Below are 115,343 nucleotides of genomic sequence, written 5' to 3' on the forward strand. Positions count from 1 at the left end.
TCCCTTTCACTTTCTGCGTGATGTTTTCTGAGGGCTGATCGACCCTCGCTCAACTTTCCTCGCCTATCGTAGCAGAACCACTTGAGCGGGTTCGACTCAACCTTTCACCCTCTACAACGCACCACCCTCAAAGTTGTTCCCACCCGGCTCAACTTTGCCCCTCACCTGGCGTTTTTGAGACACTGCGCTGTCTCAAGGGCGCGTTTTCGGCGGAGTCGTGCCACTATGTCCCCTATGACATATGACGCTTCGTCAACCACTTCGCATGGCCCGGGCCGCGATGTTGCCGACCAGCTCTCCGAAGCTGTCGAAGGCCAGCGCAGCCCCGACGCGGCCCCGGACTTCCCGCGCCGCGTCGCCCCGCCGTCCGTCGACGAGAAGTACGACCGCTCTGCCATCATCGGCCATGACGGCCGCGTGGCCGCCGGGTGGGCGCTGCGCTTCATCATCGTCGTCGTCGCCCTGTACCTTGCCGGTAAGGTGGCGGGCTACATTTGGGTCATCCTCCTGCCGATCATCATGGCGCTCATCGTCTCGACCGTGATGTGGCCCACCGCCCGCTTCCTCCGATCGATCAAGTTCCCCGGCGCCGCCGCCGCGGCCGTCGCCATCCTGGGGTTCCTCGCCATCATCGGCGGTGTCTTCGCCGCCATGGCGCCGGTCATCCGTAACCAGGGCGGGCAGATCATCGACCAGGCCTCCGCCGGCATTGACCAGATCACCGCCTGGCTGAAGACCAATCCCTTCGGCCTCAACACCGACGAGTTCAACCTCGACCAACTCGTCCAGGACGCCATCAACTTCCTGCGCGACCAGTCCCAGAACATCGTCATGGGCGTGTCTGCCGGCGTCAACGCCGCCACGAGCTTCGCGGTCGGCCTCTTCCTGACCCTGTTGATCTCCTTCTTCATGCTCAAGGACGGCCCCGGCTTCCTGCCCATGATCCGCCGCTACACGGGCACCTCCACCGGCTGGCACCTGTCCGAGGCGCTCACCCGCTCCTGGAACACGCTCTCCGGCTACATCCGCACCCAGGCGCTCGTGTCGTTCATCGACGCGGTCCTCATCGGTCTGGGCCTGTGGTTCCTGGGCATTCCGCTCGCGTTCGTCCTCGCGGTCATCACCTTCTTCGCCGGCTTCATCCCCATCGTCGGCGCCCTGTCCGCCGGTGTGCTGTCCGTCGTCATCGCGCTGGTCATCAATGGCCCCGTCAACGCGCTGCTCGTTCTGGTCCTCATCGTCGCGGTCCAGCAGATCGAGGGCAACGTCCTGCAGCCGATCCTGCAATCCAAGGCCATGAACCTGCACGCCGCCGTCGTGCTGCTCTCCGTCACTCTCGGCTCGACGCTCTTCGGTATCGTCGGCGCCTTCCTCGCCGTGCCCGTCGCCGCCGTGCTCGGCGTGTGGATCCGCTACCACTCGGAAATGGTCGCGCTGCGCGCCGGCGAAATCACCATCGAAGACGTGGAGATCGCCACCGCCCAAGGCAAGAGCCCCAGCTCTCGCGAGGCGTTCCACGCCGTCCGTGAGCACCTCAAGGGCATCGCCACCCGCAAGGCGACGTCGAAGGGCAGCGTCGCCGCGTCCAAGGCCTACGACGACGCCATCGCCGAACCCGCCCTCGACAGCAACAGCCCCGCCGAGCCGAAGCACCACGCGGACTAACCGCTGAACCGTGCTAGGTCCCGCGGGGTGCGGGGCCTACGCCCAGCCGAGCCGACGCAGCTCCCGGGCCAGCTCCCGAGCACCCGCGTCGACGGCCTCCGCCCACGTGGTCTTCGCCTCTGCGTCCGCCCGGTCGGACACCTGCTTAATGAGGGTCACTGGAATCCCGAACGCCGCCCCCATTCGGGCGACGATATACCCTTCCATATCGACGAGCTCCGCCCGCCGCGCCAACTCGACGCGCCGAGCGTCATCGCTCACGAAGGAATCCCCCGTCGCCAGCACCGCCGACGGCAAGTCCGTCGCCGGCTCCAGAACCCGCGCGTTAGGGAACGGCCGGCCGGTCATCTCCTCGATGACTTCCTGCGAGAAATCGTGCTGAAACACCTCGATGATCTCAAACACCCCGCCGAGCCCATCCCGCAGCGCGCCGGCAGTACCAAAGTTCACGATGCGATCCGGCAACGGGTTGTCCGGATTAGCCAGATACGTGGCCAACTCCACCCCGCAGCTCGCGGTCCCGATGCCCGTCACCAGGACTCGCGTCCCCTCGGGCAGGTGTGCCGCCTCAGCGGCTGTCGCCGAAACTAGCAGTACGTTTTCCATGCGTTAACTATAGCCACGCCGGCACTTCATCCCGCGACGCCATCGCTCGACGTCCCCGACCCCGCAGTGTTACTAAGGGGTGCCACACGCCGACGCCCAGCAGGGTCCCCGACGTTTCCGGCACCCCAACGGTGCACCGCGCCGACGGTGCACACCCTCGATTGAAGTGCCCAACGACGCACCGTCCCCAACCCCGCAGTGTTACTAAGGGGTGCCACACGCCGACGCCCAGCAGGGTCCCCGGCGTTTCCGGCACCCCAACCGTGCACCGCGCCGACGGTGCTTCCCCTCGCCGCCGGCCCCTCCCCGTCGCCATGTCCCCAACCCCGTCGCTAAGGGGTGCCATACGCCGACGCCCAGCAGGGTCCCCGACGTTTCCGGCACCCCAACCGTGCACCGCGCTGGCGATAGTCGCCCTCGATTGAAGTGCCCAACGACGCACCGTCCCCAACCCAGCCCCGTCGCTAAGAGGTGCCACACGCCGACGCCCGGCAGGATCCCCGATGCTTCCGGCACCCCAACCGTGCACCACGCTGGCGATAGTCGCCCTCGATTGAAGTGCCCAACGACGCACCGTCCCCAACCCAGCCCCGTCGCTAAGAGGTGCCGCACGCCGACGCCCCAGCAGGGTCCCCGGCGTTTCCGGCACCCCAACCGTGCACCGCGCCGACGGTGCACACCCTCGACGTCGGCCCCTCGCCGTCGCCATGTCCCCGGCCCCGCAGTGTTACTAAGGGGTGCCGCACGCCGACGCCCCAGCAGGGTCCCCGGCGTTTCCGGCACCCCAACCGTGCACCGTGCCGACGGTGCTCGCCCTCGGCGCCGGCCCCTCCCCGTCGTCATGTCCCCAACCCAGCCCCGTCGCTAAGAGGTGCCACACGCCGACGCTCGGCAGGGTCCCCGATGCTTCCGGCACCCCAACCGTGCACCACGCTGGCGATAGTCGCCCTCGATTGAAGTGCCCAACGACGCACCGTCCCCAACCCAGCCCCGTCGCTAAGAGGTGCCGCACGCCGACGCCCCAGCAGGGTCCCCGGCGTTTCCGGCACCCCAACCGTGCACCGCGCCGACGGTGCACACCCTCGACGTCGGCCCCTCGCCGTCGCCATGTCCCCGGCCCCGCAGTGTTACTAAGGGGTGCCGCACGCCGACGCCCCAGCAGGGTCCCCGGCGTTTCCGGCACCCCAACCGTGCACCGTGCCGACGGTGCTCGCCCTCGGCGCCGGCCCCTCCCCGTCGTCATGTCCCCAACCCAACCCCGTCGCTAAGGGGTGCCACACGCCGACGCTCGGCAGGGTCCCCGATGCTTCCGGCACCCCAACCGTGCACCGCGCTAGCGGTGCTCACCCTCGGCGCCGGCCCCTCGCCGTCGTCACAGCTCGACGTGCCCACCGTCGCAACGTCCCCAACCCCGCAATGTCGCTAAGGGGTGCCACACGCCGACGCTCGGCAGGGTCCCCGACGTTTCCGGTACCCCAACCGTGCACCGCGCCGACGGTGCTCACCCTCGGCGCCGGCGCCCGGCCCCTCCCCATCGCCACAGGCCGACGCCATCGCAACAGCGTCCCCAACCCCGTCGCTAAGGGGTGCCACACGCCGACGGCCGGCAGGATCCCCGACGTTTCCGGCACCCCAACCGTGCACCGCGCCGACGGTGCTCACCGCCGGCGCCCGGCCCCTCCCCGTCGCCACAGCTCCGCACCGCCACAGCTCGACGTGCCCACCGCCACACCGTCCCCAACCCAACTCCGTCACTAAGGGGTGCCACACGCCGACGCTCGGCAGGGTCCCCGACGTTTCCGACACCCCAACGGAACGCTCAGCGCCCAAACACCCAAGGCCACTCGCGCAACACCCAAGCCGGAGACAGCAACGGCTAGCGCCCACCGCGCCTTCGATTTGCCCGTGCAAGACAAAAACCACCGCCTCCTTTTCGTGCAACAGACGAAAAGGAGGCGGTGGCGGGTGACATCTTGGCTGCCGAGGCGAGGGCCCCGGCTACCTGTCAGTCTTTAGCGCTCCGGCAGCGGCTTGCGCGGAACGTGGGTGTCGGAGGTCGGACGGGAGAAGTCCGGGGTCTCGAAGGAGCCCAGCTCCCAGTCGCGAACCTCGGGCAGGTCCTCGAGGTGCTCGACGATGTACGCCTCGTGGCGGGCGAGCTGGCGCTCGGCCCAGTGGTACAGCTTGATGCCGTTCTCGGGAACGAAGGAGGCGTTGTTGAGGATGTCCATGACCAGGTGGTAGCGGGAAACCTCGTTGCGCACGACCATGTCGAACGGGGTGGTCGTGGTGCCTTCCTCCTTGAAGCCGCGGGCGCGGAAGCGGTCGGCGTCCGGGCGGCCGTGGACGAGCTGGTGGATGGTGCCGGCGTAGCCGTGGAAGGCGAAGAGGACGTCGACGTCGTCGGTGAACAGCTCGGTGAAGTCCGACTCGCTCATGCCGCGCGGGTGGTCCTTCGGGCGGTAGAGGGTGAGCAGGTCAACGACGTTGACGAAGCGGATCTTCAGCTCCGGCAGGACGGTCTTGACGATCTCGACGGCGGCAACGGCCTCCATGGTGACGACGTCACCGGCGGTGGCGACGACGATGTGCGGCTTGTCTTCGCCAAGGTTCTCGGAGCCGGCCCACTCCCAGATGCCGTAGCCGCGGCCGACGTGCTCCTTGGCCTCGTCCATGGACAGGTACTGCATCTGCGGCTGCTTGTCCTGGATGACCAGGTTGACCTTGTTGCGGTCGGAGAAGATCTTCTCGGCGGTGACGGCGAGGGTGTTGGCGTCGACCGGGAGGTAGATGCGGGCCACGTCGCGGTTGGTGTTGAGCACCACGTTGAGCAGCTCCGGGGCCTGGTGGGAGAAACCGTTGTGGTCGTTACGCCAGCAGGTGGAGGACAGCAGGATGTTCAGCGACGGGGTCTTGGCGCGCCAATCGAGGTGGTTGGCTTCCTGGAACCACTTGCCGGCCTGCATCGTCATGGACGCGGAGACCATGCCGAAGGCCTCGTAGGAGGCGAAGAGGCCGTGGCGGCCGGTGAGGTTGTAGCCGTCGAGCCAGCCGTGGGAGTTGTGCTCGGAGAGCACCTCCATGACGCGGCCGGAGTTGGAGAGCTTCTCGTCGATGAGGTCGGTGCGCTCCATGAAGGCGCGGTCGGAGACCTCGAGGACGGCGCCGATGCGGTTCGAGTTGGTCTCGTCCGGGCAGAAGAGGCGGAAGTTGGTCGGGTTGTCCTCGTAGATGTCGCGCATGATGGCGCCGAGGGTACGGGTGGACTCGACGCGCTTGGTGGCGCGGGTTTCCGGGGTGACCTCGACGGCGTAGTTGTCGAGGTCGCGCAGGACGAGGTCCTTGGTGAGCAGGCCGCCGTTAGCGTGCGGGTTGCCGGAGATGCGCTTCTCGCCGGAGGGGTTGTTCGCGGCGACGATGTCGGTGATGGTGCCGTCGGCGTTGAACAGTTCCTCGGGGCGGTAGGAGCGCATCCAGTTTTCGAGCAGGCGCAGCTGCTTCTCGTCGGTCTTCATGCCGGACAGCGGAACCTGGTGGGCGCGCCAGGTGCCCTCGTAGACCTTGCCGTTGACGAGGTGCGGGCCGGTCCAACCCTTGGGGGTGCGCAGGACGATCATCGGCCACACGGGGCGGGTGCCGTCCCAGTCACCGTTGCGGGCGGCGTCCTGGATCTCGCGGATGCGGGTGTAGGCGTCGGCGAGGGCGTCGGAGAAGCGCTCGTGCATCCAGGGCAGCTCGTTGCCCTCGACGAAGATGGGCTCGTAGCCGTGGCCACGGAAGTAGGCCTCGACCTCGTGCTGCGGCTTGCGGGAGAGGACGGTCGGGGAAGCGATCTTGCCGCCGTTGAGGTGCAGGATCGGCAGGACGGCACCGTCGTGCTCCGGGTTGAGGAAGGAGATGGACTTCCAGGAGCCCTCAAGCGGGCCGGTCTCGGCCTCGCCGTCGCCGACGACGGAGACAGCGATGAGGTCCGGGTTGTCGAAGACCGCGCCGAAGGCATGGGACAGCGCGTAGCCGAGCTCGCCACCTTCGTGGATGGAGCCGGGGGTGGTGACCGACGCGTGGGAGGGGATGCCGCCCGGCGCGGAGAACTGACGGAACAGCTTGGTCAGACCAGCGGTGTCCTTGGTGACCTTGGGGAAGCACTCGGTGTAGGTGCCCTCAAGGTAAGAAGCAGACACGAGGGCCGGGCCGCCGTGGCCCGGGCCGGTGATGTAGATGATGTCCTGGTCGGTGTGCTTGACCAGGCGGTTGAGGTGGGCGTAGATGAACGCCAAACCCGGGGAGGTGCCCCAGTGGCCGAGCAGTCGCGGCTTGATGTCGTCGAACTCCAGGGGGCGCTCAAGCAGCGGGTTGCTCTTGAGGTAAATCTGTCCGACGGTGAGGTAGTTGTTGGCGCGCCACCAGGCGTCAACTTGGTTTAGCTCTTCAAGGGTTAGCTGAGGAACGATGCTCATGCCCACCACCCTAATTGATCACACCAATAACGGCAACGCTCTTAGGTAATCTTTATTCGACTTGTGTCCTAGCACACAGTGCCGGCACAGGGTCCGGGTCGACGGTCGTGATGCGCCGTCGCCGCGCTCCCCCAGACCGCCACAGCCCAGAACGCCACAGCCCAGAACGCCACAGTCCAGACCGGCGCAACCCCGCCGCCGTCGCCGCGCAGCCGATCGCCACAGCCGCCACCCGCACGGCCCACAGCCACCCCGGCCCCACGCCCGCCGCCGCCAAGGCCACCGGCGCGTTGAGGACCACCAGCGCCGTACCCACCACGGCGCCTAGGGCGATGGGGTTGAATCGCGACACCAACCAGGCAGCCAGCGGCGCCGCGATCACCCCGCCGGCCAGCAGCGCGGCCACCGCCGCCAGGTGCGACGCCAGCTGCTGCCACAGCCCGATGACGAATCCCATGGTGGCGCCGGCCGCCACGAGGAACTCCGCGGTGTTGACCGTGCCGATGATCCGGCGAGGGGTCGTGCGCCCGGAGGCGAGCAGCGTCGACGTCGTTACTGGCCCCCACCCGCCGCCACCGGTGGCGTCGATGAGCCCGCCGAAGAAGCCCAACCCGCCGAGAAACCACGGCGAGTGGGGCTTGGCCGCCAGCGTGCGTTGCCGTTCGCCGCGGGAGTAACGCCACACCAATCGCACGCCGATGCCCGCGATGATGAGCGCCATGACCGGCCGCGCCGCCTCGGCGGGCAGGTGCGAGAGCGCAGTCGCCCCCACTCCCGCACCGATCGCACCGGGCAGCCCGATGCGCAGCGCGAGTCGCCAGTCGACGTTGCCGAAGCGCCAGTGGCTCGCCCCGGACGCGAGGCTGGTGCCGAGTTCGGCGGTGTGCACCACCGCCGACGCCGTCGCGGGAGACAGCGCCACGAGGCCGACGAGCATCGTCGTCGACGTCGCGCCGAAGCCCACGCCGAGGGCGCCGTCGACGAGCTGCGCGACGACGCCAGCCAGCGCGATGAGCAGAAGCTGGTGCACGGGAACCTCCTTATAGCGGGTCGCAGGCCCGGTAGCGGGCCGCGACGACGCCGGCCAACGCCTCCCCTAGCGGAGCCGACGCCGTCGAGCCGGCGGGCAGCCGGGCCAGGGCCTGGTCGAGCAGCAGCCCTTCGGCGACGAACAGCGGCAGTAGGTGGATGCGACCGTGTTCGGCGACGACGTCGTCGAGGCTGCGAGCCATGTTTGTTGCGCTGAGGAAGTCCACGTCCCGGCCGGCGGCCCGTCCGACAGCGTCGGCGAGCGCGACCATGGCCGCCTGCGAACTGGCAATAGAGGACCCCACCGAGAAGAGCACGCCTACCGAGTCCTCGGCGGCGTCGGCACGCAAGCGCCGGGAAAGAACCGCCGCCACGTCCGGCCCGGCACCCAGGCTCGGCGCGAGGGTGAGCCTTACCCCGCCTGACTCTGCCTGCCGGATTTGGTTGGGCACGTCGAAGCGGGTGTGAAAGCCCCCGGCGAAGAGCAGCGGGACGACGACGGCGTCGCCGCTTCGCTGGGCCACGGCGCTGAGCGTGCGCTCGGGGTCGAAGTCGAGGTGGGCGACGTGGACGCCGCAGGGTACTAGCCGCGCGGTAGCATCCGCGAGCCGTTGGACCGTGGCGTGGGCCCGGGGGTGCCGGGAGCCGTGGGAGAGGATGATGAGGTCGGTCATGGCAGGGTCTCGTTAGCGCAGGCGGTGCCCCACGAAGCCGGCGGCGAGGGTCTGGCCGGAGGCCTTGTCGACGAGCAGGAAGTTGCCGACGGCGCCGCGGGCGGCGTAGTCCTCCACCGGCAGCTCGCTGGCCACCTCGACGGTGACGTGGGCGATGTCGTTGAGCCCCACGGCGTCGGGGTCGAGGACGTCTCCGTCGACGCCGTCGAGGTCCACAATCCGCATCACGACGGACAGGCGCCCGCGCACGAGCGACGCACCGTAGCGCACCTTGACCTGCTGGCCGGGCCGAAGGTCCTTGTCGGTCAGGCCGACGACGGTGGCGTCGAAACTGCGCACCGCCTCGGGCCGAGGGCCGGCGGCAATGAGGTCGCCGCGGACGAGGTCGATGTCGTCAGCCAGGCGGAGGGTGACCGAGTCCCCGGCGTGGGCCTCGGTGGCGGCGTCGAGGCCGTCGGCGGTATCGATGTGGGTGACCGTGGTGGTGCCCGTCGGCACGGTGACCGTGTCGCCGACGCGCACGCTGCCGGCTTCGACGCGCCCGGCGTAGCCGCGGTAATCGGTGGCGTGCTCGCGGATGACGTACTGGATCGGGAAACGCAGGTCCAGGTCCAGCGCCCGGCCGGTGCCCACTGAGACGGTTTCGAGGACGGTGAGCACCGTCGGGCCGTCGTACCAGCTCATGCGCGACGACGCCTCGACGACGTTGTCTCCCTTTAGCGCAGAGATCGGGATGACGTGGCGGTCATCAACCCCGAGGGCCTGCGCTCGGGTAGTGAATTCCTCCTCGATGCGGCGGAAGACGTCCTCGGAGTAGTCCACCAGGTCAATCTTGTTCACCGCCAGGATCACCGTGCGTACCCCCAGCAGGGAGGCGATGGTGAGGTGCCGGATGGTCTGCTCGACGACGCCGTGGCGGGCGTCGACCAGCAGCACCACCACCTGGGAGGTGGACATGCCAGTCACCGTGTTGCGGGTGTACTGCACGTGGCCGGGGGTATCGGCGAGGATGAAGGCGCGGACGTCGGTGGCGAAGTAGCGGTAGGCGACGTCGATGGTGATGCCTTGCTCGCGTTCGGCGCGCAGGCCGTCGACCAGCAGGGACAGGTCGACGCCGTCGAAGCCGCGGTCGGCGGAGGTGCGTTCGACGCTCGCCAGCTGGTCGGCGAGCACGCTTTTCGTGTCGTGCAGCAGGCGGCCGACGAAAGTGGACTTGCCGTCGTCGACGCTGCCGGCGGTGCACAGGCGCAGGGTTTCGCGGTGTTCGAGCATCAGAAGTAGCCCTCCTTCTTGCGGTCTTCCATGGCGGATTCACTGAGGCGATCGTCAGCGCGGGTGGCGCCGCGTTCGGTCAGCGTGGACGTGGCAATCTCAGCGATGACCTCGTCGATGGTGGTGGCGTCGGACTCGACCGCGCCGGTGCATGACATGTCCCCGACGGTGCGGTAGCGCACTCGCCGCGTCTGGAGGGCTTCGTCCTTCTTCGGCCCACCCCACTGCCCGGCCGTGAGCCACATGCCGTCGCGGTGGAACACCTCGCGGTCATGGGCGAAGTAGATCGACGGCAGCTCGATGCCGCGGGCGCCGATGTACTCCCACACGTCGGCCTCCGTCCAATTGGAGATGGGGAACACGCGGATGTTCTCGCCGGGCAGCTTCTCGCCGTTGTACAGGCTCCACAGCTCCGGGCGCTGCCGGCGCGGGTCCCAGCCGCCGAAGGAATCCCGCACGGAAAAGACCCGTTCCTTGGCCCGGGCGCGTTCCTCGTCGCGGCGAGCCCCGCCGAGGACAGCGTCGTACCCACGATCCGCGATGGTCTCCACCAGCGGCACCGTTTGCAGCGGGTTGCGGGTGCCGTCGGGGCGTTCGGTGAGCTCGCCGCGGTCGATCCAATCCTGAACGAGCGCGACGTGCAGCCGGGCGCCCGTGCGCTGTACGAGGCGATCCCTAAACTCAATAACCTCCGGGAAATTGTGGCCCGTGTCGACGTGGAGCAGCTCGAAGGGCACCGCGCTCGGGGCGAAGGCGCGCCGCGCCAATTCGAACACAACGCAGGAGTCCTTACCCCCGGAAAACAGCAGGCCCACCTTGTCGAATTGGCCGGCTACTTCCCGCAGGATGTGGATGGATTCGTTTTCTAGGTCGCGCAGGTGCGGCGACAGCGGGCGCTCACGCCCCGCCTGGGAATCGTGTAAATCGGTAGTCATTTCTCTAATTCTTCGGGTGCTTCGACTGATCTGGACAATGTGATCTACGAGACTATCGGCCGGCGCTTAGACGTGCAGACCGCACTCGGTCTTGCCGGAGCCGGACCACCGCCCGGCGCGCGGATCCTGCCCCTTGGCAACGGGCAGCGTGCACGTGGCGCAGCCGATGGACGGGTACCCCTGACGGGTGAGCGGGTGAACGATGAGATCCCGCTCGGCGATGAAGGCCTCCGTGTCCGCCAGCGTCCACGTGATGATCGGCGAGATCTTCAACCGGCCGGTCTTGTTCAGCGACAACGCCGGCGCCTGGGCGCGGGTGGGACCGTCGACGCGACGCAGCCCGTCCACCACCGCCGCATAGGGGCTGAGATGACGCTGCAACGGCTCCACCTTGCGCATCCGGCAGCAGGCGTTGGGGTCGCGGGTGTAGAGCATCGGCCCGTAGGTGGCGTCCTGCTCGGCTCGGCTGAGGATCGCCTTGGTGCGCACCAGCCGGTTGGGATACCGGCGTTCGACGGCGTCCGCCACCGACAGCGTCTCCGGGAAGTGGTACTCCGTGTCCAGGAAAAGAAAGTCCGCGTCCGGCAGATGATCCTGCGCCAGCTCCGCCAGGACGGTGTTCTCCATGCTCAGGGTAATCACCGCCGCGCCGGGGGTGTGCTCGCGGGCAAAGTCGAGGATGTCCTCGGCGGGCGCGTCGTACAGCTTGGCCGCCCACCGCTCGACGAGCTCCGCGTTGCGGGTGACAACGTCGTCCGGCAGCGGCTCCGCAGCGCGGGGGCCCTGCGGGCTGATTCCCGGATCACGGAAGTCGCCGGTGCCGCCCGCCGAAAGCAGATTAATAGTCGAGCTCATGCGTTCTCATACTCCTTCTGGCCGTCGTGAGTTAGGTGTTCCAGTCTGACTGACATCGACCGATCCCGCACGAAGGGCCAGGCGAGCCAAGGACGCGCGCAGGGCTTGCTGCGTCGACGGCGCCGGCTCCGGCACCCGCTCGGCGGCGTCGTCCTGGCCGTGAAACTGCACGGAGAAGACCCGCAGGCACTCCTGGCAGCTCCAGGCGAAGTCATCCTGCTCATCGGGAAAGAGGCTCTCCCCTGCGCAATAAGGGCAAAACAGCGGGTGGTTACGGTTCGGGTTCGGGGGTCGACGAAAGGCCATCAGCGCACGTCCGCCTCGTCGGCGCGCAGCACCCAGTGGCGAAACAGCTCGCCGTCGTCGCGCTTGGCCAGGTAATTTCCGACGACGCGCACCACGTAGTCCGTCAGCTCCGCCGACGTCACCTTGTGCCCCCGGAGCTTCCGGCCGAAGTTCGCGCCCTCGCCGATGGTGCCGCCCAGGTGCACCTGGAAGCCCTCGACGCGGTTGCCGTCGGCGTCCGTCACCGTCTGCCCCTTGAGGCCGATGTCAGACACCTGCGTCCGAGCACAAGAATTCGGGCAGCCGTTGAGCGCGATGGTGATGGGCGAATCCAGGGTGCCGAAGCGTTCTTCCAGCTCATCGGCCAGCTCGATGGCGCGCGACTTGGTGGTCACGTGCGCCAGCTTGCAAAACTCCAGCCCGGTGCATGACAACAGCCCGCGTCGAAACTCGGACGGGTTCGCAAACAACCCCACCTCGGCCAGCTCGGCGGCGAGCTCGTCCGCCTCGCCGCGGGACAGATCCAGAAACAACAGCTCCTTGAACGGGGTGTGCCGGATCCGGGTGACGCCGTGGCGCTCGGCGGCGTCGGCGGCCGCGATGAGCTGCTCGCCCGTCAGGTGCCCCAACGTCGGCTTCACGCCCAGATAGAAACGGCCGTCCTTTTGCTCGTGGATTCCCACATGATCCCGATCGATGAGATTCGGCACCGGATCCGGGCCGTCGGGCAACGCGTAACCGAGGTACTCCTGCTCCAGCACCTCCCGGAACTTCGCCGGCCCCCACTGCGCCACCAGGAACTTCAGCCGCGCCCGGTTGCGCAGCCGGCGATAGCCGTAGTCCCGGAAGATCCGCACCACATTCGCCCACACCTCCGGCACCTGCTCCAGGGTGACGAAGACCCCCAGGGACCGGGCCAGCATCGGGTTCGTCGACAGCCCGCCGCCGACGAACACCTGAAACCCCGGCCCCAGCTCCGGGTGTCGCACCCCCTGAAACGCCAGGTCCTGAATCTCATGGGTGACGTCCTGACGGGCGTTACCGGAGACCGCAGACTTAAACTTCCGCGGCAGGTTCTGAAACTCCTCTTGCGGCAGAAGCACCCGGTGGATGTAGTCAATCGCCGGCTGCGCGTCGACGATCTCATCCGCCGCCACCCCCGCCACCGGCGACCCGAGAATGACGCGCGGCACATCACCGCAGGCGTCGAAGGTATCCAGGCCGACGCTCGCCAGCTTCTCCCAGATGACCGGCACGTCCTCGACGCGCACCCAATGCAGCTGGATATTCTGCCGGTCTGTGAGGTCCACGGTGGAGCGGGCATAGTCGCGGCTGATCTCGCCGACCACCCGCGCTCGCTGCGGCGACGACTGCCCACCGTCGAAGCGGATCCGCATCATGAAGAACTTATCGTGCAGCTCCGAGTTGTCCTTGCCCGTATGCTCCCCGCCCAGATTCTGCTTGCGCTGGGTATACAGCCCGACGACCTTCATCCTCGGATACAGGTCCTCCGTGGCGATCGAATCGAAACCCTGACGCGAATAGGTCTCGATGATGCGCCGCTTGACGTCGAGCGCCGGCGACTGCTGCTTCAGCTCCTCATCGTGATTGAGCGGCGCAGTTCCGTCAATCTTCCACTGCCCCTCCGGCTTGGGCCTGCGCTTCGGTCTGGGTTCATGCTCCCGCGGGCGTGTCGTTGGCTTTTCCACGCCTTGCGGCGGGTTTTGCCGGGTCCGACGTGTCCCCTTCCGCGGCAACTGTTTCCGGGAATCTGTGGTGGTGGTCATTATGCGCTCCTCAATATCGTCTTGCAGCGACACACTAATGCACCGATCTGTCTAGTCAAGCGACGGGAATTAGATTCACCGCCATCGCCTGACGTCGCTTCCCTATTGAACACCTGCTACCAGTCGGTTTAATACTTTTCACCCAGCCGTGCTGGACCTGCACACCTATTTATGGAGATGAATATAAGGCCGCACCCTTCCATGACACGTACCAATTGGTCTACATTGGTAGACACATCAGTTCACCAAGAGGCCAGAAAGAAAGGTCACCCCATGGCACCCGCACCGCGCATCGCCATCGTCGGCGCTACACCCGCCGGCATCGCCGCCGCTGAACAGGCGGTCCGCGCGGGCATGTGCGTGGACCTTTTCGACGCCCGCCCCGTCGCCCATGGGCTCATCAGCAGCCAACGCCTCATCGACGGCGCCGTCGAAACCATCCCCGACGAATACCTCACCCCGCACCTGCGGTTCTTCGGCAATGTCCGCATCGGCCACGACATCAGCTGGGCAGAGTTCAACGCGATCTACGCTGCTCACCAGGACATTGATCCAATCCTCACCGCTCACTCACTGCCGGTCACGCGCTGGCACGGCTGGTTCCACCTCGACGACCACCTCCACCGCAACGCCTCAGACTGGACCCAACTCGCCGAACGAGCGCGAGGCGTTCCAGTGTGCTTCTAGGCCGACGCCCGGCATAGCCGCCGGAGATCCCCCGGCCTCGCCGATCGACGCCAGATTTCCAAGCCTCGCCGCCCGCGTCGCTAAGGGGTGCCACACACCGACGCCACACCCCGCCACCCACACAACCGGCACCCCAACGACGCAGAAGCCCGGCACACCACGCCCAGCCCCAAAACCGCCCGCCCACACAAGCCGGGCCCCGCACCTCGCGAACGCGCCGCAGCAGAAAACGATGCCCCACGTCGACCCGTCGCCCTCCACGGGCACCACAAGCGTGAAGAATCTCAGCGATCCGTGGGCACGCTCGTGCCGGCCCCAACGAGCGTCGCCGAAATCACAGCGCACAAAAGCCTCGATGGCGGCCCCACCCCGAAACCGCCCCGAAACCACCCCGCGCTAGCCGAGTTCCTCGTCGAAGTAGTCGTCGTCGATCTCGTAGAGGGCGAATTCGCGGAACTTGTTGACGGCAACGCCGTAGTTGAGCATGAGCCTCGTGAGCCGGATGCCGTCGATGAGCACGATCTTGCCGTGCCGGTAGCTCCGCGCGGAGGTCTCGGCGCGAGGCAGGAATGCGGACGTGGTGATGAACACGCCGAGGGTCGCTCCGCGGGCGTCGAGGGAGCCCATGAAGTTGCGGATCTCGCGGTCGCCGACCTTGTTGTTATCGGCGTACTTCTTAGCTTGGATGTAGATGTTCGAGAGCCCGAGCGCGTCCTGGCTGATGATTCCGTCGATGCCGCCGTCGCCGGAGCGGCCGACGTGTTGCTTTTCTCCGTGGGCACCGCCGTACCCCATTGCCCAGAGCAGGTCGAGGACCGCTTTTTCGAAGAATTCCGGCGATGCGGCTTGCAGGCGCGTGCGCAGTTCGGTTTCGGTGCGGGCGTTGTAGGCCTGCTGTCCGGCGATGAGGGCTTCGACGGGATCGGTGTCTTCGTCGTGGGAGGTGTCAGCGCCGGCCGGGCTATCCGACGTGCGGTTGCGGAGTTCCTGCTTGTAGGAGGACCACGGCTGCCATTCGAGGAGGTCTTTTTCGGAGTAGGCGCGGAGGTTGCGGGCGGCGACGACTAGCCCGTCGTCGGTGATGCGGTAGTGGGCTCGCTGGGGGCGTCGTACGAGGCCGGCGTGGACGAGGCTGGAGCAGGCCCAGTACAGGCGGTTGATGTAGCGGAGTTGGCCGGAGGAGAGTTTCTCGGCTTTGGCTTCTTCGGTGAGGCCAAGGTGGGCGGCGGCTAGCTCGGCGAGTTCCCGGAATCCGCGGACGGTGCCGTCGGCCAGCACGGCGAGCACCGCGGGGCGGAATTGGTCAATCGGCGGGGTGGCGAACTCGGTCATAGGTGCTCCTTGGGCGGTGGTTTGGTACTGGCGTCTAGCCTATGGCCCGGGTGTGACAGCAGCGACGCGCTCTCGACGCTGCGTTCGTCCCGGCACCCCGAGAAAGCCAAAGAAGCCCGAGAAGCCCTGTGACGTCTGCGGGCCGGTGGCGTTGGTGTAGGTTGCCTTGTGGCTTCGCCGCTCATTTCCCCCTGTGTAAGGAGAACCCTTTGACTGTTGTTACGTTCGTTTGTCGCACGAATTCTGGAAAGTCCCAGATGGCTGCCGCTGTCCTGCGGGGACTCGCGGTCGACGGCGTGCGCGTCCATTCCGCCGGCACCGAGCCGGGCGATGCGCTCAATGGCTTGGCCGTCGACGCGCTTGCGGAGCGCGGCTACTCCGTCGAGGGTGAGTCGCCCAAGCCGCTGACGCCGGAGCTGATTGACGCTTCGGACATCGTGGTGTTCCTCGGTAGCGAGGCGGAGGCCGACCTTCCCGAGGACGTGGCCAGCGAGCGGTGGGTGATCGTCGAGCCGTCGAGTGTGGGCGTCGACGGCGCGAAGCGGATGGCCCTGGTCCTGGACCATATTGAGGCCCGGGTTCGACGCCTGTCCGCATCGCTTTCTGCCTAGGCTGATAGTGGCGGGCTGGCCTCGCGCCTAGGGGGGTACGCTGACGGTTGAATCAGCAGAGCTCAACCCCCTTGGAGGGATCCCCGCGTGGCGCTCCTACGGCTTCTTTCCCGCTTCGGACGGCCCTTCAGCGCGGCCATTGTGGCCGTCATTGTGTTAAACCTGGTGAGCACGCTGGCTATTTTGTATCTGCCGTCGCTCAATGCCCGGATTATTGACGAGGGCGTGGTCACCGGCGATATCGGCCTCATTTGGCGCCTGGGCGGGGTCATGGTTGCGGTGGCCTTCGTGCAGGTGTTCGCCGCGGCGGTGGCGATCTGGTTGGCGGCGCGCGTCGCGATGGGCACGGGTCGGGCTATTCGTTCGGCGGTGTTTCGCCGGGTCATTTCCCTGCCGGTGGAGGACGTATCCGCCTTTGGTACGCCGACGCTCATTACCCGCGGCACGAACGACGTGCAGCAGGTTCAGATGGTGTTTCTCGTCTTGCTCAGCTTCATGGTCGCGGCACCGATCACCATGATCGGCGGCGTAACTATGGCGTTTCGGGAGGACCCGGGGCTGTCGCCGCTGATCGTGGTGAGTGTTGTCGTGCTGACGTTGACGGTGGGTTTGCTGTGCGCACCGCTGGTGAACATGTTTGCCCGCTTTCAGACGCAGGTCGACGCCCTCAATGGGGTACTACGTGAGCAGATCGCAGGCATCCGGGTGGTGCGGGCCTTCGCCCGGGAGGATCACGAGGCGGCCCGTTTCGACGTGGCTAATCGGGACATTACGACGCTCAGTCTCAACATCGGCAAGCTTTTCGTGCTGTTGTTCCCGGCGTTGATGTTCATCCTCAACGCGGCGACGGCTGCGGTGGTGTGGTTCGGCGGTCTCCGCGTCGGCGCCGGCGAGGTGGAGGTCGGCGCGTTGACGGCCTTTCTTCAGTATCTATTGCAGATCCTGTCGGCGGTGATGACAGCGGCGTTTGTGGTGGTGATGCTGCCGCGGGCGTTGGTGTGCGCGAGACGCATCGCCGAGTTGCTCGACGCCTCCCCCTCCCGGATAGACGCGCCTGTGGACACCGCACCCGGGTCCGCGCCCGATAACTCCGCGGCTCTCGAATTGGAGGGGGTGTCCTTTGCGTATCCCGGTGCGCAGGAACCGGTTGTCGCGGAGGTGAGCATTAGCGCGCGCCCTGGTGAGGTGATAGCCGTCATCGGCGCGACCGGGTCGGGCAAGTCCACCCTGTTGTCGCTCATCCCGCGGCTCCTCGCGCCGACGGAGGGTCGGGTGCTGCTCGGCGGCGTCGACGCCGCCACCCTGAGCCGTGCTGAGCTGTCCAAGCGGGTGCGGATGGTGCCGCAGAAGGCGTTTTTGTTCTCGGGGACGGTGGCGTCGAACCTACGCCTAGCGGACCCTGAGGCCACGGACGAGCAGCTGTGGGAGGCGCTGCGCGTGGCGCAGGCCGCGGACTTCGTGGCTGCCCACGAGCTGGGGTTGGCGATGCCCATTTCTCAGGGCGGAACGAACGTGTCCGGCGGGCAGCGGCAGCGCTTGTGCATAGCGCGAGCGCTCGTCGGCCGGGCGAGCGTGTACCTTTTCGACGATTCGTTTTCGGCGCTGGACATGGCCACGGATGCCCGGCTACGGAAGGCGCTGCGGCCGCGGCTAGCGGCGGCGACGACGGTGATGGTCGCTCAGCGGGTGTCGACGATCGCCCACGCGGATCGGATTTACGTCATCGACGCGGGGCGGATCGTGGCGCACGGCAGCCACGCCGAGCTCATGGCGTCGAGCCGCACCTACCAGGACATTGTGAACTCCCAGATCACCGATGGAGGTCAAGAATGACCCGCGATAACGCCCAGGACATGACCGAGGAGGAGCTGCTGGCGCTGGAGAGCACGCTGAGCGGCGACGAATGGTCAGGCTCAGCGCCGCGTTCCGCGAAGAACTTCTGGCCGTCGTTGCTGCGGCTAGTGGGCCTGCTCGCGCCGCACAAACTCCGTCTCGGGCTTGTGATTGTGATGTTGCTGGCCTACGTGGGGTGCTACGCGGTGGCACCACTGGTGCTGGGCCGGGCGATGGATGTGATCTTTGCCGGGGCGGTCAGTTCCCGGCTGCCGGCGGGCGCCACCGCGGAGGACATCGTCGCGCAGGCGCAGGCGCAGGGCCGGGACACCCTGGCGGACATGTTGGGGTCGATGCAGCTAACCCCCGGCGTGGGCATTGACGTTTCCGCCCTGGCGTGGCTGGTGGTGGTGATGGTAGCGATCTACGCGGCGGCGTCGTTGCTGAGTTGGGGGCAGGGATTCGTCCTCAACGCCATGGTGATGGACGTCGTCTACGCGCTTCGCGTGGATGTGGAAGCGAAGCTCAACGCGCTGCCGCTGAGCTATGTGGACGGCCAGCAGCGCGGAGATGTTCTGTCAAGGACCACGAACGATGTCGACAACGTCCAGCAGACGTTGCAGCAGGCACTGTCCCAGGCGTTGCAGTCGATACTGCTGATTATCGCGTTCATCGTCATGATGGTGACGGTGAGTTGGCAGTTGGCGGCGGTGACGATGCTGTCGATTCCGCTGACGGCGGCCGTCGTGGCGATTATCGGCTCTCGGTCGCAGCGGGAGTTTAAGACGCAGTGGCGCGCCACCGGGCAGCTGGGCGGGCACATCGAGGAAAGCTTCACCGGGCATGAGGTCATCACCCTGTTCGGCCGCGGCGACGCCGCCGTGGAGCTCTTCGACGAGCGTAATGACGAGCTCTTCCGGGCGTCGGCGCGCGCCCAGTTCCTGTCTGGGCTCATCATGCCGGTGATGCAGTTCGTTTCGTACCTGTCCTATGTGGCTATCGCAGTGCTTGGCGGGCTCAAGGTCGCGCACGGTTCGATCAGCCTCGGCGCGGCGACGGCGTTCATCCAGTATTCCCGGCAGTTCAACCAGCCCCTCGGGGAGCTGGGCGCGATGGCGCAGATGGTGCAGTCCGGGGTGGCGTCGGCGGAACGGGTCTTTGAGCTACTCGACGCCCCGGAGGAGGCTGACGACGACGCCTCGTCGTCCCTGCCTTTGCCGGCGCGCGGCCTGGTCGAGTTCCACGACGTGGACTTCTCCTACTCCCCCGACACCAAGCTCATTCAAGGGCTGTCGCTGCGGGTTGAGCCCGGCCAGACGGTGGCCATCGTGGGCCCCACGGGTGCCGGGAAGACGACGCTGGTCAACCTCATCATGCGTTTCTATGAGCTCGACGCCGGGCGGATCACCATCGACGGGGTGGACATCCGTACGCTGTCTCGCCAGCAGCTGCGCTCCCAGGTGGGCATGGTGTTGCAGGATGCCGTGCTTTTTGACGGCACCATCCGGGACAACATCCGCTACGGGCGGCTCGACGCCAGCGACGACGACGTGCTCGCCGCGGCGAAGGCCAGCTACGTGGATCGCTTCGTGCACGCGTTGCCGGACGGGTATGACACGCGCATCGACGCAGATTCCGGTGCGCTCTCGGTCGGTGAACGCCAGCTCATCACCATCGCACGGGCGTTCGTGGCTCGCCCCGCGCTGCTCATCCTTGACGAGGCGACAAGCTCCGTCGACACCCGCACGGAGGTGTTGGTGCAGGAGGCGATGGCGGCGTTACGGGCCGACCGGACCTCCTTCGTCATCGCCCACCGCTTGTCCACGATCCGCACTGCGGACCACATCGTGGTCATGGAGAACGGGCAGATCGTGGAGCAGGGCAGGCATGAGGAGCTGTTGGCGGCCAAAGGGGCGTATTTCCGGCTGTATCAGGCACAGTTCGACGCCGAGTAGCGCGGTTTCCCCGCGCCGGCCAGGGTTTATAGGCGGTTCCGACCAATCGATTCCCCACTACCCCCCATTTGGGTATCAATGCCGGCCGTGGCGTTGCACGGTCGGCAAAAGCTACCTATGGTCGAAGGCAAGAGTGCGGCACCGGCCGCGCTAGCGATCACTATCGAAAGGACTGTCATCCATGGCTATCTTGACCGTTGGCGAGAAGTTCCCCGAGTTCGAACTGCTGGCCCTCAAGGGCGGCGACCTGCACGAGGCTAACGCCCAGTCCCCGGAGGACTACTTCGAGACCGTCTCCCTCGACAAGTACGAGGGCAAGTGGAAGGTCGTCTTCTTCTACCCGAAGGACTTCACCTTCGTCTGCCCGACCGAGATCGCCGCCTTCGGCGAGCTCGACGAGGAGTTCCAGGACCGCGACACCCAGATCCTCGGCGGGTCCACCGATAACGAGTTCGCTCACTTCAACTGGCGCGCCACCCACCCGGAGCTCAAGGGCGTTCCCTTCCCGATGTTCTCCGACATCAAGCACGAGCTCATCCGCGCCCTCGGCGTGGAGAACGCCAACGGCGTTGCCGACCGTGCCACCTTCATTATCGACCCGGATGGCATCATCCAGTTCGTCTCCGTCACCCCGGATGCCGTCGGCCGCAACGTCGACGAGGTCCTGCGCGTGCTCGACGCCCTGCAGTCCGAAGAGGTGTGCGCCTGCAACTGGCAGGCCAACGACCCGACCAAGAACATCAACAAGATGGACGTTGTCCAGGAGTCGCTCAAGTAATGTCGATCGATAATCTCAAGGCGTCACTGCCGGACTACGCCAAGGACCAGAAGCTCAACATCGGCTCCCTCATCCGCAACTCTGCGCTCTCCGAGCAGCAGCTGTGGGGCACCCTTGTCGCGGCCGCCGCGGCCGCTCGCAACGAGCGCGTGTTCAAGGAGATCGCCGAAGATGCAAAAGAGCACCTTAGCGACGAGGCGTTCAACGCGGCCCTCGCCGCCGCGTCCGTCATGGCGATGAACAACGTTGCCTACCGTGCGAAGGGCTGGCTAGGCGATGATTACGCACAGGTGAAGTTCGGCCTGCGCATGAACATCATCTCTAAGCCGGGTGTAGACAAGGCCGACTTCGAGCTGTGGAACACCGCCGTTTCCACCATCAACGGTTGCGAGCATTGTACCCTTGCCCACGAGAAGACTCTCCGCGAGGAAACCCTCACGAAGGAGCAGATCTGGGAGTCCATCAAACTGGCCTCCGTCGTCAATGCTCTAGCTCTCACTCTTGAGGTGGAGTCCTTCCGCTAGAGGCCTTCCTTAGCTGGCTAAGCAGGCAGGCTCATCTCACCGATAGTGCCCGTCGCCGAGGCGACGGGCGCTCGTCACGGGGCGCAACCGGTTCGAACGGTCCCAAGGATAGGTTTCGAGAGTCCTACCTCCTCGGCGTTCCAAATAGATCAGAAGCTGCCCTTTTGATACATTTCCGAGTAGAGCGTGCAGCTACCAAGAAGCTCTTCATGCCTCCCCGCACCAACAACCCTTCCCGATTTATCCAAGACAATTATCTTATCTGCGGCTAGAATTGTTTTCAAGCGGTGCGCAACAATCACTATGGTTGCTCGCCCTTGTAACTGACCAAGAGCCTTAGTTATTTCTTCCTCGGTGATAGTGTCCAGACTCGACGTCGCTTCATCCATAAGGAGAATACGCGGCCTAGAGACGATAGACCGAGCTATCGCAATCCTCTGCTTCTGACCCTCCGACAGACGGTTGCCGCGCTCGCCGATGTGGAAATCCAACCCGCCCGGCAAGTTCTCCACCACAGTCATAGCGCCCGCAACAGAAAGAGCACGCTGACAGTCCCCGTAAGTTGCTGTCACGTTCCTTCCGTACCTCAGGTTATCTTCCAAACTTCCAGAAAACAGCGAATAGTCCTGTAAGACACATGATACCGATTGACGGAGCGATACCCGGGAGATCTGGCGAAGATCCTTACCGTCAATCAAAATCTGACCGGCGTAGTTATCATAAAACTTCATAATCAAGCTCAAGATAGTCGACTTACCAGACCCGCTCGGCCCGACAATGGCCGTCAAGGACCCACCCGCAATAGTTAGGCAGATATCGTTCAGAACTTCATCATCCGAATAGCTAAAGGAAACATGGTTCAAGGTAATTTCACCTTGATGAATGCTAAATTCATCGGCACCCATGTCTTCCATTTCCTTATCTAAAACCTCCTTAACCCTTCGCAATGTCCCCTTAAATTCAAATAACTCACCCACTCCTTCCAACAGTTTTGAAACCGGTCCGACAATCTGAATAACGCAAAGGACGAAGGTTATCATATCCCCAAACTGGAGCTCACCTCTTTTTACCAACAACCCAGAGTACAGCAGACAGCCCAAGGCTAAGAGAACTAGCGTCATAGAGGTAAGCGAACTGAGTATAGCGGAAATTCCAACCATCCTAACGAAATTTTCATACTTGCGGTTGAATAGCTCTAGCAAACCCTTAGAGTCTTGAGGAATCCCCAGAAACCCTTTGACCACCCGGGCGTTTCCAACCCTCTGACTAAAAAAGCTACTAACCCTGCCGATAAGTTCTTGGTGTAGCAAGAATAGCGATTCTAACTTTTTATTGAACGGGAAGAAAATCGCTGAAGTGAGAAAAACGGCAAACCAGCAAACAACTGTGAGCTTCCAGTTAATAACCAAAAGAACAACGCCAATCGCGCAAGTCATGACAAGACTGATAGCAAGTTCAGGAATAGTAGTAGTGACTATTTTCGCTGCTTTATTAACATCATTGGTCAGGCGGCTAACTAAGTCTGCCTCATCAAACCGCTCAAGGCAAGGGATTGGCAACGACAACGTATGCCGGGACAATCCCACCTCGAGGGATCGAATAAAGCCTGCGCCAACCAGTCCTAGCATGTACGTAGAAGCTCCCTGGATTGCATAGATGGTTAATATCGCCACCAGCCCTATACAAAGCAGTAGCCTATTCTCCAGTACAAGGGTCATCCGACCTTCGTCAACCAAGTCACCGATAACAATCGGCAGGCTCAAGGAAGCCAGTGCTCCAACGGCGCTGACCGCTACTGAAGCAGTGAAGAAGACTCTATTATCTAGGTATCGGAAAATAAAGGAAAAGTCCGATTTAGCCGCATTTAAACTTCTGAACATCTAGAGCCAGCAGCCTATCAATACTGGACTCGATCGAATCGTTGCTTCGCCAAGAAGTAAATTAGAAGGTAGGAAACAACGAATACCAGGGTCATCAGTAGAAGCGCGGTAGTAAAACCAATCTTTTCGTAAACTCTGGCATAGCCGATTGGAAACACCCAACTCAACCAATCTAAGTAGGGTGCAATAAAGGAGAACATTGCGTAAACAAGACCGCACAGCATAGAAACCCCGTTATTAGACCGCAATGATATTGCGGCGACGACTATTAGACAGATTATAAAGGTTCCAACTGTGCCCAGCAAGCTGATGAGGTCATGTTCGAAAAATTCCTGACCATCAGGAATAAATTTACCCGAGGCATAGGATTCTTTCACCACCACGATATAGTAGGTTATTGTTGCGGTTAACATGGTTAGAGCCACGTACAGGATTTGTATCAAAAAGATTGCAGATAGTTTGCCTCGCAGTATCGTCCCTCGATTCAAATCCTTGTAGAGGTACATCTGTCCGGACCGTATTTCATCGCCAAATATCGTACATACAGCGTAGAAGAACACAATCAGCGGCAGAGTCATCTGGTATTGAGTGAACAAAACTGCATTGATGAATTCGAAGCAGCTCAATGAATTATCTGGTGCGCTCAACTGCATGAAGTTTGAGCCAAAAAGTCCGCCAAAAAGAAGAACCAGCGGATATAAACTGAAGGATAGACCTATAACAACCTCCTTCTTTTTAAGCAGAACCTTCACAAACGGAAGCGTCAAATAGTTCACTTATCTTCTCCTTTGAATAGGTTTTCAAGACTGTCTTTCCTGGAGTCCACGCTTTTGATAAGATTTCGACTTCCCAATTCCATATACAGCCGGTTCATGAGCGCATTGTCTAGCGTGGATGGAATAGCAATGCGATGACCTTCAAAGGCGACGTTGCTTTCCAGAAGTATCTTACTGAGTGTTTCATCGATATTACCCTCAGCTTCCGCATTCAGTGTCACCGTAGTTTTAATCAGATTATCGTTAACATTGTCGGTAAGATTGCCAGACTCGATGAAAAGATATCGATTACAAAGCTCACGAAGTTCATTCAGCTGGTGACTCGAAATGATCATTGACGTACCGTTTTCAGATGACCATTTCTTCAGAATATCCAGTAGGCTTTGCACCCCAACTGGATCGAGCCCTACGAAGGGTTCGTCTAGAAATACTATACTCGGCTTAGAAACTAACGCGATTGCCAGAGCTGTCCTTTGCTTCATACCGAAGGAGAAAGTCCTAGGCTTCCTCTTCCGTGCTTCCCAGAGTCCAACAAGTTCAAGCGTTGGAGCGATCTTCGGACGATCGTGATTTTTCTTTTGTATCTTCAAAAAGAACTCAAGGTTTTCCTCTACACTTATTTGCGGAAAGAAGGCAGGCTCGATCATGAATCCAAAGTCATCCAAAATATTCGGCGCTGAAAAAATATCTTTACCATTATAATGGATCGTCCCCTCAGTCGGCCGCTGTGCTTTGGAAAGCATTTTGAGAAGCGTCGATTTTCCGGAACCATTTCTTCCTACCAAACCGATGATGTCGCCTTCGTTTAGGTCGAATGTTGCATCGCGCAGCGAGTAGAAATCGTTACCCGGAAATTTTTTACCGAGTCCGCGAACCTCGATCACAGCTGACATTCTATTTACTCCTTCTGACGATCAGAATGGACACGTATTGAATTATGAAGTATAACAGAGCAACAAACAGAATTTGCGAAAACGACAACAGGTTTTCATTCACCGTAATTGTCATGCCTGCGTCGCTAACGGTATTCCTGTTAACGAAGCCTGCCCAGCCCTCGTCCCCCTGCAGCGTCAAAGACAAGATGATATAATTAATAAACGATATTGCAGGAAGCAGGAGGTACGATACTTTTACCGGCTTCTTTGTCCATGCTGCAATAAATGTAAGAACAGCGTTGGTCAATACTGGCAACAGATAGATCAAACCCAGGAAAGCGAGAATATCTATCTGGTCTATCCAATAAATCCCCGTAAAGTAGATAAAGGAATGAACTATGACCGCAACAACCAAGGATATAATCATGTTTCCTCACGATAAGAATTCGCCAACTAGTAGATTATGCAGACAGTGGAAAGCTATCGATGCTTGGATACCGAACTTCTCATTCAGGTAGTACAACACCAGCCCGGCCGGCACTTTTGCGATATTTGCTATAGGGTCACCATTCAGATGTAGCAGAAACGCGAATAAAAGCGTACCTAATATGATTGCTCGATTCTTCGAAAATTTGCTTATCAGTACCGATAAAATTATCCATCTGAATAGTAGCTCCTCGCATGTAGCTATGGCAAGGTTATGGACGATTTCTTGTTCACAATCCAGTGTCCATGATAGTAGACCCAAAAGAAGTGCAAGCGCGCCAGCCGACTTGTAGCCGAAATTTAACGCCATCATCTTGAAACCTAGTGCTCGTGAAATCAACAGCGGAACCGCCACGAAGGCTAGTGGCGCATATATTAGGAGACATAGGTCCATGTGTAACCGATTTTTGAAACCAGCTAGTACGATAGTAGCGTTACCAATGTTGACTAGCATGCCAGCAATGACGACAAGCGCGATGGCCACAAGGAGACATTCGAATTTAGATTTTTCGTTTTTCATGATCTTTAGGAAGAACGTAGCGGGAAGCAAGTATCGCGATTCCTCGGGTCTCGCTACGCGCCCGGATGAGATGGTGGTCCGGTCTTACCAGCGCCACCGCTTACCGGTATATCCAATCTTAACGATGCCGATGTTCACCTCATTACGAGTGAACAGCTTCTTCAGGAACTCCATTGCGCACCTCCCTGCAACTCTTGCTGTTTCGTTCTGACGCCTTTAGTTCTAGTCCCGTGGAAGCCTATTGGCAATGGTTAATTTTCCTGAGGCTACGATGAGAAGATTCTTAGACCGGCGAGCAGGCGATTTGTTACGTGATTAACCTGAAAGTGAGGGGCGCGTAACCCAGCGTTAAATTTGGGCACCCCTATTTGGGGTTGGGGACCTCGCCTCTCTTCTCAAACCCTCAGTTTCAGACCATCTGGGTGGTCGTCGAAGGTTCGTACCGATGGCAAGCTACCGTCTTTGCGCGGCTACTCCAAATCCTCAAACGGATCGCCCCACCTACCAGGTAGTCTGACTTCTTCCTACGCCGAGCGCGCAAGCCTGGATTCACTCCAATCCAAGAGACATCGAAAAACCAGGTAGGAGCCGTTTCCGCGCCGACCAAAACACCAGATGGATCATCCACCCGGACGACACTGGCTTCGCCGGCACTCCAACCTGGAGCCTCCGTGCAACCGGCCACCGTCCTATCTCCGACCCAGCGACAGCGCTGGCATCTCTGACGCGGGCTGCTAAGATCTGCACGCTCGCACTCGCGCTCTGTTGGTTAGGGTTCGAGTGCGTCACGCTTTATGACGTTTACCCAGAAAGTTGCAGGGCTACACGTGCTTAGTATCTTCGCAGACAACATATTCTTGACCATGTTCCTGGTGATCGCCCTCGGCGCCGGGCTTGGCGCGGTGCCCATCGGCGGCATCCGCTTCGGCGCCGCTGGAACGCTTTTCGTCGGCCTACTCGTCGGCGCTCTTATTCCCGAACCCTCCGCTGACCTGGCCATGCTCCAGAGCTTGGGCCTCGGCCTGTTCGTCTACCTCGTGGGCCTGGAGGCCGGTGAGAGCTTCTTCAAGCAGCTCAAATCTCAGCTGGGCTTGATCCTTTCCGCGGTTGCGGCGATCGCCGTCGGTGCGGCTGTCGCCGTCGTCGGCGGGTTGCTGCTAGGTGTGTCCCGAGAGATCACGGTCGGTATCTTCTCCGGTGCGCTGACGAACACCCCGTCGCTGTCCCTGGCCCAGACGCAGACCAACTCTGACCTGCCGGCCGTGGGGTACTCCCTGGCCTACCCGACGGGCGTGGTCGTGGCTATTCTCATCGTGTCCGTCTTCGTCAACCAGAAGTGGAAGGCCGCGAAGGACACCAACAACCCGGACGATACGGTCTTTGAGAAGGCTCGCGTCATCTTGAACAAGGACCTCGCAGTCGAGGAACTCTTCGAGCTCGGCGAAGGCCGCGTGCGCATTGCCAGCGTTCGCCGCGGCGGGGTTACTCGTGTCGTCAACAAGGACCTCGCGCTGCTCAGCGGCGACGAGGTCACTCTCTTTGCCGCCAAGTCCGTCCTCAAGGACCTCATTAAGGCGGTCGGCACGAAGGCGCCGCGTCGTTGGGCCCGGGAGCGCAATGTCGCCATGGATGAACTGACCGTTTCTAACCCGTCGTTGCCCGGCCAGCGCATCGGTGATCTTCCGCTGTATTCCCAGTTGGGCGCGGTTATCACCCGCATTCGCCGCGTCGACGAGGAGATCCTCGCCTCCCCGGACACCTACCTTGAAGCCGGCGACATCGTGGAGGTCATCCACCCCGTCGGCAAGGAAGGCGACCTGGAGACCTTCTTTGGTGACTCCAAGCGCAGCGTTTCTGAAGTGGACCTTGTGACCTTCGCTGGCGGTTTGGGCCTCGGCTTCGCCGCCGCGCTCATTGTTATCCCGCTGCCCGCCGGCGCCGCCTTTGCTCTCGGGTCGGCGGCCGGCCCGCTCATCGCTGGCCTCATTCTCGGCGCGATGCGCAATACTCCGATGGGGTCGACGTGGAAGCTGCCGCGCAGCGCCAACTTCACCCTGCGTCAGTTCGGTCTCATGCTCTTCCTTGCTGCCGTCGGCATCGCTTCCGGCCCGGCTTTTGCTGCTACCGCCATCAGCATGACCGGCTTGATTTCGGTGATCCTCGGCGGCCTCGTCGCCGCGGCCACGCTCGTTGTCTTCTACCTTCTTATGCGCGTCCAGGGCATGTCCGCCGCCCGCGCTAGCGGCGGCGCGTCGGGCATCATGAGCCAGCCCGCCGTCCTGGAGTTCGCTTCCAGCAAGGCGAAGGACCCGCGCGTCATGATTGGTTACAGCACCGTGGTGACCGTGGCCGTGATCGTGAAGATCATCATGGTGCCGCTCATGCTGCTCGTCATCTAGGCGCCCGGGCCGGTGAATCGCCCCGTGTCACCCGCGACTCTTAAGATGAGCGGTATGTCTGACCTGGCGAGCTCACCGGCCTCAATCACCCTCGGCGTGATCGGGGTACTGCTATTCATCCCGGCGCTGCTCCTCTTTATCCGCGGCGCGTGGCGCGTGTTCCGCCTGGTAGCCGCCGGTCAGCCGGTGGAGCGCGGAACCCGCATAGACCGCCCCGGCCGCCGTCTGGCTACGACCCTGATCGAAGTCTTCGGGCATACCCGGATGTTTAAACGACCCATCTTCGCTGTGCTGCATTGGCTGGTGATGGTGGGATTCCTCCTCGGAATCATCGTATATTTCGAGGCTTTTATTCAAGTGTTTTTCCCGGCCGGCGGGTGGCCGTGGCTCTCCTCGCTTGCCCTGTACCACGTAATCGAAGAAGTCCTCGGCATCGGCACCGTCGTGGGTATCGGTGGGTTTATCTGCTACCGCCTGCGTGCCGGCGCAGACAGCCGCCTTAGTCGGTTCTACAACTCCAACATGACCTCGGCGCGCGTCATTGAGGCCATTGTTTTGTTGGAAGGCCTGGGCATGCTCTTGGTCAAGGCGAGCAAGATCGCCGCCTTTGGCACCGATCACATCTGGCCCAATTTCCTCTCCTACTGGATCGCCCAGCTCCTGCCCGCCGAGCCACTGCTGGTCAGCGTGTTCGCCTTCATCAAGCTGGTGTCCGGCCTGGGGTTCTTCGTCCTCGTCGGTCTGAACCTCTCCTGGGGCGTGGCGTGGCACCGCTTCACCGCCTTCTTTACTATCTTTTTGCAGCGTAACGCCGACGGCTCCGGCGCCCTAGGCCGGCTCAAGCCGATGGTGTCCGATGGGCGCGCCGTCACCGTTGACAATGTCACCGACGATGACCGCCTCGGCGTCGGCACCCTCGCGGACGCGTCGTGGAAGCTGTTGCTCGACGCCACTGCGTGTACAGAGTGCGGCCGCTGCCAGGACCTGTGCCCCGCGTGGAATACAGGCAAGCCTTTGAGCCCGAAGAAACTCATGATGGATCTGCGCGCCGCAGCCGTTTCCGGCGCAGGGCTGCCCACCGACCCCACCGTCGCCGAGGCACCTACCGATCACACTGGAGTAGACGTTCTCGCCCTGGCCGGCGCCGGTGGCGTTATCGACGACGACGTACTGTGGTCCTGCACCAACTGTGGTGCCTGTGTCGATCAGTGCCCGGTAGATATCGAGCACATCGACCACGTGGCCGACCTGCGGCGATTCCAGGTGCTCGCCGCCTCTGACTTCCCCAGCGAACTCGCGGGAATGTTCACCAACATTGATATGAAGGGAAATCCTTGGGGCCGGAGCAACGCAGAACGCGCATCCTGGGTCGCAGAGGCCCGGCGCGACGGCATCGACGTCCCCGTCATCGGCGAGGCTGGTGTCACCTTCGACGACACCGAGTACCTGTTCTGGGTGGGTTGTGCCGGCGCCTATGACGACCAGGGGCGAAAGACCACCCGCGCCGTCGTCGAGCTGCTCCACACCGCCGGGGTGAAATTCGCGGTGCTCGCCACGGGCGAATCCTGTACCGGCGATCCCGCCCGTCGAGCGGGCAATGAGTTCCTTTTCCAAATGCAGGCCGCACGCAACATCGATACTCTCGACGCCGCCTTCGAGGGCGTCGAACCGGGCAAGCGGAAGATCATCACAACGTGCCCGCACTGTTTTAATACCATTCGTAACGAATACCCGGACTTCGACGGTCATTATGACGTCTTCCACCACACTCAGCTGCTCAATCGGTTGGTGCGCGACAAGCGCCTGACCCCGATTCCTCGTACCCCGGACAAGCGACGCCCCGTGACGTACCACGATCCGTGCTTCCTCGGCCGGCAAAACCAGGTCTACGACCCGCCGCGTGAGCTGGTACAAGCCACCGGTATGCAGCTCAACGAAATGACTCGTAACCGCGGCGAGGCCTTCTGCTGTGGTGCTGGCGGCGCCCGGATGTTCATGGAGGAGAATATCGGCACCCGCATTAGCGAATTCCGGGCCCAGCAGGCCTTGGAGACCGGCGCCGAGGAGATCGCGGTGGGCTGTCCCTTCTGTAATTCCATGTTTACCGGCGCCATGAAGTCACTGAAACAGGACTCCGGCCCGACGCCAGCGACCGTCAACGACGTCGCGGTCATGCTGCGCGATTCCATTCTCGTCGACGGCACTCTGCCGACGCCGGCACCGAAGTCCGCCGTTGTCCATCCGACGCGCGTAGACCTAGGGCTCGTTGCTCCCCGCACCCGCACCACGGAGAAGAACGAGCCGACCGCTACGACAACAGTCTCGACCGACGGTGCCCAGACGCCGCCGGCGGCTCCCCCAGCGCCTGCTGCCTCCGCGCCTCCCGCGGCTCCGTTGGTTCCTGCTGCTCCCGCGGTTCCGACGCCGCCAGAAGCGCCGACGCCTCCCCCTGCTCCGGCAGCTCCCGCGCCCTTGGCGGTTCCTGTAGTGGCTCCACCGGCGCCCATCCCCGCAGTCCCGTCTGTGCCGGCAGCTCCACCCACCCCGCCAGCGCCTCCGCGGGCAACACCGCATGCGCCTGCTGCCCCCGCTGCCCCCGCGGCTCCACAGGTTCCTGCTGCTCCCACGGTTCCGACGCCGCCAGAAGCGCCGACGCCTCCCCCTGCTCCGGCAGCTCCCGCGCCCTTGGCGGTTCCTGTAGTGGCTCCACCGGCGCCCATCCCCGCAGTCCCGTCTGTGCCGGCAGCTCCACCCACCCCGCCAGCGCCTCCGCGGGCAACACCGCATGCGCCTGCTGCCCCCGCTGCCCCCGCGGCTCCCGCGGCTCCACAGGTTCCTGCTGCTCCCACGGTTCCGACGCCGCCAGTAGCGCCAACGCCGCCGACGCCTCCCCCTGCTTCGGCAGCGCCGACCCCGACGGCAGCTCCCGGGGCTCCCACGATTCCCACTCCTGCGGCTCCTACGCCTTCGACACCGCCTGTCCCCGCGCCTCCGGCGGCACCGCCCGCGCCGCCGGCACCGCCCGCGCCGCCGGCACCGCCCGCGCCGCCGTCCCCCAGCTAGACCAGCTAGGCCAGCGCGGAAGGCTCTTGCACCCCAAGCTAACGCAGTTTTAGGATTGGCTTACCTATAGTGATTGGAGTTCCCGTGCGCGTCTCACCTTCCCCTGGCCCCTCAATGACGACCCCGTCTCCTTCGGTCGCCCTGGCTGGCGCGGCTAGTTGCCCGGAAACGGGCAGGCCGCACGCGACGGGCCTATCCGCCTACGAGCATCGTCTCGCGTCCCGGTTGCTGGCAGGGGAAGGGTCGTTGACGATGGTGGCGCACCGTCGCACGACGCCGTCGTCGCGTGTTATGCCGTCATCACACGCGACTGTCCTGCTACATCACCTGCTTCCGGACGGCCGGCTCAGCGTCACCTGCCTGGAGTCCGATGTCGCTCACCTGACGAACGGCACCGTCGCCGTGAGCATTCACCGAGGTGCGCTCGACGATGACCTTCACGTTCACTTCGCCAGTGTGGCCGTCGTCGGCGAGCTTGCCTGGGAGCCGGGTACCGGTGGTGGGACCCGGACTGGCAGCATCACCCCTTCCACGGTGGATCTCACCTGGCCGGGCGGCAGCGTCAGCATTGATCCGTCGGAGATCGACACTACGGTTCGGGCGTGCGGGGCGCGGGAGGCGTCGCAGCTAGTGCGGGACCTGGGTCAGGAGTGGGTGGAGTCCTTGGCAACGTCGGTGCGCGTCGGGCTGGCACCGGGAACGGTGGTGTCCGAGTTGCAACTGCCGCCAGCCGCGGGAATGCAGCATCGCACGTGGGTGGCGGACGTCGACGTCGAGGGGGTGGTGGTGATGTGTTGTTCGGACACTCGCCTGGCGACGGTGCTGGTGGAGTTACCCACCCCGGCGTGCCACGCGTGGCTCAATCGGCGTTAGGAATGTTCATGGGCGGGCCGCCGCGCTTAAGATGAGTGCCATGAGCAGTCCTTATTCAGCACACGCCCGCCTCAGCGACGCCGAACGAGCTGGCTACATGACCGCTTTGGGGGAGGCCTTTTCCGAGGGCCGTATCACGGTGGACGAGTACGACGAGCGCTGCCGGGTGGTGAGCGCCGCCCGATTCCCGTGCGACGTTGAGTCAGCGTTCGCCGATCTTCCCTTCCCCTCCGCCGGCGCCGGGCACAACTTCGCCGTCGCAGTGCCGGAGCCGGTTTTCACCGCGTCGGAGATCGACCGGCTGCACCGGGCGTCGCAGCGCAATCGAGCTGGCGTGGTAGCGCTCACGACGATCGGCACCATCGCCGCCGGTACGCTGTTCGCCGAGACCACCGCTGGGCTGTCGCTGCTCTTGATGCTCGCGGTGCCGATAGTGGTGGTGCTGCTCTATGTCATGAAGGTGGGCCCGTCGAGCTGGTACCAGCCGTCGGTGCGGCAGCTGCGGCGCGCCCGGATGCGCGAGATCGAGCAGCGCCATGCCCTGGAGACGGCGGAGAAGCGGGCGCGGGATCGCATTGAGGCCGCCGAGCTCCGCGCTCGTCGCCACAAGCTTTCGGGGGAGATCTCCACGGAGATCCTGGAGGTAGCGCGCCGGGGTTTGGGCAAGATGAAGCACTAGCGGCGCGGTTCGCTCATCGGATGCACGCTAGCTATGGCACGATAGTTTTCCATGAGCAAAGACAGCACCCCCGAGACCCCCGTCGAGCGGCCTCGGCACCGTCAGTCCACGACCTTCGACCAGTCGTCGAAGCTCAAGAACGTCTTTTATGACCTCCGCGGCCCGCTTGCAGTGGAGGCGGAGCGGATGGAGGCCGACGGCCACAGCATCCTCAAGCTCAACACGGGCAACCCGGCCATCTTCGGCTTCAACGCCCCAGACGTCATCATGCGCGACATGATCGCCGCGCTGCCCATTTCTCAGGGCTATTCCACGTCTAAGGGCATCCTCCCGGCGCGCCGGGCGGTGGTGACGCGTTATGAGATGATCGACGCTTTCCCGCACTTCGACGTCGAGGACGTCTACCTCGGCAACGGCGTCTCCGAGTTGATTTCCATGACCACGCAGGCGCTGCTCGACGACGGCGACGAGGTCCTCATCCCTATGCCGGACTACCCGCTGTGGACGGCGTCGACGACGCTGGCCGGCGGCAAGGCCGTGCACTACGCGTGCGACGAGAACGATGCCTGGAACCCGGACATCGAGGACATCCGCTCGAAGATCACCGAGCGCACCAAGGCCATTGTCGTCATCAACCCGAACAACCCGACCGGCGCGGTGTACGCCCGAGAGACGTTGGAGCAGCTCGCCGCCGTCGCCCGGGAGAACAATCTCATGATCCTCGCGGACGAGATCTATGATCGTATCCTCTACGACGGCGCGGAGCACATCTCCATGGCAGAGGTCGCGCCCGACGTCGTGACCTTGACGTTCAACGGTCTGTCCAAGGCCTACCGGGTGGCGGGCTACCGCGCCGGCTGGCTCATCATCACCGGCCCGAAGCACCGCGCGGAGGGCTTCATCGAGGGCCTGGATCTGCTCGCCGGCACGCGCCTGTGCGCCAACGTCCCCGGCCAGCACGCCATCCAGGTGGCCTTGGGTGGCCGGCAGTCCATTTACGGTTTGACGGGCGAGGGCGGCCGCCTGTTCAAACAGCGCAACATCGCCTATGAGAAGCTCAACGAGATTCCCGGCGTGAGCTGTGTCAAACCGATGGGCGCGCTCTACGCCTTCCCGCGCCTGGACCCCAATGTGTACGAGATCCACGATGACACCAAGCTCATGCTGGATCTGCTCCGGGCGGAGAAGATTCTCATGGTGCAGGGCACCGGCTTTAACATGCCGGACACCCAGCACTTCCGGGTGGTGACGCTACCGTGGGCGTCCCAGCTGGAGAACGCCATTGAGCGGCTCGGAAACTTCCTCGTCTCCTACAAGCAGTAGCGGGTCGGCGCCCGCTTCGATGGCGTCGACGGCGGCGAGGACCTCTGCCCGGGCCGCCGCCGCGCGTCGGGCGCGCGCCGCCATGATGACGACGGTGACGCCGCCGACAATGAGCAGCCACGCGAGCATCCCGGCGACGCCGATAGCGTAACCACCGCCCAAGGTTCCTTGAGAGGCGGCGACGAACCCCTCGCGCTGGTAGCTCATCCAGTGCAGCGGGCGCAGCAGCCGGAAGGCGGCCGGGGTGGTGTATTCCGGCCAGATGCCGCCGAAGCTGAACAGGCCGAGGAAGAACGCGGCCAGGCTGGCAATTCCGGCTAGGACGCGGTCGAGGATCGTCGAGAAGAACACGAGCACCGCCGCGTTAGTGGCCACCACGAGGCCGAGGGCGACGGCCATCGCGACCGGGTTCGCGGGAGACCACCCGAGGGTGCCGGCCAGCCCGGCGAGCACCGCCGTGATGGCCCCGCCGACGCCGACATGCACCGCCCAGGAGCGCAGCGCGGCCGCGATGGTGGCTCGGTGACGCAGGCCGGGCAGCAGCAGCGACGCGAGGAAAGTGAGCAGGAAACCGAACACCAGCAGGATAAGCAGCGACGCACCGGAGTCGGCCACGCGGACGGTGGGGTCGGCCGGGTCGACGATGCTCTTCGCCGGGTTGAGGTTGGTGTGCTCGAAGGTGATCGGGGCGCCGATCTGTTCCGCGGAGGCGCTGAGGTTGACGACGTGGGGCGCGCGGTCCGCGCCGTCGCGCAGGCCGGTGGCCAGGCGGGCGGTGCCCTCGCCGAGTTCGCCGACGCCGTCGTCGAGCCGCGTCGCGCCGTCGTGGAGGCGCACCGCCCCGTCGTCGAGAGCGCTCAGGCCGGCGTTGAGGCTGCGCTGGCCCTCGGCCACCCGGGCGGTGCCCTGCTCTAGTGAGTCCATGCCGTCGACGAGCTGATTGAGCCCGCCGCGGTACGCGGATTGCGGGTCGGAGAGGTTGGTGTGGACGAGGTGGGCGCCGTCTTCCAGCCGGCGCAAGGAGGTGGCGAGGTTGTCGGGGTTGGCGGGGTCGAACTTGGCGGCGATGTCGCGCATCCGCTGGGCGTCGTCGGCCCGACCGACGCCGTCGAGCACCGGCGCGAGCGCGCCAAGGAACGGAGAGAGGCCCTGGGCGGAGTCCACCAACGGCAAAAGGTGGGTGTTGAGTTCGGAGATGCCGCCGGAGATCTGGCTCATGCCGTCGGCCATCTGATCGGTGCCGTCGATGAGGCGGTGCCCGCCCTCGGCGAGACGCTGGCTGCCTTGTTCCACCAGGGCAGTGCCGTCGACGAGCTTGGCGGACCCCTCGGTGAGCCGCGTCGTGGCCTCGGTGAGGCGGCCCGTGCCGTCGGCGAGCGTCGCGGAACCGTCGGCGAGGCGGGTGACGCCGTCGTTGACGCGTTCGGCGCCGTCGGCCCCGGCGGCGATGCCCTCGCCGAGCTGGTTGAGTCCGCCCAGAACGCGTTCGGCGTAGGTGGTGGACACCGCGGTGTTGATCTTGGCTTCTACCTCGGGAAGCAGCCCGGACGTGAGGAAGGCGCCGGCGGTGCCGTTGAAGTCGTTTTCGGTGATCTCGATGGTGGGATGCCGCGGATTCTCCGAGATGACGGACTGGGTCGCGGCGGAGAAGTCTTTCGGGATGCGCACGGTGAACAGGTAGTCGGTGTGTTTGAGCCCGGCGTCGGCCTCGGCGGCGGAGACTTCCTCGAAGTGGAGGTAGTCGGTGGCGAGCAAGCCTTCGACGACGGTGCGGCCGTGGTTGTCGCCACCGGGCAGGCCGGCGTCTTCGTTAACGACGGCGAGTGGCACCGTGCGCAGGTACGGGGTGGGATCCCACATCGCCCACATGTACACCATGGCGACGGTGATGGGCAGGACGAGCAATCCCACGATGAGTGGTGGGCGCAGCCGGGCGCCGCGGCGCGCGTGCTGGGAACGAGACATGAAAGGGCCTTTCGGTAACCTGGTCCGCTAGCGTCCCGCCTCGGTTCGGCGCGGACAACGACAGTTCGTTTGCTTAGCGATACAAACACTACAGAGGGTTGGTTTCGCCCTCAAACTCACCGAAGGATCCCGATGTCACTTGCAGCCACCCTTAGATCCCTCGACGGCGCCGGCTACGGCGCCTACAAGAAGCTGCGCGGGCGCCACCGCGTCGGCGAGCTAACTGTGTACATCGACCGCGTCCAATCGGACCCCTTCGCCCCGCCGTCACAACTGCGCATCCACACGCAGTTTCCGCAGCTCAGCGCAGCCCAACGCTGCCCTACTGCCGCCGCGGACCTCCTCGCCCGGCGCCTCCACGCCGCCCTGCCGCGCGGCGACAAGCGCACCGGTCAGCTTCACATCGACGCCCCCGGCCAGCAGGTCCTCGACGCCACCGCTGTCCGCCTGCTCGACACGGGCCTAGAGATCCGCATCGAAGCAACACTGCCCGCCAACGGCCGCCGCATCCGCGGCCACGCCGCCGCCGAGTTGCTCACCCGTACCCTTCCCGCGGCCCTGGACGACGCCCTCGCCGTCGACGCCGCCGAGCTCGACGCCGCCTGCGAGCTCTTCCTCGACCAGGAGGCACTCCGCCAGGAACTCTCGTCTCGCGGCCTCGTCGCCTTCGTCGCCGATGGCTCGATCCTCCCGCGCCGCTCCGGCGACAGCGATCTCCCCCTCGCCGGCGCCGTCGCCTTCCGCGCGCCTTCGTCCCTGCGCGTCGCCATCGAGCTGCCCTCCGGCGCCACCGTCACCGGCCTAGGCATCCCGGAGGGCATCACCGTGATCGCCGGCGGCGGCTTTCACGGCAAATCGACGCTGCTGCGCGCGCTCCAGCTCGGCGTCTACAACCACCGCCGCGGCGACGGCCGAGAGTTCGCCATCACCCGCGCCGACGCCGTAAGCCTGCGCGCCGAAGACGGCCGCGCCGTCACCTGCGTGGACATCTCCCCTTTCATCACCAACCTTCCCACCCACGCCGACACCACCTCCTTTTCCACCACCAACGCCTCCGGCTCCACCTCCCAGGCGGCCTGGCTCATGGAAGCGTTGGAGGCCCGCGCGTCGTGCTTGCTCATCGACGAGGACACCTCTGCCACAAACTTCATGATCCGCGACGAGCGGATGCGCGCCCTCGTCCCCGACTCCCGCGAACCCATCACCCCGCTGCTGCACCGCATCCGCAGCCTGCGCGACGACCTGGGAGTCTCGACGGTCCTCATCACCGGAGGCACCTCCGCCTTCCTCGACGTCGCCGACACCGTCATCGTCATGGACGCCTACCAGCCGCTCGACGCCACCGACACCGCCCACGGCCTCGCTTCCCCGCTCAGCGCCGTCTCCAGTGCCATCTCCGCCCCGCGCCCGCGCACCGGCGCCCAGCTTCACCCGCGCCTCGACGGGCGCAAACCCCCGCAGGCCAAGTCCCTGCACACCATCCGCGTCGGACGTGGGGAGCTGGACTTGAGCGCCTGTGGCCAGCTCGTTCACCCCTCCCAAACCCGGGCCATCGCCGCCGCGTTGCCCGGCCTCGTCGAACTGCTCGACGACGGCGCCACCGTCCTCCAAGCCTGCGAGGAGATGGCCGCGACTTTCCCCGGGCAGGCGCGCTCCGGCCGGTTGGCCCGGGTTCGCCCGTTCGAGTTGCTGTTTGCCGTGAGCCACTTACGCTAAAGCGCATGAAGTCCCTCCCTCACGCCTTTGACCTGCAAGCCCACCGCTTTGGCCGCGGCCAGTGGACGGAAGAATCCGCCGCTGGCATCGCCGGCTCCCTCGCCTTAAACGTCACCACGCTGGAACTCGACATCGTCCTCGCCGCCGACGGCACCCCCGTCGTCTGGCACGACCCCACCGTCCAGGCCGACAAGTGCGTCGACACGGCGCCTGCCACCGACGGCGACCCCGCCTTCCCCTACGTCGGCAAGTACCTGCACGAACTCAGCTTCGATCAGCTGCGCACCCTCAATTGCAATGTCGCGCTCGACGCCTTCCCCGACGCCGACCATGCCGAGGTCAACCGCATGCTTCAGCTCTCCGACGTCTTCGAACTGACGAAGGACCACCCGGACGTCTTCTTCAACATTGAGACCAAGCGGGAGTTCGACAACCCGGAACACACCGCCAGCCCGCAGGAATTCGTCGACGCGATCCTCGACGTCGTCCGCCGCTACGACAAAGCCGACCGGGTCATGATCCAGTCCTTCGACTACTCAACCTTCCCCCTCGTCGCCGCAGCCGCCCCGGAGATCCCGCTGCTCATGCTTACGTGGGGCGAATTCGACCCCGACGCGGCCTACCTCGGCAACCTGAAGGCGACGAGCTTCTTCGACGCCGCCGACCAGCTCGGCGTATCCATCATCTCTCCGAATTACCTGGACATCGCTGACCCAGCCAGCTACATCGCCCGCACCCACGTGCAGGGCCTGCGCGTCACCCCCTACACCATCAACGACGAGGCCGACATGGCAGCGTGGGTCGACGCCGGCGTCGACGGCATCATCACCGACTACCCGGCACGCCTGGCCGCGCTGCTCGACGCCCGCGGCATCGCCTACTAGCGCTACTCGAGCACCACTCCGCCGGGCAGCAGCACCCGGCCCGACGCCGCCCGGTACAGCCCCAGGCCGAGGGCCTCGGCCAGCTCTGCGGCCCGCGCGTCGGCGGCCTCGGCGACGCCGTCCGCAAATCGGGCGTACACGCAGGTAGAGCCGATGATGTAGCGAGTCGTTCCCGTCGCGCCTTCGACCACCGGCGGGAAGCGGGTACTCATCCGCTCCAGCCACGTCACCAACGGCTCACTGGTGCCCTCGGTGGAGCCATAATCCCGATCCTCCGCCCACTCGGTGGTGAGGTCGTGCCAGTGCAAAAACTCCGCGATCGAGCCCGTGGGCACCGCCGCGGGGTCAATGACGGTCAGGACGCTCACAGCGACCTACCCAGCGCGGTCACCGACCACCCCGCGCGCTGCCAGGCGTCGGCGTCGAGGACATTGCGGGCGTCGATCATGCGGCACTGCGCCACCACTTCACCCACGACCACCGGATCCAGGTTCCTGAACTCCTGCCACTCCGTGGCCAAGATGACCAGCTCAGCGCCGGCCAGCGCCTCCTCAACGTCGCCGACGTAGTTGAGCGTGGGGAACACCTTCCTGGCGTTATCCATAGCCTTCGGATCGCACACCGTCACCGCCGCACCGGCCAGGGACAGCTGCCCCGCGACGTTGAGTGCCGGCGAATCCCGGACGTCGTCCGAGTTCGGCTTGAACGCCGCGCCCAACACCGTGATCCGGGTTCCGAGCAGGCTGCCGCCGAATTCCCGCTTCGCCAAGTGCACCACGCGATCCCGCTGACGCATATTGATCCGATCCACCTCGCGCAGGAAGCTCAGCGCCTGATCGGCACCCAACTCACCCGCCCGAGCCATGAAGGCACGGATGTCCTTCGGCAGGCACCCACCGCCGAAACCCAACCCGGCGCCGAGGAACTTCCGGCCAATGCGATCGTCGTAGCCGATGGCCTCAGCCAACGCCACCACGTCGGCACCGCTGACCTCGCACAACTCCGCCACGGCGTTGATGAAGCTGATCTTGGTAGCCAGGAAGGAATTAGCCGCCACCTTCACCAGCTCCGCGGTCTCCCGATTGGTGACCAGGAAGGGGATGCCCTCCTTAAGCTGAGTGGCGTAGACCTCGCGGACAATCTCTTCGGCCTGGGAGCCGTCGCGCACACCGAGGACAATGCGATCCGGGTGGATGGTGTCCTCCACGCCGTGGGATTCGCGCAGGAACTCCGGGTTCCACGCAATCTCGACGGTTGCGTCCTCGTTCGCGAGAGAGTCGGCAAGCTGCTGCAGCTCAGCGGCCGTGCCCACCGGCACCGTCGACTTACCCAGGATGAGATGCTCGCCATGCAGCAACGGGACCAGACGGCTGATCGCGCCCCGAACGTACGTCAGATCCGCCGCGTAGGCGCCACGCTGCTGTGGGGTACCCACCCCGAGGAAGTGGACGTGGGCCTGCGCCGCGTCCGCATAATCAGTGGAAAACCGCAGCCGGCCGGCATCGATGGTACGAGAGAGGATCTCCTGCAGACCGGGTTCGAAGAAGGGCACCTCCCCCGCGGACAGCTGGGCGATCTTGTTCTCATCGACGTCGACGCCGATAACCTCATGCCCCAACTCCGCCATGCACGCGGCGTGAGTTGCTCCGAGATAACCGGTACCGATTACTGACATACGCATAGCAGTACAGAATAGCCCCGCAACGTGAACACAGCGCGGCCCTCTGGTAAAAACTGCGCGCCTTGTTGGATGGCGGCGGGCTATCTGGCGTCCGCTATCTGGCGTCCGCGGTGAAGTTGAGGTAGTACTTCGACGGCGTCGGCCCCCGTTGGCCCTGGTACTTCGACCCCAGCGACCCCGTGCCGTATGGCGTCTGCGCCGGCGAGGACATCGCAAACAGCGCCAACTGCCCCACCTTCATTCCCGGGTAGAGCACGATCGGCAGGTTCGCCACGTTGGACAGCTCCAAGGTGATGTAGCCGGAGAAGCCCGGGTCGATGAACCCGGCAGTGGAGTGAGTGAGCAGACCCAACCTGCCCAGCGACGACTTGCCTTCCAGGCGGCCCGCCAACGTAGCCGGCAGGGTGAACTTCTCCAACGTTGAAGCCAGCACAAACTCCCCCGGATGCAGCACGAAGGACTCCTCGGCGCCCACCTCGACGAGGGAAGTCAGCTCACTCATCTCCTGTTTAGGGTCGATGTGTGTGTACTTGGAGTTATTGAAGACCCGAAAGAAGCGGTCCAGGCGAACGTCGACGCTCGACGGCTGAACCAACTGCGCATCATAAGGTTCGATGCCCAGGTCCCCGGAGTCGATGGCGGCACGGATGTCCCGATCTGAAAGAAGCACGTAGCCCAGCCTACGCGTCGATGTCTGCGCGGACGGCTCACCCCGGGTTTTCACACCCCGGGTTTTCACCGGCGACGACGGGGGTGCTAGGATGCCTACCTAGCAGCTTCGAGTCGGGTGCACGGCGCCGTCGGAGTGTGACTGCCGGCGTAGTTTAGTGGTAGAACATCAGCTTCCCAAGCTGAGAGTGCGGGTTCGATTCCCGTCGCCGGCTCATTGTGATCAGTCGGGACATAGTTGACACTATCCGTCGCGACATGGTTGACAGTTCACCCCGTCTGGTTGGAACGTTGTTCTGGGCAGGCGGGGTGTTCGGTTATGCGCGGCGGGTGTTCTTGAGTGCGTTGGGTTGGTAGCGTCGGCCGGTGTCGATGTGGTGTTCAGCGATGACCTCTCCGGTTTCGGCGTTGGATGTGATGGCGTGGGTTCCGGTTATCAGGCTCTTCGCATTTGAGTGTGGGTGAGTGCCTCATCCCGGGGTGGGTGTCGTGCACGCAATAAGGGCCGAGGCCCTAGCAGGCCATCAACCTCGACCCCGCCGGTTACTCTAAGCGACGCGACGACCTCGTCGGGCTAGACGCAATGCACGTCCTTAGCGAGCCATGATCTTCCTCCTGTGTTACATCATGCCCTCTCACCAACCAAACCGCTTCAGCTGTTCGGCTCCACGGCGCAGGCCGCGGCGCGGGAACGCGGCCTCTGGCCTTCCATGCCCTTGCGGGCCCAGGCGGGGCCTAGGCCGCGGTCGGGGCCTTACGAGCCAGCAACGACTCCAACGACACCGGCGCACCACGCCGACAACTCACAAAATGCGACCCCCTCGCCCGAAAATGCAACCGCGAAGGGTCCTTATCATCAATCGTGATCCGCATCTGCCCATTCGTGACCAACGTATGACACGCCGAACACAACACCACCAAATTCCACATATCCGTCGGCCCACCCTGAGCCCAATCCACAATATGATGCATCTCCAACCACCGACTATGACCACACCCCGGAGTAGCACACACCCCCGACCACTGCGCCACCAACGCTTTGACCTGCCGATTAGTCGCCAACCGCGTCGACGAACTCAACGACACCGCATTCCCCACACCATCCACCAACAAAGTACGCATCCGGGCATTAAACAACTTATCCGCCCGACCCGTAGCCACCGCCGACGGATCACTAACAACCCGCGGCACCCCACCATCATCTTCCCTCACCACGTAGATCACCTCCGCGCCCGGGGCACGCACCCTCGACACCGGCTGGGAACGCACAATATGCACCACCGCCTTAAACGCCCCCATCAACCGCACCCTGGCAGGAGCACCAAACCGACTCACACCCACCACCCCCGCACCGTGCGTGCCGTGCGGATCCAACCCAGCGATCTGATCGGCTACATCCCCAGGTTGATCGTCCGAATCTTCCACCTTGGTGGTGGTATCGCCGTAGTTGCTTAACTCCGCGGTTTTCAACGCCGCCGCAAACTCCGCAGCCGTATCCGGGTTCAACGTGATACTGACTGTCGTCCACCCATCATCCTGGGTGCGTATACGGATCTTCTCCACCTTGTCTTCCCGCGGTGTCCTCAGCGGCGCAAGTGCTGCGCGTAGCTCAGTGATCGTTAGTCCTTCCGCCGCGGCAACAATGGCGTCTTCTTCATCCTCGGTGGTGGACTCATCGACAACCGCCATGAGCAACCGCACCGCGCAATAGGACAATCGGCCGAGGTAGAACGCGTCAGCAACCCTAGGGTGCTGGGTGATGAACACCGCGACACGGACTAACTCCCGGGCGGTGGACGAGGCGAGTTGGAAGTGGCGGATAAGCCACGTCGCAGTCGACGGGGCGCCGAAGTGTTCGGCCAGCCCACGGGCGTGGAACTGTGCGATCGCGGCGATCAGTGCGGCTTTCGAGCGGGTGATGGTGCGATGGGCGTGGGTGAGCATGCTGGTGATGTCGTCGTCGCGGGCGTCGGTGAGGTCGATCAGTGATGTGGTGGGCATGAGCTACGTGTCCCCCGTGTGTGGTTTCCCCGTGGTGTGATGATGGTTCCTATCATAGCCGGGTAGAACGTGTTTGCTATCGTACAGGGGTGCGATTTTGGTCACAGTTTCATGGTTGATGCAGCTGGGTGGGCTAGTCCTTACTGCCGGGTGGGAACGTTTGGTTCGAACGTGGTGGTTGTGGCGGGTGATGCACGTGCATCGTTTCGGCCGTTTACGACAGCCGTGCGCGTGCCCCCGGGTTGGCCGCCGGAAGCCCTCAATCGAGTGATGCACGTGCATCGTTTCGGCGCTCATCGTGGGCCGGAGCCTGCCCTCCCTCTGCTGCCGGCCCGGGCGTCGTGCCTCTCAAGTGATGCACGTGCATCGCTTCAGGCCGCTCCCGGCGGCCAGGGTTCCAGCCTGACGCGGCCGCAGCTGACGCCTCCTACGCAATCCACCCTCCCGCCCGATACAGACCTTCGGCAAATCGCCTCCCGGGTGATGCACGTGCATCGCTTCGGCGCCCATCATGGGCTAGAGGCCGCTCACTTTTTGCTGCCGGCCGGGTTCGCCTGAGCGTCGCCGCCGCCTCTCGAGCGATGCACGTGCATCGTTTTGGTGTTCATCGTGGGCCGGAGCCTGCCCTCCCTCTGCTGCCGGCCCGGGCGCCGATGCCTCTCAAGTGATGCACGTGCATCGCTCCGGGCCGCTCCTAGCGCCCAGGATTCCTGCCTGACTCGGCCGCAGCTGACGCCTCCTACGCAATCCACTCTCCCGCCCGATACAGACCTCCGGCAAATCGCGTCCCCTGTGATGCACGTGCATCGTTTCGGGCTTCATCCACCAGCCGTAAACCAATTCCTCGGCGTCGATTCGCTCTGGCAGCATCACCGTCGAAGCCTTCACCCGAGGTGATGCACGTGCATCCCTTCCGCCCGCTCCGGCGGCTAGGATTCCAGCTCGACGCGCCCACATCCTCGGACTGCTCCCTAGCTTGCCTCCCAGGACCAACCTCCGGCAGATCCCGTCCCCAGTGATGCGCGTGCATCGTCTGGAACCTCTCGTAGCGCCCAAATCTCCAGCCCGAGATAGTCAAGGACGAGCCCGGTTACAAGCTGAAGACCAGCCTCGTTAACTCCGACAACTGCTGCGCCACTGCGAGGAGGTCAGGAGTTGCCTGGCCAGACAACACTAACGTCACTGTGGCCACTGGCAGACGTTCCCCAGCAGCCCACTCTCAGCCCCGATGGCGTGTCCCGCCCACCTCCGCGGTTGAAACATCTGCAGACCCTCAACGTTTCCTCGAGACGGGTCGACGCCATTGACAAATTGTCACCGCCTCTATGAGATGACACAGCAACACTCCGCCGCCGCCCCCGCAAACACCAGCGTCACCCGGCCAGGACGTGCTCCAGCGCGCCGATGAGTGTTCGCGGCTGTTCCAATGATTGCTCGTTGAGGTAGTCCTGCCAGCCGCCGTCGGGGTCGAGTTCGTGGGCCAGCAGCGCCAGCTGCGCGCCGGTTTCGTAGGGTAACCGGTCTCGGAGGAAGCCCTCGCCGAGTTTGCCAGCTCGGTACATCGGCAGGACGTCGGCAAAGGGGACGTCCTTGGTGTTGTCGAAGTACATGACGCCGTAGTCGTAGCCCACGGAGTCGGCGGCCGCCATTCCCATATACTCAGCCGTTCCCTCGATGGTCTCCATTCCTTGTTCGGCGCTCACGTAGGCGGGGTTCGCGGCCAGGCGTTGCTCTTCCAGCGCCACCAGCTGCGTCGCCAGCTCGCGGAGCCGGTCCTCGTCGGGAGATTCGGCGTCGGTGACTGCGCGGACCTCGTCCAACAGGGCTAGTTTGTCGCTCATGAGGCGGTAGTCGTCGTCCCGCAGTTCTTCTAGGAAACGCGACGACGCCGGCCAGTGATTCTGCCCGTAGTAGTGGAAGGACTCGTGGGCGAGAAACGCGATGAAGTGCTCGGAAGAGTAGTCGGCGTTGAGGTTGGAGTCGTCGAAACGCAGGTAGTAGACGTCATTTCCTAACACCGTGGTGGTTTCGCCGATGGTGTTGAAACTCCCGCCCAAGGCCTTGATACCCCACAGCCGCGGATACAGCCGGGAGAGCCGGTGCACGTCCAGCCCGCCGGGATTGTCCCGCATCGTGATATTCGTGGCGAACAAGGACCTTACGGGAGTTTCCGGATTGACCAGGTATGAGTATCCGGATTCCTTGCTCATCACCAGGATGGGATGGTCAGTGACGCTAATGCCCTTCCAGGCCTGGTCGCCGTCGTTTTCCGCGGCGGTATAGATGCTGAGCTCGTGCAGTGCCCTCCGGTCGCTGTCCGGCAGCGCCTCCTCGGTAGAGCTGCCCAGCTTGTTGATGAGCGCGTCGCCAGCCACGATGAGGCAGAAGGCGGCGACGATCAACCCCAGAATCCACAGCATTCGGTGCTTTTTCGAGGAATCTTGTTTCGCGTGTGTCACCTGGGGACAACCACCTATCCGCGTCGTTCGTGCGTTCTTTTGTTATTTTGATGATCGTCCACCAACGTACCCGCGGCGCAGTCCACGAGGCCGGGGCTACTCTGTCCCTATGCACATCACCCCCGCTACGCTGAGCGATCTCCCGCGGATGCTCGACATCTATGCCACCGCCCGAGACTTCATGGCCCGCGCCGGCAACCCCACCCAGTGGGCTGGAGGCTACCCGAGCGAGCAGCTATTGCGCCAGGACATCGCCGCTGGTGACAGTTTCTTGGTGCGCGACGACGACGGCGTGGTCCGCGCAACCTTCATGTTCCACGTGGGAGAGGACCCCACCTACACACGCATCGACGGTGCGTGGCCTAACGACGCCCCGTATGGCACCATCCACCGGGTGGCGTCGGACGGCAGCGTGCGCGGGGTGGTGGCGACCATCGTCGAGCACTGTGCGCGCCAGATACCGAATCTGCGGGCGGATACTCACCGGGATAATGCGCCGATGCAGCGCGCCTTGGCGGCGACGGGTTTCGAGTTGTGCGGAATTATCACACTCCCCGATGGCTCGGAGAGGCTGGCGTACCAGCGGTCGTTCTGATTTGCTCGAGGTGATTGAGTAAAAAATCCCGCTCCCAAATGGCCTACCCGTCCGAGATGCCAAAATGAAAACCAGAGAGAGGAGGATAATCACCCACGCAAAACGAGTGAGTGCGGCGAAGCACCCTAGCGCATAGTTACTCCTGGAGAAGGCCACCGTGAGACCATACGCCGGCAGAATCATCAGGGAAGCGAACCACACTACGGCCAGCTCCCTGGGTATCTCAGAATTAACCGGCGTCGTACAGAGCCACAGGCCGAGCAAAAGTCCCCATGCAATCCAGACGTGGCTTCTCGGCAGCTTCCGCTTCTTAGCAACCATGGATCCGGGGAACGCTCCTCATTGACGCCCACATGTAGGAATTTTCTGCCGGAAATAAGCAAAACCAGTGGTAAATTTCACAAACCACACCATGAACCCCAGGTAGAGCGAACACGCTCGAACTCTCAGCGCACCCCCGGGACCGGCACCGCGTGTCGAGGCCCAGGAGCCGCGAACCGGCCGGAGTCCCCAGTATCCCCCGCCCGTCATATGGCACTGCGAAACCGGTTGAAATACGCCCGCGCCCCGACAACACTGTACTTATGGCTAACAACACCCTTACCCAACCGGTTCCCGAGGGCCTCGCCGAGCGCGCCGCTCTGCTGGGCTCCGCCACCGAGACCCTCACTGAGGACCAGGCACGGTCCTTCATCGCCGAGCAGCTCGCGGGCTATGACTTCGACGACAAGAACGTCTGTGTGGTCATCCCGGACGGTACTCGTTCCGGCCCGCACGGCCTCATGATCCAAGCGGCGTATGACGCGATTGCCGACCGTGCCTCGAAGATCACCATCCTCATCGCCTTGGGCACCCACGCGGACATGAGCGTCGAGGCCATCGAGAAGCTGGTCGAGGCGCCGCTCGACCGCTTCCCCAAAGCCGAGTTCGTCAACCACGACTGGCACAACCCGGACGCCATCGCCACCCTGGGCACGGTCCCGGCGGAGGAGATCGAGCGCCTAACCAAGGGCCTGCTCACCGACCGCCCCATGGACGTGCAGATCAACAAGCTGTGCGCGGAGGCCGACGTCAACCTCGTCATCGGCCCGGTGTTCCCGCATGAGGTTGTGGGCTTCTCTGGTGGCAATAAGTATTTCTTCCCCGGCTGTTCGGTGCACGATGTCATCGACATTTCCCACTGGGTCGGCGCGCTCATCACGGCCAGCGACATCATCGGCACTCTGGGCATCACGCCGGTCCGTCAGCTCATCGACACTGCCTCGGACATGATCCCGGCGGAGAAGATGGCTATCACCTACGTGGCCACCACCGGCGACGATCACTCCACGAACCTGCACACCGTGGCCTTCGGCGACACGAAGAGCGCCTGGGCTGCCAACGCGAAGGTCGCCGCCCAGACTCACATTAAGTACGTCGACGCCCCCTACCCGCGCATCGTGTCCAAGGTTCCGGAGATGTACGAGGACCTGTGGACCGGTGCCAAGGGTGTGTACAAGATGGAGCCGGTGTGCGCCGACGGCGGCGAGATCATCGTCTACGCTCCGCACATCACCGAGATCTCCGAGATGCACCCGGGCATCGGCACCATCGGCTACCACTGCATCGAGTACTTCACGAAGCAGTGGGACAAGTTCAAGGACCACCCGTGGGGCGAGATCGCGCACTCCACCCACGTCCGCGGCCTGGGCAGCTACGACCCGGAGACCGGAGTGGAAACCCTGCGCTGCCGGATCACCCTGGCATCCCAGGTGCCGCCGGAAGTGTGCGAGCACTACAACCTGGGCTACGCCAACCCGGATGAGCTCCCGTGGGAGGAGTTCGCGGCGGACCCGGAGACCCTCATCGTCGAGCATGCCGGGGAGATCCTCCACCGGCTCGCCTCCGACCGCCCGGAGTAAGACGCGTGTGGCGGCGTCGAACTTCGCGCGCCGCCCACACCACGCCAGCCGCGCCGGCTAGAACCAGCACGGCACCGGTGGTGATGTCCGAGTAACGGTCCGGCCACGGCAGCCTCTCCCACGGGGTAAACAGGCTGGTCACAAGCGGTTCCGCGAGGGCGCCTACTGGGACGGTGAACAGCAGCACGTCGCCTATCAGCCCCGGGCGCTGAGAGCCGAATCCCATCAGCCCGAGCAGCGGGCACAACACGAGCGCCAGGAAAAACCACTGGGCGTTATACACCCAGTCCATGGGCGTGAACATGCCGAAGATAGTGCCCAGTCCGTAGTGCACCACCAGGGATGCCATCGCGGCGGCACATCCGGCGACGGCGCCCACCCACCAGCGCCGCGACCAGGCGCCGGCGACGAAGGGCACCGCCGCCCACAGCGTGCCGGAGTTGACGAGCTTCGACGCCACACCGCGAACGTAGTCCACCCGGGGCGCGCGGCCCTCCAGCTCTGCCACGGACATGATGTTGCTGAGCACGGATACCACAGCTACCAGCACGATGATGAGCGTGAGCAAACCGATGTGACGACGTCTCATACCTCGCATTCAAACACGCGGCCCGCTCTCGCGCTGGGGATGTGAGGTTGCCCCCGGCGTGCCCCCGGTTGCCAAAGGTTGTTTTCTAGCAATCCGTCGAAAGGCGGATTGGTGTTATCCATAACGGGTAGCATGGGGTGGAGAAATCCCCACCGCAGACTGAAGGAGTGTTCTTGTGGTTGATCTCAAAGCCACCCCGTACAACCTCGACGATGAAGGCGTGAAGTGGGTCGAGGAGACCCTCGCCTCCATGACCGACGAAGAGAAGATCGGTCAGCTCTTCATCAACATGGGCTCCTCCCGTGACCCCGAATACCTCAAGGGCGTCCTGGACAACTACCACATCGCCGGCGTCCGCTACCAGAAGGCTAACGCCGAGGACATCTGGGAGCAGAACCGTTGCCTGCAGGACAACGCGAAGATTCCGCTGCTCATCGCTGCCAACACCGAGGCCGGCGGCAATGGCGCGGTCAACGACGGCACCTATGTTGGCCATGAGGTGAAGATCGCCGCCACCGGCGACGAGAAGTACGCCTACGAGCTGGGCCGCATCTCCGGCGTCGAGGCCGCGGCCGTCGGCTGCAACTGGTCCTTCGCCCCGATCGTGGACCTCAACAACAACTGGCGCAACCCGATCATCTCGGTACGCACCTGGGCCCAGGACCCGGATTACACCCTCAAGCTCTCCCTTGCCTACATGAAGGGCATCATGGAGTCCAACATCATGCCGGCCGCCAAGCACTGGCCGGGCGACGGCATCGATGAGCGCGACCAGCACCTTTCCTCCGCCCCGAACTGGCTCTCCGTTGAGGAGTGGGACGCTACCTTCGGCAAGGTATACAAGGGCCTTATCGACGCCGGCCTGCCGTCCATCATGGCTGGCCACATCGCCATGCCGGCGTACCAGAAGCTGTACAACCCGGACATGAAGCCGGAAGACATCATGCCGGCCACGCTGTCGCACGACCTGACCACGAAGCTGCTGCGCGACAAGCTCGGCTTCCAGGGCGTTGTCGTTACCGACGCCTCCCACATGGTCGCCATGACCGGCGCTATGCCGCGGCGCGAGGTGCTGCCGACCGCCATCATGGCCGGCTGCGATCTCTTCCTCTTCTTCAACGACCCGGACGAGGACTTCGGCTGGATGATGGACGCCCTCAAGGACGGCCGCCTCACCCGCGAGCGCCTCGACGAGGCCGTCACCCGCACCCTGGGTCTTAAGGCGAAGATCGGCCTGCACACCACCGCCCGCGAGGATCTCTTCCCCGCCAAGGAAGAAGCCCTGAAGCTCATCGGCACCGACGAGGCGAAGGCCGTCGCCGTGGAGGTCGCCGACAAGGCCATCACCCTGGTCAAGGACGCCGACAAGCGCTTCAAGCCGCTGCCGATCTCCCCGGAGACCCACAAGCGTGTGCTCATTGTCCCCATCGAGGGCGCCCCGAACCCGATGGCGGCCCTCGGCGGCGGCGACGGCAACCCGGCCGAGCGCCTGGCCGCCCAGATGCGCGAGCGCGGCTACGAAGTGGAAGTCTTCGAGACCCTGCTGCAGAAGGCCAAGGGCAAGGGCGAGGAAGAGCTCGCCAAGCTGGTCATGAGCGCCTACGAAGGCAAGGCGCCGGTGTCCAACATCACCGACAACTATGACCTCATCATCTCCGCTGCGAAGGTCAACGGCCTCATGCAGCCCATCGAGCGCGTGTACTGGCCGTCCACCAAGGGCACCATGGACATCCCGTGGTACGTCCACGAGGTGCCGACGGTGTTCATCTCCTTCGCCTGCCCCAACCACCTGCCGGACGTTCCGCAGGTCAAGACCTACATCAACGCCTACGACGACAAGGACTACACGCTCACCGCGGTCCTGGACAAGCTCGAAGGCAAGTCCGAGTTCACCGGCGTGTCCCCCATCGACGCCTTCGGCGGCCTGCCGGATTCCCACATCTAAGAAGGAGAAACCCACACCATGACCGACAAGATGCCGGAGCGCGCACAGGTGCTCCTCGACCTTGAGCCCACCCTGGACTTCTTCGTGGGTATCGACTCCGATGGCTGCGCCATGGACGCCATGGACATCAAGCACAAGGAGTGCTTCACCCCGTCCTACATCAAGGGCTTCGACCTGCAGAACATCTCCACGCTCGTGCGTGAGACCGCTCTGTTCGTCAACCTGTACTCCACCACCCGCGGCCAGAACCGCTGGGTGGCCCTGTCCCGCCTCTTCGACCTGCTCAAGGATCGCCCCGAGGTCATCGAGCGCGGCGGCAAGGTTCCGCAGGGCGACGATCTCAAGGCCTTCCTCGACTCCGGGTTCCCGCGCTCCGACGTGGGCATCGCCCGCTACGCCGAGGAGCACAGCACCCCCGAGATCGAGCAGTGCATCGAGTGGGGCAACCTCGTCAACAAGATGATCGCTTTCATGGTCGAGAACTGCGGCCCGTTCCCGGGCGTGCGCGAGGCCATCGAAGCCATGGACGGCAAGGTTGACCAGCTCGTCGTCTCCGCCACCCCGCTGGAGGCCCTCGACCGCGAGTGGAACGAGCACGGTCTGGCCAAGTACATGAAGGTCATCGCCGGCCAGGAGATGGGCTCCAAGGCCCAGCACGTCCACTATGCCGCGAAGGGCAAGTACCCCGACGATCACATCATGCTCATCGGCGACGCCCCGGGCGACCGCGACTCTGCCTTCTCCGAGGGCGTGCTGTGGTACCCGATCATGCCGGGCAAGGAGAAGGAATCCTGGGCTCGCTTCAAGGACGAGGCCCTGCCGAAGTTCCTCAACGAGGAATTCGCCGGCGCCTACCAGGACGAGCTCGTCGCCGAGTACAACGCCCTGCTGCCTGAGCTCCCGAGCTGGAAGACGATCTCCGGCAACAACGCGTAGTGCACGCGTAGTGCGCATTCGCGCACTACGCGGGAAAAGCGGCGCGCACTACGCGGGTAAGGCGCCGCGCACTACGCGGGAAAGGCGCCGCGCACTACGCGGGGAAACCGCGCTAAATAGGGCGCAACTCCAGCGGCACGGTTCGCCCGTGCCGCTGCCGCATTTCTGCGAAAGATTCCTCCGGGGTGAGGGTGTCGCCCTCTTCCACGCCGACCTCACCGCGCGCCACCCACTCCGCGGGCAGGTAGGCGCACGTGGGATCGGAGGCACGAATGTCGCCGGTCACGGCGAAGGCCGTCGACCGCGAGCCGCCGCACACGGAGTGGAACTCGCACACGGAGCACTTGCCGTGCCAGTGATCCGGGTCGCGCAGCGCCTTAAACGCCGGGGAGTGGGTGTAGATGTCCTTGAAATCCTCCACCTTGACGTTGCCGCAGTGCATCGGCAGGAAGCCGTTGGGGTACACGTCGCCCACGTGGTCGATGAAGGCGAATCCCGAACCCGAGTTCACCGCCATCGGCGGGCGCGGTGGGCGCGGCTTCGCCGGGTGTGCGCCGAGCAGTCGTGTTGTCTCCTCGGTGAGGTAGCGGTACAGCTCGCCGCCGTCGTAGGTGAAGCCGGGTTGGCGGCGCTGGAGCACCACGCGGCGGTATTGCGGCGCCTCGGTGGTCTTGATGGCGATGCGGTCGGCGATGTCCGCCAGCCAGTGCAACACGTCCTCGCGCTCCAGCGGGGACAGGGAGTTCAGCGCCGCCCCGCGGCCCGTCGGGACGAGGAAGAAGACGTACCACATCTTCGCGCCCATCTCGATGACCGTCTTGAGCAGCTCCGGCGCCTCGTGGATGTTGGACCTCGTGAGCGTGGAGTTGATCTGGAGGCGGAAGCCGGCATCGAGGATGTGCGCGGCCATGTCCACGGTGCGCTCGAAGGTGCCGGAGAATCCGCGGAAAGCGTCGTGGGTGGCGGCGGTGGCGCCGTCGAGGGACATGGACATGGCCTTGCCGCCGAGGTCGTGCAGGCGCTGGACCCGTTCGGGGGTCAGCAGCGGCGTCACCGAGGGCGACAGGGAGACGTTGAGGCCCTGCCGGGTGGCGTAGTCCGTGAGTTCTTCAAGGTCGGCGCGTTCGAAGGGGTCGCCGCCGGTGAGCACCAGCAGCGGCTTCGGCTTGTCGTAGGCGGCCAGTTGGTCGATGAGCGCCTTGCCTTGCTCGGTGGTGAGCTGGTTGGGGTGCGCGTGGTGCTGGGCGTCGGCTCGGCAGTGAGCGCAGACCAGCCCACAGGCGCGGGTGACTTCCCAGATGGTGATGAAGGGTTTCTTCGCGATGTCGTGGCGCACGGTGCGCACGGCGGGCCGAGTTGTCATGGGGGAGCTCCTTGATCTCACGGTGACCAGGCACCCCCACCATAACAACCAAAAGTTGGATAACGGCCATCCGGACTCCTCCCTAAGCCACTTAGGTTGGCCTACAGTGTCCACTATGACTCTTCAACTCCACGACGAATCCGCCCGCCCATTGCTGGATCGTATTGCCGCGCATCTGCCGGAGACGGGGCGCATTGGGGTCGCGTTTTCCGGCGGTGTTGACTCCACGGTGCTGCTCGCCGCCTGCCATTACCTCCTCGGCCCGGAGCGCACGCTGGGGATCCTGGCGGTGTCGGCGTCGCTGGCGGCTAGGGAGCGCGCGCAGGCGCACGACGTGGCGGAGTTCATCGGCGCCGAGGTCGTCGAGGTCACCACAAAGGAGCAAGAGCTGGAAGGCTACCGCGCCAATGACGTCGACCGTTGTTACTTCTGCAAGACGGAGATGTTTGACACCATCGACGCGCAGGTGGTCGCCTCCCACGGGTTGGGCGCCGTCGCCTACGGGGAGAACGCGGACGACGCGCTGCGCCCCGATCGCCCCGGCGCGCAGGCCGCCACCGAGCACAACGTGTTGCGCCCGCTGGCCGCGGCCGGGCTGACGAAGGCGGAGGTTCGCTCCCTCGCCCACGCCTTCGCGCTGCCGAACGCTGATAAACCGGCCGCGCCGTGCCTGGCGTCGCGCATCCCCCACGGCATGAGCGTCGACCCGGAGAAGCTCGCCCAAATTGAGGCCTTGGAGTTGGCTCTCTATAGGCTGGGATTTAGTGAGTCTCGGGTCCGCCACCACGGGACCATCGCCCGCATCGAGCTTCCCCGCAAGGAGATGGCCCGGGCGTTGGAGCTCGACACGGCCGACGCGATCCACGCCGCCGCCATCGAGGCGGGTTTCACGTTTGCTGCCGTCGACGTTCGCGGCATCCAGTCGGGTGTCATGACGCTCACCCTGCTACTTGAGAAGGGAAAACTCTCCTATGCCGGAGCCAATAAAGAAGGTCGGTGACTTCGCTCACCTGGACATGGACCGGGCGACGCGCCGCGGCTACCCGGAGGCGGTGTACTGCGAGCGCAAGACCGTCGAACAGGTCGGCGCCATCGCCGCCGCCTTGGCGGACTCTTCGCACACCACGTTGTTCACCCGCGCGTCGGCTGCACACCTGGAGGCGATCTCGCAGGCCGTGGACGCCTTCGTCGACGCGGAGGCGGGCTTTGCGGCCTACCCCGCCACCCCGCCGGAGCCGACCGGGGAGAAGGTGCTCGTCGTGTGCGCCGGGACCTCGGACCTGCCGGTGGCTAGGGAGGCGGAGTACACCGCCCGCTACCTGGGGCGAGACACTCGGCTCATCGCCGACGTCGGCGTGGCCGGGATCCACCGGCTGCTCTCCTACGAGCAGACCCTGCACGAGGCGGGGGTCATCGTTGTGGTGGCCGGCATGGACGGCGCCCTGCCCGGGGTGGTGGCCGGGCTGGTCAAGGCGCCCGTCGTCGCGGTGCCTACCTCCGTGGGCTACGGCGCGGGGGCGGGTGGCATCGCCCCGCTGTTGACGATGCTCAACGCCTGCGCGCCGGGCATCGGCGTGGTCAATATTGACAACGGCTACGGCGCCGGGCACCTCGCCGCGCAGATCGCGGCGCGCTAAAGGCGCACGATCCGCCCGGGGTGCTGCGGCTCGACGGTGTGGGCGATCTCGACGATGGTGAGCGCGTCGCCGCGCGCGGCGAGGTTCGCCCGTAGCCGCTGGGCCAGTTCGACGTTGAGGCTGGCGGTGAACTCGTCGAGGATGAGCACCTTCGGCCGGGCCACCAGCGCCCGGGCGAGGCAGAGCCGCTGGGCCTGGCCCCCGGACAGGCGGGCGCCGTCCTGGCCAACGTTGCGGTTGAGGTCGGTGATTTCCTCGCCGAGTTCGACGGCGCGCAGCGCGTCGTACAGCTCCTCGTCGCTGGCCTCCGGATTGCCCAGGCGGAGGTTAGCGGCCACGGTGGTGTGCAGCAGCTGCGGGCGCTGGCCGACCACGGCCACGGCGGCGCGCAGGGAGTCGAGGGTGTACTCGGTGGCGTCGACGCCGTTGATGAGGATGTGCCCGGCGTCGGGGTCGTCGAAGCGGGCCAGAAGCTGCGCGGCGGTGGTCTTGCCGCAGCCCGACGGGCCCATGAGGGTGACGTGCTCGCCCGGCGCGACGGAGAGCGTGAAATTGGTGAGCACCGGCTCCGACGCGCCGGGGTAGGTGTAGGTGACGTCGGCGAAGTCGATGCGCGGGGCGGCGTCGAGGGTGAGGGTGCGCGGCCCGTCGGTCACCAGGGGTGGTTCGTGACACAGCTCGTAGAGGCGCCTCGCCGCAGAGACGGAGTAGTCGAGGGTGCCCACGGCGTCCTCCACCCCGCGGGGGCCTTCGAAGAGGTAGAGGGTGCCCACCGTGAGCGCGAAGGCCGTCGGCAGGCCGAGCTCGGCGCTGTGCCAGGCGACGGCGAGCACCGAGATGAGCAGCAGCGCAACGTTCGCGCCGCGGCGCACGGCCCGGGTCACGGCGCCCACGCGCGCCTGGCGGGCGACGGCTGCGTCGAGGTGGGACTGCTCGTCGAGGCGGTCGGCCTCCCGGGCGTAGCCGGTGATCTCGTCGGCGCCGAACACGCTGTCGGTGACGTGGGCGGACAACTCCCGGCGAGTGTCCAGCGCCCGGCGGGTGGCGCGCATCGTGGATCGCACGCCCACCGACGGCACCACGAGCAGCGACAGCAGCAGGCAGGCGGCGGGCACGGCCACCACCGACCAGCCGACGGCCGCGCCGACGCTGAGCACCGCCGTCGCCGGCACCACCACGGCCGCCACCAGCGGGGCGAAGGTGTGGGCGTAGACCACCTCGATGCGGTCAACGTCGCGGGTCAGGGTGGCCAACAGGTCGCCGGAGCGGGCGCGCATGAGCGTGCCCGGCGCGGTGGGCCACAGCCGCGAGAAGGCGTGGGAGCGCAGCAGCTCCAGGGCTTTGAAGGCGACAAGGTGGCCGAGGAATTGCTCCAGGTAATACGCCACCGCCTTGGCGATGGCCGCCGCTATGAGCCAGCCGAAGGCGGCGAGGCGCAGCGAGCCGTCGAACGCGCTCGCCACCGCGTATCCGGCCAGGCCGAACATGACCACGCCGAGGCCTAGGTTGAGGCATCGTAACAACGCCGACGCCAGCAGTGGCGGGTGGACCGGGCGGGTAACGCCGAGCAACCAACGCAGAATTGTCATGCGGATGCCTCCGGGGGTGTTGTGCGGCCATGGGACAGTTCCACCACGCGGTCGGCCGCCTCGGCGACGGCCGGGCGGTGGGTGACCACGAGGACGCTGAGGTCGTGGGTGTCGTTGAGCGCGGCGATGATCTGCTCCTCGGAGGCGGCATCCACCTGGGAGGTGGGCTCGTCGAGCAGCAGCAGTCGGCGCCCGGAGAGGAACGCCCGGGCCAGGGACAGTCGCTGAGCTTGGCCGCCGGAGAGCAGGGATCCGCGCTCGCCGACGTCGCTATCGAGGCCGTCGGCGAAGGCGGCGACGTCCTCGGCCAGGTGGGCTCGGCGAAGCGCGTCCCACATGTGTTCTTCGGTGGCGTCCGGGTCGGCGATGCGGAGATTGTCGGCGATGGTGCCGTGGAAGAGCCACGTGCGCTGGGCCACCACCGCGCTGAGGCGACGGACGGCGGAGCTGTCCAGGTTGGCGACGTCGACGCCGTCGACGAACACCTGCCCCGGCGCGGTGGGGCGCAGGCCGCCGCGAACGAGGTTGACGACGGTGGACTTGCCGGCGCCGCTGCGCCCCACGAGCGCCACCTTCTCGCCGGCGGCGACGTCGAGATCCACCCCGTCGAGGACGGCTGTGTCCTCGCCCGGGTAGGTGTACGTGGCGTGGCGCAGCGCGACGGTGCCGGAGGAGGCGGTGCTTGGCGCGACGGTGCTAGGCGCGGCCGGCGTTGCCGGTGCGGTGGCGAGGTAGCGGTTGATGCCGCGCTGGGCCGCCAGCCCGCCCATGCCCACGTAGAAGAATCCGGCGACCTGGGACAGCGGCTCGATGACGAGGATCAGGCAGAGCAACACGGCGAGCGCCTCGGCGGGAGTGACCGCGCCGGTTGCCACCTCGCGGGCGAGTAGGCCCGCCGTCAGGCAGACGAGGAGCAGCGAGAACGCGCCGTCGAGCACGATGATGATGAGCTGATTGCTGGCCAGAAGGCGCATGATCGCCCGGCGGTTCGCTTCCCCGGCGGCGGCGAGGCGCTCCTCGGTGCGTCGACCGGCGCCGAAGAGCCGGATGGGGGTGAGGTTGCGCAGGGCGTCGAGGTAGTTCACCGTCAGGCGCGCCCGCTCGCGGCGGGAGTTGCCGGAGACCGAGCGAAACGCCCGGGAGAACCCGCCCACGATGAGCGGCACGGCAGCGAAGCCGACGGCGAGCCCGACGCCTACCGTCGGGCTGACGGCCACGCCGACGACCGCCGCCACGCCGAAGGGAACCACGAGGCTGGCGAGGGCGCCGCCGAGGTAGGTGTGGCGGAAGTCCATGAGCCGCTCGGCGTTGTCCGTGGCGAGGCTGACGACGTCGCCGGCGCTGGCCTGGCCGTCGCTGAGAGGTGATTGCTGCTGGCGAAACAGGGCGAGCAGGATGCGTCGACGTAGCCGGGCCTCATTGGCGCGGGCGGCGCGGCCGCCGTGGATCACTTCGGCGGCAGAGAAGCCGGCGGCGACGATCGCTGCCCCGACGGCCCAGGCTGCGGCGGCGACGCGGCCGTCGTCGCGCAGCACCCCGGCGGCGCTGATGAGGCTGAAGGCGGTGGCGACGGCGTAGCCGAGGTGGATGAGCGCCGTGATGGCGGTGGCCCGGATGCTGGCGGCGTCGACGGCCGAGCCGGCACCCGGTACGGAAGCGGTCATCGAGTGTCCGTCCTCTCTTGAGCAGGCTGTTTTTAGGACAGGGTTACCTGGTTACGCTAGTCGATGTGTTCGACCATGCCGCATTGGGTCCGGGCGTACGATGGCTGGCATGACCCCTCCTCGCCAGCACAAACCCGTCCGATCAGTCCTTGTCACTGCGTTGACGGTGGTGGTGCTAGTCTCCCTCGTCCAGGCCTGGCGCTCCGGGCTTGGTGTCGCCGCGTTGTGGGACACCGTTGTTCGCGAGTACTTCTTCGCCGTGGTGCTCGTCGTCGTCCCGCTGCTCATCGCCGCGATGGCCGCGCTGCGTCCCAGCGCCCGGACGCCGAACGAAGCCACCTGGCTGCCCGACGACGCCGACGGCGGCGGTGAGCCCGCCGCGAAGAAGGGCGCGGCGAAGAAGGGCGCGGCGAGCATCGATCTCCACCGGCCGGTGCCGTGGCTGTTGTGCTTCGTCGCCGCGCTCGGCGTCGGCTACGGGATTTTTGTGCACCCCTACCTGGTGGGCCGGTCCTACCCCACCACGCAGGCGGAGGAGGTCACCGACTTCGCCGAGCGCGCCCCGTGGGTGGTGGCTAACAACTTCGCCATGCGCGACCAGGGAGACGTCATCGGTGACCGGGAAAACGTCCGCTTCGTCCCGGCCGCCAGTGACGGCGACGCCGCCAAGGGTGAGGGCAGTTCCCGCTATGGCGTCCTCGTCAAGGAGCGCGGACCGCTGGGCTTCGGCGGATACGAGGCCGTGCAGACCCTCAACATGCCAACGACCGGGCCTATTCCTGGGGAGGCGTCGTCGTTTTGCAGCGTGCCTGAGGAGATGAACAAGCGCCTCGACACGTTCTGGCCGTGGCACTCCTTGAGCTGGTCCATCCACGCTCAGCGCCCCACCGCGCACTTCACCAGGTCGGACGCCTACGGCTACTGCGCCGGCGACACCCCGGTGGTGGTGGTTCCCCTGTACCGCTACGAGGGGTTCTGGGCGGTGCGTAAGGCCCCGGCCGGCGCCGCCGTCTACACGCCCGAAGGGTTGAGCGTGGTGGAGGACATCGCCCCGGAGATCGAGGGCCCCACCTACCCGCTGAGCCTGGCGGCGAAGCAGCGCGAAGCCATCAACGCCGGCGGTTCGCTGGCCGACTGGTGGGGCAGCCGCTACGGCTACGACCTGACCGATAAGGACGAGGAGGACACGAACCAGGGCAACGAGTCCGAGTTCCTCCTCGTGCGCCCCGATAAGACCACGGCGTACGTCAGCCCGCTGACCCCGCGCGGATCCTCGCAGTCCATCACCGCGATCTCTGTGGTCCCGGGCCGCCAGGACGCCCCGGAGCTCAAACCCGTGGTGATCAACGCGTTCCCCGATCTTCCGGCCACCTCTACCCTGGCGACGAGCATCAAGGAAAGCTCCGTGCACGGTGACTCCGCCTGGACCACCCGGTGGGCCTCCGGCATGACGGTCTACGAGATCCTGCCCGGGCGCGACGGGCACTGGGTGGCGAGCATCGGCCAGGGGCAGGCCGTCTCCTACCGCGCGGACATCGCCCCCGACGGCACGATCACCGTTGTCAATGAGGAAACCGGCCAGTCCTCTGGCGGTGCGGGCTCGGCCGGCGGCGCGGGGGTCACCGTCGACGCCGGGCGCCCGCTGGCCGAGATGTCACCGGAGGAGCTGCTGTCGCTCATCGCCGACGCGACCGCGGAGCTGCAGTCGCGCCAGGCGGCGAGCTAGCTAGTCCTATTCGGCCGTGGTAGCCGTGGTGGCCGGCTCCACCTGCTTGCGCCACGGCCACCACACCGCCGGGCCGATGTCGAGCACCAGGCCCGGGATGAGCAGCGTGCGCACCAGCAGCGTGTCCACGAGCACGCCGAACGCGACGATGAACGCCAGCTGCACCATGAACATGAGCGGGATCACCGCCAGCGCGGCGAAGGTGGCGGCCAGCACCACCCCGGCGGAGGTAATCACCCCGCCGGTCACGGCCAGGGAGCGCAGCACCGCCTTGCGCGTGCCGACGTCGGCGGTCTCCTCCCGGGCCCGGGTCATGAGGAAGATGGTGTAGTCCACGCCGAGGGCCACGAGGAACACGAAGCCGTACAGCGGCACCGACGGGTCCGCGCCGGGGAAGTTAAACACGTGGTTGAACACGAGGGCGGAGACACCGATGGCGGTGCCGAAGCTGACGACGGTGGCGCCGACGAGCAGCACCGGCAGCAGAATGGAACGCAGCAGCACCACGAGCACGGCGAGCACCACGGCCAGCACGAGCGGCAAGATGAGGCGCAGGTCTCGCTGGGAGGTGGCCGTCGAGTCGACGGCGGTGGCGGTGGTGCCGCCGACGAGGATGTCGCCGTCGATGGCGTGCAGATCCTCGCGCAGCGTGACGACGGTGGCCTCGGCGGCGGGCGATTCGGCCGGATCGGTGAGCGTGGCCTGGACCAGCACCATGCCGTCGACGACCTGGGCGTTATCCGGACCACCCGGCGCCCCACCCGGCCCGGTGACGGTGGCGGAGCTCATGCCCTCGCGGCCGTCGACGGCCGAGAGCACCTCCGTGACGGTGTCGGTCGGCGCGATGATGGTGACCGGCGAGCCGGAACCGGCGTCGAAGTGGGCGCCGAGTACCTCCTGGCCGGCCTTGGCGTCGGACTCGCCGAGGAGGATGTCGTTGGTGGACACGCCGTCGGCGCGCAGCGTCGGCGCCCACACAGCCCCGGCGAGCAGCACTAGCAGGGTGACGACCCACACTTTGCGGGGCGCGGCGGCCACGAAGTCGGATACGCGCCCCCACACACCGTGGTGGGCAGCATCCGTGTCGTCCGTGACCTTCGGCGCGGCCGGCCAGAACACGGCCCGACGACCCAGGCCCAGCAACACCGGCAACAGCGTCAGGCCCGCGGCCCAGGCGTAGGCGATGCCGATGGCGGCGACGGGGCCGAGGGACTTGTTGGAGTTCAGGTCAGAGACCAGCATGCACAGCACGGCGACGGCGACGGTGGCCGCGGAGGCGGAAATCGCGCCGAAGGATCCCCGGACGGAGGTGCGCAGCGCCGTCATGACGTTTGCCTCGCGGGTGAGCTCCTCCCGGTGGCGGGCTACCAGCAGCAGCGCGTAGTCCGTGGTGGCGCCGATGACGAGGATGGACACAATGCCCTGCGCCTGACCGTTGAGGACGATGACACCCCAGCGCGCCAGCCAGTAGATGGTGACGATGGCCGCGCACAGCGCCGCCATGGACGTGGCGACGACGATGATCGGCAGCAACACCGAGCGGTACACGACCACGAGGATCACCATCACCGCGGCGAGGGTCACCAGCAACAGCAGGCCGTCGATGCCGGCGAAGGCGGCGCCTAAGTCGGTGGCAAAGCCGGCCGGGCCGGTGACGTGCAGGTCCGCGACCTCGGCAGCCGCGGCGACGTCGCGCAACTCGCCGACGACGCCCGAGACCGCCTCGGAGGAATCCGTGGCGTCGATGAGCACCACGAACTGTGCGGCTTTGCCGTCCTCGGAGGGCAGGGGGCCGATGACGCTGCCCACGCCGTCGACGCCGCGCAGTTGCTCGCCGGTGTCGTCGAGCGCGGCGAGGTCCGCCGGGGAGGCAATTTCGCCGACGATGATGGCGGGGATGGCGTCGCCGCCGTCGAAGCGCTGGGCGATTTCGCCGGCGCGGGTGGATTCTGCTGTGGCGGGGAGGAAGGTTGCTTGGTCGTTGGTGCTGACCTCGGAGATCTTTCCGAACGTAGGTCCGCCGAAGGCCATGGCCCCCAGCCACACACCAAGTATGGCGAGGGCGACAATTATTCGTGTCACGCGGGTTTGAGGCATGTCAACAATTATTCCATAACCGGCTGTTCACCTAAACTTCACCTTTCAGTGGTTTTGAATGTCGGGTTCGATAAGGGTGGATTAGCGGGATATTTAGTGTCGGGTTGTAGCGCGGTTTCCCGGTCGGCCTTCATTCTTGTTTTCAATTGATTTTTATTCAGAATGTAGTGTTTGTGGGCCTGCCCTTCGGTACGGGCGCCAGTGGCATCCGGAAGCGTGGGCACCACTTGCGGCTCGTCACAGTTGAGGGCGTGGCCGGGAAAGCTCGCCGCGGGCTTGGTGGTGATGCACGTGCATCGCCTGAAGCCAGGTGCATCGTGGACGGCTCGACGAGGCGCGGCGGGGATCGGATCTCAGCAGCTGACAGCGAACCAATATCCGGGCGGTTACGACAGGGAGTGCCTGATGGTTTGTGCACGACAGGACATCACACCACAAGGAGATAGACCACAATGGCAGCCGTTGCACGACGAGACTCCGAGGATTAGGCCAAAATCGACGCGATCGAGGCGAAGCTGCTCGAAAACCCTGAGGACCCGGTGGCCAGTGACGTCCACGTCAGAGTCCTTCGTGATGGGTAGTGTCGCATCTTCTATCGTGCTAACAACCTCGACCCGCGTCCGGCCACGCCACCCGCTACCCGGCTACACCCTCAACTGCGAAGAGCCAGATTTCTCCGGTATAAGGGCGAAGGTGTCCCTCATATGATTGGTTGGGAGAAGCGTGGTGGAGAGATCGTGATCTAGAGGGGGAGCTTTCGAACGTCTTTGCTGGTTCGATCCGTTGGGTCAACTTGAAGGGGTACACTTTTCGTAACGGAATCGAGCATTTGATCGAAGGGGTCCGGTCGTGAAGGTAGAGACGTTTGCTCAGGCGTACGAGATTGCTCAGAAGCTTAACCGCCCGTATCCGTGGGCGAAGGTCGGTCGTGAGATCGACGAGGCGTTTTTGGTGCTTCCTGACTCAGAGATCGAAGGCACGCGCCCCGTTCGCGTTGAAAAGACCGACGGCCGTGCGCTCCTGCTTTCAAGATTTGACCGCGAGTTATCGGCACCGTTCGTCCACGGAAGCTGGCATGAGGTGTCTCTGTAGCCCGCTGACCGCGTAGCGCTTCGCGAGCCCCCTGAGGACGGTCTGGCCCTTGGCCGTGTGACGGGTTTGCGTTCCGACGTTGTTCCGACCCGGAGTTCGATTCCTAGGCCGCGCAACCCCACGCCGGCAGGCACCAAAGCCGGCAACCACCAAGGCACGCCGGGTGCCGCCTCGGCGGGTCGCCTAATCTGTCACGAAACCGCACCAAGGCCAGAATCGTGTTAGATTAGGGGGAGTCTAATCTAACATTCCCCAGGTAGGTGACTGCTTTGCTCAGTAGATTATCTTCGGACGATGGACGCCGGGAAGCGCTACGTCGCCAGGTCGAGGCAATCCTCGCCTCCGCCACCGAGGGACGCCTTGTCACCACCGACGAGACGCAGGACGTGGACTTCAAGGAAGAAGCCGGCCGACGCCGCGGATCCATCATCGAACCTGGTCAATCCGAAAACCAGGAAGCCGCCACCAAGCTGGCCAATGAGGTGGCCTGTATGGCCAACACTCCGGGAGGCGGCGCGCTCATTGTCGGCGTCGAGGATAAAACAGGCCGGCTCATCGGCACCGAGCTAGACGTGGATTGGCTTCGACAGAGGATCTACTCCGCCGTTGACGTAGCACCTGACGTGTTAGAGCATCGCATCCAAGGGCAGCGAGTGCTCGCTATCTACGTCGCCCCAGCTCGGGAACCCGTGGAGGACACGGGCGGGAGCCTGCGCTGGAGGGTGGGCGATGCCTGTCAGCCCGTGGATCGTTCCGAATGGTGGGAACATAGGCGCTCGCAGCACGCTTTCGATGAGATGGCCGAAGACTCCAGCAATACGTCCGACGATGTCCGCCCCGCGGCACTGGATATCGCGCGTCGCTCCCCGCGGGTTCCGAGCGACCTCACCACTGAAGAAACGGTGCGGCGCCTCGGAGCCCTGAGTTCTTCCGGCAAGCTGACCCTGGCGGGGTCAGTACTGTTCAGCGCGCTGCCTACCACTGTTATCGAGCTCACTGTCTTTGATGTTCATGGTGGTCACATAGCCAATCGCGTTGTGGGCGAGCCGGGGCGCTCGGCGCTCGAACAGCTGGATCAGATCGAGCAGGCTTTAAGAATCGCCAACAAGAACAACACGCTCGTCGAGAGGCTTGTCCACGCTCCAGTTCCGCAAATTCCTCACAGTGCGGTGCGCGAAGCTCTACTCAATGCGATGATCCACCGGGATTGGAACCGCAGCGAACCCATCGACGTTCGCTGGATTGAGCTGGACAGCACCCTCATCGTCCGCAGCCCCGGCGGATTCATGCCAGCGATCACCTCGGCGAATGTGCTGAGCAACCGAGCTGCTCGCTACCCCGCCCTGGCGGATCTATACCGAGCGATCGGGCTCGTGGACAAGCAGGGAGTGGGCGTGGATCGCATGTATCAATCCATGATTTCCCTCGGCCACCGGCCACCCACCATTGAGGAAGTGGCAGGTCCCTACGTGGAAACAACGCTGGTCGGCGGCGAACCGGTACTGCCCGTGCTGGATCTCATGTCGCGCATCATTCCTAAGCCGCGTCAGCAGGATTACCGCATTGCGATCATCGTGTACCTCCTGTTATCTCGTGCGTTCGTATCCGTGGAAACAGTGGCACGCGGCCTGCAGTCCCAGCAGGAAGCCGGCAGGACCGCCCTTGAGGCGGCGAGCCAGACGACGGTGGATGGTGAGCCACTGGTCGTGAGGTTCAAGGACGTGTGGCGGCTGGGAAATACCGCGCGCGCCATTCTGGGCGACGGAGGGCAGCTGCCCTACCTGTCCACGAACGTCAGCGACCTAACCACAGTGGCGTATGCATGGCTTCGTGAGGTCGGTGATCTCTACACCAGCGACCTCATGGAGCTGTGCGGCGTGTCCCGCGGTACGGCCACCAAGTGCATCCAGGAGATGCAGGACGATGGAATGGTGAAAAAACTAGGCGGAGGCCGCTCGACCAGATACCGGCTGCGCTAATCTGTCACGCCACCGCCCCAGAGGCGAAATCGTGTGAGATTAGAGGGGGTCTAATCTACCATTGCCCAGGTCAGGGGCTGGATGTAGCACCATGCTCGGGCGGTTCGGCGCGAGCATGACCCGCCCTCACATTGCGATCCCGACGTACCGTTCGTCCTCACGCACCCGCTTCCCCTTGATCTGCCCGACCCGCGCCCCACGTGCCCCCAACAACCCAAAACTCCTGCTCCCCACCGCCCCGAACAGCGGGGTTACAGGTAAATTCTTGACCATGACTGACGCTCCCGTGGCCGCACCCGCCGAAGAGTTCTCGCAGCTCTCCCCTGGGGTCACCATCAAGGCCAGAGACGAGTACTGGCTGGTGACGCACGTGTCCCGTTCGTCGGACGGCTTTAAGGTTAAGGCCCGCGGGCTGTCGGACTACGTCCGCGACACCACGTCCACGTTCTATACCGCGTTGGATCGCGACCTGGAGGTGTTCGACCCGGCGCAGGTGACCATCACCCCGGATAATTCGCCGGGGTTCCGCACGTCCCGCCTGTGGCTGGAGTCCACCATTAGGCAAACCCCGGTGCCGTTGTATCAGGATCGGCTGGAGGTCGCTGAGCGGATCCTGGCGGACAAGCTGGATTATCAGGTATCCGCGGTTCGACGCGCGGTGAGCCCCGAACTGATTCGGCCGCGGATCTTGCTGGCGGATGCCGTCGGTCTGGGCAAGACCTTGGAGATCGGGATGATTATGGCAGAGCTCATCCGCCGGGGCCGGGGTGAGCGCATCTTAGTCATCACGCCGAAGCACGTGTTGGAGCAGTTCCAGCAGGAGATCTGGACGCGCTGCGCGGTGCCGCTGGTGCGCCTGGATTCCTTAGGGATCCAGCGGGTGCGCCAGAAGCTGCCGGCGTCGAAGAATCCTTTTACCTATTTCCCGCGCGTCATTGTGTCCATGGACACGTTGAAGTCCGCAAAGTATAAGGCGCAGCTTGAGAAGGTACATTGGGACATTGTGGTCATCGATGAGATCCACAACGCCACCAATTCCGGCACGCAGAACAATGCACTGGCGCGTACCGTTGCCCGCCAAACGGAAGCACTCATCCTGGCATCAGCCACTCCACATAACGGAAAGCCGGATTCGTTTAAGGAAATCCTCAAGCTGTTGGATCCACTGGCGGTACGCCCGGATGGCAGTATTGATCTCCAGGTGGCGAAGCGGATGATTATTCGCCGGCATCGTAATTCCCCAGAGGTCAAGCAGAAGGTGGGCGAGAAGTGGGCGCAGCGCCCCGAGCCTACGAATCTTTTGGTGGATGCCTCGAAGACGGAGAATGCGGTGGCCAATGAGCTGCGCGATACCTGGCTCACCCCGGCGTCGCGGAGCACCGGCCGGACCACGGGCCGGCACCTTTTTGCCTGGACACTGGTCAAGGCGTTTTTGTCCTCGCCGGCGGCCCTAGATGAAACCATCGCCAACCGCCTGCGAACTCTGAAGACCACAGGTGCTACCGCAGCGCACCCGAACGAGCGGGAAGACCTCACCCGCCTGCGGGAGCTCAACGCCGCAGTGACCGCGCGGACCAGCAACAAGTACGCCACGCTGCTCAACTACCTCACCACTACGGTGGGCATTGCCAAGAAGAGCCCGAACCGGGTGGTGGTGTTCTCTGAGCGGGTGGCTACTCTGTCGTGGCTGCGGGAGAACCTCATCCGCGACCTGGGGTTGAAGCCGGACGCGGTGAAGACCATGCACGGACAGATGTCGGACATTGAGCAGATGCAGCTCATCGACGAGTTCAAGCGCGCCGACACCCCACTGCGCGTGCTCATCACCGGCGACGTCGCCTCCGAGGGCGTGAACCTGCACGCCCAGTGCCATGACCTGGTGCATTACGACATCCCGTGGTCCTTGATCCGCATCCAGCAGCGCAACGGCCGCATTGACCGCTACGGGCAGCAGAAACCGCCGCGGATCGCGGCGTTGTTGCTGGACCCGGCGGATGCTGACGCCGTCGGCGAGATCCGGGTGCTCTCTAAGCTCATGGAGCGCGAGTATGAGGCGAATCAGCTGCTCGGCGACGTCGCCTCGCTCATGGGCGAGCACTCCGAGCAGCGAGAGGAGGACGGCATCCGGGACGTGCTGCGAGGGGCTAAGGACTTCGACGCCACGGTGCGCACCGCCGGCGACGTCCTTGACGCCGCCGCGAATCCCAGCACCGGAGGCGACGGCGACGGCAGCGACATCGAAGCGGTCCTGGCCCAGCTCTTGGCGCTGGACCCCAGTACCGCCGACGGACCCACCGCCACTGACGGCCTCACCGCCACCCAAGAACCCGCGGCGCCCGCCACGCCACCAGTGTCGAGCTTGTACCGCAAGGAGAAGGACTACCTCGTCGACGCCCTCGCGGAGGCGTTCAACGGGGTGCCGTCGCAGCCCCCGGCGGCCGGCGGCGTCGGGTTGACTATGGACGCACCCGACCTGCTGGAGCTCACCCCACCGCCGGATCTGCAGCGGCGTTTCGACTACCTGCCGCAGGATTACGTCTCCTACCGGCAGATCAAGCAGCGACTCATGCTCGCCACCACTGCCACCCGCGGTGAAGCGCAGCTCGCCGCGGCGCGGGAGAAGAAGTCGGAGAAGTCCTGGCCGAAGGCGCACTACCTTGGCCCGCTGCACCCGGTGACCAGCTGGGCGGCGGATAGGGCGCTGAGTTCCTTGGAACGTTCGCAGATCCCGGCGTTTGTGGGCACGGTGGAGAAAATGTCCGCGTTGTTCATGACCACGCTGACGAACTCGCGCGGCCAGGTAGTCTCCCGGGCGTTTCACGTGGCCACGCCGGGCCCGCCCGGGATGGGGATCGCCCACACCCGCACCATCGAGGATGTGTTCACCTGGCTGCACGGCACCGGCCTGACCAAGGATGCGATCTCTACCGGCACGCTCACCGTGCCAGCAGAAGCCGAGGAGTTGCTGCGCGACGGCCTTCAGGCGGCGCAGGGGTTGGCGGATCTCACCAACGCCTCCGCCCAGGCGCAAGCCACCGCACGCGCCGCCGCCCGCCGGGAGCTCACCGAGGAGTGGGAGGCGCAGGCCGCGGGCCGGCCGGGCTCCCGCCCGCTCATGCGCTCCCGGCAGGTGATCGCGGAGGAACGCGGCCTCTTAGCCGCCACCATCCCGGAGCGCACGCTGGTACGCCCGCTCGCGGTCATCATCCCCACCACCACGGCCGCGCACAAGTAGGAGTGAAGGATTTCTCATGGCCAATGTCGATTCCATCATCAATGTCGACGAGTGGATCAGCGACTACTACCTGACCACCGATGAGACGAAAGGCGAGTCCTTCACCAACCGCGCCGCGGACGCCGTCAAGGCGTGGAAGGCCGAGGACAAGCAGCTAGCGAAGCCGGTGTCCCCGTGGTCGCGGTTGACCTCTACCCGCAACCAGCTGCAGACCACACTGTCGCTCATCGACGCCCCCAACGCCGCGTCGGTCGACGCCGCCGCCGAGGCCATCGAGCGGGCGTTCGGCTACCCCGCCCCGGGTGAGCTGGAACTGACCCGCGCGGAGGACACCCTGGGCCTCAACGCCGGGAGCGACCGCGCGGGCACCGTCATCTACCTGCGCACCACCCCCATCTCCGGGGTGGAGGAGCTCACCGACGCAACGCTGCGCGTCACCCCCACCCGCGGCGGCAAACCCTTACCCATCACCGCAGTCAAGGCGGTGACGGAGGTGTTTCTTAGCGACGACGCCCCGGCGTTTGTCGTGCTCATCGCCGGCGCGTGGGTGGTGCTCGCCGAGCGGGAGACGTGGCCGTTGGGCCGCTACCTGGCCGTGGACGTGGCCCTGGCCGCCGAGCGCAACGACACCACCGCCCGTGGCGAGCTGACGCTGGTGGCGGCGGCGTTGGCGCGCGAGCACATCGAACGCGCCGCCGACGGCACCACGTGGTGGACCACCACCCTGGAGCAGTCCCGCAACCACGCGGTGAAGGTCTCCGAGGACTTACGCCACGCCATCAAGGAGTCCATCGAGATCATCGGCAACGACGTCCTTCGCCGCCATGAGCAGCAGGACGTGGGCATTGACGCCATCGCCGGCGACGAGCTGGCCAAGCAGGCGCTGCGCTACCTGTACCGCATCCTCTTCCTGCTCTTCGCAGAAGCCTCCCCGGAGCTCAACATCCTGCCCACCGGCGTGCCGGAGTACGACGAAGGCTACGGCCTGGCCAACTTGAGAGAAAAGATCCTCACCGAACCGCCCACCGACCGCGCGGCGAGCGGAACCTACCTCTACGACAGCCTGCAGCTGCTCTTCGAACTCATCAACACCGGCCACGACCCGCTGGATGAGCACTCCCTGGCCTTCGATGACACCGCGGAGCCGGGCCTGACCTTCCGCAGCCTCTCGGCGGACCTGTTCCTGCCAGAAGCCACCAGCTACATCTCTGCGGTGAAGCTGTCCAACGCGGCGCTGCACCGGGTGCTGCAAAACCTCCTGCTCACCCGGGAGGTGTCGGGCAAGGACCGCGGGTTCGTCTCCTACGCCAGCCTGGGGGTCACCCAGCTGGGTCAGGTGTATGAGGGCCTCATGTCCTACACCGGCTCCATCGCCGCCACCGAGATGTTCGAGGTCGCCCCCAAGGGCGACGCGTCCAAGGGTTCCTGGCTGGTCACCCCGGCGCTGGCCGCGGACCTTCCCCAAGACAGCTTCGTCCAGGAGGTCACCGGCGAGGGCGTGCGACGCAACCGCCGCTACGCCCCGGGCGATTTCGTGTTCCGCCAGTCCTCCAGGGACCGGGAGCGTTCCGCGTCCTTCTACTCCCCGCCGGTGATTACCGAGTTCGTGGTGGGCCAGGCCATCGAGGAGCTCGACGCTGCGCACCGCATCGACGCCGCCGACGACATCCTGCGCCTAAAGATCTGCGAGCCGGCGATGGGCTCCGGGGCCTTCGCCGTGGAGGCCGTCAACCAGCTCGCTGAGCTCTACCTGGAGAAAAAGCAGCAGGAACTGGGTGAGACCATCGACCCGGAGAGGCTCACCGAGGAACTGCAAAAGGTCAAAGCCTCCATCGCGTTGCACCAGGTGTACGGCGTGGACCTCAACAAGACTGCGGTGGAGCTCGCCGAGATCTCCCTGTGGCTCAACACCATGTCCTCGCAGCTGCACGCGCCCTGGTTCGGCCTGCACCTGCGCCACGGGAACTCGCTCATCGGCGCGTCGCGCTCTACCGTCACCGCCGCTTCGTTGCGCAAGCGCGACTACCTCACCCAGCAGCCCGTCCACCACCCGGTGACCACCGTGGCCGCAGCCGTCGAAGAGGGCACGGTGGACGCGGCCGTGTTGGGCCGGGTGCATCACTTCCTCGTTCCCAGCAAGGGGTGGGGTTCACCCGCGGAGTCAAAGGACCTCAAAGAGATCGCCCCTAAGGCCATCGGGCACATGAAGGCGTGGCGCAAGGAGATCCGCAAGGGCTTCTCCGCCGCCGACGTCACGACGCTCAAGGACTTGGCCACCCGGGTGGAGCGGCTGTGGCAGCTGGCCCTGGTGCGCCTGCGCATCGCCGAGGACCAGGCCAGCCGACGCCTGGACATCTTCGGACACGCTACCCCCGCACGAATGTGGTCACCCGCCAGCAAATCGACGCGGAGCTGTTCGGCAACCTCGACGGCGCCTACCAGCGCCTACGCCTGGTCATGGACGCGTGGAACGCCCTGTGGTTCTGGCCGCTCACCGAGGTAGACCAGCTCCCCGATAAAACCGAGTGGCTGGCCACCCTGCGCGACGCGCTGGGCACCTCCATCAAGGCCAGCCGCAATGCCGACCAATTGGCCATCGGCCACGACCTTCAGTGGGACGAACTCACCGCCCTAGAGCAGATGGAGTTCACCGCGCTGCCCTACGACGAGCTCATCGACGCCCACCCGTGGCTGACCGTCGCCCGCCAGGTGGCCGCCGACCAGGCCTTCTTCCACTGGGACCTCGACTTCGCCACCGTCATGGCCAAAGGCGGCTTCGACCTGCAGGTGGGTAACCCGCCGTGGGTGCGGCCCCGCACGGACGTCGACGCCCTCTACTCCGAGCACGACCCGTGGTTCAGCCTGGCACACAAACCCACCCAGGCGGAGAAGAAACAACGACGGCAGCGCCTGGCCGACGACGAGGCCGTGCTCGCCACCCTCGCCCGAGGATTATCCGATTCGGTGGTGACCGCGGAGGTCCTAAACGACGTCTCTCGCTACCCGCACCTGGAGGGCCAGCAGCCGGACCTCTACCGCGGGTTCATGGAGCGCACGTGGGCGAATGCGTCCGCCCACGGCATCACCTCCTTGGTGCACCCGGAATCCCACTTCACGGAAAAGAAGGCAGCATCCCTGCGCGCCGGTGCCTACCGAAGGCTGTGCCGGCATTGGCAGTTTGTGAACGAACTAGTGCTGTTCGACGTCCATCATCTCGTGAAATACGGGATCCATGTCTACGGCCCGCGCACGGAGAACCCTTCCTTCATCAGTGCCACGTCGCTCTACCACCCGAAGACGGTCCTGGACTCCCTTCGCCACGACGGCACCGGCCCGCTTCCCGGATTCAAGGACGATGACGGCAACTGGGATCTTCGTCCCCACCGGGACCGCATCATCGAGGTCAACATGGACACCCTCACGCTGTGGCATTCCATCCTGGAGGAGCCGGGAACTCCGGTTATCGCCTCGCGGACGGTGTACACCGTCAACACCGAGGCGGCCGCCGTGTTGGAAAAGCTCGCCGACGCTCCCCGGGTCAAGGAACTGGGGTTGCAGTTCTCTAGAGGTTGGGACGAATCCATCGACAAGAAGAAGGGATACTTCGACAGCTCCTGGCAGCATCCCAGACGCTGGACGGGTGTTATTCTCCAGGGCCCGCACCTAGGCGTGTCCAACCCGATGATTAAGCAGCCCAACCCGACCATGAAGCATAACCAGGACTGGTCCGAGGTGGACTTAGAGGCGATGCCGCCCGAGTTCATCCCAGCTACGGCATACGCTCCGAACCGTGAAGAAAAAGAGCACTACGACGAGGACTACGGCTACTGGAAGGTCTCCGAAGACGAATCGGTGTTGGTTTCACAGCAGTACCGGGTGGCTTACCGAGAAATGGCAGCTGTCACGGGATTTCGCACCCTTTACCCTGCGCTCATACCTCCAGGCGCAACACACGTTCACACCGTCAATTCCTTCACTACACTAAGCCCAATTTATCTAGCCTCGACAGGTGCGATGACTTCTTCCCTTCTAGCCGATTTTTTCGTCCGCTCAACCGGTAGCGGACATATATTCAACTCAAACGTCCTCGGCCTTCCGACTGTTTCTAGAAATAACGACGCTGCCGCCCGCCTCTACCTCCGCCTCAACTGCCTCACCGAGGCCTACGCGCCGTTGTGGGAGCGGATCACGGGTGAGCTGTGGACGCCGGATACGCCGTTGCGTATCGCGCGGGATCGGTGGCACGCACAGAACGAAATTGACGCGATTGTGGCGCTCTCGCTTGGGGTGACCGCGGATGAGCTGTGCATGATCTATCGCACCCAGTTCCCGGTCATGCGCCGCTATGACACGGAGGATCTCTACGACGCTCACGGGCGCAAAGTGCCTAAGGAGGTGGCGAAGCTACAGGCCAAACTGGACCCCAGCGGAGAGCTCACCGTCGCGCAGCGCACGTGGACGCACCCGCAGTCCGGCGCGTCGTACACCTTCGACTATCCCTTCGCGCCCCTGGACCGGGAGGCGGACCTGCGGGCCTGCTACGCGCACTACGCCGATTGCCTGTAGGAGCCTGCCATGTCTTCTTTGCTTCCGTCGTATGCCGTCGGCCACCTCATCGAGGGCCTGAGCGAGTACCTCACCACCAGCTTCTCCCTGGCGGACGGCGCCACCGCCGCCGCCTTGGAGTCCTTCCTCAAGGACCCCACCACGGGCATGTTCCACGGCCCTTACGTGCGCACCCGCCTGCCCTACGCCCCGGCCACCAACTGGGCCGGTGTGCTGGAGTGGCTGCCACACTGGTTCACCCCCTACCGGCACCAGGCGGAGGCGTTTCGCCGCCTGGCATCGCACGCCGCCGGCGCCGATCGCCGCCCCGAGCCCACCCTCGTGGTCACCGGCACGGGTTCGGGTAAGACAGAGTCCTTCCTCTACCCCATCCTCGATCACTGCCGGCGCCAGCGCTTACGCGGGCACGTCGGAGGTATCAAGGCGCTCATCCTCTACCCCATGAACGCGCTGGCGAATGACCAGGCCGCTCGCCTGGCGACGCTCATCACCGAAGAAGAGGAGCTGCACGGCATCCGGGCGGGCATCTACACCGGTGAGGCTCAGGGCTCGCGCACTTCCGTAAGCGCCGAGGGGCTCATCACCGACCGTGAGACCATGCGCCAGGCTCCGCCGGACATCCTGCTCACCAACTACAAGATGCTCGACCAGCTGCTGCTGCGCGACGCCGACGCACCTTTGTGGGAGAAGTCCGCCACCACCTTGCAGTACGTGGCCTTGGATGAGTTTCACACCTACGACGGTGCCCAGGGCACGGACGTCGCCCTGCTGCTGCGCCGCATGGGCTTGCGGCTGAAGAAGCACCAACCGGAGGGGTTCCTCTCCCCGGAAGAGACGCGTCGGCCCTTGGGTGCGATCACCCCGGTGGCGACCTCGGCCACGCTGGGCAGCGGGGAGCGCGCCACGGACGAGGTGCTCGACTTCGCCCACACCATCTTCGGCGAGCAGTTCCCCACGGACGCGGTGGTGCGCGAAACGATCCTTGATGTGCCGGGGTGGCGGCTCGTCGTCGCCGCCCTCACGGGGATCGCCGCCTCCGCCACGCCGCTGCCCACCCGGGACGTTGTCCGAGAGGTCAACGACACAATCGCGCAGGCAGGCAGCGACGAGGAGCACGCAGAGGTCGTCCACCGCGCGTTCTGCGAGAAGGTCTTCGGCTGCTCGGACGCCATCGACGAGGCGGTGGCGGCCGCCTCGGTCAGCGAGCTCATCGCCGCCGTGCTGGCCCATTCGCACGCCCCGGTGAAGCTGTCGTCGGCGGATCCGGCCGCGGACACCTTAGTCACCGCGGTCTTTCCGGCGGATGTCGCCCGCATTCCCCACGAGGAGGCCGCCGAGTTCCTCTCCCACACGCTCACCGAAATCGCGCACCTGCGCGCCGAGTTCGGCGCTGCCCACGGCTGGGACGGCAAGAAATTCCCCGGCGTGGAAACGCACCTGTGGGTGCGCGAGGTCTCCCGCCTGGACCGGCGCGTCGGCACCGCCGGGACGCTCGACGCGGACGCGTCGTCGCTGTTTCGCTGGGCGGACAATGGCACGGACCAGGCGTCCTCGACCAGCTACTGGCTGCCGGCGTGCTATTGCCGCAACTGCGGGCGCTCGGGGTGGATGATCGCGCTGCAGCCCGGCGAGGAGTTCGTCGAGACCACCAGCAAACGCATCCGCCAGCAGTCCATGCGCCGCCGGGACCTCATGCGCCCGCTGCTCGACGCCACCAGTGAGATCACGAGCAGCCACAGCCGCGTCGACGACGACTCGTCGAGCGTGATGTGGCTCAATCTGGCCGCCGCCGAGCTCAGCGACAAGGAGCCGGCGGAGGAGGACAAGGAACAAGGCGGCGTGGCCCCGGTGCTCACCTTCACCGGGGCGGGAGCCGGGGAGCTCGCCGCGAAGGACACGTGCCCGTCCTGCGGGGAGGCGGACGCCATCCGCTTTGTGGGGTCCTCGGTGGCCACGCTGCTGTCGGTGACGATCTCCAACCTGTTCGGCATGGGGGATCTAGACGCCGCAGAGAAGAAGTCCCTCGTCTTCGTGGACTCGGTGCAAGACGCCGCACACCGCGCCGGCTTCGTCCAGGCCCGGGCGCGTACCTTCGCTATCCGCACCCGAACCCGCCAGGCGGTGGGTAACACGCCGACGACACTCGCCGAGCTCCCGAGGCGCCTCATGGCCGCTGCCGAGCAGGAAGCACCCGGGGTGCGCGACCGCGCCAAGTTTGAGCTCGTGCCCCCGGCCGTGGCGGAAAGCACCCGCTTTCTGCCCTATTGGCAGCGCACGGGCAGCCGCACCGCCCGGCATGAGGCGGCGAAGCTCGTGCGCAACGTCCTCGCCCTGGAGCTCGCCTTGGAGTTCGGCGACCGGGCGGATCTTACGCGCTCGTTGGTTTCGACGGGGGCCTTAAGCGTCGGCGTGGCCGTCACGGATGAGGAGCTGCGGGCCGCCGTGGACAGCCTCGGGATCATCACCGACTCCGGGGCACTGGGCGGGGTGGACCTGGCGTGGGCGCGCGGCGTGTTAGAGGCCATGCGCCAATTCGGCGGCATCGCTTCGGAGCTGCTGACCAGCTATGTCAAGCACGACGGCAACGCGTACCTGCTCAACCGGCGTGAGGCCGCCGCCTGCGGGGTGCCGCGTTTCGCCCGCGGCGGGGCCCCGGCGTTCCCGCGGACGGGCCGAAGCCCGCGTGATGGCGCGCGCGACTATTCGGCCATGCCGGTGGCCAGCACTCAGGGTTTCTACGCCCGGTGGACCGCCGCCACCTTGGGCATCAGCGCGCACGACGCCGCGCGCGTCGTCGCCGATCTCTTCGCTGAGCTCGCCCAGCGCAAGGTCATCACCGCGGTGACAACCGACAGCGGTGCCACCATGTACACCCTGCTGCCTCAGCGCATCCTCGTCTCCCCGGAGGACGCCGGGGAGATCCTTGAATGTGGGGTGTGTCGGCGCCGGCTCGCCGTCGACGCGCACGGGCGCCAGCTGCTGAACGGCGTGCCGTGCTTGTCCCTCGGGTGCGCGGGCCACATGAGCGTGGTGGCCAACCGGGACAACTACTACCGGCGGCTGTATCACTCCCGCAATATCCGCACCGTGGTGTCCTCGGAGCACACCAGCCTGCTGCGCTCAGAGGAGCGCATCGAGCTAGAAAAGCAGTTCAAGAAGCCGGTGGGCGAGCAGGAGGCCAGTGCTCCGAACGTGCTGGTGGCCACCCCCACCCTGGAGATGGGCATCGACATCGGCGATTTGTCCACGGTCATGCTCGCCTCCCTGCCCACCACGGTCGCCTCCTATGTCCAGCGCGTGGGCCGCGCGGGGCGCCTAAGTGGTAACTCGCTGGTGGTGGCCATGGTCGTGGGGCGTTATAAGGCCCTGGCCCGGCTCACGAACCCCGTGGAGACCATCGGCGGGGACGTCGCCCCGCCGGCGGCGTTCCTCTCCGCCAGGGAGATCCTGCACCGCCAGTTCGCCGCCTATCTCATCGACTCCATCGACTTCACCACCACCGAGGTTCAGCCGTACCGGGCGGAGTCCGTGTTCGGTACCACCCGGCGCAACCTTGTCGACGAGCTCGTCGACCGCCTCGACGACGGCGTCGAGCACCTCGTAGATCAGTTCTGCTCCACCATCGACGAGTTCGCCCGCGACGGTGTCATCGACGAGCTCGCCGAATGGGTGCGCACCGAGTTCGCCGCGCAGCTGCGCCAGGCGCAGAAGGACTGGAATGAGGCCCGCCATCAGCTCATCGACCGCCGTCGAACGCTGGCGGGGATCGTCGACGCCCTGCAGGACGAGGCCGCCTCAGCCAGCGGGGACGAAGAGACCGCCGCGAAGCTGCGCCGGGCCCGCGCCGCGCTCCGCTTCACCTCCGCGATCTTGAAGGACAAGTTCCAAGATGAGCACTGGATCGCCGCCTTAGAGCGCTACGGCCTCCTGCCGAACTTCACGCTGCTGGACGACGCGGTGGAGTTCCACCTGTCCGTCTCCCGGGCAGTCGCGGACACCGGCGAGTTCGAGACCGAGGCCAGGGAGTACTCCCGCGGCATTTCCAGCGCCTTGTTCGAGCTCGCGCCCGGCGCGACGTTCTACGCCCAGGGCATCGCCGCGACCATCGACTCCGTGGACTTGGGCCCGCAGAACTCGGCGCTGCAGCGGTGGCGGTTGTGCCCCACCTGCTCCTACTCGGAGGTGTACCCGGCGGCCGCGGAGCTGCCGATCGTGGGCCCGTGCCCGGCGTGCGGGGCGGCGAAGTTCGCCGACCTCTCCCAGGTCCTCACCGTCGTAGAGATGCGCCGGGTGTCGGCCTCGGTGGACTACTCCCGTTCCGCGATCACCGACCGCTCCGATGACCGCCAGATCGCCCGCTTCGAACGCGCCCTGTCCATGGTCATCCCCGACGGTGGCGTGGGCGCCAGCTGGTTTCTCACCCACACCGGCTTCGGCATCCAATACCTGCCCCAGGTGGAGATGCGCTGGCTGAACCTGGGCCGGCCGGTGGGTGGGGAAACCTCCTGGCTCATGGGCCAGGAGGTGGAAACCCCGAAGTTTTGGGTGTGCCGCGAATGCGGGCACGTGGACTCCAAGGCCGGGGAGAACCGCTGGCAGGACCACAAGCCGTGGTGTTCGCTGCGCCACGCCCGCGACGAGGACACCCTCGATTTCGCCCTGGGCCGCCGCCTTACCACCCAGGGCGTGCTCATGCACCTGCCGAGCGTTGTCACCGCCGCCGACGTCGGCGCCGTGCCGTCGCTCATCGCCGCGCTGCGCATGGGATTCAAGCAATACTTGGGCGGCAACCCGGACCACCTCGACGTCGCCGCCGTGCACGCTGCCGCCGGCGGGCGGGTCCACGACATGCTCCTGCTGCACGACGCCGTCCCCGGCGGCACCGGCTACCTCTCCCAGTTCACCGAGCCGGAGGACATCCGCCGCCTCCTGCTCACGGCGTACGAGCGGCTGCGCGACTGCTCCTGCGCCGCCGGGCCGCTCAAGGCGTGCCCGCACTGCCTGCTGCCCTTTAGCCGCGACTACGAAGTGGACCAGGTGTCCAGAGAGACGGCCGAGGCCGCGCTGCTCAAGATCCTGCTCGACGACCCCCACCCGGACGCCGAGACCGCCGCCGTCGCCACGCCGCCGGCAGATGCGTGGGAGGGCCACTTCACCGACGCCAAACCCGCCGGCAGCGAGCGCAGCGACTTGGAAGCCCGGTTCTTGGAGCAGCTGCGCCACGACCTGAAGGACTACGGCGCCACCGTGACGGAATCCACGCGCGGCGGCCACGCCCTGTGGACCATCCGCTTCCCGAACTCCAAGTTGACGTGGACGATGAAGGAGCAAGGGCGCCTGCCCGACGGGTTGCATTCGCTCACCCAACCGGACTTCTACTTCGAGGTCGACGGCGCCGAGCTCAACCGCATCGCCGTCTACACCGACGGCGCCAGCTACCACGCCAGTCGCACCCACAACGGTGTGGCCGCGGACATCAACCGCCGCAGCCGGCTGTACGAGGAGGGCATCGTCGCTTGGTCGCTCACCGCCGATGACCTTAACGCCCGGCGCGACGTCGTCAACGGCACCTCCCACCCCGCGCCGTCGTGGTACGCCGCCCGGGCCCGGAGAGTCCTCAACCAGAAGTACAACCTGGAAGACAGCCTCCACGAGCTGCTGCTCACCGACCCCATGACGCAGCTGCTGGCGATACTGGCCAACCCCCGACAGCCATGGTCGCGACTGTCGCAGGTTGCGGGGATACACGCGGAATTCACGCACCGGCAGAACCCGGACGCGTTCGGCCCGCTCATCTCCTTTTCCCTGGACGGCGAGCGCTTCGCCCTCACCTTCCGGGTGGTGGACGGGGAGCCGAACATCGAGCGGTGGCGGTGGTTCCTGCGGCTGGCGAACCTGTTGTTCCTCAACGGCTACGACGTTGGTGGCAATATCGTCAGCGTGGAGGATGACACCGCGCTGGCAGCATCCGCGCCTGCGCCTGCGCCTGCCGCGCCGCCCGCACCCGAGCCCGCCGCGGCCTTCGCCGAGCCCTGGCAGCGCATCCTCGATGACTTCCGCGGCGAGGAACCCGCCGTCGTCGCCGCCCTGGAGCTGCTCGCCGGCACCCAGTCGCTGCTCCCCGAGGGCATCGGCAGCGAGATCAACGGCGTGCCCACGGTGGTCAGCTGGCCGGAGCAGAAGATCGTGGTCGTTTACCCCGACGAAGCCGACTCCTTCACCGACGCCGCCGACGACGGCTGGACCATCATCGACTCCGAGACCCTCACCGTCGACGCCATCCCGTCGGCGCTGCTGAACCCCCACTGACCTCGATAACGACCCGCGCAAAGGACACCCACCATGGCCACTTCCCTGCTCCTCGCCGATGACTTCGAGTTCATCCCCGGCCTGGAGAAGCAGACCGCGAGCTTCATGAAGAAGCTGCGCGAGAACCCGGCGAACCCGTCGCTGCGGGTCAAGCCGCTGAAGTCCGCCGCCGACCCGCGAGTGCGCACCGCCCGCGTCACCGATAAGTACCGGGCGGTGCTCATGGAGTTTCAGGCCCCCGAAGGCCGACGATTCCTGCTCATCCGCATCGACAACCACGACGAGGCCAATGATTACGCCGCTCGCCTCGTCGTCCGGCAAAACCCGGTCAATGGTGTCTTCTCCCTTATCACCGAGACCCCACCCGCCTCTGCGGCGGCCATCGACGCGGAGGTCGAGTCCCGCGCGAAGCGCCTCGTGGAGCAGCGCCTGGCGGAGCAACAAGCCGCGCAGCAGGCAGAGCAGCAGACGACGCCCGCCGTCGACGTGCAGCCGGCCGCGGTACCAGCCGCGGTACCGGCCGCGGCGCCGCGCGACACCCTCACCGCCGCGGGCATCACCGACGCCGACCTCACCGACACCCTGGGGGTGTCGCCAGTGGCGGTCGCGGCGACGTGGCGCGCCGACTCCGAAGCCGACCTCGACGCCCTGCTCTTCGACAGCCCCACCTGGGAACGAGACGCCATCCTGGGCCTACTCGCCGGGATGAGCGTCGAGGAAGTCAGAGACGACCTCGGCCTCAGCGCGCCGGAGCGGCCGGCGGCGTCGTCGCAGCCGGACATCATCGACGACACGGACGCACTCGCCGGGCTGAAGAGGTCCGGCATCGTCATCGAGCCCACCGAGCAGGAACTGCAGGACATGATCGAACACGGTCGCTTCGAGGACTGGCGCGTGTTCCTGCACCACTCCCAGCGCAAGGCGGTGGAGGGCTCGCACAAGGGGTCGGCGCGCATCGTCGGCGGCGCGGGAACCGGCAAAACCGTCGTGCTCGTGCACCGAGCGCGGCATCTGCAGGCGAAGTACCCGAAGTCCCGGATGCTGCTCACCACCTTCACCCGGTCGCTGTCCAACCAGCTCAAAACGCTCATGAACACCCTGGACCCGGACTATATGGAGGCCAGCCGCCACGGTTCGCCGGGGTTGTGGATCGCCGGCATCGACGCGCTCGTGCGCGGGGTTCTCACCAATGCGCAGAAAACCGAGCTGGCCGACGCGATGGAGGCCGCCCTCGGCATCCGTGGCGCCTTCTACGCCCCGGTGAGCGGCCGGGAGGAGGACACCCTGTGGAACGAGGCCGCCGAGCTGCACGGCGACGGCATGGCGCCGGCGAAACTCCAGCCGGAGTTCCTCCGCGGCGAGCTCTACGACATCATCCTCACCGAGAACATCCTCACCGAGGCCGAGTATCTCCGCGTCACCCGGACCGGGCGCGGCACCCCGCTCAACCGCGCCGAGCGCAAAAAGGTGTGGGCGATTTGCCGCTCCTTCCTGCGCCACTGCGAGCTGAATCAACACCTGCCCTTCCCCGCCCTGGCCATGGTGGCCGCGGTGCTGCTGGAACAACGCGGGTGCCCGATGTTTGACCACGCGCTCGTCGACGAAGCCCAGGACTTCCACGCCGGCCACTGGCGCTTCCTGCGCGCCGCGGTCGCCGAAGGCCCGGATGACCTCTTCATTGCGGAGGACTCCCACCAGCGCATTTACGGCCGGCGCCTCCCGCTGCGTCGTTTCGGCATCGAGACCCGCGGGCGGGCCTCTACCCGGTTGAAGGTCAACTACCGCACCACCGCGCAGAACCTCGCCTACGCCACCGCCGTGCTAGAGGGCGGGCAGTGGATCGACTCCGAGGACGTCGTCGACACCCTCGACGGCTACCGCTCCCTGACCTCCGGGCCGAACCCCGTCATCGCCCGCGCCGGAAACAAGAGCGAGGAGTTCGAGCTCATCGCCGCCACCGTCCGCGGATGGCTGGCGCAGCCGACGCCGTCGTTGCACATCGGTATCCTCGCGCGCGGGAAGCAACGCGTCCACGAGATCGAGACCTACCTCAGCGAACAGGGCATCACCGTGTCCACGAACCGCTCCGGCGCGGACACGCTGCGCGAACGGGTTTCGGTGATGACCATGCACAACGCGAAGGGGATGGAGTTCACCAACGTCATCCTCGCCGACGTCTCCGACGCGAGCCTGCCTATGATCTTCCGCCGCAACGAACTCGCCGACGCCGAGCGCGACGACGCCCTCCTGCGCGAACGGGCCCTGCTCTACGTCGCCGCGTCCAGGGCCCGCGACCAGCTCGTCATCACCATGACGGGCCGACCGTCGACGCTGCTGCCTCACGCAAGCCAGCGCTGATCGTTCCACGTGGAACAATTACCGGCGCCTGCCCCCGCGGGTCCTCCCACGCCTCGGCGCGCAGGCCGTAGGCGTCGGCGAGCACCTCGGGAGTCAGCGTCTTACGTGGCGTGCCCCGGGCGATGATCTCGCCGCCCTTCATCACCACCATCGTGTCCGAGTACTGCCCGGCCAGCATGAGGTCGTGGAGCACCATGACGACGGCCTTGCCGGCGCGCGCCTGCGCCCTGGCCAGCTCAAGCATCTCGATGGCGTGGGCGGGGTCGAGGAAGGTGGTGGGTTCGTCAAGCAAGAGCACCGGGGTGTCCTGCGCCAGGGTCATGGCCAGCCACACGCGTTGGCGCTGCCCGCCGGAGAGGGAGTAGACGTCACGGTCGAACAGGTCGGTGACGTCCGTCGCCTCGCTGGCCTGGGCGATCGCCTCCCGGTCGGCGTGGGACAGCCCTCGGAACCGCCCCTGATGGGGGTGGCGCCCGCGGGCGACCAACTCGCCGACCAGCAGCCCGTCGGGCGCCGTGGGGTGCTGCGGCAGCATGGCCACGTAGGTGGCGGCGTCGCGCGGGGACAGCGTGTGCAGGTCGACGTCGCCGACGACCACCCGCCCCCGCCGGGGTGTGAGCAGCTTGGACATGGTCTTTAACAGCGTCGACTTCCCGCAGCCGTTGGGCCCGATGAGCGTGGTGACCTCCCCGGCGCGCGCGGCGAAGTCCACCCCCGCAAGGATGTCCGCGTCATCGCCATAGCCGCTGTGTACGCCCTCGGCGCGAAGCGCAACGTCGCCCGTCATTGTTTCCTTCCTTACGTTCTTTCGGTAGCGCTACCGGTAGCGCTTAGAGCGGCCCCAGACGAGCGCGACGAGCGCCACGCCGCCAATCACCGAGGACACCGCACCCACCGGCGCGGAACCGGGCATCGCCGCGGCGACCACCGCGCACCCGGTCAACAGCGCCGCCCCGGCGGTGGCTGCCACGAGCGGCGACGGCGTCGGCGTGCGGGCCACGAGCCGCGCCGCGTGAGGTGCGATGAGTGCCACGAACCCAATGGGACCCACCGCCGAGACGACCACCGCCGAGATGCCCGTCGACGCCACGAGCAGCAGGCGGCGCTGAACCCGGATGTCCACGCCGAGGGCGACGGCGGAGGCGTCGTCGTGCGCGAGCACCGGCAGGTCCCGCGCGCACCACACCCCGAGGGCAACAAACGGCACGAGCCCAACGATGAGCGGCGGGAGCATCTCCATTCGGATGAACCCCGTCGATCCCGACAGCCACGTGTGCGCATCCATCGCCCGCAGCGTCTGCGCCTTGAGCAGTAGATAGCTTGTCACCGCCTGGCACATCAGCGACACGGCCACACCCATGAGCACGATCTTGTTGCTGCTGCCCACGCCACCGAGCAGGGTCAACACCACGACGACCGCCACCGCCCCGATCATGGCCAGGCCCGCCCGCCACCAAAAGGTCGGGATGTCCTGGGCAAAGGCAGGCCGAAGCGTCACCGTGCCCAGCACCACCATGACGGCGGCGCCGCTGGTCACGCCGAGGATGTCCGGGGAGGCGAGCGGGTTGCGCGCCATCGTTTGCGTCCACGCCCCAGCCGCACCGAGGGCAGCGCCGACGATGACAGTCGCCGCCGCCACCGGCAAGCGCAGGTCCCACACCACCGCGATCTCGCGGGCGGTGCCGCCGCCGTGGAGCACCTCCCACACTTCTGCCGGGGAGAGCGCCACCGCCCCCTGGCCGAGCAGGACGAGGTACGCACCCGCAGTGAGCACGCTGAACAACGCCGCGGCGAGCATCACCCGCCGGGTGCGGCGTCGACGCTGCGCCGTCACGACGCCCCCGGCGGTCATAGCGCAGCCTCCTTCTGCCAGCCCACGCCCCGGTGCACCGCCCAGATCAGCGCCGGCGCGCCCAGGATGGACACGACGATGGACATCTCCAGCTCACCGGGTTGCAACACCAGGCGTCCGACGATGTCCGCCGCCAGGACGATGATTCCACCACACAGCGCGGTGGGCACCAGGCTTCGGCTCAGGCTCGGGCCCAGGATTCGGCGCATGATGTGCGGCGCGGCGAAGCCGACGAACGCCGTCGGGCCGGCCGCGGCGGTGGCGGTGCCCGCCAGGACGACGACACCCAGCGCCGCACACATCCTCGCCACGGCCGGCGACCCGCCCAGCGCGAGCGAGGTCTCCTCCCCCATGGCCAGCAGGTCCAGCGGCCGGGCCCCCACCGCCGCGATCACCATGCCGATCACGCACCCGAGGGCGGCGATGGCGACGTCGTCGTAGCCCCGCCCAAAGGTCGCGCCCACCGTCCACCGGCGTAGCGCGTCGAGCGCCTCGTTCGAGAACAGTCCCACCAGCGTCGATGATGCCTGCAAGGCCGCTGACAACCCCAACCCGACCAGCACCAGCGTCAGCGGGTCCGGCGAGCGCCGCGAGATGCCCACCACCACCGCCGCCGTGATGCTCGCCCCGGCCAGCGCGAGAAGCACCCGGGACAGACCGAACGACGCCACCCCCAGCACAGTTCCGGCGGCGACGAAGAAGGACGCCCCGGCCGTCACCCCGATGAATCCCGGGTCGGCCAGTGGATTGCGTGTCCACGCCTGCGCCAGCGCCCCCGCCACGGCGAGCGAAGCGCCGACGAAAAAGGCCAGCAACGTCCGGGGAATGCGCAGGTTCCAGACGATGTTGAGCACCTCGGCGTCACCCTCCCCGCGCAGCGCGCCGATGACCTCAGCCACCGCGGTGTCCCGGGAGCCATACGCCAGTGAGCACGCCGCGACGACCACCGTCGCGCACAGCAGAAGCGCGACGACGGCCGTCGGGTTTCGTCGAGACATGAACGGCACCGCTTAGAGCTTGTCGGCGACCTTCTCGGAGGCCCACGGAATAGTGACCGGGTTCGGCATGCTCATCGCGTTGCCCACGTCGGTCTCCAGGTAGCGCACGCGACCATCCTTGACCACCTCCAGGTTCTGGAAGGTGGGATCATCCTTGAGCGCGTCGACGGCCCCGTAGTAGTCCAGGACGAAGAGATAGTCGACGCCATTGAGCGCGGCGTAGTTCTCGGGGGCGTAATCGACGAAGAAGCTCGACCCGTCGCCCTCCAGCTCGGCGGGGATTTCAAAGCCCAGATTCTCAATGAACTGACCGCGGCCGTCGCCCGAGGTATAAAGGCCAATCTTGCCGTCATAGGGCATCACAATGGCTGCTTTCTTGCCCTGCACGTCGGCGTGTTCTTTGCGGAAATCGACAAAGGTCTGTTCGGTCTTTTCGACGAGTTCCGCGCCTTCAGCCTCCTTGCCGACGGCCTCCGCAATCGTTACCACCTGCTTCTCCCAGGGCACCTGCCAGTCCGGGAATTCCTCCGGCTTCACCACGGTGGGGGCAATCTTCTCCAACGAACTCTTGGCATTCGCGTCGACGGCCTGATTCACCGCCACGATAAGGCTCGGATCCGAGGCGGTGACCTGCTCCAGAACGTCGGCGGTAAAACCGGCGCCCGTGTTGAAGATCTTCACCGGTTCGGCGTCGCCCAGCAGCTCCTTCGACCACGGCCCCACTCCCGAGGGGTCAGCATCGCCCTCGGAGCCCCACGGGGCGATGGCGACCGGGGTAACGCCCAACGCCAGCAACGTGTCTACGTCGCCGAGGCCCAGGCTGGCCACCCGCTCCTCCGACGCCGCAACCGCCGAGCCGGGGGTGCTGGTGGCTTCGGTCTCGCCCGGGCCGCGGGTGCACCCGGTCAACGCCACCGCGGAGGCGAGGGCAGTGGCCATGATCGCTACACAACGACGTGGGAATATACGCATGTCGGAAGTCCTTTCAGGGGTTCTATCGGCGCCTATCTCTTTTCCTGCTGAGGGCAGTGTTTTTCGCGCCCCGGGTCGGGTTGTGAGCGCCGACGCGAGAAGGTTGCACACAACTTAAGCCATCCCTACCCTTTAAGGCAAGCCAATCCTTAGTTTATTCTTTCCATCGATGATTCGACATCTCTCCATATATGTACGAGCACGCCTTACACTCACTCACCCTTATCGCCAATGAAAAGCTCAAACCCCGCCTCCACCGACTCACTTTCACCGCCGACGCCTTCGCCACCCATCCCCTCACCGGGCCCGACGAATACTTCGGCCTCCTCATGCCTCAAAAAGGCCAGCAATTCCGCAGCATCAGCGTCGACGGCATCAACATACGAGCCGCCGTCGCCGCCCTCCCGGCCGACATAAGACCAGACCTGCGCTGGTACACCATCCGCCGCCTCGACCGCGCCCGCAAACTCATCGACGTCGACATCGTCACCCACGGCGACACTGGCCCCGGCTCCCGGTGGGTCCGAGCCGCCCGCCCCGGCGACACCGCCGGAATGTTCACCTGCCCGGCGTTATGGACCCCGCCGGCCAGCACGCAGCTACTCGTCGCCGACGCCTCAGCGCTGCCCGCCGTGCGCCACATCCTCAGCCATCAGCTGCGCCACAATCCCGAACAGCTCTCCCAAACCGACGTCCTGGCGGTCATCACTGACCACGATGAAATCGAAGACGGCCTAGAGCGGAAATGGGGTGACCATCTGCGATCCCTGACCACGGTCACGACCACGAAGAACACCGAGACGACCCGGGCCGTGCAGGCCCTCCGAGAGCTTTTCAGCCCACGTACCCGACCAGAGTCGTTGTGGGTATCCGGGGAAGGAGACCTCGCCAAAAGCGTGCGGAAACTCGCCGCCGACGACTGGGGCCTGCCCACCTCCGACATCGTGTGGGTGCCGTACTGGTTCCACGGACGCGCCCGGCCGTGAGAGGTTCTTTCGGTGGGTGCTTGGGGGCTTGCTGGTTAGATCTTGTTCGGGTACGTGCCGTTCGGGTCATCCGGATCCTCATAAATCCACTCCCCAATCACCCCAGGCAACACCTTGCGCGGCTCACCCAACAACGCCAACCGATTCGCATCCCGCTCCACCTCAGTAATCATGATCTTCGGCGGACGCTTCTTACGCCCCTGCCCACGACCCGCGCCGGCGCCGGCGCCCATGCCACCAAACATGGGTGAAGAAGACTGTGAGGCCGGGGAGGCTGTGGAGCCTGATGCCGGGGTGCCGGCCAGCGACGAGCCACCCGGGCCAGCAGGAGCACCGTACCCGGAACCGCCCGAAGAATACGGGGCAGACGGGGCGCGCCCCGACCCCACACCACGGCCGGTGCCATCAGGCGACGACGCCCACCGATCAGCCCGACCGGCGGCACCTTCAGCAGCAGCGCCGCCGCCGGCACCCCGGGCGCCTCTTACCCTGGTCACCCCACGACCAATCACCCCGGTGCCGTTCGTCAACGGCCCACCCACACGAGGAACACCACTGGTCAGCATCCTCGCCGCAGGTGACAACCCACCAGCATCAATACTGCGCCCATTGACCAACACCCCACCCGGCGAAGTCATCGACGCGCCATGTCCCGTGGTGGCGGGGGTGGTCACTCCGGATACCGCCGACGGCAACGACCACGTCGACACCGTTGACGGATGGGTGCCTAACACCTCCGGGGCAATAAGCCCCGCAGTGTCGCCGAGCCCTGCGTGGCGGGCCATCTCCCTACTAATCGCATTCACCCCCGCCACCTTCTCAGGGTGAGCATCAGCAAAACCCAACACCGCATCCACAATCCCCTGCGGGGCGATAAACCTCGTGCCATCAAACCCCACCCCAGCCCCATCAGCACTCGTAAACGCCGTGGTGGGGGACGGCATGCTCGCCCACACCGGGGACGTGAGACTTATCACCCTCGGGGTGATCGCTGACAGGGTCGCCTGGGTGGTCACCGCATTATGTGCCAGTGCGACTCGTTCGATCATGTCCGCAACCCCAGCGGCTTCCGGGCCGGTCGCGGCCATAGCCGTCAGTTCCGCTTTCAGTGCTTGCATAGCTGCGAGGTTGGCTAGGCGTGCGGGTTCCAGTTCGGCGAGGGTGGTTTCAAAGTGGGTGGCGTTGGTAGCGATGGTGGTGCTCGCGGTGGCGGAGCGTTGGAGCCGGTTGATGATCGCATCGGTGGTCTCGCCGTAGTTGTTGGCGCCGATGTAGTTGGAGACCTCGATGAGGCCTTCACCGATGTTTGTGGCGGCCAGGGTGATGTCCGCCCAGATGGGTAAGGATTGGGCGACCGCGCCGGCATTGGAGGCAGCCAGCGCTGCAATGAGTGCATCGAGGCTGGCGGCGGGGGTGACGAGTACTTCTTGGCGGTGCATGCCCGCGACCTGCTCTAGGCCACCGTGGGTGAACGCCCCGAGGGTGGCGGTGCCGACACCACCGGTGTCTGCTCTGCGTAGAATTCGGGCGAAGAGGTCGTCTTGGTCTTCGTAAGCGCGACGGGTGGTGATGAGATTGTCGGCGAGGGCGTCGAGTTCTTCTCCGACTTGGCGCAGGACTGTCTCGGCGGACCCGGGTGCGGCGTTGAGGGATAGGCCGTGGATGGTGCCGAGTTGGTCGTAACCCGAGGCGGTAGAGTAGCTCGAGTCGATCAAGGCCAGCCGTGCATTTCTCGATGATCTGACCGCAAAACCTACGTTACCAACGAGTCCGGCAGCGGCTGCATTGAAGGATTCGGGTTCGATGATGAAGTTCATTTCTGCTCCCTGAGCTGGTTGTAGATTCGGTAGAAGCTCTTGGTTGCGATTTCACAAGCCTCATCGCTTCCCATTACGCCTCTCGAAACACCAACAGACACCGCAAATAGTCCCCGTTCGGTATCCATAGTCAAGTCACACTCCTCCTGGTTCTTTAGTACTAGCACGTCCGGAACGTCATCAAGATAGTCGGAACTATGGAGATCTGGATGAGCCAAAAACTGCTGGATAGGAGTGGGGCCAGCTGTTATCCCTTGGTCTACCTTGTAGAGGGGGTACTCGACGCCGTTTGTAAGTCTTTTATTTACAGGGCCTGTGCAACCGTTCATACCGAAGGAGGTTCCTCCTGACCTTGTGCCTCGTTTCATGCCGATGTCTTCGAGGATTTCTTCGGGGATTTCGTTGCAGGGGTCGATCCATTCTGGGTCTGGGGCGTTGGGGTCGCGTGGGCCGAGTTTGACGAATTCGCCGCTGAGGTAGAACCCTGGCGGGAGCTCGGTGTTGGTGACCCTGGTGTAGGAGGCGTCCGAGCAGCCAGCTATTGGAAGCAGGGACGCCGCCAACAGACAGGCGGCGATGCCCTGACGTGCTCGGCGGGCTCGTCGTTGGCGTGAGGCATGGTTTCTTCGCGGCCTGGTGGTTGGTGTTGTCATGAAATTCCCCCGGTTGATTATGGTTGGCACACTCTCGTTAGACTCGCCTCGCGGCTGTTCGGTTCCCCCTCGTGGCAGTTCCGGCGGCCGGTGGCTACGAGCAGAACCCATTGTCGCACCTGGGTCGCCTCGCCGCTGAGTAACAAGGCTCCTCAGGTGGACTGAGCGGCAAGGTTGGTGGCTAGACGTGTAGCCGGTGGGTTTCGCGGCTTTTCGCAGTTGAGGGTGTGGCCGGGTAGTTGAACCCCGTGGCCGGAGTCAGGTCGAGGTCCTTGGCATGATTGGGCGTTGCGACACCACACATCACGAAGAGCCGGACATCCTGCCGTTTTTCGATCATCCAGGCTCGAGTAACGGCCCGACTGAGGCGATCAACGCCAGGTTGGATCATTTTCGTGGTACTGCTCTGGGGCTTCCTAACCTTACGCACTGCTTTCGCCCGGAATTTGTTCGAGGCTGGTGGGTTCGGGCCTCAGCTACACCACTCAACGGTGAAGACCTGGGAATCCTCCACCCTGAGCGATGCACGTGCATCGCCCCCGAGCCTGTGACTGGCCCCCGGGCCACTAGTCCGAGCCGTTTGCTGTGAACCACTATGCGCGGCAGACCAACCACGCCTGTCAGCGATGCTTGAAAGCAGCCGAGCCCCGCCGAGTCGCCGACCCCAGGTGATGCACGTGCATCACCCCCGAGCCTGTGGCTGGTCGCAGGCCACCAGCCCGACCGTTTGCTGTGAACCACTATGCCCGGCATACCCAACGCCGCCTGTCAGCGACGGGACTCCTCCCCCTCCAAGCGATGCACGTGCATCATCTACAGCTCCCGCGGCAAGCCGCGGGTCGCCAGCCCGACCGTTTGCTGTGAACCACTATGCCCGGCATGCCCAACCACGCCTGGCAGCGACTCTTGAAGAGTAGCCGAGCCCCGCCGAGTCGCCGACCCCGGGTGATGCACGTGCATCGCCTCCCACCTACCGCGGCGAACTTCCGCGTTACGCCCTCAACTGCGAAGACCCTGTATCGCCCTTCGCTGTCACCGCAAGGTCGCTGCTGCAGACTTCGGCGGTGTCGGTGGGCCTGAAGGGCGAATCACGTCCCGCTCGACCCCAGAATCGGACCTCCAACACGAGTCGGTGAGCTTCGCCGGCAGTCCGGGACGTTGCTAGCAGCGCCGATACACTGCCGACTATGCCCGGCATAGCCGATCACAGGAAGCGCACAGCGTCGGGGAGCCAGGAACCACCGGATCCATAAAGCGGTGTTCATAGTGGCTACACGTGTAGCCGCCCCACAAAATCAAGGAGCAACCCCGACCCCCAAGGCCCCGTGGGGTCTCGCCGGAACCCTGGGCCGAGTGGCACGAAAACCACCACCCCCAAGGCTCCCACACTCCGCCGGAACCACCCCCAGCGACCCGGGGATTACCCGCAACAACCCCCACACACGCAAACAAAAAGGTGGTGGGTAACACCACCCCCCCAACCCCCACAACGGGGAGCCACGAGGGCTGGTATCACCCACCACCAATCATGAAGTTAAAGTATCGGCAGCAACCTACTCTCCCACACCCTCCCGAGTGCAGTACCATCAGCACGAATGAGCTTAGCTTCCGGGTTCGAAAAGGGGACCGGGCGTTTCCTCACCGTCATCAACCACCGACACAACCAACCAACACAACACACAACCACCCAACGGTGGCCTGGTGCCGTGCCAGACACTGCATAACGAACGCGACACAACTAATTTTTCTGCTTGCTGCTTATAGTGCAACACTCTCTGCTTGCGGCAAACACATCATGTTTATAGTCGGTCAATTAGTACCAGTCGCCTCAACACCTCACAATGCTTACAACCCTGGCCTATCAACCCCATCATCACTAGGGAACCTCAAAAGAAACCTCATCTCAAAACAGGCTTCCCGCTTAGATGCTTTCAGCGGTTATCCCTCCCGTACGTAGCCAACCAGCCCTACCCAAGGCAAGATAACTGGCACACCAGAGGTACGTCCATCCCGGTCCTCTCGTACTAGGGACAGCCTTCTTCAAGTTTCCACGCGCGCGGCGGATAGAGACCGAACTGTCTCACGACGTTCTGAACCCAGCTCGCGTGCCGCTTTAATGGGCGAACAGCCCAACCCTTGGGACCTACTCCAGCCCCAGGATGCGACGAGCCGACATCGAGGTGCCAAACCATCCCGTCGATATGGACTCTTGGGGAAGATCAGCCTGTTATCCCCGGGGTACCTTTTATCCGTTGAGCGACACCACATCCACAAGTAGGTGCCGGATCACTAGTCCCGACTTTCGTCCCTGCTCGAGCCGTCACTCTCACAGTCAAGCTCCCTTGTGCACTTACACTCACCACCTGATTACCAACCAAGCTGAGGAAACCTTTGGGCGCCTCCGTTACCATTTAGGAGGCAACCGCCCCAGTTAAACTACCCACCAGGCACTGTCCCCAACCCAGATCATGGGCCAAGGTTAAGGTATCCAATCCGACCAGAGTGGTATTTCAACAACGACTCCACCACCACTAGCGTGACAGCTTCACAGTCTCCCACCTATCCTACACAAACCGAACCAAACACCAATACCAAGCTATAGTAAAGGTCCCGGGGTCTTTTCGTCCTGCCGCGCGAAACGAGCATCTTTACTCGTACTGCAATTTCACCGGGCCTGTGGTTGAGACAGCAGGGAAGTCGTTACGCCATTCGTGCAGGTCGGAACTTACCCGACAAGGAATTTCGCTACCTTAGGATGGTTATAGTTACCACCGCCGTTTACTGGGGCTTAAATTCTCAGCTTCGCACACCAAAGTGCACTAACCGGTCCTCTTAACCTTCCAGCACCGGGCAGGCGTCAGTCCGTATACATCAACTTACACGTCTTCGCACAGACCTATGTTTTTGATAAACAGTCGCTTCCCTCTATCCACTGCGACCACCACCAGCTTTCACCAGCAGTGGCACCCCTTCTCCCGAAGTTACGGGGCTAATTTGCCGAGTTCCTTAACCACAGTTCACCCGACCGCCTTAGTATTCTCTACCTGACCACCTGTGTCGGTTTAGGGTACGGGCCGTACACACACATCGCTAGAGGCTTTTCTCGACAGCACTAGATCACCACCATCACCCCAAAGGGGCTACGCATCACGCCTCAGTCAACACGCGGTGCGGATTTCACCAACACCACAACCTCGAACGCTTACACCAGAAACCAACACCTGGCGCGGCTACCACACTGCGTCACCCCATCACTTGACTACTACCAGCTCAGGCCCCACCCCTCACACACACCCGAAGTATCCGAAGACACTCAGGATAGTGTTCAGGGTGGTTAGTATCACCGATTCATCATTGGTCGCGCATATACGGGTACCAGAATATCAACTGGTTATCCATCGACTACGCCTGTCGGCCTCGCCTTAGGCCCCGACTCACCCTGGGAAGACGAACTTGACCCAGGAACCCTTAGTCATCCGGCGGTAAGGATTCTCACCTTACACTCGTTACTCATGCCTGCATTCTCACTCGCACACACTCCACACCACCTCACAGTAATGCTTCACACACGTGCACGACGCTCCCCTACCCAACCAACCAACGTTGGTTGCCGTGGCTTCGGCGGTGTACTTGAGCCCCACTACATTGTCGGCGCACAACCACTCGACCAGTGAGCTATTACGCACTCTTTCAAGGATGGCTGCTTCTAAGCCAACCTCCTGGCTGTCATCGCGATCACACATCCTTTTCCACTTAGTACACCCTTAGGGGCCTTAGCCGACGATCTGGGCTGTTTCCCTCTCGACTATGAAGCTTATCCCCCACAGTCTCACTGCCATGCTACACTTCACCGGCATTCGGAGTTTGGCTGACATCACTAAGATTGTAGTCCCGCTCAACCAACCAGTAGCTCTACCTCCGGCAAGCACACACAACGCTGCACCTAAATGCATTTCGGGGAGAACCAGCTATCACGGAGTTTGATTAGCCTTTCACCCCTACCCACAACTCATCCCCTCAGTTTTCAACCTAAGTGGGTTCGCGCCTCCACAACCTCTTACAGCTGCTTCACACTGGCCATGGGTAGATCACCCCGCTTCGGGTCCAGAACATGCCACTACAACACCCAATTAGGATTCGCTTTCGCTACGACTACCCCACACGGGTTAACCTCGCGACATGCCGCTGACTCGCAGGCTCATTCTTCAAAAGGCACGCCATCGCCCCACACAAGCAAGGCTCTGACGGATTGTAAACACACGGTTTCAGGAACTATTTCACTCCCCTCCCGGGGTACTTTTCACCATTCCCTCACGGTACTAAATCCACTATCGGTCATGTCAAGTATTTAGGCTTACCGGGTGGTCCCGGCAGATTCACAGCAGATTCCACGAGCCCACTGCTACTCGGGGACATGCACAACAGCATGATAACGATGCAACCATGTACGGGACTCATCACCCTCTACGGCAGGCCACTCCAGACCACTTCCACTCACATCGCACACACCGCGCAGCGTCAGGTAGCCGCCACACGCACACACCCCACAACAACACACACGCAACCCCTACCCAGGTATCACACGCACATGCTTTAGCCTCATCCACGTTCGCTCGCCACTACTAGCAGAATCATTATTATTTTCTCTTCCTACGGGTACTGAGATGTTTCACTTCCCCGCGTCACCCCCAACCAGACTATACATTCACCTGGCGGTTACACACCACAACGCGTGCAGGGTTACCCCATTCGGACATCCTCGGATCAACGCTTAGTTGCCAACTCCCCAAGGCTTAACGCAGACTCACACGTCCTTCATCGGCTCAACATGCCCAGGCATCCACCGTGTGCCCATAAACGAACAAACACAACACACACACAAGCAAAAAACACTAAGAACAAACAGAAAAAATTGCCCACCCCCACATGCACACACACATGAGGGCGAAAAAAATATCGCGTCCACTATACAGTTCTCACACAACACCACACCCCAGACAACAACCACCACACACAACGTACGCGATGACCGCCAGCCTAAGATGCTAAAAGGAACAACAGTGCTGTCCCAGACACCCAACAATGCACCAACCACTTAAAAAAACTTTTCACTGCCACCACCCACCAGGGTGAAAAGCCACCAACCATGACTCGTCACGTGTCTTCACACGCCAAAAAATAACAACCAGGCCAGCGCGGCACCACCACCAATAGTGACACCATCAACCAACCCCCTGCCCCCCAGGCACCCAACCAGGCAACCTTCAGGGGCGAGAAAAAAATTAACTAAACTCCTTAGAAAGGAGGTGATCCAGCCGCACCTTCCGGTACGGCTACCTTGTTACGACTTCGTCCCAATCGCCGATCCCACCTTCGACCACTCCCCCCACCAAACGGTGGTTAGGCCATGGGCTTCGGGTGTTACCAACTTTCATGACGTGACGGGCGGTGTGTACAAGGCCCGGGAACGTATTCACCGCAGCATTGCTGATCTACGATTACTAGCGACTCCGACTTCATGGGGTCGAGTTGCAGACCCCAATCCGAACTACGACCGGCTTTACGCGATTAGCTCCACCTCACGATATCGCAACGCAGTGTACCGACCATTGTAGCATGTGTGAAGCCCTGGACATAAGGGGCATGATGATTTGACGTCATCCCCACCTTCCTCCGAGTTAACCCCGGCAGTCTCTCATGAGTCCCCACCATCACGTGCTGGCAACATAAGACAAGGGTTGCGCTCGTTGCGGGACTTAACCCAACATCTCACGACACGAGCTGACGACAACCATGCACCACCTGTACACCAGCCACAAAGGGAAAACACATCTCTGCGCCGATCCAGTGCATGTCAAGCCCAGGTAAGGTTCTTCGCGTTGCATCGAATTAATCCACATGCTCCGCCGCTTGTGCGGGCCCCCGTCAATTCCTTTGAGTTTTAGCCTTGCGGCCGTACTCCCCAGGCGGGGCGCTTAATGCGTTAGCTACGGCACAAAAATCGTGAAAAGATCCTCACACCTAGCGCCCACCGTTTACAGCATGGACTACCCGGGTATCTAATCCGGTTCGCTACCCATGCTTTCGCTCCTCAGCGTCAGTAACTGCCCAGAGACCTGCCTTCGCCATCGGTGTTCCTCCTGATATCTGCGCATTTCACCGCTACACCAGGAATTCCAGTCTCCCCTACAGCACTCAAGTATTGCCCGTATCACATGCACGACCATGGTTAAGCCACAGAATTTCACACGTGACGCGACAAACCACCTACGAGCTCTTTACGCCCAGTAATTCCGGACAACGCTCGCACCCTACGTATTACCGCGGCTGCTGGCACGTAGTTAGCCGGTGCTTCTTCTCCAGGTACCGTCACCCCAAAAGGCTTCGTCCCTAGCGAAAGGAGTTTACAACCCGAAGGCCGTCATCCCCCACGCGGCGTCGCTGCATCAGGCTTGCGCCCATTGTGCAATATTCCCCACTGCTGCCTCCCGTAGGAGTCTGGGCCGTATCTCAGTCCCAATGTGGCCGTACACCCTCTCAGGCCGGCTACCCGTCGACGCCTTGGTAGGCCATTACCCCACCAACAAGCTGATAGGCCGCGAGCTCATCTTGCACCAAAAAACATCTTTCCACCACACCCAACAGCATGGTCCTATCCGGTATTAGACCCAGTTTCCCAAGCTTATCCCGAAGTACAAGGCAGATCACTCACGTGTTACTCACCCGTTCGCCACTCGAGCACCCTGCAAGCAGGGCCTTTCCGTTCGACTTGCATGTGTTAAGCACGCCGCCAGCGTTCATCCTGAGCCAGGATCAAACTCTCCACAAAAAACAATCATGTTTCAAGGCGAAAGAGCCCAAACACTGACAAAAAATCCAAAAAATTACATGAACAAAAAACAACCACTGATTACATCACGCAGCCAGGCACATCCGACGAGGAAAAACCACCACAACCACGCAACAACCAACCCCCACCACAACAAAGCAGCAAAGGGAAGGCAACAATCACCAGCCATCAATCACCCACGCACAACACCCCACCCCCGCCAACAGCAGGGAACCAAGGTGCCGGGCACACGCAACCACAACCAGCAACCATCACCCACACCACCAACCCACAACAGGCCAGTGATACTGGACAGTGACAACAAAAAAATTCAAGTAGTTGACACACTATTGAGTTCTCACACAACACGAACACGCAACCACACCACCACCAACAAGAAGCAGCAGAGCAACCACGGCCCATAAAAAAGCCAGACAACCAAGCCACCAACCAACCCACAAGCAGTGAGCGGCGCGACCAGCCGCGCTGACCCAGACAAAGTTACCCACCCACCACACAAACCACAAACCCCCAGCTCACAGACCATAAAAGCCGGAAAGCTGGGGGCTTAAGCTCACAGGGAAGCGGCTAACGCGAGCCGTCGGCGCGGTACGCCGCTCGGAGCACCTCTGCCTCGCTGAGTCCCAAGGCCTGCGCGGCGTGGGTGACGTCGCGCATCTCGGGCTGGCGGTTGACGTCCTTGCCGTCAAGCGATCCCACCTTGATGGCAATCCGCTGGCCGGAGACGTCCACGTGCTCGTAGCGTCGGTCCAGACCTATCCGTTCCACCGGACAAGACCGAACCCCCAGCGTCGTGGTGTGGGTGAAGAGCACGCGCAGCACGTCGTCGACCACCTCCGGCGCGCACAACGCGTGGACGGTGTGCGCCGGGCGGCCCTTCTTCATGAGGATGTGGCTAAGCCAGGCGTCGAGTGCCCCGGCGGCGAGCAGCGCGTCGAGCACGCCGGGCCAGAGGCGGGGATCGAGGTCGTCGACGTTGCTTTCCAACTGCACCAATGTCCCGGTATCCGAGTTCGAGGCCGCCGCCGGTTCGTAGCGGACCAGGCGCACCACGTTGGGCCTATCCTTCGGGTCGCGGGTACCGGCGCCGATGCCGACAGCCTGAGCGGTACCAGCCGGCAGAGGGCCAGCGCTATCGGCAAAGTGCCGGATCAGCGCCACGCCGGTGGGGGTTGCCAGCTCACCGCGCTCGCCGGCGCCCGGGATCTCACCAGAAACGGTGGGCCACCCCAGGGACAATTCGGTCACCGCGGGGGCGGGAACCGGCATGTCTCCGTGGGCCGCGGCCACCCGGCCGGTGCCCAGCGCGATGGCGGAGGCGTCGATGCCGGTCACGCCGTCGTCACCCAGCAGCCGCAGACCTTCGCACACGCCGACGATGTCGGCGATGGAGTCCCACGCCCCGACCTCGTGGAAGTGGATCCGCTCGGGGTCGATGCCGTGGACGCGGCCCTCGGCGACGGCAACGCGGCGGAAGACTGCCAGGGCGTCGTTCCGGGTGCGCTCGGCCAGCGGCGCCTGCTCCAGCATCCGGGCGATGTCGGAGAAGTGCCGGTGGTGCTGGTCGGCGACGAGGACATGCGGTTCGACGTGCGTGGCACGTTGGCCGGCACGGTCGACGGTCGTCGCGGTGAGGCGGATCGTCGCCGGGAGGACGGCGTCGATAGCGCGTTGGAGGTCGGCGAGGTCCACGCCGAGGTCCACCAGCGCGCCCAGGAGCATGTCGCCGGCTACGCCGGCGGTGGCATCAATCCAGAGTCTCATGAGGAACACGTCACAATCGGTTGGGGTTGGTACACAGTGGTTTGGGTTTCCCGGGTGATTTCTTTACCGGTGAGGTCGTAGATGACCCGGGTGTCTGAGGTGGTGAATCCCGGCGCGCCGGAGGAGGGCACGCAATTCGGACCGCTGATCTCCTGCGACCACGGGGCAGTCGGCGCCCATTGCCCGCCGGAGAGGGACTCGACGGTGACTTCCTTAACGCCGAGGATTTGCACGGTCACGGTGCCGTCGCCCATGGAGGTGGCGATCTTGATGGGATGGGAGTTGGTGTTCTTAAACGCTAGGTCGATGACCCCGTCGAAGATGGTGGCCTCGCGCCCGGCCGGGTAGCGGGAGATGTAGTAGCTGTGCGGAGTGTGGGTGATGTCCTCCAGCCCCGCGAAGTAGGTGGCGTTGTACAGCGTGGTCGCGAGCTGAGAGATGCCACCGCCGACGCCGACGCCGGCGCGGCCGTTGGCGATGATGCCGCTTTCGACGTATCCCTGCGCCAACCCGCGGGGTCCGGTGAACTCGTTGACGGAGAAGACCTCCCCGGGTCCGATGACCACCCCGTTGAGCTGGTTGGCCAGCACCGCGATGTTCAACCCCGAGTTATAGGAGTAGCCGGAGGTGGTGAACTCGCCGATGACCTCGTCGAACGTGGCGTTCTTCGCCATCTCGGTCGTGAACGCGGCGGGCGCCTCGGTGTAGACGGCGTCCCAGTCACGCGGCGAGGTGCCGACGGCCCGATCGAGCAGGTCGGTCAGCGTCACCGCCCAGTCCACAGCGGTGCCGTCCACGTGCGGGGTGACGCTTCCGTCGGAGGAGAGCACCGCGTTGGTGGCGGGAACCTCGGTCTCCTTGAGCTTTTCGTCGAGGATCTGCTCGGCCCGCTCGGCGTCGGCCGTCGGCGCGAGGGCGCCGTCGCGGGGCGCGAAGCTGATGACCTCGCCGATCCTGTCCACCGGGATCTCGCCGTCGACGCCGTCGGTGCCGTGCACCACGAGCGGCCCAGAGATGGCCTTCGCGGCCGGGCCGTCGGCAGCGGCGGTGGCGTCCTCGGCGGTGATGGCCGGCGGGGACAGCTGCGGTTCGACGCTCACCCCCTGTGGATCGAGCCACCGCAGCCGGATCGCGTCGGCGACGGCCGCCTCGTCGACGCGCTGCCCGTCGGCGGGTTCGGTGGTGACGACCTTCCCCTTATCAATGCTCACCGTCGCGTCGACGGGGGCGGCGCTGAGCTCGCCAGCGATGCGTTTGACCTCGGCGCCGAAAGTGGCGTCGTCGACGTGCGATACCGGGGGCAGTTCCCGGTCGCCGAAGAGAGACATGAAGCGCGGGATGGGGTTGATGCTCTCCACGCCGGCGGCGTCGACGGTGGCGGCGTAGTCCACGGCGAGCCCGACGTCGGCGGGCACCAGCCGGGCCTCGCGGGTACCGGCACTGACCATGATGGTGCGCAAGGGGGCGCCGTCGAGCTCGGTGGCGAGCCGCTGTTCGGCGGCCGCGGGTTCCAACCCGCCGATGTCTACCCCGCCGACGAAGGTGCCGCGCGGAACCAGCCCGCGGTGGGTGACGTAGTCCCAGGCCGACCACGCGACGGCGAGGAGGATGAGGCCTACGGCTACCCCGAGGGCGATGCTGAGAGGGCGTCGACCCTCGGTATTCGCGTGCTGTTCAGTCACCTAGTCAGAATATCCCGTCACCCTCGCGTCGTGGCGCGCTACCCGACGCCGCAGCGGGCTCAACAGCGGGGCCGTGATGTCCGCGATGAGGTGCTAAGATCCCGAACCATGGCTTATGAAACCGATTCACTGACGCGCCGCACGCTCGGCCCGGTGGTCGCCAGTGCCGTCGTTGGCGTGGCGCTGGGTGTTGTTGGCGTCATCGGGATCACGGTGTTTTCCGGTCAGGACACCGTCCCGCAAGGCAACGCCGTCCCCGCCGATCAAGCCCTCATGGGTAGCCCCGAGTACGGGACTCGCCAATAGCTTCCGCACGGCACCGGCCCCGCCGGCGCGCCCAGCCCCCGCGCACCCGGGACGCATGGCGCCGACCCCACCCCCACCTATGGGGGTGGGTCATTCTTGCTGCCATCATGCTGGCCCAGCCCTGGTCCCAGGTGGCGGCGGACACGAAGCTGGACCTCGTGCTCAACCCGGCCGGCTTCCTCGCGCAGGCGCTCAACGCCTACGCCTACGACATGCCGCTGGGGCAGCTACAAAATCAGGCCTACGGCTACCTCTTCCCACAGGGAACCTTCTTCCTGCTCACCTCCCCGCTGCCGGACTGGTGGGCGCAGCGGCTGTGGTGGACGATCGTCACCGGCGTGGGGTTCTCCGGACTGTTCCACCTGGCCCGCCGCGCCGAAGTCCCCGGCGTGATGGCCCCCTGGTTGGCGGCGATGCTCTTCGCGCTCAGCCCGCGGACGCTGACCACGCTCACGGCCATCTCGTCGGAGACGTGGCCGGTGATGCTCAGCCCGTGGGTGGTGGCGGCGGTGCTTTCTGCCCGGCTCGACCGGCGCGCGCTCGCCGCCGCCGTGCTGCCCGTGGCGGCGATGGGTGCGGTCAACGCCACCGCCACCCTGCTGGCGTGCCTGCCCGCCGGCGTCGTCCTGGCCTGGCGGATGCTCGCCGCCCCGCGCCGCGTCGCTGGCTTCGCCGCCGCGTGGCTGGCCGGTTGCGCGCTGGTCAGCCTGTGGTGGATTGGGCCGTTGCTCGTGCTCGGGCGCTACTCGCCGCCGTTCACTGACTTCATCGAATCCGCCGCGGTGACCACCCGGTGGCTGAACCTCGCAGAGATCATCCGGGGTGCAACGAGCTGGGCGCCGTTCGTCGACACCGAACGCACCGCCGGCGCCCTGCTCGCGGTGCATCCCATCTTCATCCTCGCGACGATGGCGCTCGCCGCCGTGGGCCTGGCGGGGTTGACGCTGCCCGGAGTGGCGCACCGCGACGCCTGGGTGCTCATGCTGCTCACGGGTGTGGTGCTCCTCGGCGCCGCGCAGGGACCCGTCGCCGCGCCGTGGTTGGGCCTGCTCGACGGCCCGCTGGCGGCGTTTCGCAACCTTCACAAGGCCGACCCGCTGGTACGAATCCCGCTCATGATCGGCGTCGGGCACCTGGCGTCGCGCCTGCGCCTTCCCCGCACCCGTGACGAACTCACGCGCCCCACCGCCCGCATGTGCGGCGCGGCCCTGGTGGGGCTGTGCGCGCTGGCGGTGACGGCGCCGGCGACGTCGGCGCGGCTGCTGCCCACCGGCACCTGGGATCAGGTGCCCGACTACTGGTACGAGGCCACGGACTACCTCAACGAGGTCGCCGCCGATACCCGCACGCTCGTCGTGCCGGAGGCGAGCTTCGCCCGGCTTCACTGGGGGTGGACCCGCGACGAACCGGCGCAACCGCTGCTCGACGTGCCCTGGGCGGTGCGCGACGCGGTGCCGCTGGTGGACCCAGAGGCCATCCGCGGGCTCGACGGCGCTATGGCCGCCCTGCGCGCGCAGCCCGAGCGGGCCGACGTCGCACTGCGCAGCCTCGGCATCGGCGCGCTGCTCGTGCGCGAGGACATCGACCGGGACGCCACGAACGTCGGCGAGCCCCTCGACGTCGCCGCCCTGCCCGGCACGCACCGCTCCTTCGGGCCTGAGGACGAGCTGACCGTCGTCCTCTTCGACGCCTCCGCCCCGGATACCGTCACCACCCGCCCCGTGCGGGTGGCCGGCGGCGGCGAGTCCGTGGCGCTGCTCGACGCCTTAACGGGCTACGCGCCGCGCGAGCTCATCGACGCCGACGCCGACGTCGTCACCGACACCCCGCTCGCCGTGAGCCGAAACTACGGCACGGTCGCCGGCGGCGTGTCCGCGCCGCTGGCCGAGGGCGAGGGCGCGGACGTGCGCAACCGGGTCCGCGATTACCCCTCCGCCGGGGCGCGGGTGGCGGTGGCGGAACGCGGCGGGGAACTCAGCGCGTCGTCCAGCGCGGCGGACGCAACAAGCTTCGGCGGGGCGGACCCGGCCCGGTCGGTGACGGCCGCCGTCGACGGCTCGCAGGACACCGCCTGGTGGCCCACCCCAGGCCGCGGCGAAGGCGAGTGGCTTGAGCTGCGCGCGGCGGTGCCCTCGCAGGCCCGGTTGTCGCTGCTCGGCACGGACCCGGTGGAGGTCATCGTCTCCACCGGCCCGCTCGGGGAGGACACCCCTGGCACGCGCGTGCGCCTCAACCCGGACAAGCCGGTGGAGGTCATTGTCCCCGGCCCCGCCACCGGGGTGCTGCGGGTCACGTTGACGAACGACGGCGCGGTCGGCATCCGCGAGTTCGACGTCGCCGGGGTTGATGTGCAGCGCGTCGTCACCGTCCCGGACACATCCCCCGACGCCTCGATGTTCTTCTTCCAGCGGCTGATGGTGGACACGAAGGTGCTCATCCGGGACTTCACCGCGCCGCGGGAGATGACGGTGCGGGTGTCCCTCGGCGGCGCTGAGTCGCTGAAGCTCGACGGCGAGAGCTTCACCGACGGCGAGGAACTCACGCTCTCGCCCGGGCGCCACCGGCTGAGCACCGACGCCACCTGGGTGGTCCTCACCGCGCCGGAGTACGCCGGCGTCGCCGCACGTCCCCTCGGCGGCGGCACGTCCCTGGCGCTGCCCGGCGTGTCCTTCAACGCAGGCCTGCGCGGCTACGTCGACGGCACCGAGGTCCCCCCGGTGCGCCTCGGGCCCGGGATGCAGGCCTTCGCCCTTCCCGCCGGGGTGAGCGGCCCGGTGACCTTGGCTTTCGCCGGCGAGCGCGCCTACTCCATCTCCCTCATCGCCGGCCTGAGCAGCCTGCTGCTGAGCGTCGGTGTGTGCCTGTGGTGGACCACGGTGCATCGGAACCGCCGGCGCACGCCGATTCCCCGTGAGCATCCTGTGCTGCGGGCCGCGGCGGCGACGGTGGCCCTCGGCGTCGTCGCGGGCGTGCCCGGGATCGCGGCGGTGGCGGCAGCGTGGGCAGTGGGCAGGTTTACGCTGTACCGGCCCGCGCCGCTTATTGGCGCAGTCGTGGCCATCGCCGGTGCCTGGCTGGCGCGCTCGCCGTGGCCGACCGCCAGCTACGCCGGCGACGACGCCGCACTTGCGTGGTTGATGGCCGCAGCCGTCGCCGTCGCGGCGCTGTCCATGCCCACCGCGTCCGCGCTCTCCTCGCGGCGCGTGGGTTCGCGGCGCTCCACGTCCCACCGGGCGAGGCGGCGGACTACCCGGGCGCCCGGTTTCTCAACCAGCTCGTAGCTGCAGGCCGCCACGACAGCGCTGGCCGAGGTGGTGACGAGGAACACGGGCAGGAACCCGCCGTCGAAGTAAGACTTGCCCACCAGCGGGAATGCCGCCGATAGCACCACGAGGTGCCAGAGGAACACCGAGTAGGACCACCGGCCCAGCGCGGTGGCGATCGGCGTGGCCAACAGATCATCGCCCGGCGCGAGGGCGTAGGGCACGAGCAGGCAGGCCGCGAAGCCGGTGCCGGCGAGGATCCTCAGCGCGAACTCTCCGGGGGTGGGGTGCTCCAGCCCCAGCGGCCCGAACCACTCCTGGCCTGCCATCCAGGCCAGGGCCAAGGCCGCAGACCACCACAGCCACCGCATTCGCATGAGCCGGCGCACCCGCCACGGGATGCGGCCGCGCTCAATCTCGGCGGCGACGATGCCCACCGCGAACCAACACAAGTAGGCCGGCGGCCAGATCTGGCGATTGGGCAGGCCGTTGGCGGGCGTCGACGCAACGAAGGGCAGGTAGGCCCACCCGAGGCTGAGCGCGGCGAGCAGGATGACAACAGCCGAGCGGGCCCGCGGGCCCAGGGGCGACAGGACGGCGACGAGCAGCGGCAGCACGGCGTAGAAGGCGACTTCCACGCACAGCGACCACATCTGCGTTAGCCCCGACACCAGCGCGTTGGGCACATAGATCTGCGTGAGGGTGGCGTTGGCCAGCACCTGCCCGCCGGTCATGGTCGTGGCCTCCGGCAGGAAGATGACCACCACCGCCACCGCCGCCAGGTACGCCGGGGCGATGCGCCCGAGGCGGTTGCTGTAGTAGGTCAGCCAGCCCTCGGCGCCCGCCAGCCGCCCCGTGCCGGGGCCGTAGGACCGCCACAGGAGAAACGCCGACAGAGCGAAGAAGACGGCCACGAAGAAATCGAAGCGAGCCAGCACGGCGCCCAGGTGAGTGGCCGGGTCGACGCCCGTCTGGAAGGCGACGTGGGTGGCGACGATGCCAAAGGCCGCAACCGCTCGGAGCCCTTCGAGGCTGGCGATGTGGGAGGCTTTGTACAGTGAGTGATGCACCCTGCCCTCGGTTCTGGTTGACAGCTGATCGTGGTCAAGTCCGGTGCTGCGATTGTATAGGGAAAGGGACCACCCCATGAGCGATGGATCGTCCTACGACCAGCCCCGGCTGCCACTGAAGCGGCTTGTGGCGCTGGCGGCCGTCGTCGTCGTGATGTATCTGGCCGGCACGGTCGCCCCACCGGCCGCGATCCAGCTGCTCAAGCTCATCCCCCGCGACGTGGCCGTTACGACGCATTCGTCCCCCGCCCCCACCGTCGTCACCGCCGCGGTGCCGGCGCCGGGCTGCACCGGTGGGCTCGCCTGCTACCAGCGCCGTGGCGACGGGGTGTGGACCCGCACCGTGACCACGGGCAACGGCCCGAAGTTCTTCGAGGCCCAGATGAGCGCCGACACCACGCTGACGCTCGACGGCGAACATGCTCTCACCGTCACCGACCGCTCGGTGATCTCGCGCGACTCCGGGTTCCCCGCCCCCGACGCCACCGCCAGCACCACCGTGGAGTTCTCCTCCTTGCTCACCGGCGGGGAACCGGTGGCGGTCGACGCCGAGCGTCCCCTCCCCGAGGGGCTGAGCGCCTTCTTCCCCTACTCCCCGGAGCGGCGGTCCTACTTCTACTTCGACCCGCTCACCCAGGCCAGCGACCCCCTCGACTACGTCGGTGAGCTCACCGTCGGCGAGCTCGACGCCTACGAGTTCCACCACCGCCTGCCCGCCACCGAGCTCACCGGCGACCTTGCCGCGGCCATCCGCGACGAGTTCGCCCCGGCGCTGCCCGAGCTTGGCGACGGCGACGTGCTGCCCTATTACGCCGCCGAGCGCACCATCATCCTCTCGCAGCACACCGGCGCCATCCTCGACTTCTCCGCCACCCTCCACGTGGTGCTCGCCGCCGACGCCGCGCAGGCGCAGCAGCTCATCGACGCCGGCGACACCTCCCGTACCCTCTTCGCCACCACCGCCACCTGGGACGACGCGACCCGAACCGACGCCTACGACGCCACGGAACCCACCGTGCGGCTGCTGCGCTTCTTCCAGATCTTCGCCTGGGTGACGAAGTTCATCATGGTCTCCGCGGCGGTGGCGATGATCGTGCTCATCGCCACCTACCGCCAGCAGGTTCGCCGCGGTGGCTAAGGGGATCACCCGCGCTCTTCTCATCGCGTGGGCGGTGCTCCTCGCCGGGGCGCTCACCCACCCGCTCGCCGCGCCGGGAGACCTGGCGCTGCGCGACATGCTCGTGCTGGATACCCCCGGGATCAGTAATGCGGCCTTCGGGCTCGGCGACCTCCCGGCGCGCAACGCCCCCCAGGACGCGGTGCTCGCGGTGGTGGGGCAGGCCCTCGACGCGTCGTGGGTCGCCCGGGTCATTATCTGGTCCGCGGCGCTGGGCGGGGCATTCGGGGCGTGGTGGCTGGCTGCCGTGACCCGCTCCCGGGCGGGGCTTGGCCAGTCTGCTGCGGCCGTCGCGGCGGCCATGGCCGTGGCGGTGTGGAACCCCTTCGCCGTCGAACGGCTGCTCCAGGGCCAGTGGTCCCTCGTCGTGGCGGCGTGGCTGCTGCCGCTGGTGGCGGCCGCGGCCCTGAGCGGCCGGCCGTGGGTGGCGGCGGTGGCGGTGTGGGCGGCCTCCCTGACCCCGACGGGGGCGCTCACCGGCGGGGCGGTGGCCGTCGCCGCGGCGCGCTCCGGGCGGGCCCGTGCGGGGTTGACGCTGGTCACCGCGCTGGCAAGCCTGCCGTGGGTGGTACCCGGGGTGCTCTCCGACGCCCACGGCACCACCCTGGCCGGCTCGGCGGCGGCCTTCGCGCCCCGCGCCGAGCGCTTCGTCGGCACCGCGGGCACCCTGCTGGGGTTGGGCGGAATCTGGAACGCGGAGGCGGTTCCGTTCTCCCGATCCGCCGGTTTCGCGGTGTTCGGGGTGGCGTTGGCGGTGATCCTGGCTACCGCGTGGCCGCGGGTGGCCCGCGGGTTGCGCCTGCTCGTCATCATCGGCCTCGGCGGGGCGGCGGTGAGCTGGCTGGCGCCGGATGTGCTCGGCATCATCGTCTCCGACGTTCCCGGTGGTGGGCTGCTACGCGACGGGCACAAGCTCGTCATGCTCGCGCTGCCGGGCTACGCGGCACTCGCCTCGGCGCTGTCGCCGCGGATGGCCGTCGCCGCGCTAGCCTGCGCGTTACTCCAAATCCCCGACGCCTCCCTCGCGGTGCGCGAACTCGCCCCGGTTGCGGTGCCGGTCGACGAGCGGCTCGTCACTAAGGCCGACGGGCGCGACGTGTTCATCCCCGGCCGGGCGGCGCTGGCCCGACGCGCCGACGGCGAGGTCATCGTCGACCCCTACGCCAAGGCGCTCTCACTCGTGGAGTCGGGCAAGCTCATCGTCGACGGCCGACCCACCGACCTCGACTCCCCGCGCTACGCCGCAGCCGACAAGGCCTGGGCAGCCGGAGACCTAGGCCAGCTGGCGGCTCTCGGCGTGGGCGTGGTGGCCGTGCCCGAGGACGCCGACAGCTTCCGCGTCGTCGAGACCGGCGCCCCCGCCCGGCTGGACCCGCTGGGGCCGGCGTTGCTCGGGGCGTGGCTACTGCTCGGCGCGGCGCTTAGCGCCGGGTGCGTGCGCAGCGTTCGAGCAGCTCAGCGAACTGCCGGCCGGTCGTCTCCCAGGAGTAGCGGGCGGCATGCCGCCGGGCGTTCTCGCCCAAGCGGCGGCGCTGAGCGGCGTCGGCGAGCAGCTCGCGGGTGACGGCGGCGAGCTCTGCGGCGTCGGCCACCAGCCGGCCGGTGCCCCCATCCTCGATGGAGTCACGCAACCCGCCGGCGGCGGCGTAGCCGATGGTGGGCACGCCGTGCTGGGCGGCCTCGATGACCGCCAGCCCCCACCCCTCCTTGCGCGACGGCATGAGGTGCAGCGTGGCCCGGGACAGCAGCGCGTGTTTGTCGGCCTCGCTGACCTGGCCGTGGAAGATCACTCGGTGCTTAAGGCCGCGAGCGGCGGCGTGCGCGCGCAACTCCTCTTCCCACCAGCCGGAACCGATGACGTCGAGCACCACCTCCTCATCCAGGGTGGGCAGCACGTCCATGGCGTGCTCGATCTGCTTGTGCGGCACCAGGCGCGACAGGGTCACCAGGTGGGTTGATGGCGCTGGTGCTGTCTGTGCTGTTTGTGCTGTCGCCGGGGTCGGCACCGGGTCGACGCCGTTAGCGATGACCTCGATGTCCTCCGCACGCACCCCCAACTCGATGAGCTCCGCCCGCGAGTTCTCCGAAACGGTGACGTACTGCGCGCCACGGTGCACCAGCGGCGACACCCGCGACTCCAGAAGCCACCCCACGGCGCCGACGAGCCGGCCCGCCACCGGCCACTGCTCGCGGTGGCAGTGGTGGGTGAGCAGGATCGTCGGCACCCCGGCGAGGGTGCGGGCAAAGAAAGGAATGCCATTTTGCGTGTCGACGACCACGTCCACCCCAGCCAGCGGGCCGAAACCCAGGCGGCCCGCGGCCATCGCCGCCAGGGCACGCAGGTAGACCGTGTACTTCCCGCCGGCGCGGGAAAAGAGGATGCCGTCGCGGCGCTCCCGGCTCGCGGCGCCGGGGTAGGCGGCGGTGCGGAAGATCACCTCATGGCCCTGGCCTGCGAGGTAGTGGCCCACCCGCTCTAGATAGCGCTCCGAACCGCCACCCTGCGGGTGGGTGGTATCGCGCCAGCACAATAGGAGGACTTTCATAAGCAATCAGAGAAATCCTAGCCCGCGGGCGCACCAGCCTAGAATTGCTGGCTATGACTTGGGCTACCACGCGCAGACTGGCCACCTTAAGCCGCTCGATCCGGCTGCTGCGCTCCTTCCCTTTAGAGCAGGCCGACCCGCCGCGGTTCTACCGGCCGCTGGCCGAGGACACCGCATCCTTGGTGGCGTCGCTGCTCGCCGATGCGGGAGCTCAGGAGCTGCGCGGCGCGCGGGTACTCGACGTCGGCGGCGGGCCCGGCTACTTCCTCGACGCCTTCACTAACAAGGGCGCGTGGTACGTCGGCCTGGAACCCGACGCCGGGGAGATGTCCGCCGCGGGCATCACGGTGGCGACCGCCGTGCGCGGATCCGGCACGGCGCTGCCCTTCGCCGACGGTGCCTTCGATGTCACCTACTCCTCCAATGTGGCCGAACACGTGCCGGACTTCGAGCGCCTCGGCGACGAGATGGTCCGCGTCACCCGCCCCGGCGGGCTGGTGGTGCTGTCCTACACGGTGTGGCTAGGGCCGTTCGGCGGGCATGAGACTGGGGTGTGGCCGCACTACGTAGGCGGAGACTTCGCGCGCCGGCGCTACGAACGGCGCAATGGCCGGCCGCCGAAGAACGTGTGGAGTGAGTCCCTCTTCGACGTTTCCTGCGCCGACGGGCTTGCGTGGGCCCGGTCGCTGAAGCGCCGAGGGCTTGCGGACGTCAAGCTGTGCTTCCCGCGGTATCACCCCTGGTGGGCGTGGTGGATCGTGCGGGTGCCGGTGCTGCGGGAGTTCCTCACCAGCAACCTCGTGGTGGTGGCACAGGTGCGGTGACACGACGCTGGAGGGGCTCGCCGCTGTCGCGTTCTTCGGGCTGGTCGACGACGGTGGTGCTTACCTGCCTGCGGGGCGCCTGCGGAGCCGAAGGTCGACGGGCGACTGATCTCACACCCGGTGGCATCTGCGGACGTTGCGGACGCTGTGGACGCTGGCCGTTTGTCGACAGCTGCCCGGATCAGCGCTTGAATCACAACATGCTTAAGCGACGCGCTACCTCACCCTTCTCCTGCCGTCAAGCCTTTCCGATAGTTTTTCACCTAAAGGTTCCATTTTTCGGCTAGGGCGTGACACCGTGAACCGGTCACCTTAGGCTGAGCCTCGAGGCAACCGCTTCACGTAGACAAAGCGCGTCACGGCATGCACAGGAGGAACCCTGACGTCCGTGTCAGCTCCACTACCTTCAGTTTTCAATATCCAATCAGACGACCAAGGTGACACCGCGGTTCAGCCCCGTGACATCACGAGCTGGATCCACAAAGCAGTTTCCTCCGCGCCGACGCGTGAAGCGCAACGGCTCCCGAAGAAGGCCCAACCCTAGGCAGACAGAATCGTCGACGTGCTCAAACTCAGAGAAGCTTGGGAGGTTGGCAGCTTAGCCCGGCTGCCGATGTCCCCGCGACGCACCAGCAGCTGAAGCCTGTGGCTTTACTCAGTGCGCGGATGTCATCTTCGCACCGAATCAAGGAGGTGAATGGGGAAGTGTTCTCAAGAGGATCCGCCATTTTTGTGGCAGCTCTGATAATTTTTACCATCCAACTGATCCCATTTCTCGTTACAATTCTGGCCGCTTTACTGATTCCTGGAGTTCATTTAACCACTCATCCCCAATCCGCGTTAGAGTGGGCGAGTCTCTCATCTGCCGCAGCCGTAATATCCTGGCTCATCGAAATGTGCGGGAAATGGGTACGCCTGCAATCCATGGAGTTCGGCCTTTCCGAAGAGCGCTCAGAGTATCCAGGCATGGCTCTAGAGCTGTTTCTTTACACCCTTGCGTTCAGGCTAGTATTGCCCTCAACCGCTATCGCCTTGGCCCTATCCATTATCCTCACAGTTTTAGGAATAATGGTCAAAGAAAAGGTTACAGAGTGGTAGGAAGCAGAGAAAAAGGATGGGGCCCAGAAGGCTAGGGCATCAACGACCCCTTGTCGGGCCGCCCGCCCCAGCGATGCACGTGCATCACCGCCACGCCCACCCCGGCCACCAAGCCGAACGTTTCCTGTGAACCACTATGCACGGCATACCCAACCCTGCCTGACCAGGAAAATCCCCACCTCAAACGATGCACGTGCATCACCGCCACGCCCGACAGCGGCGCTTGAAAAGTAGCCCAACCCGTCGAGCAGGCCCAGCCCCCAAACGATGCACGTGCATCACCGCCACGCCTGCGCCCACCCCGACCCCCCAACCCGAACGTTTCCTGTGAACCACTATGCACGGCATACCCAACCACGCCTGACCAGGGGAATCTCCACCTCAAACGATGCACGTGCATCACCTCCACGCCCGACAGCGCCGCTTGAAAAGTAGCCCAACCCGTCCACCAAGCCGAAGCTCCCAGCGAGCCACGATGCACGGCATACCCAACCACGCCTGAACAGGGAAATCCCCACCCCAAACGATGCACGTGCATCACCTCCACGCCCACGCTCACCCCGACCCCCCAACCCGAACGTTTCCTGTGAACCACTATGCACGGCATACCCAACCCCACCCGACCAGGAAAATCCCCACCCCAAACGATGCACGTGCATCACCTCCACGCCCACGCTCACCCCGACCCCCCAACCCGAACGTTTCCTGTGAACCACTATGCACGGCATACCCAACCACGCCTGACCAGGGGAATCTCCACCTCAAGCGATGCACGTGCATCACCTCCACGCCCGACAGCGCCGCTTGAAAAGTAGCCCAGCCCGGCCACCAAGCCGAAGCTCCCAGCGAGCCACGATACACGGCATACCCAACCCCACCCGACCAGGAAAATCCCCACCCCAAACGATGCACGTGCATCACCTCAAGCCTGCCGCGGCAAGCCTCCCCGATTATTTCTTCAACTGTGAAGAGCCAGTATGCGGGCACACCCGCAGAGTGCTGCCGTGCAGCTGAGGTTGTGGGAGCAATAGCAAAAACCGATATAGCTCTTAGTTTCTTGCGCCTGTGACCTGGAATGAATCGGGCCGCTGAAGCGCCGCCGCCAAGGCTGACGCATAACTCTACTTCCCCGGAATCACCCATCGAACGCCCGATAGCGGGTTCGAGTGCCGGTGCTTCGGCAGTTTCCCACCAGCAACCCCGTAGTGGAGACCCTAGCGTGGTGGCGGCATCATCCGCACAACGGCACCCCAGGTGGCTTATTGATCCTTGGGTGACGACTTCGCCGCTGTACGGATATTCACGTTGAACATCGATTCTGTGAAATCGAGGTCTTCTCCTTCGAGGATGTCCTTAGCTGTCTCTGAGATGTTGACGATCGTCCCGTTACCGGCTGTTATCCCAAGCCCGAGGAGAAAATAAATAGCAGGATTGTCCATCACCATGGGCGCGAGAGCCCATTCCCCATCCACGTGGCGGCGGAACCACTCCCCCACCACATATGCGAGGAGCTGCTGGCATTCTTCGTGCGGCCGACTAGAGTCTCGAATGCTCTCTACTAACTGCCGAGGAAACTGCGTGCCCAACGTTTGGGCATCGGCATCGCTGGTAGCTGCCAGGTACTCCGTTTCTAGGTAGCTCCTCAGTTTACGTTCAATGTCTTCTAGGTTCGCCGTGATGCGCGCCTCGTAGCGAAATACGGAATTCTCCACGAGAGCCTCTAAAGATCAAAGAACATTGACGGGCTCGGAGGGAAGGCTGCGATCGACGCGAACGAGGCCAAGCTGTCCGAAAGCCCAAAGCCCATCAGGTGTCTCGGCGGGCTCGACGCCTCCCCTAGGAGGTAAGGAACCTCGTCTGTGCGGTGGTACACGCCGCCAAGCTCCCAGCAGCCCAACCGCGGCGATGGAGCATAACGAAACCGGCCAGGCCCCTTAGTGGGGACCTGGCCGGCGGCTAGCGGCTATCCGCGAAAGGCGGCGGACATCCGGTTAGCGTCGTGTCTTAGAGAGCATCCTCGATGCGCTTGCGCTGCGCCTCGAACTCCTCGATGACCACGGACGGGACGCGCTCGCCGAGGAACTTGAGGTACTCGGCGTTGTCGTCGAGGGAGGTGGCCCACTGGGACGGGATGACGGCGAGAGCCTCGGCGACGTCCTCGACCGGAACGTCCAGGCCCTCGAGGTCCATGTCCTCCGGACGGGCGACGTAGCCGATCGGGGTCTCGACGGCCTCAGCCTTGCCCTCGCAGCGGTCGATGACCCACTTGAGGACGCGGGAGTTCTCGCCGAAGCCCGGCCACAGCCAGCGGCCGTCTTCGCCGCGGCGGAACCAGTTGACAAGGAAGATCTTCGGCAGCTTGTCGCCGCCACGCTCGCCCATGTCAACCCAGTTCTGGATGTAGTCGCCGACGTTGTAGCCGATGAACGGCAGCATGGCGAACGGGTCGTGGCGCAGGGCGCCGACCTTGGCCTCGGCGGAGGCGGCGGTCTGGCCGGAGGCCAGGGTGGCGCCGATCATGGTGCCGTGGTTCCAGTCGAAGGCCTCGGAGACGAGCGGGACAGTGTCGGCACGGCGGCCACCGAAGAGGATGGCGTCGACCTTGACACCGCGGTAGTCGTCGTACTCCGGCGCGACGGTCGGGCACTGGGAGATCGGGATGGTGTAGCGGGAGTTCGGGTGGGCGGCCTTCTCGCCGGACTCCGGGGTCCAGTCGTTGCCCTTCCAGTCGATGAGGTGCTCCGGCGCGTCGGTGCCGATGCCCTCCCACCAGACGTCGCCGTCGTCGGTGAGCGCCACGTTGGTGTAGAGGATGTTGCCCGGCTCCATGGACTTCATGGCGATCGGGTTGGAGTCGTAGCTGGTGCCCGGCGCGACGCCGAAGAAGCCGTTCTCCGGGTTGACGGCGTAGAGGCCGTCTTCACGCAGGTGCAGCCAGGCGATGTCGTCGCCCACGACCTCGGCGGTCCAGCCCGGGATGGTCGGGGTGATCATCGCGAGGTTGGTCTTGCCACAGGCAGACGGGAAGGCGCCGGTGATGTGGTAGGACTTGCCCTCCGGGGAGGTCAGCTTGAGGATGAGCATGTGCTCAGCCATCCAGCCCTCTTCCTGCGCCATCTTGGAGGCGATACGCAGGGCGTAGCACTTCTTGGCGAGGATGGCGTTTCCGCCGTAGCCGGAGCCGTAGGACCAGATTTCCTTGGTCTCCGGGAACTGGGTGATGTACTTGGTGTCGTTGCACGGCCAGGTGACGTCCTCGTCGCCCTCTTCGAGCGGGGCGCCGACGGAGTGGTAGCAGGGCACGAACTGGCCGGTCTCGTCGATCTTGGCCAGGGCCTCAGCGCCCATGCGGGTCATGATGCCCATGGAGAGCACGACGTAGGCGGAGTCGGTGAGCTGAACGCCCAGCTTCGGCTCCGGGTCAGAGATGGGGCCCATGCAGAAGGGGACCACGTACATGGTGCGGCCGTGCATGGAGCCCTTGTAGACCTCCAGCATTTCCTTCTTCATGGATTCCGGCTCGTGCCAGTTGTTGGTCGGGCCGGCATCTTCTTCCTTGGTGGTGCAGATGAAGGTGCGGGACTCGACGCGAGCGACGTCGGAGGGGTTGGAGCGAGCGAGGTAGGAGTTGGGGCGCTTCTCCTCGTTGAGCTTGATGAGGGTGCCGGCCTCGACGAGCTGGCCCGCCAGGCGGTCAGCCTCTTCCTTAGAGCCGTCAACGAAGACGACGTCCTTGGGCTCGAAGAGCTCGACAGCCTCGCTGATCCAGTCGATGAGTTCCTGGTTCGTGGTGGGCAGTTCGCCGACCAGACCCTTGATTTCAGTGGTCATTCGCACTCCTGAATGCTTATCGCCTTGGGTACCGGGCGTTCAGGACCGGGGCTCGATTCTGACGCCTCACACCACTCACACTAACCCTCACATCGACGATTGCCCACCGGAAAAGTTCGCCTAGTTCCCGACTGGTCATAAACACAATGGTCAGCCCGTTTCGACGTTCGAAGCCCGCCTGAACATGTGACCTCTACCACCCTTAAATTACCCCCGAAGGAGGTGGCCCGAGGCGCCTCGACGACCCTCAAGGTGCCGAACGGGCAGTTTAGCGGCCATGTCCACACCCATTCATTCACATCGCTACCACGTACCGCTCCAGCTCCCACCTCAATTCGGTGTAGTTAGGCCATCCTTCATGTCCGATTTTTCACCCCCGTTCGATACCCCCTCGATGTACCAGTACGTTCGTACTGGATATAACCACAGTCCCCCGATTGCCGAATCCGCGGGTGGACTGGGAGAATTGGCGCCGATGAATACCAACGCTCACCCCCCGCAGGACCCCACCGTCGACCCTGGCACCCTCGGCGAACTGCCGTCGGGCCGGCCGCTGCAAACCACCTTCACCGACGGCCTCGACTACCCGCGCATCGGCGCCGTCAGCTTCCGCCGCGGCACGCTGACTCCCAACCAGGAGGCCCTGTTCACCGAGCACTGGCCACGCCTCGGCCGCATCCTCGCCGACGAGGTCATCGACGTCGACGCCTGGTTCGGCCGCTCCGGGCACCCGACCATCGTCGAAATCGGCTCCGGCACCGGCACCTCCACCGCCGCGATGGCCCCGCTGGAGGCGGACACCAACGTCATCGCCGTCGAGTTGTACAAGCCCGGCCTCGCCAAGCTTCTCGGGCAAATCGTGCGCGAGGACATCACCAATATCCGCATGGTCCGCGGCGACGGCATCGAGGTCCTCGCCCGCATGATCCCCGAGGCCAGCCTCGACGGCGTCCGTATCTTCTTCCCCGACCCCTGGCCGAAGGCGCGCCACCACAAGCGCCGGATCATCCAGTCCGGCCCCTTGCGGCTCATCGCCTCCCGCCTCAAGCCGGGCGGCGTCCTTCACGTAGCCACCGACCACGCAGACTACGCCGAATGGATCGATGAGCTTGTCACCGTGGAGCCTCGCCTGGAGTACCGGGGCTGGCCGTGGCCGGAGTGCCCGCAGCTCACCGACCGGCAGGTCATTACGAAGTTCGAGGGCAAGGGCCTCGATAAGGAGCACACAATCCGCGAATACCTGTGGCAGCGCACCACTGACTAAGCCCGAGGCGGTAGCTTAAGGGGCAACAACCATTGTTTTTCCCTGATAGCAAGAAAGACCGTCTCCGCAATGACCGATATTCACGACAACGCCCACCACTACAACCAGGGAGCGGCACCGGGCCCGGACGGCCTGCTGCTCGTGTGGGACGCGCCGAACCTGGACATGGGCCTCGGCGCCATCCTCGGCGCCCGCCCGACGGCGGCCCACCGGCCCCGGTTCGACGCGGTCGGCCGGTGGTTGGTCGCCCGCGCCGAGCAGCTCAGCACCGAACTCGGCATCCGCATCGAGCCCGAAGCCACCGTCTTCACCAACGTGGCCCCCGGCAGCGCGGAGATCGTCCGGCCGTGGGTGGAGGCGCTGCGCAACGTCGGTTTCGCCGTCTTCGCCAAGCCCAAGGACCACGACGACTCTGACGTCGACCCGGACATGCTCGCCCACATCCAGCGTCGCCGGGCGGAGGGAACCCTCAAGGGGCTCATCGTCGCCTCCGCGGACGGGCAGAACTTCTCTCCCACCATCGGTGAGCTCATCGGTGAGGGACTGCCGGTCACCGTCCTAGGCTTCCACGAGCACACCTCCTGGGCGGTGTCCGACCCGAACCTGGAGTTCGTCGACCTCGAAGACATCCCCGGGGTGTTCCGCGAGCCGCTGCCGCGCATCCAGCTCGACAACCTGCCCCCGGAGGGTGCCTGGCTGCAGCCCTTCCGGCCGCTGTCGCACCTCGTGCACCAGCACTAGTCGTAGGAGGCAGAGTGTTCTACCGAATAGGCCGCTTCACGGTCAAGCACCGACGCGCGATCCCGCTGGTCATCGTCGCCGGGATTATGCTGCTCTACGTCGTCTTCGGGCTGCGGCTCGACGCCCGGCTCAGCCAGGAGGGCTGGGAGGACCCGCACGCCTCCTCCACCCGGGCCGCCGCCACCGAGCTGGCCGTGTTCGGCCGGGACAACTCCGGCGACGTCATCCTGCTCTTTCGCGCCGAGCAAGGGGTGGACAACCCGGAGGTGAACTCGGCCGCCCGCCGGCACCTCACGGACCTCAAAGACGCCCACCCGGACCGCATCGACTCGGTGACCAGCTACTTTGATACCCGCAACCCCAACCTGGTCAACGACGACGGCACCCTCGCCTTCGCCGCCATCGGGCTCAAGGGCGACGGGGAGCAAACGCTCAAAGACTTCCGCGCGATCGAGCAGTGGCTTGTCCCCGACACGTTGCCCGACGGCATGAGCGTGGAGGTGGCTGGCGCCACCGCCGTCGCCGACGCCCTCG

At 65.2% G+C, this 115,343-nt stretch carries 73 protein-coding genes, 1 tRNA gene, 3 rRNA genes and 3 pseudogenes (1 of these 80 cut by a window edge); 39 read left to right on the forward strand and 41 right to left on the reverse strand.

The features are described 5' to 3' along the window. Positions 1-234 precede the first annotated feature (234 nt). A complete protein-coding gene (locus CUTER_RS09780; RefSeq protein WP_052844111.1) occupies positions 235-1,665 on the forward strand; it encodes an AI-2E family transporter in 1,431 nt (476 codons plus the stop codon). A 36-nt stretch (positions 1,666-1,701) separates the two neighbouring features. On the opposite strand, the gene CUTER_RS09785 is transcribed toward CUTER_RS09780, so the two are convergent. From CUTER_RS09785 to CUTER_RS09820, 9 genes are all read right to left on the reverse strand, one after another. After that, positions 1,702-2,271 (reverse strand): nucleosidase, encoded by a 570-nt coding sequence (locus CUTER_RS09785; RefSeq protein ID WP_047260270.1) that lies wholly within the window; start codon positions 2,269-2,271, stop codon positions 1,702-1,704. A 2,012-nt stretch (positions 2,272-4,283) separates the two neighbouring features. After that, positions 4,284-6,728, reverse strand: a complete 2,445-nt coding sequence (locus CUTER_RS09790) for a phosphoketolase family protein (RefSeq protein ID WP_047260271.1) — start codon at positions 6,726-6,728, stop codon at positions 4,284-4,286. Positions 6,729-6,780: 52 nt separating this feature from the next. Then, positions 6,781-7,758 carry a sulfite exporter TauE/SafE family protein gene (locus tag CUTER_RS09795; protein ID WP_052844112.1) on the reverse strand — a complete coding sequence of 326 codons (978 nt, stop codon included), beginning with the start codon at positions 7,756-7,758 and terminating at the stop codon, positions 6,781-6,783. A gap of 10 nt (positions 7,759-7,768) precedes the next feature. Next, on the reverse strand, positions 7,769-8,431 hold the full coding sequence (locus CUTER_RS09800) for a sirohydrochlorin chelatase (protein WP_047260272.1): 663 nt from the start codon (positions 8,429-8,431) through the stop codon (positions 7,769-7,771). A 12-nt stretch (positions 8,432-8,443) separates the two neighbouring features. After that, positions 8,444-9,703: a sulfate adenylyltransferase subunit 1 gene (locus CUTER_RS09805; protein WP_047260273.1), complete on the reverse strand. Its 1,260-nt coding sequence runs from the start codon at positions 9,701-9,703 to the stop codon at positions 8,444-8,446. Then, positions 9,703-10,638, reverse strand: coding sequence for a sulfate adenylyltransferase subunit CysD (gene cysD, locus CUTER_RS09810; protein ID WP_047260274.1), 936 nt, complete (start codon positions 10,636-10,638; stop codon positions 9,703-9,705). Before cysD ends, CUTER_RS09805 begins: the two co-directional genes overlap by 1 nt. A 66-nt stretch (positions 10,639-10,704) precedes the next feature. Continuing rightward, positions 10,705-11,493 carry a phosphoadenylyl-sulfate reductase gene (locus CUTER_RS09815; RefSeq protein WP_047260275.1) on the reverse strand — a complete coding sequence of 263 codons (789 nt, stop codon included), beginning with the start codon at positions 11,491-11,493 and terminating at the stop codon, positions 10,705-10,707. A 6-nt stretch (positions 11,494-11,499) separates the two neighbouring features. Next, entirely contained in the window at positions 11,500-11,799 is a 300-nt protein-coding gene (locus CUTER_RS11430; RefSeq protein WP_236684712.1) for a hypothetical protein, read from the reverse strand. After that, entirely contained in the window at positions 11,799-13,565 is a 1,767-nt protein-coding gene (locus CUTER_RS09820; RefSeq protein WP_082121352.1) for a nitrite/sulfite reductase, read from the reverse strand. The genes CUTER_RS11430 and CUTER_RS09820 overlap by 1 nt, the downstream gene beginning before the upstream one ends. 273 nt (positions 13,566-13,838) lie before the next feature. Between CUTER_RS09820 and CUTER_RS11145 the strand changes: the two genes are divergently transcribed. Further along, complete coding sequence (locus CUTER_RS11145; RefSeq protein WP_052844113.1) at positions 13,839-14,252, forward strand: NAD(P)-binding protein; 414 nt, start codon at positions 13,839-13,841, stop codon at positions 14,250-14,252. A 396-nt stretch (positions 14,253-14,648) separates the two neighbouring features. On the opposite strand, the gene CUTER_RS09830 is transcribed toward CUTER_RS11145, so the two are convergent. Further along, on the reverse strand, positions 14,649-15,584 hold the full coding sequence (locus CUTER_RS09830) for a restriction endonuclease (RefSeq protein ID WP_047260277.1): 936 nt from the start codon (positions 15,582-15,584) through the stop codon (positions 14,649-14,651). Between the two features lie 128 nt (positions 15,585-15,712). Here CUTER_RS09830 and CUTER_RS09835 point away from each other — a divergent pair, with 128 nt between their 5' ends. From CUTER_RS09835 to CUTER_RS09855, 5 genes are all read left to right on the forward strand, one after another. After that, positions 15,713-16,195, forward strand: coding sequence for an arsenate-mycothiol transferase ArsC (locus CUTER_RS09835; protein WP_407919166.1), 483 nt, complete (start codon positions 15,713-15,715; stop codon positions 16,193-16,195). An 87-nt stretch (positions 16,196-16,282) separates the two neighbouring features. Beyond that, the gene (locus CUTER_RS09840) at positions 16,283-18,028 is read left to right on the forward strand and encodes an ABC transporter ATP-binding protein (RefSeq protein WP_047260278.1); all 1,746 of its coding nucleotides are present in this window, start codon (positions 16,283-16,285) and stop codon (positions 18,026-18,028) included. After that, positions 18,025-19,983 carry an ABC transporter ATP-binding protein gene (locus CUTER_RS09845; protein WP_236684713.1) on the forward strand — a complete coding sequence of 653 codons (1,959 nt, stop codon included), beginning with the start codon at positions 18,025-18,027 and terminating at the stop codon, positions 19,981-19,983. Before CUTER_RS09840 ends, CUTER_RS09845 begins: the two co-directional genes overlap by 4 nt. 181 nt (positions 19,984-20,164) lie before the next feature. Further along, positions 20,165-20,761 (forward strand): peroxiredoxin, encoded by a 597-nt coding sequence (locus CUTER_RS09850; protein WP_047260279.1) that lies wholly within the window; start codon positions 20,165-20,167, stop codon positions 20,759-20,761. After that, positions 20,761-21,285, forward strand: a complete 525-nt coding sequence (locus CUTER_RS09855; RefSeq protein WP_047260280.1) for a carboxymuconolactone decarboxylase family protein — start codon at positions 20,761-20,763, stop codon at positions 21,283-21,285. Before CUTER_RS09850 ends, CUTER_RS09855 begins: the two co-directional genes overlap by 1 nt. Positions 21,286-21,434: 149 nt before the next feature. Here the strand turns inward: CUTER_RS09855 and CUTER_RS09860 are convergent, their stop codons facing one another. Genes CUTER_RS09860 through CUTER_RS12090 form a run of 5 tightly spaced genes read right to left on the reverse strand, consistent with a single transcriptional unit; the run spans position 21,435 to position 25,822 of the window. Further along, a complete protein-coding gene (locus CUTER_RS09860; RefSeq protein ID WP_082121353.1) occupies positions 21,435-23,165 on the reverse strand; it encodes an ABC transporter ATP-binding protein in 1,731 nt (576 codons plus the stop codon). 17 nt (positions 23,166-23,182) lie between these two features. After that, positions 23,183-23,941: a hypothetical protein gene (locus tag CUTER_RS09865; RefSeq protein ID WP_047260282.1), complete on the reverse strand. Its 759-nt coding sequence runs from the start codon at positions 23,939-23,941 to the stop codon at positions 23,183-23,185. Then, positions 23,938-24,825 carry an ABC transporter ATP-binding protein gene (locus CUTER_RS11435; RefSeq protein WP_082121430.1) on the reverse strand — a complete coding sequence of 296 codons (888 nt, stop codon included), beginning with the start codon at positions 24,823-24,825 and terminating at the stop codon, positions 23,938-23,940. Before CUTER_RS11435 ends, CUTER_RS09865 begins: the two co-directional genes overlap by 4 nt. A gap of 10 nt (positions 24,826-24,835) precedes the next feature. Next, positions 24,836-25,243, reverse strand: coding sequence for an Msa family membrane protein (locus tag CUTER_RS09875; RefSeq protein WP_047260284.1), 408 nt, complete (start codon positions 25,241-25,243; stop codon positions 24,836-24,838). A gap of 6 nt (positions 25,244-25,249) precedes the next feature. Continuing rightward, the gene (locus tag CUTER_RS12090; protein WP_144412308.1) at positions 25,250-25,822 is read right to left on the reverse strand and encodes a CPBP family intramembrane glutamic endopeptidase; all 573 of its coding nucleotides are present in this window, start codon (positions 25,820-25,822) and stop codon (positions 25,250-25,252) included. A gap of 863 nt (positions 25,823-26,685) precedes the next feature. On the opposite strand from CUTER_RS12090, the gene CUTER_RS09880 reads away from it, so the two are divergent. The 5 genes from CUTER_RS09880 to CUTER_RS09900 all read left to right on the forward strand — a co-directional run bounded on the left by CUTER_RS09880 (position 26,686) and on the right by CUTER_RS09900 (position 34,159). Then, on the forward strand, positions 26,686-28,221 hold the full coding sequence (locus tag CUTER_RS09880; RefSeq protein WP_158408133.1) for an aspartate-alanine antiporter-like transporter: 1,536 nt from the start codon (positions 26,686-26,688) through the stop codon (positions 28,219-28,221). 54 nt (positions 28,222-28,275) lie between these two features. Further along, positions 28,276-31,284 carry a (Fe-S)-binding protein gene (locus tag CUTER_RS09885; RefSeq protein ID WP_047260286.1) on the forward strand — a complete coding sequence of 1,003 codons (3,009 nt, stop codon included), beginning with the start codon at positions 28,276-28,278 and terminating at the stop codon, positions 31,282-31,284. A gap of 114 nt (positions 31,285-31,398) precedes the next feature. Then, on the forward strand, positions 31,399-32,157 hold the full coding sequence (locus CUTER_RS09890) for a hypothetical protein (protein ID WP_144412309.1): 759 nt from the start codon (positions 31,399-31,401) through the stop codon (positions 32,155-32,157). A 40-nt stretch (positions 32,158-32,197) separates the two neighbouring features. Continuing rightward, complete coding sequence (locus tag CUTER_RS09895; RefSeq protein ID WP_047260288.1) at positions 32,198-32,836, forward strand: DUF1707 SHOCT-like domain-containing protein; 639 nt, start codon at positions 32,198-32,200, stop codon at positions 32,834-32,836. Positions 32,837-32,887: 51 nt separating this feature from the next. Beyond that, positions 32,888-34,159 (forward strand): pyridoxal phosphate-dependent aminotransferase, encoded by a 1,272-nt coding sequence (locus tag CUTER_RS09900; RefSeq protein WP_047260289.1) that lies wholly within the window; start codon positions 32,888-32,890, stop codon positions 34,157-34,159. On the opposite strand, the gene CUTER_RS09905 is transcribed toward CUTER_RS09900, so the two are convergent. Next, positions 34,088-36,124, reverse strand: a complete 2,037-nt coding sequence (locus CUTER_RS09905) for a YhgE/Pip domain-containing protein (RefSeq protein ID WP_052844114.1) — start codon at positions 36,122-36,124, stop codon at positions 34,088-34,090. The genes CUTER_RS09900 and CUTER_RS09905 overlap by 72 nt on opposite strands. Positions 36,125-36,256: 132 nt before the next feature. On the opposite strand from CUTER_RS09905, the gene CUTER_RS09910 reads away from it, so the two are divergent. Together CUTER_RS09910 and CUTER_RS09915 are read left to right on the forward strand one after the other, a co-directional pair. Further along, the gene (locus CUTER_RS09910) at positions 36,257-37,840 is read left to right on the forward strand and encodes an ABC-ATPase domain-containing protein (RefSeq protein WP_047260290.1); all 1,584 of its coding nucleotides are present in this window, start codon (positions 36,257-36,259) and stop codon (positions 37,838-37,840) included. 5 nt (positions 37,841-37,845) lie between these two features. Continuing rightward, complete coding sequence (locus tag CUTER_RS09915; RefSeq protein ID WP_052844115.1) at positions 37,846-38,724, forward strand: glycerophosphodiester phosphodiesterase family protein; 879 nt, start codon at positions 37,846-37,848, stop codon at positions 38,722-38,724. Positions 38,725-38,726: 2 nt separating this feature from the next. Here the strand turns inward: CUTER_RS09915 and CUTER_RS09920 are convergent, their stop codons facing one another. From CUTER_RS09920 to dcd, 3 genes are all read right to left on the reverse strand, one after another. After that, a complete protein-coding gene (locus CUTER_RS09920) occupies positions 38,727-39,092 on the reverse strand; it encodes a hypothetical protein (protein ID WP_047260291.1) in 366 nt (121 codons plus the stop codon). Next, positions 39,089-40,405: a UDP-glucose dehydrogenase family protein gene (locus CUTER_RS09925; RefSeq protein WP_201775038.1), complete on the reverse strand. Its 1,317-nt coding sequence runs from the start codon at positions 40,403-40,405 to the stop codon at positions 39,089-39,091. Before CUTER_RS09925 ends, CUTER_RS09920 begins: the two co-directional genes overlap by 4 nt. Positions 40,406-40,499: 94 nt before the next feature. Further along, entirely contained in the window at positions 40,500-41,075 is a 576-nt protein-coding gene (gene dcd, locus CUTER_RS09930) for a dCTP deaminase (protein WP_047260293.1), read from the reverse strand. A 143-nt stretch (positions 41,076-41,218) separates the two neighbouring features. Between dcd and CUTER_RS09935 the strand changes: the two genes are divergently transcribed. Then, positions 41,219-41,289 (forward strand) — tRNA-Gly (locus tag CUTER_RS09935). Positions 41,290-41,809: 520 nt separating this feature from the next. On the opposite strand, the gene CUTER_RS09940 is transcribed toward CUTER_RS09935, so the two are convergent. Together CUTER_RS09940 and CUTER_RS09945 are read right to left on the reverse strand one after the other, a co-directional pair. Further along, entirely contained in the window at positions 41,810-43,075 is a 1,266-nt protein-coding gene (locus CUTER_RS09940) for an HNH endonuclease signature motif containing protein (protein ID WP_047260294.1), read from the reverse strand. A gap of 1,373 nt (positions 43,076-44,448) precedes the next feature. Next, positions 44,449-45,534, reverse strand: coding sequence for a hypothetical protein (locus tag CUTER_RS09945; protein WP_144412310.1), 1,086 nt, complete (start codon positions 45,532-45,534; stop codon positions 44,449-44,451). A gap of 109 nt (positions 45,535-45,643) precedes the next feature. On the opposite strand from CUTER_RS09945, the gene CUTER_RS09950 reads away from it, so the two are divergent. Then, positions 45,644-46,129 (forward strand): GNAT family N-acetyltransferase, encoded by a 486-nt coding sequence (locus CUTER_RS09950; RefSeq protein ID WP_047260296.1) that lies wholly within the window; start codon positions 45,644-45,646, stop codon positions 46,127-46,129. Between the two features lie 584 nt (positions 46,130-46,713). Beyond that, positions 46,714-48,030: a lactate racemase domain-containing protein gene (locus CUTER_RS09955; RefSeq protein ID WP_047260297.1), complete on the forward strand. Its 1,317-nt coding sequence runs from the start codon at positions 46,714-46,716 to the stop codon at positions 48,028-48,030. Here CUTER_RS09955 and CUTER_RS09960 read toward each other — a convergent pair. Continuing rightward, on the reverse strand, positions 47,972-48,619 hold the full coding sequence (locus CUTER_RS09960; RefSeq protein WP_052844116.1) for a hypothetical protein: 648 nt from the start codon (positions 48,617-48,619) through the stop codon (positions 47,972-47,974). The genes CUTER_RS09955 and CUTER_RS09960 overlap by 59 nt on opposite strands. A gap of 175 nt (positions 48,620-48,794) precedes the next feature. On the opposite strand from CUTER_RS09960, the gene CUTER_RS09965 reads away from it, so the two are divergent. Together CUTER_RS09965 and CUTER_RS09970 are read left to right on the forward strand one after the other, a co-directional pair. Further along, positions 48,795-50,564 (forward strand): glycoside hydrolase family 3 protein, encoded by a 1,770-nt coding sequence (locus CUTER_RS09965; RefSeq protein WP_047260298.1) that lies wholly within the window; start codon positions 48,795-48,797, stop codon positions 50,562-50,564. Positions 50,565-50,582: 18 nt separating this feature from the next. Continuing rightward, on the forward strand, positions 50,583-51,500 hold the full coding sequence (locus CUTER_RS09970; RefSeq protein ID WP_047260299.1) for an HAD family hydrolase: 918 nt from the start codon (positions 50,583-50,585) through the stop codon (positions 51,498-51,500). 112 nt (positions 51,501-51,612) lie between these two features. Here CUTER_RS09970 and CUTER_RS09975 read toward each other — a convergent pair whose 3' ends face one another. After that, positions 51,613-52,863: a TIGR04053 family radical SAM/SPASM domain-containing protein gene (locus tag CUTER_RS09975; protein WP_047260300.1), complete on the reverse strand. Its 1,251-nt coding sequence runs from the start codon at positions 52,861-52,863 to the stop codon at positions 51,613-51,615. 115 nt (positions 52,864-52,978) lie between these two features. On the opposite strand from CUTER_RS09975, the gene larE reads away from it, so the two are divergent. Beyond that, positions 52,979-53,863: an ATP-dependent sacrificial sulfur transferase LarE gene (gene larE, locus CUTER_RS09980; RefSeq protein ID WP_047260301.1), complete on the forward strand. Its 885-nt coding sequence runs from the start codon at positions 52,979-52,981 to the stop codon at positions 53,861-53,863. Beyond that, positions 53,835-54,500 carry a nickel pincer cofactor biosynthesis protein LarB gene (gene larB, locus CUTER_RS09985; RefSeq protein ID WP_047260302.1) on the forward strand — a complete coding sequence of 222 codons (666 nt, stop codon included), beginning with the start codon at positions 53,835-53,837 and terminating at the stop codon, positions 54,498-54,500. The genes larE and larB overlap by 29 nt, the downstream gene beginning before the upstream one ends. Here larB and CUTER_RS09990 read toward each other — a convergent pair. Together CUTER_RS09990 and CUTER_RS09995 are read right to left on the reverse strand one after the other, a co-directional pair. Beyond that, positions 54,497-56,089 (reverse strand): amino acid ABC transporter ATP-binding/permease protein, encoded by a 1,593-nt coding sequence (locus tag CUTER_RS09990; protein ID WP_047260303.1) that lies wholly within the window; start codon positions 56,087-56,089, stop codon positions 54,497-54,499. The two genes, larB and CUTER_RS09990, sit on opposite strands and share 4 nt — an antisense overlap. Then, complete coding sequence (locus tag CUTER_RS09995; RefSeq protein WP_047260304.1) at positions 56,086-57,753, reverse strand: ABC transporter ATP-binding protein/permease; 1,668 nt, start codon at positions 57,751-57,753, stop codon at positions 56,086-56,088. The genes CUTER_RS09990 and CUTER_RS09995 overlap by 4 nt, the downstream gene beginning before the upstream one ends. Positions 57,754-57,862: 109 nt before the next feature. Between CUTER_RS09995 and CUTER_RS10000 the strand changes: the two genes are divergently transcribed. Continuing rightward, positions 57,863-59,479 (forward strand): hypothetical protein, encoded by a 1,617-nt coding sequence (locus tag CUTER_RS10000; protein ID WP_144412311.1) that lies wholly within the window; start codon positions 57,863-57,865, stop codon positions 59,477-59,479. 6 nt (positions 59,480-59,485) lie between these two features. On the opposite strand, the gene CUTER_RS10005 is transcribed toward CUTER_RS10000, so the two are convergent. Next, positions 59,486-61,561: an MMPL family transporter gene (locus CUTER_RS10005; protein WP_330217682.1), complete on the reverse strand. Its 2,076-nt coding sequence runs from the start codon at positions 61,559-61,561 to the stop codon at positions 59,486-59,488. 864 nt (positions 61,562-62,425) lie between these two features. Here CUTER_RS10005 and CUTER_RS10010 point away from each other — a divergent pair. The 6 genes and pseudogenes from CUTER_RS10010 (at position 62,426) to CUTER_RS10035 (ending at position 81,115) form a co-directional block, all read left to right on the forward strand. Then, positions 62,426-62,668 (forward strand): hypothetical protein, encoded by a 243-nt coding sequence (locus CUTER_RS10010; protein ID WP_047260306.1) that lies wholly within the window; start codon positions 62,426-62,428, stop codon positions 62,666-62,668. A gap of 269 nt (positions 62,669-62,937) precedes the next feature. Then, complete coding sequence (locus CUTER_RS10015) at positions 62,938-64,647, forward strand: DUF5635 domain-containing protein (RefSeq protein WP_047260307.1); 1,710 nt, start codon at positions 62,938-62,940, stop codon at positions 64,645-64,647. A gap of 271 nt (positions 64,648-64,918) precedes the next feature. Next, on the forward strand, positions 64,919-67,882 hold the full coding sequence (locus tag CUTER_RS10020; protein ID WP_047260308.1) for a DEAD/DEAH box helicase: 2,964 nt from the start codon (positions 64,919-64,921) through the stop codon (positions 67,880-67,882). A 16-nt stretch (positions 67,883-67,898) separates the two neighbouring features. Further along, positions 67,899-72,448, forward strand: a pseudogene (locus CUTER_RS12095) (Eco57I restriction-modification methylase domain-containing protein). A 9-nt stretch (positions 72,449-72,457) separates the two neighbouring features. Continuing rightward, positions 72,458-78,757: a DEAD/DEAH box helicase gene (locus tag CUTER_RS10030; RefSeq protein ID WP_047260309.1), complete on the forward strand. Its 6,300-nt coding sequence runs from the start codon at positions 72,458-72,460 to the stop codon at positions 78,755-78,757. Between the two features lie 33 nt (positions 78,758-78,790). After that, positions 78,791-81,115 (forward strand): 3'-5' exonuclease, encoded by a 2,325-nt coding sequence (locus tag CUTER_RS10035; protein ID WP_047260310.1) that lies wholly within the window; start codon positions 78,791-78,793, stop codon positions 81,113-81,115. Here CUTER_RS10035 and CUTER_RS10040 read toward each other — a convergent pair. From CUTER_RS10040 to CUTER_RS10055, 4 genes are read right to left on the reverse strand one after another with little or no spacing between them, the layout of a single operon-like run. Then, the gene (locus tag CUTER_RS10040) at positions 81,063-81,902 is read right to left on the reverse strand and encodes an ABC transporter ATP-binding protein (protein WP_047260311.1); all 840 of its coding nucleotides are present in this window, start codon (positions 81,900-81,902) and stop codon (positions 81,063-81,065) included. The two genes, CUTER_RS10035 and CUTER_RS10040, sit on opposite strands and share 53 nt — an antisense overlap. 30 nt (positions 81,903-81,932) lie before the next feature. Further along, positions 81,933-82,967: a FecCD family ABC transporter permease gene (locus CUTER_RS10045; RefSeq protein WP_047260312.1), complete on the reverse strand. Its 1,035-nt coding sequence runs from the start codon at positions 82,965-82,967 to the stop codon at positions 81,933-81,935. After that, on the reverse strand, positions 82,964-83,965 hold the full coding sequence (locus tag CUTER_RS10050; protein ID WP_052844160.1) for a FecCD family ABC transporter permease: 1,002 nt from the start codon (positions 83,963-83,965) through the stop codon (positions 82,964-82,966). Before CUTER_RS10050 ends, CUTER_RS10045 begins: the two co-directional genes overlap by 4 nt. A gap of 12 nt (positions 83,966-83,977) precedes the next feature. Further along, a complete protein-coding gene (locus CUTER_RS10055) occupies positions 83,978-84,937 on the reverse strand; it encodes an iron-siderophore ABC transporter substrate-binding protein (protein ID WP_047260313.1) in 960 nt (319 codons plus the stop codon). Between the two features lie 191 nt (positions 84,938-85,128). Here CUTER_RS10055 and CUTER_RS10060 point away from each other — a divergent pair, with 191 nt between their 5' ends. Beyond that, complete coding sequence (locus CUTER_RS10060; RefSeq protein ID WP_047260314.1) at positions 85,129-85,923, forward strand: siderophore-interacting protein; 795 nt, start codon at positions 85,129-85,131, stop codon at positions 85,921-85,923. 35 nt (positions 85,924-85,958) lie between these two features. Here the strand turns inward: CUTER_RS10060 and CUTER_RS10065 are convergent, their stop codons facing one another. Together CUTER_RS10065 and CUTER_RS11655 are read right to left on the reverse strand one after the other, a co-directional pair. Beyond that, positions 85,959-87,740 (reverse strand): hypothetical protein, encoded by a 1,782-nt coding sequence (locus CUTER_RS10065; protein WP_047260315.1) that lies wholly within the window; start codon positions 87,738-87,740, stop codon positions 85,959-85,961. Then, a complete protein-coding gene (locus CUTER_RS11655; protein WP_144412312.1) occupies positions 87,737-88,303 on the reverse strand; it encodes a DUF3558 domain-containing protein in 567 nt (188 codons plus the stop codon). Before CUTER_RS11655 ends, CUTER_RS10065 begins: the two co-directional genes overlap by 4 nt. 403 nt (positions 88,304-88,706) lie before the next feature. Here CUTER_RS11655 and CUTER_RS11660 point away from each other — a divergent pair. Then, positions 88,707-88,944, forward strand: a pseudogene (locus CUTER_RS11660) (hypothetical protein); the annotation flags it as partial. Between the two features lie 989 nt (positions 88,945-89,933). Here CUTER_RS11660 and rrf read toward each other — a convergent pair. The 3 genes from rrf to CUTER_RS10085 form a co-directional block, all read right to left on the reverse strand. Then, positions 89,934-90,052 (reverse strand): 5S ribosomal RNA (rrf, locus tag CUTER_RS10075). A 136-nt stretch (positions 90,053-90,188) separates the two neighbouring features. Beyond that, positions 90,189-93,252, reverse strand: a 23S ribosomal RNA gene (locus CUTER_RS10080). 440 nt (positions 93,253-93,692) lie between these two features. Beyond that, positions 93,693-95,222: ribosomal RNA gene (locus tag CUTER_RS10085) — 16S ribosomal RNA — on the reverse strand. Together the 16S, 23S and 5S rRNA genes form the textbook arrangement of a ribosomal RNA operon. A gap of 8 nt (positions 95,223-95,230) precedes the next feature. On the opposite strand from CUTER_RS10085, the gene CUTER_RS11665 reads away from it, so the two are divergent. After that, positions 95,231-95,647, forward strand: coding sequence for a hypothetical protein (locus tag CUTER_RS11665; protein WP_144412313.1), 417 nt, complete (start codon positions 95,231-95,233; stop codon positions 95,645-95,647). A gap of 163 nt (positions 95,648-95,810) precedes the next feature. On the opposite strand, the gene larC is transcribed toward CUTER_RS11665, so the two are convergent. After that, on the reverse strand, positions 95,811-97,007 hold the full coding sequence (gene larC, locus CUTER_RS10090; protein WP_047260317.1) for a nickel pincer cofactor biosynthesis protein LarC: 1,197 nt from the start codon (positions 97,005-97,007) through the stop codon (positions 95,811-95,813). Next, entirely contained in the window at positions 97,004-98,689 is a 1,686-nt protein-coding gene (locus CUTER_RS10095; protein ID WP_047260318.1) for a VanW family protein, read from the reverse strand. The genes larC and CUTER_RS10095 overlap by 4 nt, the downstream gene beginning before the upstream one ends. A gap of 108 nt (positions 98,690-98,797) precedes the next feature. Between CUTER_RS10095 and CUTER_RS10100 the strand changes: the two genes are divergently transcribed. Together CUTER_RS10100 and CUTER_RS12035 are read left to right on the forward strand one after the other, a co-directional pair. Next, a complete protein-coding gene (locus tag CUTER_RS10100; protein ID WP_047260319.1) occupies positions 98,798-98,995 on the forward strand; it encodes a DUF2613 domain-containing protein in 198 nt (65 codons plus the stop codon). A 107-nt stretch (positions 98,996-99,102) separates the two neighbouring features. After that, a pseudogene (locus CUTER_RS12035) lies at positions 99,103-100,899 on the forward strand (alpha-(1->3)-arabinofuranosyltransferase domain-containing protein); the annotation flags it as partial. Between the two features lie 1,199 nt (positions 100,900-102,098). Here the strand turns inward: CUTER_RS12035 and CUTER_RS11920 are convergent. Continuing rightward, complete coding sequence (locus CUTER_RS11920) at positions 102,099-103,328, reverse strand: acyltransferase family protein (protein ID WP_236684714.1); 1,230 nt, start codon at positions 103,326-103,328, stop codon at positions 102,099-102,101. Between the two features lie 76 nt (positions 103,329-103,404). Here CUTER_RS11920 and CUTER_RS10110 point away from each other — a divergent pair, with 76 nt between their 5' ends. Beyond that, complete coding sequence (locus CUTER_RS10110) at positions 103,405-104,466, forward strand: porin PorA family protein (RefSeq protein WP_047260321.1); 1,062 nt, start codon at positions 103,405-103,407, stop codon at positions 104,464-104,466. A 1,460-nt stretch (positions 104,467-105,926) separates the two neighbouring features. Here the strand turns inward: CUTER_RS10110 and CUTER_RS11450 are convergent. Then, a complete protein-coding gene (locus CUTER_RS11450) occupies positions 105,927-107,051 on the reverse strand; it encodes a glycosyltransferase family 4 protein (RefSeq protein WP_082121359.1) in 1,125 nt (374 codons plus the stop codon). Positions 107,052-107,104: 53 nt separating this feature from the next. Here CUTER_RS11450 and CUTER_RS10130 point away from each other — a divergent pair, with 53 nt between their 5' ends. Together CUTER_RS10130 and CUTER_RS10135 are read left to right on the forward strand one after the other, a co-directional pair. Continuing rightward, on the forward strand, positions 107,105-107,875 hold the full coding sequence (locus CUTER_RS10130) for a class I SAM-dependent methyltransferase (RefSeq protein WP_047260324.1): 771 nt from the start codon (positions 107,105-107,107) through the stop codon (positions 107,873-107,875). A 666-nt stretch (positions 107,876-108,541) separates the two neighbouring features. Next, the gene (locus CUTER_RS10135) at positions 108,542-108,973 is read left to right on the forward strand and encodes a hypothetical protein (RefSeq protein ID WP_144412314.1); all 432 of its coding nucleotides are present in this window, start codon (positions 108,542-108,544) and stop codon (positions 108,971-108,973) included. A gap of 1,259 nt (positions 108,974-110,232) precedes the next feature. Here CUTER_RS10135 and CUTER_RS10140 read toward each other — a convergent pair. Together CUTER_RS10140 and CUTER_RS10145 are read right to left on the reverse strand one after the other, a co-directional pair. Beyond that, on the reverse strand, positions 110,233-110,685 hold the full coding sequence (locus CUTER_RS10140; RefSeq protein ID WP_047260326.1) for a hypothetical protein: 453 nt from the start codon (positions 110,683-110,685) through the stop codon (positions 110,233-110,235). A gap of 292 nt (positions 110,686-110,977) precedes the next feature. After that, a complete protein-coding gene (locus CUTER_RS10145) occupies positions 110,978-112,804 on the reverse strand; it encodes a phosphoenolpyruvate carboxykinase (GTP) (protein WP_047260327.1) in 1,827 nt (608 codons plus the stop codon). A gap of 475 nt (positions 112,805-113,279) precedes the next feature. On the opposite strand from CUTER_RS10145, the gene trmB reads away from it, so the two are divergent. The 3 genes from trmB to CUTER_RS10160 all read left to right on the forward strand — a co-directional run. Next, complete coding sequence (gene trmB / locus CUTER_RS10150; protein WP_047260328.1) at positions 113,280-114,068, forward strand: tRNA (guanosine(46)-N7)-methyltransferase TrmB; 789 nt, start codon at positions 113,280-113,282, stop codon at positions 114,066-114,068. Between the two features lie 69 nt (positions 114,069-114,137). Further along, positions 114,138-114,809 carry an NYN domain-containing protein gene (locus CUTER_RS10155; protein WP_047260329.1) on the forward strand — a complete coding sequence of 224 codons (672 nt, stop codon included), beginning with the start codon at positions 114,138-114,140 and terminating at the stop codon, positions 114,807-114,809. A gap of 14 nt (positions 114,810-114,823) precedes the next feature. Next, a protein-coding gene (locus CUTER_RS10160) for an MMPL family transporter (protein WP_047260330.1) crosses the window boundary here: on the forward strand, positions 114,824-115,343 show its 5' end (the start). 1,781 nt of this gene lie beyond the right edge of the window; only the first 520 of its 2,301 coding nucleotides appear in the window; its start codon is at positions 114,824-114,826; its stop codon lies beyond the right edge, outside the window.

This window comes from Corynebacterium uterequi (genome assembly GCF_001021065.1).
In the GTDB taxonomy this organism is placed as follows: domain Bacteria; phylum Actinomycetota; class Actinomycetes; order Mycobacteriales; family Mycobacteriaceae; genus Corynebacterium; species Corynebacterium uterequi.

Bases quoted from the DNA above. Each gene is read 5' to 3' on its own strand.
- CUTER_RS09780 (WP_052844111.1), top strand. From the start codon at position 235: ATGACATATGACGCTTCGTCAACCACTTCGCATGGCCCGGGCCGCGAT.
- CUTER_RS10155 (WP_047260329.1), top strand. From the start codon at position 114,138: ATGACCGATATTCACGACAACGCCCACCACTACAACCAGGGAGCGGCA.
- CUTER_RS11665 (WP_144412313.1), top strand. From the start codon at position 95,231: ATGTTTCAAGGCGAAAGAGCCCAAACACTGACAAAAAATCCAAAAAAT.
- CUTER_RS09830 (WP_047260277.1), bottom strand. From the start codon at position 15,584: ATGACCGAGTTCGCCACCCCGCCGATTGACCAATTCCGCCCCGCGGTG.
- CUTER_RS10130 (WP_047260324.1), top strand. From the start codon at position 107,105: ATGACTTGGGCTACCACGCGCAGACTGGCCACCTTAAGCCGCTCGATC.
- CUTER_RS09800 (WP_047260272.1), bottom strand. From the start codon at position 8,431: ATGACCGACCTCATCATCCTCTCCCACGGCTCCCGGCACCCCCGGGCC.
- CUTER_RS09915 (WP_052844115.1), top strand. From the start codon at position 37,846: ATGAAGTCCCTCCCTCACGCCTTTGACCTGCAAGCCCACCGCTTTGGC.
- CUTER_RS09970 (WP_047260299.1), top strand. From the start codon at position 50,583: ATGACCGACAAGATGCCGGAGCGCGCACAGGTGCTCCTCGACCTTGAG.
- CUTER_RS09875 (WP_047260284.1), bottom strand. From the start codon at position 25,243: ATGATTATATCCTTGGTTGTTGCGGTCATAGTTCATTCCTTTATCTAC.
- CUTER_RS09905 (WP_052844114.1), bottom strand. From the start codon at position 36,124: ATGTCTCGTTCCCAGCACGCGCGCCGCGGCGCCCGGCTGCGCCCACCA.
- CUTER_RS09860 (WP_082121353.1), bottom strand. From the start codon at position 23,165: ATGTTCAGAAGTTTAAATGCGGCTAAATCGGACTTTTCCTTTATTTTC.
- CUTER_RS10040 (WP_047260311.1), bottom strand. From the start codon at position 81,902: ATGACGGGCGACGTTGCGCTTCGCGCCGAGGGCGTACACAGCGGCTAT.
- CUTER_RS09995 (WP_047260304.1), bottom strand. From the start codon at position 57,753: ATGACCGCTTCCGTACCGGGTGCCGGCTCGGCCGTCGACGCCGCCAGC.
- CUTER_RS09900 (WP_047260289.1), top strand. From the start codon at position 32,888: ATGAGCAAAGACAGCACCCCCGAGACCCCCGTCGAGCGGCCTCGGCAC.
- CUTER_RS10145 (WP_047260327.1), bottom strand. From the start codon at position 112,804: ATGACCACTGAAATCAAGGGTCTGGTCGGCGAACTGCCCACCACGAAC.
- trmB (WP_047260328.1), top strand. From the start codon at position 113,280: ATGAATACCAACGCTCACCCCCCGCAGGACCCCACCGTCGACCCTGGC.
- CUTER_RS10045 (WP_047260312.1), bottom strand. From the start codon at position 82,967: ATGACCGCCGGGGGCGTCGTGACGGCGCAGCGTCGACGCCGCACCCGG.
- larB (WP_047260302.1), top strand. From the start codon at position 53,835: ATGCCGGAGCCAATAAAGAAGGTCGGTGACTTCGCTCACCTGGACATG.
- CUTER_RS12090 (WP_144412308.1), bottom strand. From the start codon at position 25,822: ATGAAAAACGAAAAATCTAAATTCGAATGTCTCCTTGTGGCCATCGCG.
- CUTER_RS09955 (WP_047260297.1), top strand. From the start codon at position 46,714: ATGGCTAACAACACCCTTACCCAACCGGTTCCCGAGGGCCTCGCCGAG.
- CUTER_RS09845 (WP_236684713.1), top strand. From the start codon at position 18,025: ATGACCCGCGATAACGCCCAGGACATGACCGAGGAGGAGCTGCTGGCG.
- CUTER_RS09950 (WP_047260296.1), top strand. From the start codon at position 45,644: ATGCACATCACCCCCGCTACGCTGAGCGATCTCCCGCGGATGCTCGAC.
- CUTER_RS10135 (WP_144412314.1), top strand. From the start codon at position 108,542: ATGTCATCTTCGCACCGAATCAAGGAGGTGAATGGGGAAGTGTTCTCA.
- CUTER_RS09975 (WP_047260300.1), bottom strand. From the start codon at position 52,863: ATGACAACTCGGCCCGCCGTGCGCACCGTGCGCCACGACATCGCGAAG.
- CUTER_RS09855 (WP_047260280.1), top strand. From the start codon at position 20,761: ATGTCGATCGATAATCTCAAGGCGTCACTGCCGGACTACGCCAAGGAC.
- CUTER_RS09850 (WP_047260279.1), top strand. From the start codon at position 20,165: ATGGCTATCTTGACCGTTGGCGAGAAGTTCCCCGAGTTCGAACTGCTG.
- CUTER_RS11430 (WP_236684712.1), bottom strand. From the start codon at position 11,799: ATGGCCTTTCGTCGACCCCCGAACCCGAACCGTAACCACCCGCTGTTT.
- CUTER_RS11450 (WP_082121359.1), bottom strand. From the start codon at position 107,051: ATGAAAGTCCTCCTATTGTGCTGGCGCGATACCACCCACCCGCAGGGT.
- CUTER_RS09820 (WP_082121352.1), bottom strand. From the start codon at position 13,565: ATGACCACCACCACAGATTCCCGGAAACAGTTGCCGCGGAAGGGGACA.
- CUTER_RS10035 (WP_047260310.1), top strand. From the start codon at position 78,791: ATGGCCACTTCCCTGCTCCTCGCCGATGACTTCGAGTTCATCCCCGGC.
- CUTER_RS09925 (WP_201775038.1), bottom strand. From the start codon at position 40,405: ATGCGTATGTCAGTAATCGGTACCGGTTATCTCGGAGCAACTCACGCC.
- CUTER_RS10065 (WP_047260315.1), bottom strand. From the start codon at position 87,740: ATGAACTTCATCATCGAACCCGAATCCTTCAATGCAGCCGCTGCCGGA.
- larE (WP_047260301.1), top strand. From the start codon at position 52,979: ATGACTCTTCAACTCCACGACGAATCCGCCCGCCCATTGCTGGATCGT.
- CUTER_RS09885 (WP_047260286.1), top strand. From the start codon at position 28,276: ATGTCTGACCTGGCGAGCTCACCGGCCTCAATCACCCTCGGCGTGATC.
- CUTER_RS09960 (WP_052844116.1), bottom strand. From the start codon at position 48,619: ATGAGACGTCGTCACATCGGTTTGCTCACGCTCATCATCGTGCTGGTA.
- CUTER_RS09890 (WP_144412309.1), top strand. From the start codon at position 31,399: ATGACGACCCCGTCTCCTTCGGTCGCCCTGGCTGGCGCGGCTAGTTGC.
- cysD (WP_047260274.1), bottom strand. From the start codon at position 10,638: ATGACTACCGATTTACACGATTCCCAGGCGGGGCGTGAGCGCCCGCTG.
- CUTER_RS10060 (WP_047260314.1), top strand. From the start codon at position 85,129: ATGTACGAGCACGCCTTACACTCACTCACCCTTATCGCCAATGAAAAG.
- larC (WP_047260317.1), bottom strand. From the start codon at position 97,007: ATGAGACTCTGGATTGATGCCACCGCCGGCGTAGCCGGCGACATGCTC.
- CUTER_RS09880 (WP_158408133.1), top strand. From the start codon at position 26,686: ATGTTCCTGGTGATCGCCCTCGGCGCCGGGCTTGGCGCGGTGCCCATC.
- CUTER_RS10020 (WP_047260308.1), top strand. From the start codon at position 64,919: ATGACTGACGCTCCCGTGGCCGCACCCGCCGAAGAGTTCTCGCAGCTC.
- CUTER_RS10100 (WP_047260319.1), top strand. From the start codon at position 98,798: ATGGCTTATGAAACCGATTCACTGACGCGCCGCACGCTCGGCCCGGTG.
- CUTER_RS09940 (WP_047260294.1), bottom strand. From the start codon at position 43,075: ATGCCCACCACATCACTGATCGACCTCACCGACGCCCGCGACGACGAC.
- CUTER_RS11145 (WP_052844113.1), top strand. From the start codon at position 13,839: ATGGCACCCGCACCGCGCATCGCCATCGTCGGCGCTACACCCGCCGGC.
- CUTER_RS09790 (WP_047260271.1), bottom strand. From the start codon at position 6,728: ATGAGCATCGTTCCTCAGCTAACCCTTGAAGAGCTAAACCAAGTTGAC.
- CUTER_RS09910 (WP_047260290.1), top strand. From the start codon at position 36,257: ATGTCACTTGCAGCCACCCTTAGATCCCTCGACGGCGCCGGCTACGGC.
- CUTER_RS10000 (WP_144412311.1), top strand. From the start codon at position 57,863: ATGACCCCTCCTCGCCAGCACAAACCCGTCCGATCAGTCCTTGTCACT.
- CUTER_RS09785 (WP_047260270.1), bottom strand. From the start codon at position 2,271: ATGGAAAACGTACTGCTAGTTTCGGCGACAGCCGCTGAGGCGGCACAC.
- CUTER_RS09805 (WP_047260273.1), bottom strand. From the start codon at position 9,703: ATGCTCGAACACCGCGAAACCCTGCGCCTGTGCACCGCCGGCAGCGTC.
- CUTER_RS10055 (WP_047260313.1), bottom strand. From the start codon at position 84,937: ATGCGTATATTCCCACGTCGTTGTGTAGCGATCATGGCCACTGCCCTC.
- CUTER_RS10110 (WP_047260321.1), top strand. From the start codon at position 103,405: ATGAGCGATGGATCGTCCTACGACCAGCCCCGGCTGCCACTGAAGCGG.
- CUTER_RS09990 (WP_047260303.1), bottom strand. From the start codon at position 56,089: ATGACAATTCTGCGTTGGTTGCTCGGCGTTACCCGCCCGGTCCACCCG.
- CUTER_RS09895 (WP_047260288.1), top strand. From the start codon at position 32,198: ATGAGCAGTCCTTATTCAGCACACGCCCGCCTCAGCGACGCCGAACGA.
- CUTER_RS10030 (WP_047260309.1), top strand. From the start codon at position 72,458: ATGTCTTCTTTGCTTCCGTCGTATGCCGTCGGCCACCTCATCGAGGGC.
- CUTER_RS09815 (WP_047260275.1), bottom strand. From the start codon at position 11,493: ATGAGCTCGACTATTAATCTGCTTTCGGCGGGCGGCACCGGCGACTTC.
- CUTER_RS10050 (WP_052844160.1), bottom strand. From the start codon at position 83,965: ATGTCTCGACGAAACCCGACGGCCGTCGTCGCGCTTCTGCTGTGCGCG.